The sequence below is a fragment of the Stenotrophomonas sp. TWI1151 genome, from assembly GCF_039673135.1.
Taxonomy (GTDB): Bacteria; Pseudomonadota; Gammaproteobacteria; order Xanthomonadales; family Xanthomonadaceae; genus Stenotrophomonas.
Genome location: NZ_JBDJLA010000002.1, coordinates 115344 through 230686 on the forward strand (window position 1 = coordinate 115344; position 115343 = coordinate 230686).

Below are 115343 nucleotides of genomic sequence, written 5' to 3' on the forward strand. Positions count from 1 at the left end.
CGGCCTGCACCCCCAGCACAAAGACGAGATCTACTACATCGTCAGCGGGCAGGGCAGCTACGTGCTGGATGGGAAGCAGTACGACGTGGCGGCGGGGGATGCGCTGCTGACGCGAACGGGCAGTTCGCATGCGCTGCAGCAGGTGGGGGAGATGGATCTGGTGGTGCTGCTGGCGTATCCCCGGTAGAGCCGACCGTTGGTCGGCTGCTCCAGCTCCACGGCATCCGCCGCATCGTGGCTCGAACGGCAGCCGACCAACGGTCGGCTCTACCGATCGCACAACGGTCGGCTCTACCGATCACACAACGGTCGGCTCTACCGATCACACAACGGTCGGCTCTACCGATCACACGTCGCCGCCGTCTTCCCAGCCTTCGCCGGTGCCCTTCTGGAACACCGTGTCGCCGGCCTGCACCTCACCGGCGGGCAGATGGTCCTTGGCTTCCAGCGCGGCATAGATCGGGGTGAAGTCCGGCGCGGTCGCGGCCATCAACTGCTCGAAGCTGTCGATGACGAAGTAGGTTTTCTGGAAGGTGTCGATGCGGTAGCGGGTGCGCATGATCCGCTCCAGATCGAAGCCGATCCGGTTCGGCGCCGCCGACTCCAGCGAGTACAGCGATTCGCCCTTGGACGACACGATGCCGGCGCCGTAGATGCGCAGGCCCTCATCGGTGTTGATCAGCCCGAATTCCACCGTGTACCAGTACAGGCGGGTGAGGTGCTGCAGCGCCTCCGGGCCGATGGCATGCGCCTTGACGCCGCCGCGGCCGTAAGCGGCCATGTAATCGGCGAACACCGGATTCATCAGCAGCGGCACGTGCCCGAACAGGTCATGGAACATGTCCGGCTCGGCGATGTAGTCGATCTGGTCCGGGCGGCGGATCCACCAGGTGACCGGGAAACGGCGGTTGGCCAGGTGGTCGAAGAAATCCAGTTCCGGCAGCAGCCCCTCCACACCCACCAGGGTCCAGCCGGTGGCGGCGCCGAGCACCTCATTGAGCTGGTCGAAGCGCGGGATCATGTGCGCGCTCATGCCCATCTCGTCCTGCGCATGCAGGAACTCCTTGCTGGCGCGGCCTTCCAGCAGCGCACGCTGGCGCTGGTACAGCGTGCTCCAGGTGGCGTGGTCGTCGGCGGTGTAGCTGTCCCAGGGCTGTTCCACGATGGCGGTGGTATAGACCGGCACGTATCCCTTGTCGGTCTGCTGGTGTTCGACGCGGCGGGGGGCGGTGGCGGTTTCCATCGTGGTGGTCTCCTGGGAAGTCATCTGTCGATGCTAGGGCAGGGCACGCGCAAGAGGTTTGCAAAGTTGCGCGGATATGGGCTTCTGGCGCAAGATCATTGCGTCCACCTCATGTTGCGGGGCAGCAATGGCCGGAGATACCCAGTTCGACCGCACGGATCTGCGCTTGCTGGCCGAAATCCAGCAACACGGCCGCGCGACCAACGCCGAGTTGGCCGCACGGGTAAATCTGTCTCCGTCGGCCTGCCTGCGGCGCGTCCAGCGGCTGGAAAGCGAGGGCGTGATCGCCGGCTATGGCGCCCGCCTGGAGCCGCGCCAGATTGGCCTGGGCCTGCAGGCCTTCGTCCGGGTGCAGCTGGAGAAGCACGACCAGCACGCCATCGGCGTGTTCGCCGACAGCGTGCTGAACTGGGATGAGGTGGTGGCCTGCCATGCGCTCACCGGCGACATGGATTACCTGCTGCACATCTACGTGCGCGACCTGGAGCACTTTTCCAGCTTCCTGCTCGACAAGCTGCTCAATGCCGCCGGCGTGGCCGACGTCAATTCCAGCTTCGTGCTGCGCACGGTGAAGGATTTCCGCGCGCTGCCGTTGTCGCAGTTGGAATGACGCGGATCGCCCTCGCGACCGCACGGTAGAGCCGACCGTTGGTCGGCTTCGTGGAGACCAGAGCCAGGAGCAGCCGACCAACGGTCGGCTCTACCGGTGGCGGGGCTTCAGCCCTCGCACTTTTCCTTGCGCCCCATCAGCTTGCCCACGCGCGAGGGCTCATCGCACTTGGGCGGCGGGGGCGGGGCCAGCGCGGCCGCACGCGCCTTCTGCAGTTGCTGGACCTTGGCGCGGATCTGCGGCATCGCCGCCATCGCGGCCTTCTCGCCTTCCAGGATCGCGTTGTTGCGCTGGCCGAAATCGGCGGCGCCGATGTCCAGCACCTTCGGCCGGATGATCACGTCCGCGCGCGCCAGTTCCTGCTCGCCCAGACGCTGGCCCATGATCGAGATCGATTGGTTGACGATGCCGAGCATGCCGGTCGGCGCCTTGCCGCTGGCCTTGCTGGAGATGTCCACGGCGATCACGATGTCCGCGCCGAGCTGGCGCGCCGCATCCACCGGCACCGGGCTGACCACGCCGCCGTCGATGTAGTTGTACTTGCCGATCTTCACCGGCTCGAACACACCGGGGATGCTGCTGGAGGCGCGCACGGCCTGGCCGACGTTGCCACGCACGAACACGGTGCGCTCGCCGGTTTCCAACTGGGTGGCGACCGCGGCGAAGGGCTTGCTCAGCTTTTCGGCGGGACGGTTGTCGACCTGTGCGTTGACGTAGTCCTGCAGCTTCTGGCCTTGGACCAGGCCGCCGGAGAACAGGCGCACGTCGCGGATGCTGGCTTCATCCAGGGCCACCGCCTTGGACTGCATCTGGAACGCGTCCATGCCGCTGGCATACAGCGCGCCGACCACGCTGCCGGCGCTGGTGCCGGACACCACCACCGGTTCGAAGCCGTTGGCCTCCAGCATCTTGATTACGCCGATATGCGCAAAGCCCTTGGCCGCGCCGCCGCCCAGCGCGATGCCGATCTTGACCGGCTTGGCCGGGGTCACCGGCACAGCCGCCGGCGGCGGGGTCGGGCGCACGGGGTCACCGCCGCAACCGGCCAGCAGGCCGAGCAGGGCAACGGACAGCGTCAGGCGGGTACGGCGCAGTGAAGTCATCGGCGTGGCAACTGAATGGGCATCAAGGGGCGCCAGCATACCGAAGCGATGGCGCGCCCGGCAGAACAGTCGGGCAGGGCATTCAGGCCATGACCGGGGAGGTCAGGCCGCGACGGCCGTCACAACGCGCGTGCCCGGCAGGGCGTAATGAATAGCGGTTGTTTGCGGCTCTGTTGCTGTACTGCAACAATTGTCTGGTAGCGCCGGTCCACCACCCCTCCCAACACAGCCTAAACGCCATGTTCCCGAACCGCACTGCCCACGGCCGTTTCCCGTCCGTGCACCCGCTCGTTGTCGCCCTTGCCGCCCTGCTGCCATTGACGGCCGCAGCCCAGGACGCCCCCGCCGCCAAGGATCCGGTCGCCCTCGATACGCTGCAGGTCACGGCGCAACGCCGCGTCGAAAACGCCAAGGACGTGCCGGTCTCGATCTCGGCCATCCAGGGTGAAAAGCTCGACGTGCTCGGTTCGGCCGGCGATGACATCCGCTTCCTGTCGGCGCGTGTGCCCAGCCTGAACATTGAATCGTCCTACGGTCGTGCCTTCCCGCGGTTCTACATCCGCGGCCTGGGCAACACCGATTTCGACCTCAATGCCTCGCAGCCGGTCTCGCTGGTGTATGACGATGTGGTGCAGGAAAGCCCGCTGCTGAAGGGCTTCCCGCTGTTCGACCTGGCCGGTGTGGAAGTGCTGCGCGGCCCGCAGGGCACGCTGTTCGGCCGCAACACCCCGGCCGGCGTGGTGAAATTCGATTCGGCGCGTCCCTCGCAGGATGCCGACGGCTACATCAAGGTCGCCTACGGCAGCTACAACACCTGGAACACGCAGGGCGCCTACGGCGGCCCGTTGACCGACCGCTGGTCGGCGCGCGTGTCCGCGCTGTACCAGCGCCGCGACGACTGGGTCACCAACACCCGCCAGGGCGCCCCGGCGCAGGGCTTCGAGGGCTATGACGAAGCCGCCGCCCGCGTGCAGTTCCTGTACGAAGGCGACGATGTCGAAGCACTGTTCAACCTGCACAAGCGCAAGCTCAACGGCACCGCGCGCCTGTTCCGCGCCAACATCCTCAAGCCGGGCACCAACCAGCTGGTCGAGAACTTCGACCGCGATGAAGTCTCCACCGATGGCCAGAACTTCTCCGACCTGGAAACCTGGGGCGGCAGCGCGCGCCTGAAGTGGGATCTGGGCCGCGTGACGCTGCACTCGATCACCGGTTACGAGACCGCCGAATCGCTGAACCACGGCGACATCGACGGCGGCTACGGTGCCAGCTTCCTGGGCGCCGGCAACTACGGCCCGGGCAACATCCCGTTCGCCTCCGAATCGGCCGATGGCCTGCCGCACCACCGCCAGTGGACCCAGGAATTCCGCGTGGAATCCAATGAGTGGGGCCGCTTCGACTGGCAGGCCGGCGTGTTCTACTTCGATGAAGATGTCACCATCGACAGCTTCAACTACGACTCGCTGACCCCGGGCAATCCGCAGACTGGTCACGCCGTGCAGCAGCAGCGCAACAAGGCGTGGGCCGCGTTCGCCTCCGGCGATTTTGACGTGACCGAGCGCTTCAAGCTGCGCGGTGGCGTGCGCTACACGCAGGACAAGAAGGACTTCAGCGCCAGCGTGCTGCAGGCCGTGCCGTTCGGCACCCCGGTCAGCGGCCCGTACATCGCCAGGACCGACGTCAACGACGTCAGCTGGGACCTGAGCGGCGTCTACCAGATCACCGACAACCTCAACGCGTATGCCCGCGTGGCCAAGGGCTTCCGCGCGCCGTCGATCCAGGGCCGCCTGGCCTTTGGTGGCGTCTCGCAGGCGGATTCGGAGAAGGTGATCTCGTACGAGGCCGGCATCAAGGCCGACCTGTTCGATCGTCGCGCGCGCCTGGGCTTCAACGTGTTCCGCTACAACGTTGATGGCCAGCAGCTGATCGCCGTGGGTGGCACCAACAACACCGCGACCCTGCTCAATGCCGACAAGACCCTCGGCCAGGGCGCCGAGCTCGACTTCGAAGCCTACCTGACCGACCACGTGCTGCTGACCCTGGGCAGCAGCTACAACGACACCGAGATCAAGGACAAGGATCTGGCGGTGGCGATCTGTGGCGGCGGCTGCACCATCACCGACCCGACCACGGTCATCGATGGCGGCACTTACGCACTGGTCAACGGCAACCCGCTGCCGCAGGCGCCGAAGTGGATCCACAACCTGACGTTGCGCGCCGGCTTCCCGGTCAACGATGCCAGCGAGTTCTACGTCTACACCGACTGGGCCTACCGCAGCGAAGTGAACTTCTTCCTGTACGAGTCGCCGGAGTTCCGCAGCCGCTCCTCGCTGGAAGGTGGCCTGCGCCTGGGCTACAACTGGGATTACGGCCAGTACGACGTGGCCGTGTACGGCCGCAACCTGACCGACCAGGTCCGCGTGGTGGGCGCAATCGACTTCAACAACCTGACCGGCTTCCTCAACGAGCCGCGTACGTTCGGTCTGGAGTTCACCGCGAAGTTCTGATCCACGACATGCGGTAGGTGCCCACCGTTGGTGGGCACGCCCCTGAAACGAAAACGGCGCGGAGAAATCCGCGCCGTTTTTCGTCCTGCGAGGTAGAGCCGACCGTTGGTCGGCTGCCCCAATCGCGTTACAGCTCTGCTGCCTGTCGATCGGCGTCGTGAGGAGCCGGCCAGCGGCCGGCACTACCAGCAACGCAACTCCACCGACACGCGGTGTCTTACAGCGCGCTGGCCGGCCGCACCTTCAACACCGCTTCTTCAGTCGCGCAATCCCGTGCCGAATGCAGCCCCGCCTTGCGTGCCGCCACGATTTCCTTGCGTGCAGCCAGCAGGTCGCTGTTGAAGGCGGCATTGTCATGCAGGCGTGCCACAGCAGCAGCGCCCATGAAACGGCCTTCCAGAATGTCGCTCTGCCAATGCACGTTGCAGACCAGGCGGCTCTCGCCGTAGTTGCGGCCGCGTGCCTGGATCGCATCGGCGCGGTCCGGGGCGATCTCCGAGAGGATCAGGGCCCAGGCCCAGCCGATCGAGGTGTGGCCGGACGGATAGGAGCCGTTGCCGCGCAGGTCCTGCTCGTCTTCCGGCGAACAGGTCGGTTCGTTGTTGACCATGAACGGCCGCGCGCGCTGGTAGTGCTTCTTCGCCGTGCGGGTGGCCGCGCTGGCATCGATCCGGCTGCGTTCGAGCAGGCGGTACAGGGCCGGCGTCTTCACCGCATCCACGTCGACATCGATCGCGCACGAGAACTGGTTGGCACCGGCCGGGAAGGCGAGTTCGGCGTCGCGGTGGGCCTGTTCGAAGCGCGGGCTGCCGCGCAGGGCACGGGCTTCACGGCTGACCTGTTCGTCCAGTGCGAAGCTGGCCGAACCGGCGGCCGGCGGTGCCGGTACCAGTGCCAGGCTGTCCGGCACGGCCGTGCTCTGCAGGTAGCCGACCGCCTTGGTGGTGACCGAGGCTTCCACCGCCGTGGTGCGCGGCGCGGCCGTTGACGAACAGCCGGCGAGGGCGGCGAGCAGGGCGGTCACCAGCAGCGGGCGAACGGCAGCAGAGCGCAGGGACGACGACATCGGCAGGTCTCGGAGAGGGGGAGCCGCATGATCGCAGCTTCCTCTGGCAACGACAGCGGCCGTTCGTCATCCGGCCAGATCCGGCATGGCCGTGCCCCGGATGACGGAAACCCGCGACTGGTTCACGGATTTCATGGGTCGCACGACATAGCGTCATCGCAGGCGCCATCGATCGTCATATCTCCATGGATATATGCACCCCATGGCAACGCGGCAGCGCCGTCATCAGGGGGATCACCTGCAAGGAGACAGCGGATGCGAAGCAACGCGGGAAGGTGGGGTGGCGGTCTCGCCCTTGGGTCTGATGCTGGCGTGCGGCACCACGCACGCGGCCGATGTGGTGGGCGTGGCGTTCGTGCACGGCACCGGCAAGCAGACCGACGCACGTACGGACTACTGGCAGCCGGGCATCATCGACACCGTGCGCCAGGGGCTGCCCAACAGCAGCAACTACACGGTCATCAACTGTGATTTCGAACAGTACATGTGGACGCCCGAGGCGGCGGGTTGCCTGGCCGGGCAGCTGACCACCTTCATCAACAGCAAGGGCATCACCAAACTGGTGGTGATCACCCATTCCAACGGCGGCAACGTGGTGCGCTGGATCCTCTCCAACCCCACGTATGACAGCCGCTATCCGAAGATCATCCAGACGGTCAGCAAGGTCACTGCGCTGGCGCCGTCCTCGGCCGGCACGCCACTCGCCGACGCGGTGCTCAACGGCAACGTGTTCGAAACTTCGGTGGGCTGGCTGCTGGGCTACAAGAGCGATGCCGTGCGGCAGCAGCAGGTGGGCCACATGGCCACCTACAACGCGCAGAACCTGTACGGCACCGCCGGCCGCCCTGCGTTGCCCAAGCCGTTCCGCGCGGTGGTCGGCTCGGATGTGGAATCGGCGGTGTGGGACAGCAACAGCTACTGCGGTGGCTATGCGCAGAACGTGGGCCTGGAGTTCACCCAGAACTGGTTGAACAGCTGCTCGGATGGCTTCCTGGAGTGCAGCAGCCAGAAGGCGGCCGGTACGACCTGGTTCACCGACACGCAGCGCACCCGGGGCGCCGAGCCGCTCAGCCACAACCAGAGCCGGCGCGAGTGCTTCGGCCTGGGCACGATCCTGCGCAACGACCTGACCCTGTGAGGAGCCTCCCGATGATGCGACAGACGACGATCGCGGTGGCCCTGCTCGCCGCCCTGGCAGCCTTGCCATTGCAGGCGGCACAACCGTTGCTGGCCGCCCGCGCCAGCGACCAGGTCCCGCGTGCGGTGGAGCGTGCGCCCCTGCCGGCCGGACCGGTGGAGCGGGCACCGCTGAGCTTTGCGTGGGCGCTGGATCCCGCCCAGGCACTGGCCGCTGCGCCGGCCTTCATGGCCAGCAGCCGCAGCTACTGGGAGATGGTGGACGCGCCGGCGCTGCAGCAGGGCCTGGCCTTGCCGCTGACCGCGCCCGACGCGGTGATCCAGCTCAGTCCGGTGCAGGGCGCGCGTGCGCTGGATACCACCCAATGGCAGGTGCGTGACCCGGCCGGTGCGCTGGCGGTGGCCCAGGTGGTCGATGAGCAGCAACTGCGCGCGGCCGGGATGTCGGTCGGCACGGGCACGGCCATGGTCCGCACGGGCACCACATCGGCGGTCGGCAGCTACCGGCTGCAGAGCACACAGGCCCAGGGCCGCTACGTGGTGCAGGTGCTGGAACCCAACAGCCCGATCGCCCTGCAGCTGCAGGCGAGCAGCGAACGGGTGCTCGCCGGGGGCACGCTGGCGCTGAGCGCGCGTCTGGTCAACGACGGTGGCGCGGCTGCGGCACGGCCCGCCCGTGCCAGTACGCGGCCGCTGCCGGCCGTGGGCGAGGCCCTGCTGGTGGCGCCGGATGGCCGCAGCTGGCCGGTGCCGCTGGTCGCCGCCAAAGACGGTCTACGTGCCCAGGTGACGGTGCCGCAGGACATCGGCACGGCGCAGGGGCTGTGGGAGCTGCAGGCGTTCGTCAGTGCCGACGGCGTGCAGCGCGATGCCAAGGTGGCGTTTGCGGTGGCGCAGCCGACGGCGCGCTTCCAGGGCCAGGTCGAGGCGGATGCCAGCCGCCGCGAGGTGCGCCTGCCGTTGCAGATCGGTGCGCCCGGCCGCTACGAGGCGCGCGGTACGCTGTATGCCACCGGCCCGGACGGGACGCTGCGGCCCGTCGCGCAGGCACACAGTGCGGCGTGGTTCGCGACGGCAGGGGCGGGTGAGCTGCGCCTGCCGTTCGCCAGCGTGGCGTTGCCGAGTGGCTATGCCGCCCCGTTCGAAGTGCGCGACCTGCAGTTGCAGGACCAGAGCCGGATGGCACCGATCGAATCGCGTGCGGTGGCGGTGAGGTTCTAGGCTGCGTGACCTAACCCGCGAACGCACTCAATCGGCCGGCCTGATCCACCACCCGGATCGGGCCGCCGAACAGCTCGGACAACGGTGCATCGCGCAGCAGCTCCGCGCGCGGGCCGTCAGCGAGAATCTTGCCGCCGCGCAGCATCACCACCCGCTCGATCTCAGGGATGATCTCCTCGATGTGATGAGTGACCAGCACCAGGGTGATGCCCTGGCGGGCGAGCTCGCGCATGGTGGCGATCAGCTGCTCGCGCGCGATCAGGTCCAGCCCGGTGGAGGGTTCATCCAGCAGCAGGGCCTGCGGGCGGTTCACCAGCGCCCGGGCGATCAGCACGCGCCGGGTTTCCCCGGCCGAGAGTTCGGCATAGCCGCGCTGCAGCAGCGGCAGGGCACCGGTCATGGCCAGGGTTTCACGGGCGCGCTCGCGCATCTCCGGGCTCACCTCGCGGAAGGCCGGCACCACGAAGCTGGCGAAGAAGCCGGTCAGCACCGCCTCTTCCACGGTCAGCCCGGGCATGTCGGAAAGGTTGCTGCTCAGGTCGCCGGTGACGATGCCCAGCTGCGAGCGCAGCCGGTCCACCTGCCAGCGGTTCTGGCCGAGCACGCGCACCGCCACCGTGCCATCACCGTGCGCCAGCGGGTACAGCTCGCGGGTGATCAGTTTGATGAAGGACGACTTGCCGCAGCCATTGGGGCCGAGCAACGCGGTGTGCTGGCCCTGTTCGATGCGCAGGCTGAGATCGTGCAGGACCCGGACCTGGCCGCGGATGACACAGGCGCGGTCGAGCTCGATCAGGGGGACGGGGGAGGCCGGCACCGCCGGTGAGGCTGCGACTGTCATGAATGCGGGGGCATGCTCACGAAGGTAAGGGGAGAACTGAATGACTGCGCAAAAATGGCATCGAAGGGATGAAGTTTGCAACGTCTGGCCCCATCATGTCCGAAGGTATCCCTGTTTCCTTGACGGCCGACTGCGGCCCGGAGTCCTGCGATGTTCGATACGCTCCTCAACTTCCTGACCGGCGGTGTCGTCGGCCTCGGCTGGTGGGGCATGGGTCTGGTGCTGCTGGTGTTCACCCAGCTGACCATCTTTGCCGTGACGCTGTATCTGCACCGCAGCCAGGCGCACCGGGGGGTGGATTTCCACCCGGTGATCGCGCACTTCTTCCGCTTCTGGACCTGGCTCACCACCTCCATGATCACCAAGGAGTGGGTGGCGATCCATCGCAAGCACCACGCCAAGGTGGAAACCGATGAAGACCCGCACAGCCCGGTGACCAAGGGCATCGGCATGGTGTTCTGGCGGGGCGTGGAGTTGTACCGCGAGGCCCGCGCGATGCGCGCGGACATCGAGCAGTACGGCCGCGGTGCTCCGGATGACTGGATCGAGCGTCACCTGTACACCCCGCACGCCAATCTCGGCCCGGTCGCGCTGCTGGTGATCAACAGCGTGCTGTTCGGCCTGCCCGGCGTGGCCCTGTGGGCGATCCAGATGGCCTGGATCCCGTTCTGGGCCGCCGGCGTCATCAATGGCCTGGGCCACTGGTGGGGCTACCGCAACTTCGAATCGGCCGACACCTCCACCAATCTGACGCCGTGGGCGTTCTGGGTGGGCGGCGAAGAGCTGCACAACAACCACCATGCCTTCCCGAGCTCGGCGCGCTTCTCGATGCGCCGCTGGGAGTTCGACATCGGCTGGGCGGTGATCCGCGGCCTGCAGGCGGTGCGTCTGGCCAAGGTGCTGCGCGTGGCGCCGAGCATGGACGTGCGCCCGAACATCGCCGTGCCGGATGCGGAAACCCTCAAGGCCCTGCTGTCGCATCGCTTCCAGGCGATGACCGATTACCAGCGCAACGTATTCGTGCCGGCCCTGCGCGAAGAGGCCGCGATGGCCGGCGCCAAGCTGCGCAAGCTGCTGCCGCGCCGCATGCGCCGCGGGCTGGTCAACGACGGCCGCTGGCTCAAGCCGGATTGCCGCGCCCAGCTCAGCACGTGGGTCGAGCAGCGCCCGCGGATCCGCGTGCTGGTCGAACACCGCGCGCGTCTGGCGGCCCTGCTGGAAGCGCGCGGTAATGACGCCGCCGAGCGCTTGAAGCTGCTGCAGGCCTGGTGCCATGAAGCCGAAGCCAGTGGCATCGCCGCGCTGCAGAACTACGCCGCGCGCCTGAAAGGCTACGCACTGACGGCGCACTGATCGATGCGCTTCCCAATCGGGAACGTCTCCGCGAAACGCCGCCTTGTGCGGCGTTTCGCGTGTCTGGGCCTGGCCGTGGGCCTGCTCGGCGCGACGGCACAGGCGCAGGTCACGGATACCGGCAGCTACCTGCAGCGCATGGACACCGACGGCGACGGCCGGGTCAGCGAGGAGGAATACGTGCAGTGGCTGCTGTACGCCTTTGACCGCATGGACCGCAACGGCGATGGCGTGCTCAGCGCCGATGAGCTGCCCGGTGGCAAAGGCCCGTCGATCACGCGGGAGCAGCAGCGGCAGACGCTGATCCAGCGGTTCCACAAACAGGATGCGAATGGCGACGGGTATCTGAGTGCGCGCGAGTTGGCTGCGCCGCCGCGCTGAACGTCGCGCCCGGACCGCCGCGAGGCAGCGCCCGCTCTACCGCGGTTCATCGGGGGACGCCTTAGAATCCCCCCATGCCCGAGCTTCCCGAAGTAGAAACCACCCGTCGCGGCCTGGCCCCGCACCTGGAAGGCCGCAACGTCCACGGCGTGATCCTGCGCCGGCCCGACCTGCGCTGGCCAATCCCGCCGGAGATCAGTACGCTGCTCCCCGGGCAGGCCATCCAGGGCGTGCGCCGCCGCGCCAAGTACCTGCTGCTCGACACCGCCATTGGCAGCGCACTGCTGCACCTGGGCATGTCCGGCAGCCTGCGCGTACTGCCCGGCGACACCCCGGTGCGCGCACACGACCACGTCGACATCAGCCTGGACAACGGCCGCCTGCTGCGCTTCAACGACCCGCGCCGGTTCGGCAGCCTGCTCTGGCAGCCGGCCGGGGAGACCCATGAGCTGCTGGCAGCGCTGGGGCCCGAGCCGCTGGATGACGCGTTCGATGGCGACTACCTGTTCGCCCGCAGCCGTGGCCGCAGCGCCTCGGTGAAGACCTTCCTGATGGACCAGGGCATCGTGGTCGGGGTGGGCAACATCTATGCCGCCGAAAGCCTGTTCATGGCCGGGATCAACCCGCTGCGCGAGGCCGGCAAGATCTCCCGCGCGCGCTATCAGCGCCTGGCCGATGCGGTGAAACAGATCCTGGCCTACGCCATCACCCGCGGCGGCACCACCCTGCGCGATTTCATCAATCCGGACGGGGCGCCGGGGTACTTCGAGCAGGAGCTGCTGGTGTACGGGCGTGAAGGCGAGCCCTGCCGCCAGTGCGGCCGGCTGCTCCGCCACGCCACCATCGGCCAGCGCGCCAGCGTCTGGTGCGGGCACTGCCAGCGCTGAATCGTCGCGCGGCTGTCGCCCACCGGGCGGTATAGTCCGCCCAACGTCACCGGCGGGGGTGTGCGATGGACGAAGCACCGGATATCACCGTATGGCTGGATTCGGCCCGGGCGGGCGACCGCGCCGCGCTCGACCGGGTCCTGACCCTGCTCTATCACGAGCTGCACAGCATGGCCCGCCGGCAGCTGGCCGGGCAGCAGGGACGCACCCTGGATGCCACCTCGCTGGTGCACGAGTCCTACCTGAAGCTGCTCGGCTCCCGCGGCGCGGCCCGCTTCGAGGATCGCGCGCATTTCTTCGCCTACGCCGCCTCGGCGATGCGCAGCGTGGTGGTGGATTACGCACGCAACCGGCTCGCGCGCAAGCGCGGCGGTGATCTCAAGCGGGTGGAGCTGCCGGAGAACAGCAGCAGCGGCGTGCGTCTGGATGAAGATCTGCTGGCGCTGGATGTGGCGCTGGCCCAGCTGCATGCGGTGGATGCACACCTGGCCAAGGTGGTGGAACTGCGTTACTTCGCCGGCCTGTCCGAGCAGGAGATTGCGGATCTGTGCCAACGCTCGGAGCGCAGCATCCGCCGCGACTGGCAGAAGGCGCGCATGTTCCTGCTGGCTTCGGTCGGGGAGCCCTGAAAGGCCACGCATCGTCCGGGGAGAGGACCGATGGAGGCGTCACGCTGGCGGCAGTTGTCCTGCCTGCTGGATCAATTGCTGGAACTGCCCGAACCGGCGCGTGAGCAGCGGCTCGCGCGCCTGCGTGTGGAGGATCCGGGCCTGGCCGATGATGTGGAGCGCCTGCTCGCGCATGAGCGCGACAGCCACGAGTTCCTGGCCCAGCCGCTGTGGACCGCCGCGCCGGAGGACAGCCGGGTGGGCACGCGCGTCGGCCCCTACCGCTTGCTCCGGCCCCTCGGCGAGGGCGGGATGGGCGAGGTCTGGCTGGCCGAGCGCGCCGATGGCCTTTATGAGCGCCAGGTCGCGCTGAAGCTGCTGCGCAGCGGCTACGCCGATCCCGGCCTGCGTCAGCGCTTCAGCCGCGAACGCGAGATTCTGGCGCGGCTGCAGCACCCGAACCTGGCCCATCTGCTGGATGCCGGCGTGGATCTGCAGGGGCAGCCTTACCTTGCGCTGGCCTACGTGGAAGGCGAGCCGATCACCGAGCACTGCCAGCGCCTGGCGCTCCCGCTGGAGCGGCGGCTGCAGCTGATGTTGCAGGTCTGCGCGGTGGTCAGCCATGCGCATGCCAACCTGATCGTGCACCGCGACCTCAAGCCCTCCAACATCCTGGTCACGGCCGAGGGCGACGTGAAGCTGCTGGATTTCGGCATCGCCAAGCTGCTCGACGATGACGAGGGCAAACCGCCCGTGCATCCTCCCACCGAAGCGCGGGCGTTCACCCTGCACTACGCCGCGCCGGAACAGGTCCGCGGCGAGCCGGTGTCCACGCTGACCGATGTGTACTCGCTGGGCGTGGTGCTGTTCGAGGTGATCACCGGGCAGAAGCCCTATCGCCTGCGCCGGCACAGCGATGCCGAGTGGGAGCGCTCGATCCTGGAGGTGCAGGCACCGCGCGCCTCGGCCGTCATGGCGCGCGTGGCCGCCGCCGGTGGCGAACAGGCCGGGGCAGCCCGGCGACTGTCGCGGCGCCTGCGCGGCGATCTGGACACCATCCTGCTCAAGGCCCTGCAGAAGGAACCTGCGCAGCGCTACGCCTCGGTGGAAGCCCTGGCCCAGGACCTGCGCCGCTTCCTCGAAGGCCGTCCGATCCACGCGCGCCCGCAGCATGTGGGCTACCGGCTGCGCAAATATCTGGGGCGGCATCGCTGGGGCGTAGCGTTGGGCAGCATGGCCGTGCTGGCGCTGCTCGCATTGGCATTGACTGCGTTGTGGCAGATGCAGCAGGCGCGGCGGGAGATCGCGCGTGCCCAGGCCATGCAGGATTTCACGGTCGGCCTGTTCGATCGCGCCGCCGGCGTGCGCCATGGCAGCTTCGATCTGCGCCAGCTGCTGGCCACCGGTCAGCAACGCGGTGAGGCGGAACTGCGCGATCAACCGCTGTCGCTGGCCGAGCTGGAGGGCGTGATCGGCCGGCTGCGGATCGGCATGGGCGACTACCAGCTGGCGCTGCAGACGCTGGACCGACAACGCGCGCTGCTGGAGGAGGCCGGCGAGGTGCCGCCCACCCTGCAGCTGGAAGCGGTGACCCAGCGCGGCCGTGCGCTGCGCATGCTGGGCCGCTCGCGCGAGTGCGTGACCCACCTCACTCCGATGCAGGCGCTGGCCGCCGAGTACCGCCTGCGGCTGCCGGCGGCCGTGGCCGAGTACCACACCCAACTCGGGCGCTGCCAACAACTTCTGGGGTACCGCGACAACGCCCGCGCTGCCTTCGAACAGGCACAGGTGCTGCGGCGCGATGTACTGCGCGATACCCCCGGCACCTCCGAGAGCCTGGCCGACCTGGCCGCACTGGACAGCGACGATGGCCGCGCCCCGGCGGCACTGGCCGGCTACCGGCAAGCGCTGCAGCTGCTGCAGGCCGGTGACACCGTGCGGTATCCCCAGTTGATCGCGCTGCGCCGGCACATGGGCGAGACGCTGGCTGCGCAGGGCGATCTGGACGCGGCCGAGCGGGCCCTGAAGATCGCCAGTGCCGATGCGGTGGGCATGTATGGGCCGGATCACCCGGAAACCCTGTCGATCCGTCGCTTGCGTGCCCTGCTGGCGATGCAGCGCGGTGATCTTGAGCAGGCCCAGACCCAGCTGCAGCAGGTCCATCACCTGACCCGGCAGGCCCTGGGCGAGCAACACCGCGACACCGGGCTGACCTGGCACGCGCTGGGCCGGTTGGCACTGGAGCGCGGTGACAGCACCGTGGCGATCGATGACTTCGCCCGGGCGGTGGCGATCTGGCGGCAACCCGACTGCGTGGGGCTGCTGCCGCAGGGCCTGTATGACTTGGGCGAAGCCTTGGCCCAGGCGGGGCGCTGGCAGGCGGCGCTGGCTGCCCTGCATGAGGGCCGGCAGTGGCAGGCGGCGCAACGGGGCGACGACGATGCGTCCGTGCAGCAGGCGGATCGGCGCATGGCCGAACTGGTCAGCGCCTACGGCGACCCGCATCAGGCCGGCGAGCAACTGGCGGCGCTGATGCGCCGGGTGGACCGGGCGGGTCCGTCCAGCCCGGCGCTGCAGCGCGCGCTGCAACTGGCCTGGGGCCGCAATCTGGGCCGCATGGGCCAGGCCGTGGAAGCACGCCGCGCGCTGGCCCCGTTGCTGGTGGGCGACGCCGCCGATCAGGGCAGCCGCGTCCTGCGCTGGCGCGCCCGCGCCGCGATGGCGGAGCTGGACTGCACGAGCGCACCGGCGCGTGCGCGTGAGGCGCTGGGGCAGCTGCAGCAGGAGCTGCAGGCACAGTGGCCGCAGGGCGGGCAGCTGCTGCAGGAGGTGAACCAGATGCGGCAGGCATGCGCACCGGCGCAGGTCGCGGCCGCCCCTGAGCACGCTGGCTGAACGCCGCCGCGCATTCACCTCGGCGAATTAACGTCTGCGTGCCTATGATGGCCGGCCCTCCCTTGCCATCGCTGCCTGCATGCAACGACGCGACTTCCTCCGCAATGCCTCCGTGGCCCTGGCCGCCTTCGGCCTGCCTGCACTGCCGGCGTGTGCCGCGCAGGGCAACCAGGTCGGCCTGCGCCGGCTGGGCGAGCCGCAGCCGTTCGATTTCGCCTCGCTGAAGGGGCAGGCCCGCGCGCTGTCCCAGGCTGCCTACCAGAGCCATAAGCGCACCCTGCCGGGTCCGGTCGAAGCGCTGGACTGGGATCAGTACCAGTCGATCCAGTACCGCCAGGATCACGCGCTGTGGGCCGACCAGCCCGGTCGCTACCAGGCCAAGTTCTTCCACCTCGGCCTGTACTTCCACTCGCCGGTGCGGATGTTCGACGTGACCGACGGCAAGGCGCAGGAGCTGGCCTACGACGGCGCCGCGTTCGACTACGGCAAGAGTGGCCTGAAGGGCAGCCATCTGCCGGCCGACCTGGGCTTTGCCGGTTTCCGTCTCAACACCCGCAAGGACACCGACCGCGACTTCGCCGCATTCCTGGGGGCCAGCTATTTCCGCGCAGTCGGCAAAGAGGGCCAGTACGGCCAGTCCGCGCGCGGTCTGGCGATCGATACCGGCACGGGCAAGCCCGAGGAGTTCCCGGATTTCATCGCCTATTACCTCGAGCAGCCGGCGGCCGACTCCAACACGCTGGTGGTGTACGCCCTGCTGGATTCGCCGAGCACCACCGGCGCCTACCGCTTTGCGATCACCAACGGCGATGTGCTGCTGATGGACATCGACTGCGCGCTGTACCCGCGCAAGGCGATCGAGCGGCTCGGCATCGCCCCGTGCACCAGCATGTACCAGGTGGGCGAGAACGACCGCCGCATGGCCTGGGACTGGCGCCCGGAGATCCACGATACCGACGGCCTGTCGATGTGGACCGGGGCCGGTGAATGGATCTGGCGGCCGCTGTGCAACCCGTACCACCTGCGCTTCAACATGTTCGTGGACAACAACCCGCGCGGCTTCGGCCTGCTCCAGCGCGACCGCAATTTCGATCACTACCAGGACGACGGCGTCTTCTACGAGAAGCGCCCGTGCCTGTGGGTGGAACCGAAGGGGCAGTGGGGCAAGGGCTCGGTGCAGCTGGTCGAAATCCCGACCGTGGATGAAACCTTCGACAACATCGTGGCGTTCTGGAATCCCGAGGCCAAGCCGCAGCCGGGCCAGGAGCTGCTGCTCGGCTACCGCCTGTACTGGGGCGCCGAGCCGCCGGCGCGTACGCCGCTGGCACACTGCGTGGCCAGCCGCACCGGCCTGGGCGGGGTGATCGGCAAGCGGCGCGAGTACTTCTCCTGGCGCTTCGCGGTCGATTTCGAAGGCGGCGAACTGGCCGCGTTGATCGACAAGGGTGAGGTGGAAGCCGTGGTCCAGGTCAGCCGTGGCCGCACCGAGATCGTTTCGGCCCGCCCGCTGCGCGAGATCAAGGGCTACCGCGCCATGTTCGATCTGGTGCCGCCAGACGATTCCACCGAGCAGATCGACATCCGCCTGTACCTGCGCAGTGGCGGCAAGACGCTGACCGAAACCTGGCTGTACCAGTACAGCCCGCCGCCGAAGGGTGCGCCGGAGCGCACGTTGTACTGATCAAAGCGGCAGTGGGGCCTGTGCCGGGTCGATTCTTCCCTCGCCGCGCGTGATCTTCTTGAACTCCGCGCGGCTCACCGACACATAGCGCTCGTTGCCGCCGATCTCCACCTGCGGCCCGTCCTGCACCGCGTGGCCGTGCTCGTCCACGCGCACGGTCATCGTGGCCTTCTTGCCGCTGTGGCAGATCGTCTTGATCTCCTGCATCTCGTCGGCCCAGGCCAGCAGGTACTGGCTGCCTTCGAACAGCTCGCCGCGGAAATCGGTGCGCAGGCCGTAGCACAGCACCGGGATGCGCATCTGGTCGACCACCTCGCTGAGCTGCCAGACCTGGCTGCGGGTCAGGAACTGCGCCTCATCGACGAGGACGCAGCCCAGCAGGCCGTGCGTGGCGATGTCCTCGGCGATCAGCTGCTGCAGGTCGGTGTCCTGCTGGAACGCGATCCCGTCGGCCTTCAGGCCGATCCGCGAGGCCACCACGCCGCGCCCGGCGCGATCATCCAGCCGTGGGGTCAGGATGGCCACGCGCATGCCCCGCTCGCGGTAGTTGTGCGCCGACTGCAGCAGGGTGGTGGTCTTGCCGGCGTTCATCGCCGAATAATAGAAATAGAGCTTGGCCATGCCGGGATTTTATCCGCTCGGGCGCCCGGGCATGGTGCCGTGTTCATTCAGTCCTGGGAACCGGGTACGGCGGTGGGGATGCCGACCTCGACGCTGCCGGTGCCGATGGTACGCCCGGCGGCCTCCAGTTGCTGTGCCTGCCAGTGCCAGTACTGGTCAGGCTGCCAGTATTCGTCCCGATAGAACACGTCCGGTTCCACGTAACGCTTGCCACGATCATCGCGGACCAGCATGCGCATGCCTCCGACCCAGCCGGTGCGGCTGCCAGTGACCTCAAGCAGGCCACGACGCAGCTCACGCTCCTGTCGGGGCTGGGCGACCGTGTCTCCGAACTCCGCGTACAGGGCTTGGCCTTGCTGCACTGCGCGGGTCTGTTCGTCCGGGGTCAGCGCGGCCCAGTACCGCTCACGCAGCACCAGGAGGAATTCGGTCCCGCGCTCGGCCGCCAGGTCCATCCAGGCATAGGCCAGGGCCCGATCCTGATCGCCGCCCTGGCCGTTCCACCACATCTCGGCAAGCGCGGCCTGGGACAACTTGTCGGCATGGCGCGCGCCGAGCCGGTAAAAGCGCCGCGCCTCTTCGAGGCGGCCACGCGCCTGCGCCTCCTTGCCGAGTTTGCGGTAGCGCAGGTCAGGATGGCTGGCCAGAAAGGTGTGGGTGTCCTGCGCATCCTGCGCGCGCAGGTCCGGCTGACTCGACTGCCCCCACGCTGGCAGCGCGGCCAGGGCGGCGATCATGGTGCATACCCGGCTTGCCTTCCTGACGATTGCCATGCGTCGCGTCCTCTGCGTTGATCGGGACAATGGATACCCCAGCCCCGTGAAGGCGTCAATCCGGCTGGTGGCACGTCGATGCGGGCTGACCAAGGCCCGGTACAATGCCCCTCCCCTGGAGATGGCATGCACGGTCTCAATCCTCCCCAACACGCGGCAGTGATGCACTGCGAAGGTCCTCTGCTGGTGCTTGCGGGCGCGGGCAGCGGCAAGACGCGCGTGATCGTGGAGAAGATCGGCCAGCTGATCGCCAGCAAGCGCTACCCGGCGCGGCGGATCGCGGCGATCACCTTCACCAACAAATCGGCCAAGGAAATGCGCGAGCGCGTGGCCAAGCGCCTGCGCGGTGACGACGCCGATGAAGTGACGATCTGTACGTTCCACGCGCTGGGGCTGAAGTTCCTGCAGATTGAACATGCGGCCGTCGGGCTCAAGCGCGGCTTTTCGATCTTCGATGCCGACGATTCGACCGCGCAGGTCAAGGACCTGATGTACGGGGCCAAGCCGGACGACATCGAGGACGTGAAGAACCTGATCTCGCGCGCCAAGAACGCCGGCCTCTCACCCGAGCAGGCGATGGCCGCGGCGCGCAGCACGCGCGAGAAGGAAGCGGCCAGCGTCTACGAGCGCTACCAGCTGCGCCTGACTGCGTTCAACGCGGTCGATTTCGATGATCTGATCCGCCTGCCGGTGCAGGTGCTGGAAGAGAATCCGGAGATCGCCATCGCCTGGCGCGAACGCATCGGCTACCTGCTGGTCGACGAATGCCAGGACACCAACGATGCGCAGTACCGGCTGCTCAAGCAGCTGGCCGGCAGCAAGGGCAACTTCACCTGCGTGGGCGATGACGATCAGTCGATCTACGCCTGGCGCGGTGCGAACCCGGAAAACCTGCAGCAGATGGCGCGCGATTATCCTGCGCTGGAAATCATCAAGCTGGAGCAGAACTACCGCTGCTCCAACCGCGTGCTGCGCGCGGCCAACGCGCTGATCGCCAACAACCCGCACGAACACCTCAAGAAGCTGTGGAGCGACCAGGCCGACGGCGAGCGCATCCGTGTGTGGGAGTGCCGCAACAGCGAGCACGAAGCGGAAAAGGTCGCGGCGGAAATCTCCTTCCTGGCCACCTCCAAGAAGATTCCGTGGAGCGATTTCTGCATCCTGTTCCGCGGCAATTTCCAGTCGCGGCCGCTGGAAAAAGCGCTGCAGCTGGTGCGTGCGCCGTACCACATCACCGGCGGCACCGCGTTCCTGGAACGGCAGGAGGTCAAGGACACGCTGTCCTGGCTGCGTCTGCTGGTGAACCCGGATGACGATACGGCGTTCATGCGTGCGGTGCAGTCACCCAAGCGCGAAGTGGGCGCCGGCACGCTGGCCAAGCTGGCCGAGCTGGCCTCGGAAAAAGACCTGCCGATGGCGCATGCCGCCGAAGCGATCGGGGCGCTCTCGCAGCTGCCACCGCGCGCGGCCAACGGGCTGAGCCGCTTCACCGATATCCTGCGCGATCTGCGCGCGGAAATGCCCAAGCTCAGCTCCGGCGATCTGGTGCGCAAGCTGGTGAAGGATTCCGGGCTGGTCTCGGACCTGCGCAGTGCGTGCAAGGAAGAGTCGGTCTACCAGCGCCGCCTCGGCAACCTGGAAGAACTGGCGCAGTGGTTCGAAGGCGGCCCGCGGGGTGCCTCCACGGCGGATCTGGCCGCGCAGCTGGCCTTGCTCTCGCGCAACGACAAGGACGACGGCGGCAACCAGGTGCGGATGATGACCATGCACGCCTCCAAGGGCCTGGAATTCCCGTACGTGTTCATCATCGGCTGCGAGGACGGCGTACTGCCACACCAGGTCAGCCTGGACGAAGGCAACCTGCAGGAAGAGCGGCGTCTGTTGTACGTGGGTATCACCCGCGCCAAGGTGCAGCTGTGGATGAGTTACAGCAAGCTCACCCGCAAGTTCGGCGAGCACGTGCGGCTCAAGCCGAGTCGGTTCTTCGACGAGATACCCGCCGAGGAAATGCAGCGCGACGGTGCCGACCCCGTCGCCGATGCCGCGCGCAAGAAAGAGCGCGCCAGCGCGGGCCTGGCCGCGATCCAGGCCCTGTTCGACTGACCCACCGCACGGGTAGAGCCGACCGTTGGTCGGCTGCCCAAAGCGCGTCGGCTGCCGTATCCCCGGCTCGAAGAGCAGCCGACCAACGGTCGGCTCTACCATGTTCCCGCAGCCGACCAACGGTCGGCTCTACCGTGTTCCCGCAGCCGACCAACGGTCGGCTCTACCGTGTTCCCGCAGCCGACCAACGGTCGGCTCTACCGTGTTCGGGGCACGCATTGCACAATCGGTGTATCGCCTTCCACCGGTACCCGCATGTCCGCCGTGATCCAGACCGACCGCCTGCACCTGCGCCTGATCGATCCCGATCATGACGCGGCCGACATGCTGGCCCTGCTCAACGAGCCGGGCTTCATCCGCAACATCGCCGACCGCGGCGTACGCACCTTGGCGCAGGCGCGCGACTACACCGCCGAGCGCGTGCTCGGCAGCTACACCCTCAATGGCTTTGGCATGTACGCCGTGATCCGCCGCGAGGACGGCGCATGGCTGGGCAACGCCGGTCTGGTCCGCCGCGCCGGGCTGCCGGCACCGGATATCGGTTATGCACTGCTGTCGCAGTACGAAGGCCACGGCTACGCATTCGAAGCCGCGCGCGGGGTGATGCACTACGCACGCGATGTGCTCGGTCATGCCGATCTGTACGGCATCGTCTCGCCGGACAACGTGCGCTCCGCCGCGCTGCTGCGCAAGCTGGGCATGGAGGACCGGGGGGACCTGCTGCTGCCGCCGCCAAACGAAGACGTGGTGCTGCTGTTCGCCACCCCGGGCGCGCCGGCCCCCTGACACCGTCGACGGGCACGGCGCGGCGCTCGATCCTCGGCCGGTAGAGCCGACCGTTGGTCGGCTGCTCTCAGCCCCCCAACTGTGCGCGCAGCTCCGCCAGCTGTTCCTGCAGCTCGGCCACGGTGGCTTCCAACTGCTGCACGCGGGACTCCAGCGCCGGATTGGCACCGCTGCCGCCGCCGCCGGACGGCGCCGACCGGTACTGCTCGGCCAAGGCCTGCACGTCCACCGGGCCGGCCATCAGGTGCATGTAGCGGTCTTCGCGCTGGCCGCTGGCGCGCGGCAGCTGGATCGCCATGCCGCGCTGGATCATGCGCTCCAGGTGGTGGCGCAGTTCGTCCACGTCCTGGAAGCGGACCAGCCGCTCGCTGCGGGTCAGCAGTTCATTGAGGGTCTGCGGGCCGCGCAGCAGCAACAGGCCCAGGATGGCCAGTTGCTGGCGGGTCAGGTCCAGCGCGGCACCGGCGCGGTGCTCGTAGCGCTCGGCGCGCGAGGAGTACTGCTGGCGCGCCAGGCCCAGGGTCTCCAGCTGGCGCAGCGCGTGGTGCACATCGCCGGCCGACAGGGCCATGACCGGCTCGCGGGCGGTCTTCTGGTTGGCCGCCACCTGGGCGGCGTTGACCGTCAGCGGGTAGGCGTCCGGGGTGGTCGCCTCCTTCTCGATCAGGCAGCCCAACGCGCGGGCCTGGGCCGCGCTGAGCACGGGCAGGGCAGGGGTCTGGGTGTCGTCGGTCATGGGGCGCTCCGGGGTGTTTCAGGGGCGTGCAGCATAGCCGAGCCCCGCCTGTGGCATGAATGCCGCGGGACAAGCCGGTAAACTGGCGCGAATCTGTTGCCGGTGAATGCCATGCGTCGTAGTGCTGTTTCCCTGTCCGTGCTTGCCTGTGCCGTGCTGGCACTGAGTGCCTGCAAGCGCACTGAAACCCCGGCCGATGCCGCCCCGCCGGCGGCCGCTGCCGCGGCGAGCGCGCCGGTCGCCACCGGCGATGCCGCCGTGGCTGCCAATGACAACCTCAACGCGGTGCTGTGGATGCAGCGTTCGCAGGAGTACCGGGCAATCACCGAGCAGACCTACCGTTCGGCGGCCGATCACCTGGACAAGGCACTCAAGGAGCCCAACTGGGACGCGCTGGTGCCTGAAGAACGCGGCAATGCCGCCAAGGGCCTGAAGCCTGCCGTGGTGCTGGATGTGGATGAAACCGTGCTGGACAACTCGCCCTACCAGGCGCGCCTGGTGCGCGATGGCAAGGAATACGACGAGCTGAGCTGGGACCAGTGGGTGGCTGAAAAGAAGGCCAAGGCGATTCCGGGCGTGGTCGATTTCGCCAAGGCCGCCAATGCCAAGGGCGTGACCCTGCTGTACATCTCCAACCGCGCCGTCCACCTCAAGGAGGCCACCCTGGCCAACCTGCGCGAGCAGGGCCTGCCGGTGGCCGATGACAGCGTGTTCCTCGGCCTGGGCACCGTGGTGGACGGCTGCGAGCAGGCCGGCAGCGAAAAGAACTGCCGCCGCCGCCTGGCCGGCCAGAAATACCGCGTGCTGATGCAGTTCGGTGACCAGCTGGGCGACTTCGTGGAAGTCACCGCCAACACCAACGATGGCCGTGACGCGCTGCTGCAGCAGTACCACGACTGGTTCGGCGAGCGCTGGTGGATGCTGCCCAACCCGACCTACGGCGGCTTCGAGCCGGCCCAGTTCAACAACGATTACAGCCAGTCGCGCCAGGCCCGCCACGACGCCAAGCGCGCCGCGCTGGATTACGCACCGTGAGCCGCGCGCCGCTGCCGCTGCGGGACGAGGAGCGCCTGATCTTCGCGCTCGACGTGCCCGGCCGCGACGATGCACTGGCCTGGGTCGATCGTCTCGGCGATGCCGTGTCGTTCTACAAGATCGGCATGGAACTGCTGGCCTCCGGCGAGTACTTCGAGGTGCTCGATGCACTGGCCGCACGCGACAAGCGGGTGTTCGTCGATCTCAAGTTCTTCGACATCCCGGCCACCGCCGCGGCGGTGATCAAGCGCCTGTCGCAGTGGCCGGTGAGCTACGCCACCATCCATGGCTGGCACCCGGCGATGATGGAGGCCTGCGCGGCCGCCAACGGCAGCGACATGCGCCTGCTGGCGGTGACCGTGCTGACCTCGATGGGCCGCAGCGACCTGGCCCAGATGGGCATCGACCGCGAGCCGGTCGAGGTGGTGGTGGAACGCGCGCTCGCCGCCCAGGCCGCCGGCATCGACGGGGTGATCGCCTCCGGCCAGGAGGCCGGGCCGATCCGCGCCGCCACCGGCGCCGGGTTCTCGATCGTCTGCCCGGGCATCCGCCCGGGGGGTCCGGTCGGCGATGACCAGAAGCGCACCGTCGGCGTGGCCCAGGCCTTTGCCGACGGCGCCGATGCGATCGTGGTCGGCCGCCCGATCCGGCTCGCCAGCGACCCGCAGGCCGCCGCGCGCGCCCTCCAGGCCGAGATCGCCCAGGCGCTCGCCGCGCGCTGAGGCGGTGACGGGGCCGGACGCTCCGTCACACGCGGTTTTTCTGTACATTCAAGGGCTTGCGCACCGAGCGCAGGGTCGGCAGGTCTGCCGGCTTGCCGCTGTCACCGAACAGGCCGCAAGATGCGGACCGGTCCGGGGAGTCCGAATTCATGTCCATGTCGTTGAAGCCGTGGCAGTACCGAGGGCAGGCGTTGGCGCTGGCCCTGTGCGGGTTGGTGCTGCTCAGTGCCTGCAGGGACAAGCAGATCGATCCGGATGCACCGGCGTCCGAGCCGGTCGCGGCCCTGCAGCAACTGGCGCAGCGGGTCGCCGACAACGATCTGGTCGGCTACGCGAAGGCAGCGGTGCCGCCCACCCAGTACGCCCGCCTGCAGGGCGCCTGGCGCCAGGGGCACAGCCGTTGGCCGCTGACCGAGCTGCCACTGGATGGGCAGTTGTTGCCGATGCTGGCCGCGCTGTCGCGGCCGGATGCGCCGCAGCGGCTGCAACGCTCGTTCGATACCCAGATCGCCGGTCAGGCCACGCAGGTCCGCCAGGCGGCCCATTCGATGGGATTGTTCGGCGAGCAGTACCTGAGCAACCAGAGCGAGTACAGCGACAGCGAGCGCGCCCATTACACCCAGGTGGTGAAGGCGCTCAGCCGCTGGGCCGCCGCGGCGCCACTGACCGACAAGCAGCGGGCAAAGACGACCATCACCCTGCTCACCGCTACCGCGCGCACTGCGGGGCTGTCCACGGATGCCGAACTGCAGGCCGCGGGCATGGAAGAGAGCCTGCGTCGCCTCGGCCCCTTCATCAAGGCCTTCAAGACCGCGCTGGCCAGTTACGGGCTGTCGCTGGACGCGGCGTTGACCGAGCTGCGTGGCGAGCTGACGTCCGAGCTGGGCGACGATGCCGTGGTGCGCATCCAGTACACGTTGGCCGGCGAGCAGATCGACGCCCAGGTGCGGATGACACGGCGCGACGGGCACTGGTATGTGACCCGCACGCTGGAAGACACCGATGCGCTGCTGCAGGCCGCCGACGCCGCGCAAGCTGAACATGATGCCCGCCAGGCCGCTGAAGCAGAGGCGGCTGCGACGGTCAAGGACGGTGCTTCTGCACCGGCTAAGCCATAATGAAGCCGATGCCGAACCAGAATCCCCTGCCTTTCCCCGGCGAAGAGCCGCCCAAGACGCCGGACGCTACGTCCTCGTCGCCCGATACCGTGCCGTCCGACGGTGCTGCCGCCCCGGTTCCACCGGCCGCTGGCGCGCCCGTGGAGGCCGTTGCCGTCGAGGCGGAGCCGTCCACTGTTGCGCCGTCCGCGATCGTGCCCGGCACCCGCCCCCCCAGCGGTCGCCCGCCGTGGTGGGCGCGCCTGCTCGGCCGTCTGGTCGAGCCGTGGCTGTCGCTGAAGATCGAACCGGAGCACCCCGGCCAGTACAACGACGGCCGCCCGGTGGTCTACGTGCTGGAGGACTACGGTCTGTCCAACGCGCTGATCCTGGACAAGGCCTGCCGTGAAGCCGGCCTGCCCTCGCCGCTGGTGCCGATCGCCGGTGACCCGACCGGGCGCAAGCGCGCCTACCTGGCCCTGTCGCGCCGGAGCAGCAGCAACTCGCTGATCCCCGAGCAGCGTGGCGCCAAGACCCACTCGGACTCGTTGGCCAAGGTCCTGCAGGCGCACCGCGCCCGCGGCGAGCTGGACGTGCACCTGGTGCCGGTGTCGATCTTCGTCGGCCGCGCGCCGGACAAGCAAAGCGGCTGGTTCGCGGTGCTGTTCTCGGAAAACTGGGCCCTGGTGGGTCGTTTCCGTCGCCTGCTGGCGGTGCTGCTCAACGGCCGCAGCACGATCGTGCGCTTTGCCCCGCCGATCTCGCTGCGCACCACGGTCGATGAGGGGCTGGACCCCGAGCGCACCGTGCGCAAGCTGCAGCGCGTGCTGCGCACCCATTTCCGCCGCATCCGCGAATCGGTGATCGGGCCGGATCTGTCGACCCGCCGCCTGCTGGTGGACAAGGTGCTCGACGCGGACACCGTGCGCGAAGCGATCGCCTCACAGGCCAAGCGCGACAACTCCAAGCCGGCCGATGCCTGGAAAAAAGCCCACGCCTACGCGTGGGAAATTGCCGCGGACTACTCCAGTCCCGTGGTGCGCTCGGCCAGCTTCATGCTCAGCCATGTCTGGAACCGCATCTATGCCGGCGTGCTGGTCCACCACCTGGACAAGTTCAAGGCGGCCGCGCCCGGGCACGAAGTGGTGTATGTGCCCAGCCACCGCAGCCACATGGATTACCTGCTGCTGTCCTACCTGCTGTACGACCGCGGCATCGTGCCGCCGCACATCGTGGCCGGCATCAATCTCAACCTGCCGGTGGTCGGCACGCTGCTGCGCAAGGGCGGTGCGTTCTTCATCCGCCGCTCGATCCGTGGCAACGCGCTGTACTCGGCGGTGCTCAGCGAATACGTGGCGCAGCTGGTCGCCGGCGGCTACTCGATCGAGTACTTCGTCGAAGGCGGCCGCTCGCGCACCGGGCGCCTGCTGCAGCCCAAGGGCGGCATGATCTCGATGACGCTGCGCGCCTTCCTGCGCCAGCCGCGCAAGCCGGTGCTGTTCCAGCCGGTCTACATCGGCTATGAAAAGCTGATGGAAGGCGGCAGCTACCTGGACGAACTGTCCGGGCGGCCGAAGGAAAAGGAATCGATCTGGTCGCTGCTGTGGTCGATCCCGAAGGTGCTCAAGCAGAACTACGGCCAGGTCGTGGTGAACTTCGGTGAGCCGATCGCGCTCAACGACGTGCTCGCCCAGCGTGCGCCGGACTGGAACGGCCAACCGGTCGGCGAGGACGAGAAGCCCTCGTGGTTGTCCGGCACGGTGGATCACCTGGCCGAACGTATCCAGGTGCATATCAACGGCGCGGCCGACGTCAATCCGATCAACCTGCTCGCGCTGGCGCTGCTGTCCACGCCCAAGCATGCGATGGGCGAGGCGGACCTGATCGCGCAGATCGAACTGTGCAAGACCCTGCTGGTCGAGATGCCGTACTCGGACCGGGTCACGGTGACCCCGCACTCGCCGGAGCGGATCATCGCCCACGCCGAGGAGATCAACGTCCTCACCCGCATCAAGCACCCGCTGGGCGACGTGCTCAGCGTGAGCGGCGACACCGCGGTGCTGCTGAGCTACTTCCGCAACAACGTCATCCACCTGTTCACGGCCTCGTCGTGGGTGGCCTGCTGCTTCCAGAACAACCGCCGCATGAGCCGTACCGGGCTGGTCCAGCTGGGCCGCACGGTGTATCCGTTCCTGCAGGCCGAGCTGTTCCTGCCGTGGACCGAAGACGAGTTCGCCCAGCGCATCGAGCAGACCATCAACGTGTTCGTGCGCGAAGGGCTGCTGCAGAACATCAACGATGACGACGGCGGCATCCTGGCGCGCAACACCGGGCAGACCGACGAAGTCTTCCGCCTGCGCGCGATCGGCCATTCGCTGCAGCAGGCGTTCGAGCGCTATTACATCGCGATCTCGGTGCTGGTGAAGAATGGCCCCGGCACGTTGGGCGCGGCCGAGCTGGAAAGCCTGTGCCAGCAGGCTGCACAGCGTCTGAGCCTGCTCTATGCGCCGGCCGCGCCGGAGTTCTTCGACCGCACCCTGTTCCGCGGTTTCATCCAGAAGCTGCGCGAACTACGCCTGGTGTGGCCCGATGAAAACAGCAAACTGCTGTTCGATGCGCGCCTGGACGCGTGGGCAAAGGATGCGAAATTCATCCTCGGCCGCGAACTGCGCCATACCATCGAGCGTGTCAGCCCGGAAGCGGCCAAGCCGGAAGAGCCGGTCAGCACGGATTGACGGAAGCGGATGCGCCGAGGCGCATCCGGACGCATCCGGACGCATCCGGACGTATCCGAATCTAATTGCGTTCGCCAGCAATTCGTAGGTACCGACCGTTGGTCGGTACCCGCGCGCAAGCGCGGCACAAGCGTCCGCAGACCAGGCAACACGGCGTGCACCGATTGACCGACGTTGACCACCGTCCGAAGCCACATGACAGGGGTTCATGTCGCCGGGACGAACGGCAGCCGACCAACGGTCGGCTCTACCCCCCGGAACATGGGCGGTGATCGGGACGAACGGCAGCCGACCAACGGTCGGCTCTACGCGGGTTCGTCCGGAATCAGCATGTCTTCCAGCTTGGCGATGCAGTCCTTCAACTGCAGCTTGCGCCGCTTCAGGCGCTTGGCGTCCAGCTCATCGTCGCCGTTGGCGGCCATGCGCAGGATCTGATCATCCAGCGCACGATGCTCCTGCCGAAGGACGGCAAGGCGGGCAGTGATATCGGCGGGTGTCATGGTGTCCACAAGCTCCGAGCATACACATCCCGGATGACCGCCGGGAGTGAACGCAGTCACTTCCTGGCCCCTGTGAGGGCGCGTTGCAGCCGGTAGAATGCGTGCATGAGCGCTGCTGTCATCCGCCTGCCCGATCCCGTCCCGCGCGCCCGCGATCCGCGTGCGCCCGGCGGTGTGCAGGACCGGCTGGCGCGGCAGCTGCGGCGCCAGGTCGGCCAGGCCATCGCCGACTTCGGCATGATCGAGGCGGGCGACAAAGTGATGGTGTGCCTGTCCGGTGGCAAGGACAGCTACACCCTGCTCGACATCCTGTTGCAGCTGCAGAAGAAAGCGCCCGTACCGTTCGAGCTGGTCGCGGTGAACCTGGACCAGAAGCAGCCGGGCTTTCCCGAGCAGGTGCTGCCGACGTACCTGGCCTCGATCGGTGTGCCGTTCCAGATCATCGAGCAGGACACCTATTCGGTGGTCAGCCGGGTGATCCCGGAAGGCCGCACGATGTGTTCGCTGTGCTCGCGTCTGCGCCGTGGCGCACTGTACCGGCATGCGGCCGAACACGGCTACACCAAGATCGCGCTGGGCCACCACCGCGATGACAGCGTGGCCACGTTCTTCCTCAATCTGTTCCACCACGCCAAGCTCTCGGCGATGCCGCCCAAGCTGCGCAGCGACGACGGCCAGCACATCGTGATCCGCCCGCTGGCCTACGTGGGCGAGGCAGACATCAGCGCCTACGCGCAGGCGCGTGCGTTCCCGATCATTCCCTGCACGCTGTGTGGCAGCCAGGACACCCTGCAGCGCCGCCAGGTGGAACAGATGCTGCAGCAGTGGGAGCGCGAGCAGCCCGGGCGCATCGACCAGATCGCACGCGCGCTGGGTAACATCCATCCCTCGCAGCTGGCCGATCCGGCCCTGTTTGATTTCATGGCACTGGGGCGCGCCGCGGCGGCCCCGCTGCCCGATCCGCCGGCCTGGGCCGGCACTGCCCACGACCTCGGCGACGCCTCCGGCCCGGCCTGAGCCACGCCGGTGCGCCCGCCCTCCCTTTCACGCTCTTACTCTGGACGTCCATGTTCTTTCGCAACCTGACGCTGTTCCGCTTCCCGACCGCCACCGATTTCTCCGAGGTAGACACCCTGCTGCCGCAGGTGCTGCTCAAGCCGGTCGGTCCGCTTGAAATGAATTCGCGCGGCTTCATCTCGCCGTTCGGCCGTGAAGAAAAGGCCGTGTTCTCGCACCGCGTCGGCGATGCGCTGTGGCTGACCGTCGGCGGTGAGGACAAGATCCTGCCGGGCGCGGTGGTCAACGACCTGCTCGCGCGCAAGCTCGAGGAAATCGAAGAGAAGGAAGGCCGCAAGCCCGGCGGCCGCGAGCGCAAGCGCATGAAGGACGATCTGCTGCACGAGCTGATGCCGCGTGCCTTCGTGAAGAGCTCGCGTACCGACGCGCTGATCGACCTGACCCACGGGTACGTCGCCGTGGACTGCTCGAGCAGCAAGAAGGGCGAGAACATGATGTCCGACATCCGCGGCCTGCTCGGCAGCTTCCCGGCGATGCCGCTGAACGCCGAAGTGGCGCCGCGCTCGATCCTCACCGGCTGGATCGCCGGCGAAACCCTGCCGACCGGGCTGAGCCTGGGCGAAGAGTGCGAGATGAAGGACCCGGCCGAGGGCGGTGCGGTGGTCAAGTGCCAGCACCAGGAACTGCGCTGCGACGAGATCGACAAGCACCTGGACGCCGGCAAGCAGGTGACCAAGCTGGCCCTGGTCTTCGAGGACAACCTGTCCTTCGTGCTGGGCGACGACCTGATCGTGCGCAAGCTGAAGTTCCTGGATGGCGCGCTGGACCAGCTCGAGCACGCCGACGATGACGGCCGCCGCGCCGAACTGGATGCCCGTTTCGCCCTGCAGAGCGGCGAAGTGCGCCGCCTGTTCCTGCTGCTGGAAGAGGCGTTCAAGCTGAGCAAGGCGGACTGATCGGTTCCGATCAGTCCCCAGTCATGCGCCGGTCACGGCCGGCGCTATGCTGTACCCATGTCCGGATTCCTCCGCCGCCTGATTTCGCCGGCTGTCAGCACGCTGCAGCGCGATACGGTACGGCTGCGCCTGGAGGATGCCGAGATCGATGTCCTGCGTGTGCGCGATCCGCGTGCGCGCCGGATCAAGCTCAGCGTCGATGAGCGCGGCGTACGCCTGACCCTGCCACCGCGCGCCAGCCTGGTGATGGGCGAGCGTTTTCTCGACCAGCATCGCGGCTGGTTGTCCGAACAACTGCGCAGCTACCAGGCCACCAACCTGCCGCCACCGCTGGTGATCGGCGAGGCGGGGGTGCTGCCGCTGCGCGGTGAGCTGCTGCCGCTGCGCTGGGAAACCGGCCGCTACGCGCACATGCGCGTGGACGAACAGGGCGCCTGCCTGCACTGGCCCACGCGCGGGACCGATGCCACGCTGCGCCGCACCCTGCGCGAGTTCTACGAAGCACAGACCCGTGCCGATGTCGGCCAGTGGCTGCCGCGTTACCTGCCCGGCCTGCCGCGTGCACCGGCGCGGCTGCGGCTGAAGGTGATGTCCTCGCAATGGGGCTCGCTGGCCCCGGACGGCAGCATGGCGCTGGATCTGGCCCTGGTGTTGGGGCGGCCTTCGGCGTTCGAGTACGTGCTGGTGCACGAGCTCTGCCACCTGATCCAGGCCAATCACTCGCCGGCGTTCTGGGCGGAGGTGGAGAAGCGCTTCCCGGCGTGGCGGCAGGAGCGCGATTATTTTCAGGCCGAAGGACGGCGGTTGAAGGCCATGCTGCGGCAGCTGCTGACCCCCACCCCGTAGAGCCGACCGTTGGTCGGCTGCGCATGACATCCAACCCCGCGATCCTGGCGTACCGACCAACGGTCGGTACCTACCGGTGTGTGGCGCATCGGCCGACCATCGGTTCGTCGGGGTCTGGCGTACCGACCAACGGTCGGTACTACCGGGTGGCGCGGGCGGTGGCGGCCTGCGCCCAGCGCGCCGCCACGCGCGGCGCGGTGATGCACACGGCCTGGTCGGTCACGGTGGTGACCGCACGCTCCAGCAGCTGGATGTCGGCTTCGTGCTGGCGGGCCACGTGCGGGTCTTCGAAGAAGATCGCGCGCTGGCAGTGGCCTTCCAGCACGCGGTCGGCAATCTGCGCATCGCCGCCCATCGGGCCGCTCTGGTAGCGCGTCACCCATTCCTCGCCCTGCGGCCAGCCGCGGCTCCAGGCCAGTTCGTTGAGGCGCTGGCCGGTGGTGCCGGTGCCGACCCGGCGGCGGAAGCGCGACAGCACCGCGAAGTGCTCATCGGCGAAGGCCAGCATCGCCGGCTTCATCGCGTCATGCGCGATCAGGGCCAGCGTGTGCTGTTCGAAGGCGTGCAGGTCATCGGCGCCCGGGTCCGGCGCCAGGCCAGCATGCAGGCGCTCCACCTCGACCCAGTCGCGCGCGGTGGCGACGGTGGAGATGAAGGGTTTACCGTGGATCACGCACTGACGCTTGAGCGCGGTCGCTTCGGGAAAGACCGAGGACGGATCGACCGGGTCCATCAGGTAGATCGCGCCGTCCAGCGTGCGCTCCGGCGTGCCCATCCCGACCACCTCGGCGACCAGCTTCATCAGGCCGCCCTCGCGGCCGTTGGGGTAGCGGCGCAGCGGGGCGAAGTCCTGCAGGAAGCCCAGCCGCTGGATCGCATCGAAGGTGCGCCCGACCGCATGCAGCTCGACGCCCAGTTCGCGCAGGCCGGTATCGCTGGCACGCAGCCAGCGGAACAGCGCGGCGTGCTTGTCGTGGTGATGCAGGCGGTTCGCGGCCAAGCCGATGCGCATGAGGGCAGTCCAGAGGAAGACCGCGCCAGTGTAATCCGCTCAGGTTGCGGGGAAGCAAGCATCGAACAGTGATGGAGATCACGCGTCTTCACGCACTTTCGTAGTTGTTGCATGGTCTCGGGAGGGGCCGTATCCGACAGTGGTGGTCGTCCGTCAATCAGGAAACCCCTGCCATGACCCTCCCCCGTTCCCCCATCGTCTCCTCATCATCGCCCGCCTTGGAGACGGGCCGCCGCATCCGTGCGCTGGCCACGGTGCTGCGCGAGGCGCCCCGGGCCGATGCCGAGGTGCTGCTGGCCGGACTGGCGCGCATGCTCGATGCGCACATGGGCCGCGGCCACGATGATGTGGTCAGCAACCGCCGCATCCGCGACCAGCTGGACAACATCGAGCTGCTGATGGCACTGGAGATCGAGCGCGCCGGCGTGCGTCACACGCCGGTACCTGCGGTCCCGCGCGCCGCTTGAGAGGCGCGCTTCGGTAGGGCGCCGTTACGCCGAAAGCAGCTGCACGATGCTGCCGGCCGCATCGCGGCCCTCGGCCACGGCCGTCACCACCAGATCCGCACCGCGCACCGCATCGCCACCGGCGAACAGGCGCGGGTGCGCGGTCTGGAACGGCAGGCGGCCGCTGCCACCGGCCACGATGCGGCCGTTGTGGCCGGCTTCCACACCCTGTTCGGTCAGCCAGGCCGGCGCAGTCGGCGAGAAGCCGAAGGCGATGATCACCACGTCCGCTTCCAGCAGCGATTCACTGCCTTCGATCGGTACTGCGTTGCGGCGGCCCTGGGCATCCGGTTCGTCCAGATGCGTTTCCACCACCATCACCCCGATCACTTCATCGTCCGCACCGGCTTCGATCGAGAGCGGCTGGCGGTTGAACAGGAAGCGCACGCCTTCCTCGCGGGCGTTGGCCACTTCGCGCGCCGAGCCGGGCATGTTGGCCTCGTCGCGGCGGTAGGCACAGGTCACCTTGGCCGCACCCAGGCGGATCGCGCTGCGCACGCAGTCCATGCCGGTATCGCCACCGCCCAGCACCACCACGCGCTTGCCCTCCAGGTCGGGCAGGGCGATCTGGTCTTCCCAGCCGGCAATCGGCCGGCCGTGGGCATCGCTGCCACTGACGATGCGGCTGTTCTGCACCAGGAACGGCAGCGCCGGCAGCACGCCCTTGAGGTCCTGGCCGAGCAGGCCACCATCGGTATAGCGGTACGCGCCGGTGCCGACGAACACCGCGTCGTACTCGGCCAGCAGCGCATCGATGCTCACATCGCGGCCAATCTCCACGCCGAGGCGGAACTGCACGCCCATGCCCTCCAGCACGTTGCGGCGGCGGCTGATCACCGATTTGTCGAGCTTGAAACTGGGGATGCCGAACTGCAGCAGCCCGCCGATCTGTTCGTAGCGGTCATACACCACGGCCTGGATGCCGGCATGCGCCAGCTTGTCGGCGCACGCCAGCCCGGCCGGGCCGGCGCCGATCACCGCCACGCGCTTGCCGGTGGCTTCCACCGCGCTCATGTCCGGGCGCCAGCCGGTGGCCAGCGCCGTATCGACGATGTACTTCTCCACGGCGCCGATGGTGACCGCGCCGAATTCCTCCAGCGTGCAGCTGCCTTCGCACAGGCGGTCCTGTGGGCACACCCGGCCGCACACTTCCGGCAGCGGGTTGGTGGAATGGCAGAGCGTGGCCGCTTCGTGGATGCGGTTTTCCTGTACCAGCTGCAGCCACTGCGGGATGGCGTTGTGCACCGGGCACTTCCAGCTGCAGTACGGGTTGCCGCAGTCCAGGCAGCGGCCGGCCTGGAACTGCGCGTCTTCCTTGCCGAACTTGCCGTACAGCTCGCCCCAGTCGCCGGAGGTGCGCAGTTCGACCGGGATGCGCTGCGGCATCGTCCGGGGCAGATCGAGGAACTGGAAAGCTTGCTTGCGGCTCATCGGTGGGCCCTGCGGTGGTGAGTTGCCGGCCAACGGCCGGCACTACGATTTGAGGTTGCCGGCCAGCGGCCGGCACTACAGCGGTGGGATGTACAGCGCCGGCGTGGGGCTGGCGCCGTGACCCCGGTCAGGCAGCGCGGCGCAGGGATTCGGTCAGCGATTCGATGCTGGCCGCCTTGGGTTTGACCAGCCAGAACTTGCCGACGTAATCGCGGAATTCATCGAGGATCTGCTGCGCCCAGATGCTGCCGGTCAGCTCGCGGTGGCGGCTGATCAGCGTATGCAGGTGCTGGCGGTGGTTCTCGAAGCCTTCGGCGGAGATGCGGTGGATGTCGATCAGCTCGTGGTTGTAGCGGTCCACGAAATCGCGGTCGATATCCAGCACGTAGGCCAGGCCGCCGGTGAAGCCGGCGCCGAAGTTCAGGCCCACCTTGCCCAGCACCAGCACGATGCCGTCGGTCATGTATTCGCAGCAGTGGTCACCGGCGCCTTCGATCACCGCCAGCGCGCCGGAGTTGCGCACGCCGAAGCGCTCGCCGGCACGCCCGGCCGCGAACAGCTCGCCGCCAGTGGCGCCATACAGGCAGGTGTTGCCGATGATCGCGGTGTTGCGTGCTTCGAAGCGCGCGCCACGCGGCGGGCGCACGACCAGTCGGCCGCCGGCCATGCCCTTGCCAACGTAATCGTTGGCTTCGCCTTCCACTTCCAGCTGCAGGCCGCCCACGTTGAACGCACCGAAACTCTGCCCGGCGGTACCGCGGAAACGCAGCGTCAGCGGCGCATCACTCATGCCCTGGTTGCCGTGCGTGCGCGCGATCTCACCGGACAGGCGGGTGCCGATCGAGCGGTCGGTGTTGTGGATCAGGAAGCGGTGTTCACCGCCGAGCTTGCCGGCAATGGCCGGGGCCAGCAGGCCGTCCATCTGCGTGGCCAGGCTGTCCGGCGATTCGTACAGGCGCTGCGCGGCGCAGTGGCTGCCGGCGTACTCGGCCGGGTTGAGCAGGCGCGACAGATCCACCTTGACGCCCGGGCGCGGCGAGACCTCCAGCTGCAGCAGCAGGTCGGTGCGGCCGACGATCTCGTCCAGCGAGCGCACGCCCAGGTAGGACAGCCAGCCCCGCACTTCCTCGGCCAGCAGGCGGAAGAAGTTCTCCACGCGCTCGGGCAGGCCGGTGAAGTACTGCGCGCGCAGGCGCTCGTCCTGGGTGGCCACGCCGGTGGCGCAGTTGTTGAGGTGGCAGATGCGCAGGTACTTGCAGCCCAGCACGATCATCGGCGCGGTGCCGAAGCCGAAGCTGTCCGCGCCCAGCAGCGCGGCCTTGATCACGTCCAGGCCGGTCTTCAGGCCACCGTCGGTCTGCAGCAGGGTGCGCCCACGCAGGTCGTTGGCCACCAGCGCCTGGTGCGACTCGGCCACGCCCAGTTCCCACGGCACGCCGGCATAGCGGATCGAGCTGACCGGGCTGGCACCGGTACCGCCGTCATGGCCGGACACGGTGATCAGGTCGGCGCCGGCCTTCACCACGCCGGCGGCAATGGTACCGACGCCGGCATGGCTGACCAGCTTCACCGACACCAGCGCGGTCGGATTGACCTGCTTGAGGTCGTAGATCAGCTGGGCCAGGTCTTCGATGGAGTAGATGTCGTGGTGCGGCGGCGGCGAGATCAGGCCGATGCCCGGCTTGGCATAGCGCAGCCGCGCGATCAGTTCATTGACCTTGTGGCCGGGCAGCTGGCCGCCTTCGCCGGGCTTGGCGCCCTGGGCGACCTTGATCTGCAGCACCTCGGCGTTGACCAGGTACTCGGCGGTGACGCCGAAGCGGCCCGAGGCCACCTGCTTGATCTTGCTGCGCTTCTCGGTGCCGTAGCGCACCGGGTCTTCGCCGCCTTCGCCGGAGTTGCTGCGGCCGCCGAGCCGGTTCATGGCAATGGCCAGCGCTTCGTGCGCCTCGGGTGACAACGCGCCCAGGCTGATGGCGGCGGTGTCGAAGCGGCGGAACAGGTCTTCGGCCGGGGCTACTTCGTCCAGCGGCGTGGGCGTGGGCGCGGCCTTGAGCTGCAGCAGGTCGCGCAGCGCCGACACCGGGCGGCCGTGCACGGCCTCGCAGTAGCGCTGCCAGTCCGCGGCATCACCACTGCGCGCGGCACGCTGCAGGGTCATGACCACGTCCGGGTTGTACATGTGGTATTCGCCGCCGTGCACGTACTTCAGCACGCCGCCCACGTCCGGGCGCAGCAGGTCGTTCCAGGCACGCACGGTGAGTTCGCGGGCTTCGTCGTCCAGGCGCGCAAAGCCCACGCCGGCCACGCGCGAGGCGGTGTCCGGGAAGCACAGGTCGACCACCTCGTCATCGAGGCCGACGATCTCGAACAGCTGCGCGCCGCGGTAACTGGCCACGGTGCAGATGCCCATCTTGGAGATGATCTTGGACAGGCCCTTGTAGATGCCCTTGCGGTAGCGGCGGCCGATCTGCGACTGCTCGCCGCCCTTGCTCAGCTGCAGGATGCCGCGCCGGCCGAGGTCGAACAGGGTCTGGTAGGCCAGGTACGGGTACACCGCGGTGGCACCGAAGCCGAGCAGACAGGCCATGTGGTGCGCGTCGCGCGCGGTGCCGGTTTCCAGGATCAGGTTGACGTCGCAGCGCAGCCCGGCGTTGGACAGGTGATGGTGCACCGCGCTGGTGGCCAGCAACGCATGCACCATCGGCCGGTCGGCGACCGGGTAGCGGTCGCTCAGCAGCAGCATCACGATGCCCTCGCGGGCGGCCGCCTCGGCCTCGGCGCAGATGCGCTCGATGCCCGCCTTCAGGCCTTCGTCCAGGCTGTAGGACAGATCGATCAGCCGGTTCTTGTCGGCGTACTGCTCCATCTTGATCAGCTGGCGCAGCTTGCGCTGGCTGAGCACCGGCGAATTGAGGATGACGTGGTTCACCGTCTCCGCACCGGCATGGAAGATGTTGGTCTCCTTGCCGAGCTGGGTGGACAGCGACATGACGCAGTCTTCGCGCAGCGGATCGATCGGCGGGTTGGTGACCTGCGCGAACGCCTGGCGGAAGTAGTCGTAGAGCGGGCGACTGTGCTGGCTGAGCACGGCCATGGGCGTGTCATCGCCCATCGAGCCGGTGGCTTCCTGCTCGGTTTCGGCCAGCGGGCGCAGGATCTGCTCGACCTCTTCGGTGCTCAGCTGGAACAGCTTGTGATAGCTGCGCAGGGTGCGCTCGTCGAACGGCTCTTCCACCAGTGACGGATCGATCAGCTCGGTCTGCAGGTAGGTCACGCCCTGCTGCAGCCACTGCTTGTACGGTGCGCGGCCGCGGTTGATGCGGTCGATGGCGTCCGAGTCGAGCAGGTCACCGCGCTTGAGGTCGATGGCCATCATCTCGCCCGGCCCCAGCTTGCCCTTGCGCACCACGCGCTCGGCCGGCACTTCCCACACACCGGCTTCGGAGGCGACCAGGAAGTGGCGGTCGGAGGTGAGCATCCAGCGCGCCGGGCGCAGGCCGTTGCGGTCCAGCGTGCAGGCGGCATAGCGCCCATCGCAGGCCACGATGCCGGCCGGGCCGTCCCACGGTTCGCTGTTGAGGCCGTAGAACTCGTAGAACGCGGCCAGGTCGGGGTCCTTGAACTCCAGCGACTGGGTCGCCGGCGGCACCAGGATGCGCAGCGCCTGGATCAGGTCCATGCCGGCGCTGACCATCAGCTCCAGCATGTTGTCCAGGCTCTGCGAGTCCGAGCCATGCATGGAGATCACCGGGTCGAACTCGCCGATGTCGAAGCGCGGGGTCTTCCACACCTTGCTGCGCGCCTGCGCCCAGCGGCGGTTGCCCTCGATGGTGTTGATCTCGCCGTTGTGGGCGAGCATCCGGAACGGATGCGCCAGCGGCCAGCGCGGCAGCGTGTTGGTGGAGAAGCGCTGATGGAACACGATGGCGCTGGAGGCCAGATCGTTGCGCTGCAGATCCACGTAGAAGCGGCTCAGCTTGTCCGGCAGCACCATGCCCTTGTAGCTGATCGCATTCGGGCTGAGCGTGGTGACGTAGTAATCGGCGTGCTCGCGCAGCTGCTGCTCGCTGCGGCGGCGGGCCAGGAACAGGGCCAGGGTGAAGGCGGCCTCGTCCTGCGTGGCACCGGCATCGACGAACACCTGCTCGATATGCGGCAGCGTGTCACGGGCGAGCTGGCCACAGACGCTGGGGTCGGTCGGCACCACGCGCCAGCCGACCGGCTGGCAGCCGGCGTCGCGCAGCTGCTGTTCCAGCGTGTCGCGGCAGGCCTGTGCGTCGGTGGGGTCGTGCGGCAGGAACACCACGCCGGCGGCGAACCGCGCGCCAAGGGTGAGGCCGGCCTCGGCGGCGAGCGCCTTGAGGAACACGTCGGGACGGCGCAGCAACAGGCCGCAGCCGTCACCGGTGACACCGTCGGCGGCGACGCCGCCGCGGTGGGTCATGCGCGAGAGTGCGGCGATAGCCGTGTCGACCAGCAGTCGGGACGGCTGGTCGTCGAGTTGGGCGACCATGCCGAAACCACAGGCATCTCGCTCATCTTGCGGGTCGTAAAGCCCTTGGCGGTTGCGGGGGGCCATCTCTGCCTCAATGTCGGGTGAGCGGCGACACTCGTCCCCGCTCAATCCGTTGAGCGCATCTGGAGGCACCGGATGACTCGACTAGAGCATAGTTGCTGCAACGCCGCAATACACGGTTGCAGGCGCAACCAAACCCCTGTGTTTCAGGGGTTTTCTCCGTCGCCTGTTCAGCCGCAGCGGACGCCAGCCACCACGTTCTTGGCATCCACTTCCACGTTCAGACGCTCGCCGATGAACTCCATCGTGGTCATGTCGTTCGGCTTGAGCACGCGCACGCTGGTGGCGCCGGCATCCTGCTGGGCCTGGCTGCCGAGCTCGGCGGTATAGGGCTGGCCGACCAGGCTCTGCACCTGGGTGGCATCGCAGCTGCCGACCGGCGGCGCTTCGGTCGCCTTGCCGGCTTCGTCGGTCGGCGCGGCGGCGGCTTCGGCCGCCTTCTGCGCATGGGTGGCGACGGCCTCCTGCTCGTCCATCGGCGGGGCGCTGCACGCACCGAGGACCAGCAGGGCGGGGAACAGGGCAATCAGCCCGAAAGAACGCCGCACGCGGCGGAACGACAGGGACGACATCGGTACTCCAGAAAGCGAGCCAGTAAACACTGGAGGATATCGCCAAGCGCGGCGTGAGGTGTTTGTGTTGCGTTATTGACGCGGCGCCGCACCGGCAGCGGTAACACTGCGTTTCCCTGATCCGCGCCGCGTCCATGAGCCCGAGCCGCACCACTACCCCCGAAGCCGCCGCCGCCCGCCAGGCCGGCCTGCGCTATGTCAGCGATGAACTGCCGGGCATTGCCCGCCGCAAGGCCGGCAAGGGCTTTGCCTACCGCGATGCCGATGGCGCGGCGATCCGCGATGCCGCCACCCTGGCCCGGATCCGCGCGCTGGCGATCCCGCCGGCGTACACCGATGTCTGGATCTGCGCACTGCCCAACGGCCATCTGCAGGCCACTGGGCGGGACGCGCGCGGACGCAAGCAGTACCGCTACCACGCCGATTGGGCGCGGGTGAGGGGCGATGGCAAGTTCGATCGCATCATTGCCTTTGGTACCGCCCTGCCCACGCTGCGCCGGCGCCTGCGCCGCGATCTGAAGCTGCCCGGCTTCCCACGCGACAAGGTGCTGGCGATCGTGGTGGCGCTGCTGGCACAGACGCTGGTGCGCGTTGGCAATGAAGTCTATGCACGTGACAACCGCTCTTACGGGCTGACCACGCTACGCAACCGCCACCTCGCGCTGGTCAAGGGCGGCCGGGCGCAGATGCGCTTCCGGGGCAAGTCCGGGCAGGCGCATGAGGTGGATGTGGATGACCGCGAACTGGTCAAGCTGATCCGTGGCTGCCAGCAGCTGCCCGGGCAGGCGCTGTTCCAGTATCGCGATGACGATGGCGCGGTCCAACCGGTGGACTCGGGCATGGTCAACGACTATCTGCACGATGCGATGGGCGAGGATTTCAGCGCCAAGGACTTCCGCACCTGGGGCGGCACGCTGGAGGCGATCCGTCAGCTTGCCGTGACCGAGCTGCCCGAACCCTCCAGTGAGCGCGCGCTGGCAGCATTGCAGAAACAGGTGGTATGCGAGGTCGCCAACCTGCTGGGCAACACACCGTCGGTGTGCCGCAAGGCCTATATCGATCCTTGCGTATTCGATGGCTGGCGGGCCGGCTCATTGAAGGCCCTTGCCGGCCTGCGTGGCGAGCGCCAGTGGGAACTGGCCACGCTGAAAGTGCTCAAGGCCGCGCGGCGCACCGTCCGGCGTGCCCGCGCGGGATGAGCGTAGCGGTCAGCCGCAGTAGAGTGCGGTGATGTTGTTGGTACGACCGGTTTCAATGGTCAGCCGTTCGCCGCCCTGTTCTGCACCCGGTGTGGGATTGGCCGCGCCACTGGCAGTGGCGCCACTTGCGGCACGCTCGCTGCGCACGACGATGACCTGCAAGCTGTCGCTGTCCACGCGGGCACGCTCGACCGTGGCTTGCGATGCCGCCAGGCCCACGGCGCCGCGGACCTTGTCCACGTGGCACTGGCCGGAAATGACGCCGTCGATCGGCTGGACCTGCGCGACAGGGGTGCTGCTGCAGGCGGACAAAGCAAGGACGGCCACAGCCGCGGACAGGTGACGAAGCATGCGACGCACTCCATGGGAATTGCGCTCAGGGTGCATCGGTGCCCGTATGCGGCGCATGAATCTCTACACGGTGTGAGCACGCTCCATTCACCGTCCCTGGCCGCCGGGTTGACCATAGTGGGGCTGCGCATTCCACGGCGGCCATCGCCGCGACGAACATGCGCCCGCGTGAGACCCACGCATCTGATCCGGCAACAGGAGTCGAACATGGCCACGGCCAAAACCCGTAAGACCACCAAGACCCCCACTTCCCGCAAGCGTCCGCGTCCGGCGGAGGCGGCTGCCGCGGCGGCCGAACCACGCGCCCGTATCCCGGTCGTCAAAACCGCGACCCGCAAGGCCGCCGCCACCGATCCGCGCGCTGCGCGCGTGGCGGCCCGCCAGCGCCGTCTGCAGGACCAGGAAAAGGCCAAGGACGCGCGTGCGGCGAAGAAGGCCGCGAAGGCGCCCACCACGAAGGCCGCCAAAAAGGCCACCCAAGCGGGCACGCGCCGCCAGCCGGAAAAAATGCCGGCCGAGCAGCTGGCCAAACCGGGCAACGAACACGAGATGCAGCTGGCCCCGCGTTTCCTCGCGCCGGACTACCAGGGCAGCGGCAAGCTCAAGGGCAAGCGCGCGATCATCACCGGCGCCGACTCCGGCATCGGCCGCGCGGTGGCGGTGCTGTTCGCCCGCGAAGGGGCGGATGTGGCGGTACTGCACCTGGATGAAAAGAAGGACGCGAAGATCACCCGCGAGCACGTCGAGAAAGAAGGCGGCCGCTGCGTGGTGATCGCGGGCGACGTGCGCGATCCGGCGTTCTGCAACAAGGCCGTCAAGCAGGTCGTCAAGGCCTTCGGCGGTGTCGACATCCTGGTCAACAACGCGGCCTTCCAGCTGCATTGCGATCGTCTGGAAGACCTCGAGGACGAGCACCTGCAGGAAACCCTGCAGACCAACATCGGCGGCTACATCCAGATGGCGCGCGCGGTGCTGCCACACCTGGGCGAAGGCGCGAGCATCATCAACACCGGCTCGGAGACCGGCCTGTTCGGCAGCAAATCGCTGGTGGACTACTCGGCCACCAAGGGCGCCATCCATGCCTTCACCAAGGCGCTGGCCAGCCAGCTGCTGCCACGCGGCATCCGGGTCAACGCGGTCGCCCCGGGCCCGGTCTGGACCCCGCTCAATCCGGCCGACAAGAAGGCGCCGGATGTAGCCGAGTTCGGCCAGGACAGCGACATGGGCCGTCCGGCGCAGCCGGAAGAGCTGTCGCCGGCCTACGTCTTCCTCGCCTCGCCGATCACCGCCAGCTACATCAGCGGCGTGATCCTGCCGATGATGGGCGGGCCGCGCGGCTGATCGCCGGCGCGGGCGCGTCCACGCCGTAGAACGCGGCGATCCGTGGAATGAAGGTCTGCGGGTTGGCCCCGACCAGGTTGGTCAGCACCACGATGGCCAGCCCCTGGTCGGGGTAGACGATGAAGGCCGAGCGTGCACCGCCCATGCCGGCCACCTGGCGCTGCGGTGCACGTTGCAGCACCGCCCAGCCGGCCCCCCATGCGCCGTCGCTGCCGTCATTGAGCCGTTCCGGGGTCCACATCCGGCGGGTGCTGGCGGCGTTGACCAAGCGGTTGCCGGTCAACGCGACCAGCCACTGCGCGACGTCGTCGCCAGTGGTCAGCATGCCGCCGCCAGCCCACACCCCGGGGGGCATGTCGTAGAACCAGTGCGAGAGCCGTGGCGCGGCGTCCGGCGCATCGGTGCGGCGCGGGAACCAGCTGTAGATCGTGGCGCTGTTGGCGATCAGGTCGTAGCTGTCGCCGAACGTGGATGACGGCATCCCGGCCAGATCGAACTGGCGCGTGGCTACGTAGCGGTCGTACGGCATCGCGGACTGTGCGGCGATGATTCGTGCCAGCAGCACGTAGTTGGTCTGGTTGTACGTGAAGCGGGTGCCGGGCGCAGCGTCTACCGGGCGTTGCGTCACGGCGGTCCAGGCGGCCGCCTCGGTCCCGCCGCCGAGCAGGCCCTGTGCATCCAGAATGTCCGGCAGTCCTGAGGTATGTGCCAGCAACTGGCGCACCCGCACCCCGCGCCACGCGTCGGGCAGGTCGGCGAGATAGGCCGAGATCGGCGCATCCAGGTTCACCTTGCCTGCTTCGGCCAGCTGCATCATCGCCACCGCGGTGAATGACTTCGTCGCCGAGTTGAGCGGAAAACGCGTGGCGCGCGTGGTCGGCAGCTTGTTCTCGACATTGGCCAGCCCGTGGCTTTCGGACAGCACCACTTTCCCGTCCTGGACCACGGCGATCTGCAGCCCGGGAATACGCAGCGCATCCATGGTCTGGCCGATGAACTGCCGGGTCTGCTGGTTGGCGGTGTCCACGTTGCCGGCTTGGGCGTGCACGGCCAGCGGGAACAACAGGGCGACGATCATGATCACGCGACGGGTGGAACGCATGCGGTGGGTCCTTGGCGAGGCGGGCGCGATGCCACGGCGGACTGCGGCAGCTCGAAGGCTTGGATGCGGGCCGGGGCGAAAAGGTTTAAGGCCCACGGGCTGTCCCCTGCGCCGCCTACCGTTCGTCGGCACCCTCCATCCGGCACTTGACGACACCTGTAGTCACTGGCACGGTAGCGACACGTGTAGTCATAGGGAGAGCGTCATGCGCGGCAAGACGATCGGGGACCAGGAACTGGCCCTGCTGCAGTACATCGCGGAACAGGACCGCCCCAGTGTCGGGGAGGTCGCCACCGGCTTCGGGGAGCCGCGCGGGCTGGCACGCTCGACCGTGCTGACCATGATGGAGCGCCTGCGCGCCAAGTCGTACCTGAGCCGCAAGCAGGTGGACGGTGTCTACCGCTATGCCACCACAAGCGGCCAGGACAGCGTGGTGCAGGGCGCCGTGGCCAGCTTCGTGGAGAAGACGCTGCAGGGCTCGGTCTCGCCGTTCGTGGCGTTCATGTCGCACAAGGTGGATGTCAGCGATCAGGAACTGGCCGAGCTGGAAGCGCTGGTCGCACAGTTGCAGTCACGCAAGCGGGAGGGCTGAGTCATGGACATGATGATGAGTGAAGTGCTGATGCGCCTGGGCTGGACCAGCCTACAGAGTGCGGTGCTGGTGGCGCTGGTGTGGGGCGTGTGCCGGCTGCTGCCGCAGCTGCCGTCCGCCACCCGTTGCCGGCTGTGGTGGCTGGTGGCCGCGCAGGCCGTGCTCGGCCTGCTCTGGAGCAGCCCGCTGGAACTGGCGGTGTTGCCGGCCCCGGCGGCGGTGACGGCACCGGCGATGGCGCTGCCCGCGTTCGACGCCGCCGTGCAGGCCGCGCCGGTCACGTACGCCGCCACGGCGCTCGAGTCGGCGACGATGACAGCCTCCTGGCCCTTGCTGCTGCTGGCCGCGTGGGCTGCCGGTGTGCTGCTGATGCTGATGCACAGCCTGCGCGGCTACCGCGCCAGCCGCGCGCTGGTGCGCAGCGCCACCGAGTGCACCGACGCCGGCCTGCAGCAGGCGCTGCAACTGGCCGCCGAAGCGCATGGCCTGCGGCGCTCACCTCAGCTGAAGCTTTCCGCGCAGATCCGGTCGCCGCAGTTGATCGGCCCGTGGCGGCCGGTGCTGCTGCTGCCGGCCCGCGAGCTGCCGACGATGTCGGCGGACGATCTGGACATGGCGCTGACCCACGAACTGATCCATCTGCAGCGCCGTGACCTGTGGTGGGGGTTGCTGCCAGCGCTGTCGCAGCATCTGTTCTTCTTCCATCCGCTGGTCCACGTGGCGGCCCGCGAATATGCGCTGGCTCGCGAAGAAGCCTGCGATGGGGCGGTGGTGGCCGGGCATGATCACTGCCGCCATGACTACGGTCGCCTGCTGGTGCAGCTGGGTGTGGCGCCCCGTCCCGCCGTCGGCGTGGCCAGCGCCTCGCCGAACCTGCGCAGTCTCAAGCGCCGGCTGCGAACGCTGCAGCAGACCCGCAGCGTCCCGCGCGTGGCCTCGCTGGCAATCACCGCGCTGTTCGTGGTGATCGGTATTGCACCGTTGCGTCTGGTGGCTGCACCGCCGCCGCCGGCCGCACCCCAGGCACCGGTCGCGCCGACCGCGCCCGCCCCGCCCGCGCCACCGGCCCCGGCACCCGAACCGCCGCCGGCGCCACCGCCGGTATCCGCCCCGCAGCCCCCGCAGGCCCCTGCTGCACCGCGCGCACCGGCGCCGCCCGAGGCCCTGGCTGACGACGTGAGCTTCGTGACCCACGGTAAACTCAACATCACGCGTCAACCCGCGCAGGCCTTCGTGTTGATTGGCGGCGAGAGCAATTTCGTCGATGCCTCCGTCGCTGATCTCAAGCAGGCACGACGCGATGCCGGCAACGATCAACCGGCGCTGTGGGTGCGCCGCGGCCAGGACCGCTATCTGATCCGCGATCCGGCGGTGCTCAAAGCGCTGGGACACACCCAGACGGAAGTGGCCGCGCTGGGAACGGCGCAGGCCGAGCTGGGCAACCGCCAAGCGGCGATTGGTCAACAGATCGCGGCGGCATCGTTGCAGATCACGGCCGATGCAATGGCCTCGGTGGATGTCAGCGCGGTGGTCAACAGCGCGATCCGCGATGCCGGTCTGGATGCCGCTGTCGAAGCTGACCGGGCGGCCCGCCAAGGGGCTCGCCAGTCACGTGCAGCGGCGTCGGCTGCCAGCCAGGCCGCACGCGAAGCACGTACCGCCTCAGCCAGGGCGGTGGACGCCCGCCAGATCGCGCTGGTGGCGCGTGAGCAGGCCGAACTGGGCAAGGAACAGGCGCGCCTGGCACAGCAGCAGAGTGTGGCCTCGGCGCGTGCGGTGCGCGACGTGCGCACCGCGATCGATCAGGCACTGGCCAGCGGCAAAGCGGAGCGCGTGCGCAACTGATCGCCACGTTCGCCACGGCGGCCTGCGTGCCAGGCCGCCGGCTTCAACCGATTAGCCGCAGTTGGCCCGCACGATCCTGTTCTGTTCGTCCACTTCGATGCTGAGCCGGTCTTCGCGGAAATCCATGGTCATCGCCATGCCCGGCTTGAGCACGCGGGCATTGCGGGCACCGCTGTCCTTCACCGCCTTCTGGATCACCGCCTCGGTGGCAGTCTGCCCGGTCAGGCCGGTGAGCTTTTCCGGGTCGCATTGGGAGGCGCTGCCGGCTACCGCAGGCGGGGCGGTCGAGGTCGGGCTGTCCGGCGGCGTCGCGGCGGTCTTGGCCGGAGGGCTGCAGGCGGCCAGTGGCAGGGCACAGCCCAGGGCGAACAGAAGGTTCAGACGCATGTGGTGGTCCTCCCACGGTAAGTACCTGCAGTGTCCGTGGGTCGGCCTTTACACCGCGTCAATGGCCTGCAGCGCCAGGGTTTCCCGATCGCGCTGTTCCTCGGCCACCAGTCGCCGCATCAGCAGCGCCAGGGTCACCACGTCCTGGTGGTTGTGCTCGGCCACCCGGCGCAGGTTCACCGCACTGCCGCCACGCAGATAGTTCAACCACGCGGCCGGCGCTTCCGAGCCGGGCAGGTCATCCTCGCGCACGATCTGCAGCAGCTGCCGCTCGATCGTGGCCAGCCGGCAATTCTCCCAGGTACCGCGATAGCGGCGGCGGGTCGGGAACAGCAGGTCGACATGATCCAACGGCGTGATCGGGCAGCGTTGCCGGGCCAGCCGATAGCGCGTCTTGAGCAGCGGGGCGTCGTAGCAGCGCCCGTTGTAGCTGGAAAACACCGTGCTCGGCTGCAGCCACCCGGCGAACTCGCGCAGCATCGCGGTTTCCGCGGCCATCGTGGTCATCAGCAGCTGACGGATACGCAGGCCATCGCCGTGCTCGGGATGGGTGTGCCAATCCGCGGCACCGATCATGAAGGCCCGGGTGCCGGTGCCGCCGGCCAGGCCGGTGGTCTCGGTATCGAAGAACAGCAGGTCCTGCGGCCGCACCTGCTCGCCCTCGCGCTTGGCAAACGCCAGCGACAAAGGTTCGGTCGGAATGGCCTGGGTAACAAACGACTCGATCAGGAACAGGCCCGGCGCGATTTCCTCGCCGGGCACATGGCGGTCCTTGGCGTTCTCGCGCGGGGTGGCCGTGCCGAGGCTGCGATCGCGCAGCCCGAGCAGACGGCGCAGGCCACCTATCTCGGGTTTGCGCAGCGTGGGCGCGGGGACGGCCGGAACGACCGGTGCGGTGTCGCGCGCGGCGGCACCGGTTGGTTTGTGGCGGATCTCCTGCTCGACCCAGCCGAAGACGGAGGTGGGTGCGGGTTTGCGCGCCCGCGCATCGTTGGCTGCAGCCGGGAGTGGGGCCGAGACCGCGTCGCCGGGAGCATCCGTGACTACGGCACCGGATCCGCCACCGGTGGCGACGGCCGGACCAGAGGCAGGCGCCGCCGTCGCATCACCGGCCTGCCTGCGCAGCAGGCGCAGCTTGTCCAGGCTCAGGCTCACGGGGCGACCATCTCGGCGCTCTGGCGCTCACGCTCGGCGGCAGACGGCAACGCCGCGCTGTCGAACAGCTCCAGCACCTTCAACGCCAGCGCCTTGGGCGTGGTGGCATCGTCTTCCTGGCCGGCCAGTACCGGGCCCACGCAGGCCGGGCAGCCGGCCTTGCAGTCACAGCCCTGCACCAGCTCGCGCGCGCGCAGCAGCAGCTCGGCCTGGCGCAGCCACAGCGGTTCGCTCAGGCCCACACCGCCGGGGAAGTTGTCGTACAGATACACCGTCGGCACGAACTGCTGCTGCAGCTCGATCGCGCTGGCGTCGAACTCGGCACCCCGCAGCTGACCGCGGCCGCTCTGGTCGGCCACCGCGAACCACGCGCCGTCACCATTGCCAACCGCCTTCTGCAGGTCGCGCGCATCGGCCATCACCGCCACCGTGGCGACGATGTGCAGCGCGTAGGCCGCGCCGAGGAAGCCATCCAGCGCTTCCTGCTTGCTGTCGAACGCGGTCAGCAGCAGCGCCTGCGGCAACTGCCACCACACCGCGGTGGTGTGCAGCTCCTGGTCGGGCAGGTTGACCGGGCCGTAGCCGATGTTCTCGTGCGTGTAATAGCGGATCTTCTTGTAGCCGGCCACGCGCCGCACCACGTGCACCTCGCCATGGTGCGAATCGCCACGCCCGGCGATGCAGCCGTCGAAGCGGTCCAGCACCTTGAGCTTGGTGAAGTCGATGCTGTCGGTGTAGTAGTCCACGTGGGTGCGGGTGACGTAGGCCTTGCGGCCTTCCCAGTCCAGCCGTTCCACCTGGTAGGGGGTGGACTGCACCATGTGGATGGCGCCCTCATACAGCGTCAGCGCAGCGGCGGAGTAATCCACCTCCGCGATGATCTGCTGCTTGCCGTCACTGCGGTCCACCACCACGAAGTTGCCATCGGCCACCGAGCGCAGGCTGACCGCATTGGCCGGATAACTGTCGGCGATCCACTCCCAGCGGTCACCTTCGCGATGCACCACCTCGGTCTCGGCCAGGGCTTCCAGGAACACCAGCGGGTCGATCGGGCCGAACGGATCGCCGGCCAGGAACGGCAGCTCGAAGGCGGCGCAGCGGATGTGGTCGAACAGGATCAGCGGTTGGTCCGGTGCGGTACGCGCATGCTCGGGCGAGGCCTCGGCGAAGAAATCCGGATGCCGCACCACGTACTGATCCAACGGTTGCGAGCTGGCCACCATCACGCCCAGCGCGGGCTGTTGGCGGCGGCCGGCGCGGCCGAAACGCTGCCACGTCGCGGCGACGCTGCCCGGATAGCCGTTGAGGATCACCACGTCCAGGCTGCCGATATCCACACCCAGCTCCAGCGCCGAGGTGCTGACGATGCCGTCGATCTGCCCCGCGCGCATCGCCCGTTCGGTCTCGCGCCGCTCGGTGGGCAGGTAGCCGCCGCGGTAGGCACGAATGCGCGCCGGCTTGCGCGGGTCGTGATCGAAGATGTCCTTGAGGTACTTGGTGAGCACTTCGACCATCAGCCGGCTCTGCGCGAAGATCAGCGTCTTCAGCCCGGATTTGATCGCGATGCGGGCGATGCGGTTGCTCTGCGAGCGCGCCGAGGCGCGCAGGCCGAGATCGGCATTGACCACGGGCGGGTTCCACAGCAGCACGTGCTTGGGCCCACTGGGCGCGCCGGATTCGGTGATGGCCGTTACCGGCGCCTCGATCAACGCCTCGGCATGCGCCTGCGGGTTGCCGATGGTGGCCGAGCACAGGATGAACTGCGGCTCCACGCCATAGAACGCGCAGATCCGCTTGAGCCGGCGCAGCACGTTGGTGACGTGGCTGCCGAACACGCCGCGGTAGGTGTGCACCTCATCGATCACCACGTAGCGCAGGTTTTCGAAGAACTGCGCCCACTTGGTGTGATGCGGCAGGATCGCCTGGTGCAGCATGTCCGGGTTGGAGACCACGATGTCGCCGTGCAGGCGGATCGCTTGGCGCGCATCGCCCGGCGTGTCCCCATCGAAGGTGAAGGCCTTGACCCCCAGATCGCCGGCACGGTTGAGTTCCAGCAGCTCGGCCACCTGGTCCTGGGCCAGCGCCTTGGTCGGGAACAGGTACAGCGCCTTGGCCTTGCCCTGCATCGCGGCGCTGACCACCGGCAGGGTGTAGCACAGCGATTTGCCGCTGGCGGTCGGGGTCACGATGGCCACGTGCTCGCCGCGCTGGCTGGCCTCCCAGGCCTGGGCCTGGTGGCTGTACAGCTGCTCGATGCCGCGCGCTTTCAGCGCGTTGACCAGGGCATCGGGGACATCGGCCGGGATCGGCGCGTACTGGCCCTCGCGGGCGGGAATCGTGAAGCTGCCGGTGATGCGGTCGTTGTAGCGGCGCTGCAGGCGCGCAGTCAGCAGCGCGCCATCGCGCGAGGGCAGCCCATCGGTGGTGGCGAGGTTGCGCTCGGCGTCCTCGGTGCGCTTGGCGAGTTCGTAAGCCATGGTCACAACGGTCTGCAAAGGACGCTATGGAAACATGACCGCGTCTCAATGTCTGAGACATCGCGATGCAGGCCGGTGAATGGTTCAGTGCCCGCCCGCGCTATCTGGACAGCTGCCAGCAACGAAATTTGAAGGCGGCGTCCGTATGCTTGAGGGAGCCCGCACACACAAGGATGGCGCCGCAGTGGCATTACGTGGACACCAAGGTGCAGTTCTGCTGGCCAGCCTGCTGCTGGCCGCCGCCGCGCAGGCACAGCAGGTGGCGCCACCCGAACCCGTGGAGCCGCCGCCCCCGACAACGCAGGGGGATGTCACCACGCTGGGCGAGGTGCGCGCCCTCAAGCCCGACGACGAACCGCTGGACCTGTACCGCTTCAAGAATCCGGTACAGGTGCAGCCCAACCGCTTCAGCCGCACCTGGAGCGAACCACCCTCGCCGGAGCAGGTCAGCATGAGCGGTGGCTATCTGATGATGGGCATCAACAAGGGGCTGGCCGCCGCTGCGCAGGGCGTGAACAAACTTACCGGCGGACCCGACCAGATCCAGTCCGCGAGCGCCCGCCCACCGCCGGAGCTGACCGACGAAGAGCAGCGTCGCGCGCAGGAGGTGTGTGCGCAGCAGGGTGGGTGCCCGGTGCTGCCGGAGCCCTGATCGGTCAGGGCGACCAGCGGTGCATCGGCGCTGGCCGCTGGAGGATGTCCGCGTCCAGCGCGCTGCGGCGTGCGATGGCCCGTGGCACGTAGCGCACGCACTGTACCGCGTGGAACAGCATCAGCAGCAGCGCTGCCAGCAGCCATGCGCAACGGCCCAGCCCGGCGATGGCTGCATCGGAGGGCTCGGTCGGATCAATCTCCAGCCACTGCGTGCGCCCATCGTGGATACGCGCAGTGACCGTGCCAGAGACGGTGACCGGTCGAGCGATGGTCGCGGTGGCGCGCATGCGCTTCCACTGGTCATGCGCCGTGCCGAGCCAAGCGTCGCCGACAGAGTGGAACTCACCCGGCGAAGCCGTCACCAGGACCACGCCGTCCTGCTGCTGTGCGAGCAGCGCAGGCGTCTGCGCCGCCCACCGCGACAGCACATGCGCATCGGCCGCCTGCTCGACCGCAGTGTTGATCTTTCTGATCACGTGGCTGGGAAACGTCAGGCCCTCCTGACCCGCCTGATCGCTGGCGAGACGGGCGGCGCGCATGAGCGAGGCCCAGTCATGATCGCCATGCGCGGTGTGATCGCTCTGCCAGGACAGCAGACGCAGCAACGTTGACTGAAGGTCGCCGCAGGCATCCAGGCCCTGCACGCACGCGGCATCGACGCGCTCCAGCAGGTCGCCGAGTCCGGTTACCTGGCGAAAGGGTGCCAACAGATCGGTGGTCCCGGCGTACTGCGTACGCAGCTGCGTATCGTAGGACCCCAATCTCAGGATCGGTTCTGCGATCTCCAGTTCAGCCATCGGCACCTGGGGCACTCCCCAGCGGACCCGGTCGCAGTCGGCGGTGGCCACGGTATGGCCGTGCCGTTGCTGAGGCACCAACTCGCACGTTGCGCGCACGCGCAGGTGCACACCATCGCCGATGGCGGGAGGGCGTTGCAGCAGGCTGCCGGGGTCAGCATCGGTACGGAGCTGGTGCGCCGAGAACAATCGCATCGCGCGCTGCACTTCGTAGGTGGGGCCATCGCTGGCACTCAGCGCAAGGCACAGCGACACCAGCGCTACCGCGAGCATCAGGGCATGCCGCGCCAGCGGCACTGGTGGATATCGACGATGCTCATCCAGCATCGACCAGCCCGGACCCAGGGACAGTACGCGCCGGCTGTGCCGGTATATCTCGGCTTCGATTGGGTGACCCGCCTGCAGTCCCTTCGATTCGTTCCAGTCGTGGCAGGGGCGAATCCGCTGGTCGTTGCCGATCAACACGTGACATCCGGTGCCCGCAGGATCGCCGGGGCGCAGAAGCTGCAAGCGGTTCAGGCGACCATGCACCCGGTCGATTGGCTGAAGGGCAGCCGGACCAACCTGCCGACGCAGATAGAAGCCGGCCGACAACAGCATCAAGGCCAGTCCTGCACCCAGCACGCCCCAGGCCCACGGGCCGTTGTCCCAGAGCAGGGCCACGCCGCAGGCATTGGCCAGCAGGGCCAACCCGGCAGCCGCCCACGGCGTACCGGGGCGGCGACGGAGCCGGCGTTCCTCCGGATGCTCCATGCGCTCGCCCACGTGTCGTGCGGGCGTCCGTAGCGCGCGTGACCCTGCTGTGGTGATATCGAATGCATTGAGCCGCACCACGATCGCATAGCCCGGCCCCAGAACGACCTCTGCGGTGTTCTGCTCGGCCAGGTGGTCCGCCGCATCAAAGGGCAGCAGTACGTCCACGCCGCCCACGCTCTCCCGCACGAATGAGATACCCCGGTTGCGCAACACTTCGCGGATATGGGGGCCGCTCAGTGCGCGCACCTCGGCATCCACGGTGAGGTCAAGGCAGGCATGGAGCGGCGCCAGGGCGGCGCGCTCTTTGACCGACAGCACACGCAGGGGTGCCTGCTCGCATAACCGTTCGAAGAAATGACGGGCGTCACGCCGTCGTTGCCACTGTATGACCGGCGCCAGAAACAAGAGGACGAGCACGCCGAATGCCATGATCTTCATCGCAAGCGGGCTGCCTCAAGGGGGACGGTGTACCAGGCCGATGTCCCCATCGAGTCGATCTTCACCATGGCAGGTGCATTCGTCATGCTCATGTCAGCGTGTGGAAAACCAGGCAGGTTGGCAGTTTGCCGGCGCGCTCACCATGCAAGAAGTTGTAGTTCATGGCACCACGGGAACGCGCTTCTGCCGAGCATCACCTCCGCGCGGTTGCAGTCGCTGAAATGCTCCATGACGTCGTACGGGAGAATGACGTGGGTGCCGCCAGCAGAGTGCGGCGCATGCCAGCCGGAAGCATCACGACTGACCTCTGGGCCTAGTGATCCAGACCATCTGTCAGGTTTTCCACGCATTGACGGTCTTCTAAAGGACGCACGCCCACATGGAGAGCCGCATGCTTACCCCTGACACCGTTCTGCCGTCACCTCACGCAAGCGCCTGGTCCGCCCGTCGCATGTGGCACTGGTGGGCCGCAGCCTGGCGCATGTACCGGCAGGCGCCGATACGCTGGTTCGGGCTGTCCCTGGTGCCGATGGCGCTCGAACTCGTCCTGCAGGTGTCCATTCCGGTGGCCGGCGTGGTGCTGTCCAAGTTCGTGGTGCCGGTCGCATCGGTGTGGTGCCTGATCGTCCTGGACCAGCGTGTGCGCAATGGCCGCTTCGCCATAAGGCAAGGCATGGCCCGGACGTTCCGGCTGCGCGGCCGTCTGCTGCAGTTGGCTGTGTTGTCAGCGAGTGTGTTCGCCTTCCAGATCGCGCTGCTGTGGATGTGGGTCGGGCCGTCGGTGGCGCTCGGCGTGGCGACGGGGGATCCGGCGGTGGTCACCCAGCTGACCCGCCTGCAGCTGGCCACCGTCTTCGCGGCGGGGACGCTGCCGGGCATGCTGCTGTTCTTCACCGCGCCGCGGGTGGTGCTGGAGCATGCAGGAGTGGTGGAGGCATTGCACGAGAACCTCCGGCTGCTTAACGTGGGCTGGCGGCCGCTTGCGGTGTACCTTGCGCTATCGATCCTGCTGGTTGGCAGCGTGGTGTTCCAGCCGTGGTTGCTGTTGCCGTTGCTGCAGCTGGGGTATGTGGGCTACTGGGCCTACCGCGATGCATTTGATTCCGTTGCCGCTGACTGAGCCGCCGCCTTGCCGCTGCCGACCGCCGCTGACCTGCAGTCCATCCTTCGTGAGCACTGGCCGATGCTGAGCCGACTGGCCCACAGCTACACGCGCGATATCGCCCGCCGCGATGATCTCCTCCAGGAAGTCAGCATCGCGGTATGGCAGGCGCTCCCGCGCTGGCGTGGCGACGGCTCGTTGCGTGCCTTCGTCGCACGTGTTGCCCACAACCGCTGCGTCGATGTATTCGCCAAGGAGCAGCGCCTGTCTGCCAGTGATCTGGATGAGACCTGGCCCGATCCGCATGCCGATCCGCTGCGCCATGCCGAAGCACAACAGCAGCGCGATGGCCTGCTGACTGCCGTTCTCAGTCTGCCACTCGGCTACCGGCAGGTCGTGTCCCTCGCGTTGGAGGGATTCGCCCACCGCGAGATTTCCGAAGCGCTGGGGCTGGAAGAGAATGCGGTCGCGCAGCGGTTGAGCCGCGCCAGGCGAATGCTGCGAGATCTGATGGGAGCTTCGCGATGACCGCGATCGACGACGAGAACACGGGGTGGGATGCACTTGCGATGCGCTGGCAGGCCCAGCCCAGCGGAGTGCCCGATGTGCAGGTACTTCAGCGCGAGGTGCATCGCCGGAGCCGCCGCCTGCGCATGGTCTGGAGTGTTGAGGTGGTCCTGGCAGTACTGTCGCTTGCCAACTGCGTCCGGGCATTGTCACTGGGTGAGCGACTGCCTGTGCCCGCCGGACTGGTGTGGTTCCTGATCGGGCTGATCATCGCCATGACGGGCTGGACGCTGTGGCAACGCCGACGCCAGTGGTACGCGAAGGCACTCGATGCACGCGCGCTGATGGCGTTCGAAGCTGAGCGCTCACGCACGGCGCTCCGTATCTGGCGCGTGTCGACATGGGTGAGTGTGGCGCTGTGGACGGCGATGACGCTCTGGGCATTGTTCACGGCGCAGGGGCGGATGCCGATGGTGCAGGTTGCACCCCCTGCGGCATGGGCCTTGAACATCGTGGTCAATGCCGTCGTCGTAGGGGTGTTTGCGGGCGCAGCCTGGGTGGTATGCCGCCGGCACCGGCAGCGACTGCAGCGGTTGCATTCACTGGAGAGGATGATGGACGTTGACTGAGCTCAGCAGGCATTACTGACACCCTTGGCGTATCACCGTGCAGGGGCTGCCACCCGCCGCCGCTCCAGCCACCACAGCAGCCCGGCCGCCAGCACGAAGGCGAGCAGCCACGGCCACCGTGCGCCCGGCGTCTCGACCACGCCAGCCGATGCTGCGGCGGCGCCGGTGGCCAGGCGCTGGGCCGTCGCGTCGCGCAGCTGCTGCCGATACAGCGGTCGCGCGCTGGCCGGATCGAAAACGTAGAACGCGTGGCGGTCTTCGCCCTGCTGCAGCTGATGCCAGCCCGGCTGGTTCGGCCAGTAGCCGGCGCAGTGTTCGGCACCGCTGGCCGGGTCAACCCGAAGCGGGATCAGTGTGCCATCCGGCGCGCGCACCTGTGCCGACTCCCGAAGCTGGCACAGTGCCACGCGCTCGCCGGACCAAGGGGTGGTGGTCTCTACGCGTGGCGCATCCGCGGCGGGAAGCGGGCGTGCCACGCTGGCCAGCACGCCGCTCCACAGCTCGGCGTGGCGATCGCCGCGGCCGGCCAGCACAAGCCGATAGGTGTCGGTGATGGGCAGCAGTGCAATGCGGCCACGTCCGAGGGCGCGATGGCCACCGACTGCCATGCCCTTGTCATCGTGCAGCAGGGGTGTCACATCGCTGATCTTCAGGCCCAGCTGCTCCAACACCGGTAGCGCGGCCTGGTGCGAGGCGGTGTCGGCCTCATCGATGTAGGCGGTGGTGTCCGATGCGGGCCGCTGTGGGCCGCGGCGTGCCTGCAGCAACGCGGCGTCGACATCGGTCGGCAGTGACAGGGGCACCGCTTGGTTTCCGCCGGTGACGGCCAGTCCCCAACTACGCAGCGTCTGGCGGGCGCCGTCGCCGAGCGGGCCGCCGGTGCGGACGAGAACGCCCAACCCGTTGCGGATCGCCTGTTGCAGCGTACTGCGTTGGGTGGCCGACAGCGCGGCCAGACTGCGCTCATCCAGCAGCACCACATCGGCCTGCGCCACCGTGGCTGCCGTGAGCGAGATCGGTGCATCGCCGAGCGACAGGCCGCCGCCGGCGTTGGCCTGGCTCTGCACCTGCAGCCCGGCATCGGTGGCCCAGCGGCGCAGGTATTTGAGCTCCGGGCCGGGCGCACCGGCCAGCAGCAACAGGCGGGGCGTCGCCGCGGCAGCGGTGTCCACAGGAACGGCAAGCGTATCGACCACATGCTGTTCGGCGTCGATCAGACGCAGGCCGAACACGCTCTGTCCGGCGACGCGAGCCACACCGCTGAGCTGCATCTTCCCTTCGGCATCTGGCGTAGACCTGTCGATGACCACACCGGCAGGATCCACCAGCTCGGCGCGTGGGTTCGACACGCCCTGCGCGCGCGCGCTGACGGTGAACACCGCACCGGGCGCAGTGACCGGCGGCGGCTGCAGTGCGATCCAGCCCTGTGGTGCGCTGGGCAATTCGATACGTACGCCACGGGGCAGCGCGGCATCGCGATCGCGGGCCGACAGGCCATCGCCGATCAGCCGAAGGGAGGTGGGACCCGGATGTTGGCGCAACACGGTGGCCAGGTCGGGTGCTGCGAGGGCGTCTGCCACCTTCGTCGCTTCCGGCAGCGCGACCACGGTCTCGCCCGGCGCCGCCGCCCAGCGCACCTGATCGGCCGCGCCCGTCAGCACGGTCAGCTGGCCACCGGCCACGCGCTGCATCGGTGGCACCAGGGTCAGGTAGAGCAGCACGGTCACCACGGCCTGCAACACCAGCAGGGTGGCGAACACGCCGCTTGCCCGCGCCGGTCCACGCCACTGCTGCCAGCACAGACGCGCGCTGCTCAGCAGCAGCACGGCGAGCAGCGCGAACAGGATCCAGCGCGGGTCGCTCACGGTGTCGCCTCCAGTGCATCCAGGTAGCGCTGACCCATGGCATCGGGTGCGCTGCGCCGGGCTACCTGCGGCAGCGGGCGCAGCAGGGCACGCCACAGCTGCGCGCGCAGGGCCTGATGGCAGTCGGCGCAGCCGGGGGTGATGCGCAGTGTTTCGATGGCGGCGGCCAGGCTCAGCGGGTCCGGCAGGCGTGTTTCATTGCGTCGGAGCCACTGGGTCAGCGCGTCCAGATCGGGGGCGCTGGCCGGATCGGCCAGCTGCTGCCAGACCTGCACGATGGCCTGGTCGGGTGCCTCCAGCGCACGCAGTGGCAAGGTGCGGCTGGCCAGGTCGGCGCGATCGCCGCTCATGCGTCGGCTCTCGTCGATCGGCGGCAGTTCCGGGCCGACCCGCGCCAGGTAGATGCGCTCGGCCTGCTGCACTTCCTTGATGAAGCCCAGCGCCTTGTAAGCGTAGGGCAGGGCACGCTCGGGCTGGCCCTGGCGCAGTTCGCCTTCCGAGGACCACATCTGGTCCAGTGCTGCCTTCAGCGTGGCGCGCGTCTTGGGATCGAGCAGGGTCGCGGCCTCGGCGTGATCGTGGGTATGACCGTACTCGGAGAGCACATCGGTGGCGCTGCCGAACACCGGGGCGCTGCCGTCGGTCGGCGCGCCGTGGTCGTGATCATCATGGCCGGCCTGCGCCTGGGCATGCTCACCATCGTGATCATGATCGTCATCGTGCGCGGCCGCTGGTGTGTCACTGGTCGGCAGGGCATCGCTGGTCGGCGGCGGCTTGGCCCCGCCTTCGCTTTCCTCGCCGAGGAACTGGCCATAGCGCAGGCGCAGGATGCGCTGGTCCACGCCGATCGCATCGGAACGCTTCACGAATTCCTCTGCCGGCAGCTGGCGGCGCTGTTTGATCAGGGCTTCGGCGTCGATGATGATCTGGCGCTGGCTGCGGAAATACGCTGGCAGGGTCTTCTTGACCATGCCCTCCATGTCGGTGCCCTGGATCTCCGCGGCGCTGGGCAGGCGCAGGATCACGCTGCTGCTCTGGGCGCTCTGCGCAGTGGGTGTGTGGGTATCACGTACGGTCAGCTGCGCGATCACGTCGTTGCCTTCGGTGGCGCCCAGCGCGGCCAGGTCCAGCGTGCGCGCGAAACGCCGCTGCGTCGCCGGCCCGGTGCCGGTCAGGCTGAACGTCTGCTCGCGGAAGGTGATGTTCTCGCCGCTGCCCTGGGCCAACGTGACCTTCAACTGCGCGGTGGCGACCACACCATAGTCGTCGGTAGCCTCGAACTGCAGCGGCCACTGACGTTGGCCGGGCGTACCCAGCACGAGACTGCGGTCGGGCGCGATCACGCGCACCACGGGCGGGCGATCGGGCACCACATCGAGCCGGTACAGGCGGGTGTCGCGCAGGGCAGGCTCGGTGACCACGCGATACAGCGCCGGACGCGTGGCGGTCCACTGCGCGGTCCATTGTTCGCCGTCACGCGCCAGCGCGATGCGCTGGCCATCGTGGAACTGCAGGGTCGCGGTCTGCGGCTGCGCGGAGAAACGCAGTGACCAGTGCAGGCGACTGTCCTGCGGGACCTTGCCGTCCAGCGCGCTCTGCACACGCGCGGCCTGCCCGGTGTAGGCCGGGGCGGTGATCTCCAGCCGGGCGGAACGCAGCTGTGGTGGTTGCGCAGGTGTGGCCGGCGGTGCCGCCGTGCCCGGGAACAGGGGCGCCGCGTTCTGGCCGCGTGGCCAGCCCAGCGCAAGCGCGATCATCACCACCGACGTGATCACCGAGGCCAGCACCCACCGGCCCGGCCAGCGCGGCCGCAGTTCGGGCATGCGCGACTGCAGGGCGGCGGCGACATGTGCGCGCTGCCGCTGCTGCAACGGGTTCAATGCCGCCGGTATGGCAAACAGCAGGTCGGCACTGTCCTGCACGAGCGGGTGGTCGTCCAACCGGCGGACCAGCCATTGGCGATCCAGACGACGTGCGCGCCAGGTTGCCACGCCGACGCTGATCAGCAACGTCAACAGCAGGACCACCGTCGCCGCGTTGAAGCCTGCCAGCCGCCACGCCACCGCGCTGATCGCCACCGCGACCGGCACCGCGAGCAGGGTGGTGATCCACCATTGGCGCCGACGCGCGCGCTGCCAGGCGTGCTGGATGGCAGCGTTCATGCGCCTGCTCCGCGGCGCGGCGAGGTCGCCATCGCCCGTTCCAGCGCGAACAGCAGCACGATCAGCGCCAGCAGCCATGGGGTCAGCTCACGCGGTGCGGGAAGGGGTGCGGCAGCGCCACGCAACGGTGCCTGTGTGGCCGCAGGTGCGAGGGTGGGTGCGGCCGGTGCCGCGATGACCGCCAGCAATTGGCGGGGGAAGCCGGGATCGCGCAACGCCGGCAGCGCCGTCGGTGACAGCGCTGCGCTGAAGCGCAGCAGACGACCGCTGCCTTCCTGCCGTTGTTCCAGCACCACTGCACCCTCTGCATCGCGCAGGACGGGCATCCAGCCGGCCCCCGCAGCACCGGGCGCGACCAGCACACTGCCGCCCTGTTGCACCCACGTCTGCCAGGCGGCAGGCAGCGGCGTAGCAGCGAGCCACACGCCGGTCTGCCCGGCATCGGGGGCGGTATCAGCACCGCGGGCAGGCGACAGCGCCTGGTTGGACCAGGCGCGCTGCAGCGCGGCCAGCACGCGCTGCTCGCCTTCTGCGATATCGCCACCGACCTGCAGCACAGGCAGTGTCGCCGTACGCGCGCTGGCCGGCGCCATGAGGATCGGCCGCCAGTTCACGGCACGCGACAGGCGTGGACGCTCGCCATCCAGTCCGGGCATCGGGTCGGGCACGTACACCGTCAGCGGTGCGCCGGCAGGCAGTGTCTGGTCCAGCTCGCGCAGCAGGCTGGCCAGTGGTTGATGGGACGCCGGGGCGCCGTCGGCCAGCGCAGGGAAGCCAGGCGCCAGCCATCGCCAGTCGCCTTTGGCGTCCTGGCCACGCAGCGCCGCGCCGTCGAGACCAGGGGCGACGACCGTGACCGCGTGGGTATCGGCGCCGCCACCGTGCAGCACCGGCCGCGCCAGCAGCAAGGCCAGCGCGGCAAGCAACAGCAGCCGCACCAGCAGCAGCGGCCACGCATCGAAGCGGATTTTCTGACGCGGCCGGATCCGGGCCTGCAGCCAGCGCAGCGCGGCGAAGTCGAGTGGCGCGTACTGGTGGCGACGTGCCAGGTGGATCAGCAGCGGCACCAGCCAGGCCGCCAGTGCCAGCAGCCCGAGGGGAAACAGCAGGCTCACGCGCCGCCTCCGGCACCCAGCAGCGCACGCAGCGGCTGGTCCAGCGGCTGGTCGAGATAGCCGGTCGCATGCACGATTCCGCTGCTCTGCAGTCGCGCCTGCAACGCGCGCTGGGCGGCATCGAAACGGGCCAGGTATTCGGCACGGATCGCACGGCCGTCGCCCAGCAGCTCGTCGCCGGTTTCCGGATCGCGGAAACGGTGGCCGTCGGTGAACGGGAAATCGCGCTCTTCGGCCGTCAATAGCTGCAGGTGCAGCACCTCGCGGCGGGCGGCGGCCAGCCGTTCCAGCAGCACGATGCCGCCCTCGTCAAAACCGTCGCCCAGTGCGACCAGCAGGTCGCCGGCCTGCACCCGCTCCCAGACCGGGGCCAGCGAAGTGGCCGGCGGCCACGTGCCACTGGCCTGCAGCTGGCGCAGCAGCAGGTGCACGCGGTCGCGCTGGCGCGGGCCGTGCCCGGCGGGAACCAGTTGCACGCCCTCGCCGCTGATGGCGATCACCCCGAAGCGGTCGGCCTGCTGCAGGGCCAGTTCCACCAGGCAGGCGGCGGTCGCGCAGGCATGGTCCAGCCGCGACCAGTCCGGTCGCGCGCGATCACGCTGGCCCGCCGAGGCGGTCGCATCGATCAGCACCCAGGCCGTGATCGGACTTTCGCGTTCGGATTCGCGCACGAAGAACCGGTCCGAGCGCGCGTAGAGCTTCCAGTCGATCTGGCGCAGCTCATCACCGGGTTCGTAGGCACGGTACTGCGCGAACTCCAGCCCGGCGCCGCGGCTGCGGCTGGCGTGCTGGCCGATCCCGTGCGCGCCGCGCGCACGGCGTGGCAGCAGCCGCAGCGCCTTGAGGCGGCTGCGGACATCGGCGGGGATCGCGATCGGCGCGTTGCGGCTCACGGCGTGTGGATCAACCCGGGAACGGCACGGCCTGCAGCAGCGCGGCGACCACGTCGTCGGCGCTCTTCTGCTCGGCTTCGGCGGCAAACGACAGCAGCAGCCGGTGACGCATCACCGGCGCGGCCAGCGCCTGCACGTCCTCGCGGGTTGCGGCGAAACGGCCCTGCAGCAGCGCGCGCGCCTTGGCCGCCAACACCAGCGACTGCCCGGCGCGCGGGCCGGCGCCCCACTTGATCCACTGGTTCACCGCCGCCGGTGCGTCGCTGCCCGGGCGGCTGGCACGCACCAGGCGGGTGATCCAGGTGAGTACGTCTTCGCTGATGTGGACCTCGCGCACGGCAGCCTGCAGCGCCAGGACCTCGTCAGCCTCCATCACCTTGGGGACGCTGCCACTGGCGCTGCCGGTGGTCTGCAGCAGGATGTCGCGCTCTTCCTGTTCGGTGGGGTAATCCACCCGCACGTGCAGCAGGAAGCGGTCCAGCTGGGCTTCCGGCAGCGGGTAGGTGCCGGCCTGTTCGATCGGGTTCTGCGTGGCCAGCACGAAGAACGGCGCCGGTAGCGCATAGGTGGTGCCGGCGTAGCTGACGGTGCGCTCCTGCATCGCCTCCAGCAGGGCGGCCTGGGTCTTGGGCGGGGTGCGGTTGAGCTCGTCGGCCAGCAGCAGGTTCGTGAAGATCGGGCCCTTCTGGAACCGGAAGTGGCGGTGCCCGGTGCCGTGATCTTCTTCCAGCAGCTCGGTGCCGAGGATGTCGCTGGGCATCAGATCGGGCGTGAACTGCACGCGCCGGAACTGCAGCTCCAGCGCCTGCCCGAGCGAGCGCACCAGCAGGGTCTTGCCCAGCCCGGGCGCGCCTTCGAGCAGGCAGTGGCCGCCGGCCAGCAGGCCGATCAGCAGCTGCTCGACCACCGCGTGCTGGCCGACCACGGCCTGGGCCAGCGCGCCGCGCAGCTGCTGCAGTTTGGGAAGAAGGGCATCAAGGCGGTCGGTCGTCATAAGGCACTCGCATCAATCGATGTAGAGCCACGCCATGCGTGGCTGAAGAATCAGGAAGAAACTAGTTGTTCAACGCGTACATCACGATGTTCACCGCGAAACGAGTGTTGTCTTCGGCGAGGAAACGCTTGTTGCGCCAGTCGTAGTCCCACTCGCAGCCGTAGTCCTTGTTGCTGTAGAGCACGCCGAGCCGGCCATCGATCTCGATGCCCTTGAGGTAATCGTGGACCAGGTCGTCGCCCCAGCCATTGAGCTCGAACCCCGTGGCGGGCGGGCCCTCGGGGAAGCGGAAGAAGCTGCGGTACAGCGCGTGGTTGTTGGGCAGCTTGTTCAGCGCCTTCGGCCCGAACAGCTTGGCCATCTGTGCTTCGAAGGACTTCGCGAACAGACCATCGATATCGTGGTTGCAGTCATCCACGAACACGAAGCCGCCGTTGCGCACGTAACGCACGAAGTTCTGCCGCTCGGCGGCATTGAACTCGACCAGCTTGTGCCCGGCCAGGTAGCAGAACGGTGCCTCCAGCATGCGCGGATCGGACAGCGCGATCACGTGCTCGGTCGGGTCCACGCGCAGGGAGGTGTAATCGATCAGCGAGGTGATCACGTTGGATGGCATGCGCGCATCCACGTCCCAGTCGCCGGAGTCGTACTTGAGGCGGGTGAACCAGAAGTCATAACGCCCGGCCTGGGCGCGTGCCGGCGCGGGCAATGCCGCGAAGGCGGCACTGCCCAGCATCAGGCGCAGGAACTGTGCGCGGTTCATCGCCACGCACGTTCCCGGGTGTCACCGGCCAGACGAAGAGACGGCCGGTGGCCGTCACGACCGTTCATCAGACCGCGTCGGACAACGAGGTGAAGGTGAAATCACGCAGCTTCATCGGCGGAATCATCATCACCAGGCTGGACTCGTCACCGGCCACACGCACCGGCTTGCCCAGTTCTTCGATGTTGTTGAGCATGATCACCGGCGACTCGTTGAAGCGGAAGTTCTTCACCGGGTGCTTGATCTGGCCGTTCTCGATGTAGAAGGTGCCATCGCGGGTCAGGCCGGTCAGCAGCACGGTCTGCGGATCGACCATGCGGATGTACCAGGTGCGGGTGACCAGGATGCCCTTCTGGGTGCCACGCACCAGTTCGGCGGTGCTCTTGTCGCCACCGGCCATCAGCAGGTTGCCCGGCCGCGCGTTGGCGGTCTTGCCCTGCTTCTGCGCCCAGAAACGCGAGTAGTTGAGGTTGGCGATCTTGCCGTCCTTGATGATGTCCAGCTTCTCGCGCGGCTGGCCTTCGTTGTCCCACGGCAGCACGGCCGCCTCCGGGTGCCACGGGTCGGCCACCATGGTCACGCGCGGGTCGTAGACCTGTTCGCCGAGCTTGTTGCCGCCGCCCTTCCTGGAGAGGAAGCTGCGGCCTTCATCGGCCGAGCGCGCGTCGAAGAAGTTCATCATGAAGCTGATCAGGCCGGCCGCGGCCGCCGGCTCCAGGATCACCGTGTACTTGCCCGGCTCCAACGCCTTGGCTTCGGCCGATTCGGTGGCCTTGCGCATGGCGATGCGGATGTCCTGGTCGGCCTTGAAATCGGCGGCATCCTTGAGGTTGCGGCCGACCCAGCCCGAACCGCGGCCGTCTTCGGTACGCACGGTGCAGGTGTAATCGAAGTTGGTGCCGCGCTGGTAACCGAAGTTGCCGTTGCTGTTGGCGGTGGCGTAGAAGCTCTGGCCATCTTCCAGGAAGCCGGCGGCGATCAGGCCGTTGCCACGGCACGGCGCGATCGAGTCGGCGGCGACCTTGGCACGGAAGGCCGGGTCGATGGCCGCGGTGGATTCGCTGAAGGTTGGGCTGGACCGGTAGGTCTGCTTGCCGATCGCCGGCAGGAACTCCGGGTTCTCCGGGGCCAGGCGGGCCAGATCTTCGGCACGACGCACCACACGTTCCAGTGCGGCGTCGTCGAACTCGTTGATCGAGGCGGTGCCGACGCGCTTGCCGAAGGCGACCGTGACGGCCAGTTCGGTGTTGTCGACGATACCGCTGGTGGAGACGTTGTTGAGCGCGAAACGGATGTTGCCGTCGATCGAGCCGGCCAGCACGGCGGTGCACTCATCGGCCTTGGAGAGCGCGATGACCTTGTCGAGGATGGCCTTGGCCTGGGCTTCGGTGAAGATACTCATGGATTGGGGCTCCTGACCGGTCAGCCGAGGCTGCGCGCGGTGTTGATGACGTTGATGCCGTTGAAGCGCGCGGTGGACGAACCGTGCGAGACCGCCGAGACCTGGCCGGGCTGGCCCTTGCCGTCGAAGAACGAACCGCCCAGGCGGTAGTCGCTTTCATCGGCCACCGCGGTGCAGGCGTTCCAGAACTCCGGCGTGCGGATCTGGTAGGCCACGTCCTCGAGCATGCGGGTGATCTGCCCGTTCTTGATTTCATAGAACAGCTGGCCACCGAACTGCGCGTTGTAGCGCTGTTGATCGATGGAGAACGAGCCGTCGCCGATGATGTAGATGCCGTTCTCGACGTCCTTGACCATGTCGGCCACGCTCAGCTTGGACTTGCCCGGCGCCATCGAGACATTGGCCATGCGCTGGAACTGCACGCTGGACCAGGAATCGGCATAGCAGCAGCCGTCGGACTCGGTCTTGCCCAGGATATGGGCCTGGTCGCGGATGGTCTGGTAATCCACCAGCTTGCCTTCGCTGATCAGGTCCCAGCGCTTGGTCTTGACGCCCTCATCGTCGTAGCCGACCGCACCGAGACTGCCCGGCTGGGTCTTGTCGGCAAAGATGTTGACCTTGTCGCTGCCGTACTGGAAATGCTGCTCGCGCTTGTCCAGCGTGGCGAAGCTGGTGCCGGCGTAGTTGGCTTCGTAGCCGAGCACGCGGTCCAGTTCCAGCGGGTGGCCGACCGACTCGTGGATGGTGAGCCAGGTGTGCGACGGATCCAGGATCAGGTCGTACTTGCCTGGCTTCACCGACGGTGCCTTGAGCTTTTCCTGCGCCTGCTTGGCCGCGGCGATCGCATCGGCCTTCATGTCATAGGAGTTGCGGTAGTTGACCACGCCGTTGGGCGAGACCGCCTTGCCGGTGCCGACGCCATCGAGGTACTCGTAGCCCAGGCCCATCGGCGAGGACAGCCCGGAGCGGGTGCGGAACTTGCCGGTGCTCTTGTCGATGGCGGTGACCGTCATCGGTGCCCAGATGCGGTGCACATCCTGGTCGATGTAGGAGCCATCGGTGGAGGCGAAGTACTTCTGCTCGTTGACCAGGAACAGCATCGAGTTGACGAAGCTGGCGCCGGCGCCCATCGCGCCTGCATTGACGTCCAGCAGCAGCTCGACCTTCTCCTTGATCGGCACGTCCATCGCGTTCTTGCGGATCGGGGTGCGCCAGGACACTTCGCCCACGCCGGGCGCGGCGGCCAGCTGCACCGGGGCGGTCTGCACGCCGGCGTTGGCCTTGGCGATCGCGGCGGCCTGCTGCGCGGCACGCGCCACATCGGTGGTGCCGAGCTGGTTGGTGGCGGCAAAGCCCCAGGCGCCGTTGACGATCACGCGGATGCCCACGCCGGTCGATTCGGTGTTCACCACGTTCTGGACCTTGTCCTCGCGGGTGATCACGTACTGGCGCAGGTAGCGGCCGATACGCACGTCGCAGTAGGTCGCACCGGCCTGGCGCGCGACGGCCAGGGCGGCATCGGCCAGGCGCTTTTTCAGCGCCGGATCGAGTGCGCTCTGCAGTTGTTCGGCGGCAATGACCTTGCCGAAGAACGACGGCACGATCAGTCCGCCAGCGGTAAGCCCGGTCAGGGCGAGAAAGTCACGTCTTTGCAAGGCAGCTCTCCACGTCGGTGTGGGGGTGGCAGGGAAACAGCGACATCAGGGCGACCGCCGCGGCGGCACAGCCGATTCTTGCGGCCATGCGGGCGCCGCGGTAGTGACATTCGGCACGGAGCGGGGACAGGCTCATCCCAGGCTGCGCGCGGTGTTGATGATGTTGATGCCATCGAAGCGCGTGGTCGATGAGCCATGCGAGACCGCCGAGACCTGGCCCGGCTGGCCCTTGCCATCGAAGAACGAACCGCCGAAGCGGAAATCGCGCTCGTCGCAGATCGCGCTGCAGGCATTCCAGAACTCCGGCGTGCGGATCTGGTAGGCGGCGTCCTCGACCATGCCGGTGATCTCACCGTTCTTGATCTGGTAGTACAGCTGGCCGCCGAACTGCGCGTTGAAGCGCTGCTGGTCGATCGAGTAGGAGCCACGGCCGTGGATGTAGATGCCGTTCTCCACGTTCTTGATCATGTCGGTCACGCTCAGCGGGGTGCTGCCCGGCGCCAGCGACACGTTGGCCATGCGCTGGAACTGCACGCTGGACCACGAATCGGCATAGCTGCAGCCGTGGCTCTCCTTCTCTCCAAGGATATGCACCTCGTCGCGGGTGGCCTGGTAGTTGACCAGGATGCCGTCCTTGACCAGGTCCCAGCGCTTGGTTTTCACGCCCTCATCGTCGTAGCCCACCGCGCCCAGGCTGCCCGGGGCGGTCTTGTCGGCGAAGAAGTTGACGATGTCGCTGCCCCAGCGGAAGCCCGCATCGCGCTTGTCCAGCGTGGCGAAGCTGGTGCCGGCGTAGTTGGCCTCGTAGCCGAGCACGCGGTCCAGCTCCAGCGGGTGGCCGACGTTCTCGTGGATGGTGAGGAACAGGTTGGACGGGTCCAGTACCAGGTCGTACTTGCCCGGCTTGACCGACGGCGCCTTGAGCTTTTCCCGCGCCTGGCGGGCCGCGGCGATCGCGTCCTCCACCGGATCGTAGGAATCGCGGTAGGCGACCACGCCGCCCGGCAGCGCGATCTTGCCACGCGCGTCGCCATCCAGGAATTCGTAGCCCATGCCCATCGGCGAGGACAGCCCGGCGCGGGTGCGGAACTTGCCGCTGGCCTTGTCGATCGCGGTGGCGGTGAAGGGCAGCCAGATCCGGTGCACGTCCTGGTCGATGAAGGAGCCATCGCTGGAGGCGAAGAACTTCTGCTCGTTGACCAGGAACAGCGTGGAGTTGATGAAGTCGGCCCCGGCATTGAGCGCAGCCGCGTTCAGCGACAGCAGCATCTCGACCTTGTCCTTGATCGGCACCGCCATCGCGTTCTTGCGGATCGGGGTCTTCCAGCTCACGTCACCCACGCCGGTGACCGGCGCCAGCTGCACCGGACGGGTCTGGATGCCGGCGTTGGCGCGGGCGATCGCCGCGGCCTGCTCGACCGTGGCCAGCACCGCGGCCGGGGTCTGCTGGTGGGTGGCGGCAAAGCCCCATGCGCCGTTGACGATCACCCGGATGCCGATGCCCGAGGACTCGCTGTTGGTGACGTTCTGGACGTTGGCCTCGCGGGTGATGACCGCCTGGTTGAGGTAGCGGCCGATGCGCACGTCGCAGTAGCTGGCACCGGCGCGCTTGGCGGCGGCGAGCGCGGCCTCGGCCAGCGCCTTGCGGCGGCCCACATCTCCCGGCTCGAGCAGCTGCTCGGCGGCGATCAGCCGGCCATGCGGCAGTACCAGGCCCGCCAGGCCCATTCCAGACAGCGCTAGAAACTCACGACGTTGCACAGCTCACATCCCCCAAGGACGGCCGACGGCACGCAGGCCCCCGACATTGGACAAGTCTTCGACTTTCGGTGGCATCGCGGAGTGGCACAAGTGACTGCGGTCATGGTTGGATGGACATCGATTCCCTGCCGATGTGACATTCCGATGAGCCAGATACGCTGGTCCGAGGCCTGCGACCGCAACCGCGCACCGATCCTGGCGGTGCTGCAGCGCCACCTCGCCGCCCGCCATCGGGTGCTGGAGATCGGCAGCGGCACCGGCCAGCATGCCGAACACTTCGCTGCGGCATTGCCCCACCTGCAATGGCAGGCCAGCGATCATCCCGATCACCTGCCCGGCATCGGCGCCCGGCTCCAGGCCGCCGGCCTGCCCAATACGCCGGCGCCGTGGTCGCTGCAGGCGGAGCTGTCGCCCGCGGCCGGGCTGGGGCCGCTGCCGGACGCACCGCTGGCGTTCGATGCGGTGTTCACTGCCAATACCCTGCACATCATGAGCTGGGCGCACGTGCAGGCGTTGTTCGCCGGGTTGCCTGCCGTGATGGCCGAGGACGCCGTGCTGTGCGTCTACGGTCCGTTCAACGCCCACGGTGCCTACAGCAGCGAGAGCAATCGCCAGTTCGATGCGTGGCTGAAGGCGCGGGACCCGGCCTCGGGCATCCGCGATGCCGAAGCGGTGGATGCCCTGGCGGCCGGGGTGGGCCTGCAGCTGGCCGAGGACGTGGCGATGCCGGCCAACAACCGCCTGCGGGTGTGGCGGCGCGCCGGGTAGATCCGACCGTTGGTCGGCCGCGCTTGGTGCCGGGCCTGCGCTGCGGTTAGGATCAGGAGGGGAGGTTGTTGTGACAACCTGGGGGAGTTTGCATGGCAGTTGCAAGACAGAGGCTGGCCGGCGTGATGCTGGCCATGGGGGCTGGTGTGTTCAATGTGTCGGCGCAATCGCTGCCGGCGGTGCAGGAGTTCTACTTCGACAATGACGTGGCCGCCGCCCCGATGGTGGTGGTGCAGGGCGAGGGCGGGGATCTCGTCGACCAATTGATGAAACACCGCGAGCGCGGCCGCAAGACGCTGGAGGCCACCGTGCAGCTGGCGGGCGTAGCCATCGCGCAGGGCCGCCCTGAGCTGGGACGCAGTCTTTACGAACAGGCCGCCACGACCGCGTCGGCCAGTTCGGTGTTGGGCCGTTCCGTGCGGTGGAACTATGGCTGGGATCTGTTCCGCCTCGGGGAGACCGACGCTGCAATGGCCCAGTGGACAGCGGCCCAGAACACGCTGCGCGGGAACCCCGGGTGGGTGCCGCCCACCTTCGCGCTGGCCCTGTGGACGCTGGGCCGCAAGGCCGAAGCCGTGCAGTGGTATGCCGCGGCCGTGCGCACCGAGCCACAGCAGTGGAACGGAACGGACCGCTATGCCGAACTGTTGCCGGGTTGGCGCGACAGCGAACGCAGCACGCTGGCCGAGGTACAGCGGGCGTGGGCAGAGAAGCCGCCCGCCTGGCCGTGATCGGGGCGGGTGAGGCCGCCGTACCCTTCCGTTTCGACCATGGTCGGGGCGGCGGCCACTGCCGGATCGGCTAGGCTGTCGCGATGGCGTTCGATGCATTCGCTCTCATCCTGACCATGCTCGGCCTGGGCATGGCGTTCTCGCGTCTGCGCGCGTTGCCCGACAACACGGCCGATGTGCTCAACCGCATCGTGCTGTATGTCTGCCTGCCGGCGGCGGTGCTGATCTACGTCCCGCGGCTGCATCTGGATATCAGCCTGATCGGGCTGGTCGCCACGCCGTGGTTGTTGATGCTGTGCACGCTGGCCGGGGTCAGCCTGGCCACGCGCGTCTTCGGCTTCGCCCGCGACGTGCATGCGGTGCTGCTGATCTGCGTGGCGCTGTCCAACTCCAGTTTCATCGGCTACCCGATGGTGCGTGCGCTGCTCGGTGATCACGCACTCCCGTATGCGGTGGTCTACGACCAGTTCGGCACCTTCGTGCTGCTGTCCACGTTCGGCCTGTATGTGATCGCGCGCTACAGCGGCGACACCCCGCCTACCGCCGCGCAGATCCTGTTGCGGATCGCGAAGTTCCCGCCGCTGTGGGCGTTGCTGTTCGCGTTGACCCTGATGCCTGAACAGCCGCCGGGCTGGATCGGCACCGGACTGAAGCAGCTGGCCGATGCGATGCTGCCGCTGGTGATGCTGGCGGTCGGCTTCTCCATCCAGCTGCGCCTGCCACTGGATGAGCTCAAGCCCCTGGGCATCGGGTTGCTGCTCAAGCTGCTGGTGATGCCGGCACTGGCGCTGCCGATCTCCTGGGCGTTCGGCCTGCACGGCACGATGCTGCAGGCCAATGTGCTGGAGTCGGCGATGCCGACCATGATCACCGCCGCCGCGCTGGCAATGTCCCATCGCCTGGCCCCGCGCCTGGCCGCTGCACTGGTCGGCTACGGGATCCTGCTGTCGCTGGTGACGCTGCCGGCGTGGGTGTGGGTGTTGCAACGCGGGGCCGGTGTTCAGGGGCCGTCGTGATGCGGCAGCCGACCAACGGTCGGCGCTACGCGTCCGCGCTGACGGTGCGCCCGCGTGCCCACTCGCGCAGCGCGGTGACCTGTTCGGCCATCAGCACCGACAACGGCCGGCTGCCGCGGATCTCCTGCATCAACAGTTCGGTATCCAGCACGCGTGATTCGGCATGCGCGGCGTACAGCCCCGAGACCACCGCCTGTTCGATCTCCGCACCGGAGAAGCCATCCGCCGCGGCCGCCAGCGCGGGCAGCGCGAAGTCGTCGGCATTGAGCTGGCGCTTGCCCAGGTGCAGGCGCAGCAGCTCGACCCGGGTGTTGGCATCGGGCAGATCGACGAAGAAGATTTCGTCGAAACGGCCCTTGCGCAGCAGCTCGGCCGGCAGTTCATGCACCTGGTTGGCGGTGGCGACGATGAACACCGTGCTCTTGAGCTCGGCCAGCCAGGTCAGCAGGTGGCCGAGCACGCGGCGCGACACGCCGCCGTCTTCGCCGCCACTGGCCAGGCCTTTCTCGATCTCATCGATCCACAGCACGCACGGGGCCAGCTGCTCGGCCGAGGCGAGTGCGTCGCGCAGGTTCTTCTCGGTCTCGCCGTGGTACTTGTCGTACAGGCTGCCGAAGTCCAACCGCAGCAGTGGCACGCCGAAACCGGCCGCGGTTGCCTTGGCCAGCATCGATTTGCCGCAGCCCTGCACACCGAGCAGCAGCATGCCCTTGGGCGGGTCCAGGCCGGCCGGGCCCGCGCCGCCGAGGAACACCGGCCGACGCTGGTTGACCCAGCGCTTGAGCCGGTTGGCGCCGGCCACGTCGGCAAAGCGGGTGGTGTCGTATTCGAAGTGCAGGTGGCCGGCCCGGTTGAGCAGCTCGAACTTGAGCCGGGCCAGCTGTGGCAGGTCGTCCTGGCTGAGTGCGCCGTCGGCGAAGATCAGCTGCCGGGCGATCCGCCGCGCGTCGACCAGGCTCAGTCCGCGCAGGTTGTGCAGGATCTTCTGGACCGCCTCGTTGTCCACCTCCACGCGCCGCCCGCCGTTCTCGCGCGCATAGGTTTCAGCTTCCTCGCGCAGCATCTTCAGCAGCGCGTTGAGGTCGGGCAGGCGCGGATTGAAGCGGGTGGCCAGCGCTTCCAGCTCGGCCGGCAGCTCGACCTTGGCCCCGATCAGCACCAGCACATGGGCCTCGCAGTGCCGCCGCTGGATCAGGTCGCGCAGGGCGCGCTGGTGGCTGGCATAGCCCAGGTAGGGATGGAAATCGAGCAGCAGATAGATGCCGCGCTGCTCGGCCTGGCGGATCATCTGCAGGGCCGAACTGGCATCGGGCGGGCCGACCGGGTCGTCCTCGCGGTCCATGTCGATCCGGCGCAGGCCCTCGGTGATCGACCAGCGGTGCAGGGCACGCCAGACATGCATCAGGGTCTGGCGGAACAGCTCCACCACCCGGCCCTCATCCTGGGTCTCGATGATGATCAGCGGGGTGTTGGCGCGGATCAGCGCGCTCAGGTCCTGTAGTTCGCTCATGCTGGCGGTCAGTCCATTGGAACCACCCACGATAGCAAAGCCGTGGCCGTCGGTTCTGGTTCAGCGCTGCGACTATCTCCGTCACAGGCGCCGGTGTAGGCTGCGGGAACGTTCCCCGGAAGCGAGGCTTGCATGAAGACGATCCTGGTGGCCGGTTCCAAGGGCGGGGTGGGCAAGACCACCGTCGCCACCCACCTGGCGGCGCATTCGGCATTGGAAGGCAAACGGACCGTCCTGGCCGATGCCGATCCACAGGGCTCCAGCACCCGCTGGGCGCAACGCCGCTCGGTCCTGGAAAGCGCCGTGCTGCCGATCGACGTGTACCGCAAAAAGAGCTGGGAACGACTGGTTCCCGAGGGCACCGACGAGGTCATCATCGATGCCCCGGCCGGTGCGATGGCCGACGATATTCCGCATTTCCTTGACGTTGCCGATGCGGTGGTGGTCCCCGTGCTGCCCTCCGCGCTGGACATCGAAGCCATCGTCGGCTTCCTCAACAGCCTGTCCAAGGTTCCCCGCGTACATAACCGCCGGTTGCCGGTCGGGCTGGTGCTCAACCGCACCAAACCCTGGACGCAGACCTCGCAACAGGCGATACAGATGTTGGCCGATTGGCCGTATGAGGTCGTCGCGCAGTTGCGCGACAGCCAAAGCTATGTGGTGATGGTCGGGCTCGGACGGAGTCTGTTCGACTACCGCTCGGCCCAGGTGCGCGAGCACCAGAATGACTGGGAGCCGCTGTTGAAGTGGCTGAAGAAAGCCTGACACGAGAGATCCCATGCGAGAACTGATACTGCTGCGTCACGCCCATGCTGAAACCGCCAGCACCGGCCAGGCCGATCTGGACCGCCCGCTGTCGCCGGTCGGTCTGGCCGAAGCCGAGGCCGCCGGCCGCTGGCTCAAGGAAAACAATCTGCTGCCGGACTGCGTGCTCTGCTCGCCGTCGCGGCGGACCCGCGAAACCCTGGAAGCCGTCCTGGGCATCACCGGCTTCGTCGAGAAGCGGCTGGAGGATGCTGTCTACGAGGCCACCCCCGGCACCCTGATGGGGTTGATCGATGCACGCCGCGATGTGGACCGCCTGCTGGTGGTGGGCCATAACCCCGGCCTGGAACAACTGGTGGCCCTGATGAGCGAGGGCACCAGCAGCGACTACCGGGGCATGCCGCCGGGTGGGATCGCGGTACTGGCCTTCGACCGTGAGGCCGCCATCGAGCCTGGCGTGGCCAGCCTGACCGCCTTCTGGTGGCCGTAAGCAGTGTGGGCAGTCCGCGCGGCGTGGTCCGGGCTGCTGTTGATGGCAGGGGCGGTGCATGCCGCCCCGCCGTCGTCGGTACCGGCTCCGACCAGCCATGCCCTGGCCTTCGATACGGCCAGTTCGCGCTTCGGGTTTGAGATCCGGACGCGGCTGGGACAGCGCATCGAGGGCGTGTTCCCGCGCTTTGAAGGCAACATCGAGGTGCTCTCCGACGGTCGCCACCAGGTGCACCTGCGGATGTTCACCCGTTATGTGGAAATCCCCGGCAAGCCCCGGTACACCGGCTGGATGCGCGGCGAGGAGTTCTTCGACTCGGCCCGCTACCCGGTGGTCGAGTTCGACTCGCTGCCCTACTGGCCCGAGGTGGTGGACAAGGGCGGCAGCATCCAGGGGCGGCTGATCCTGCGCGGGGTCAGCCACCCGGAGACCCTGCGGGTCGAGCCGCCGGCCTGTGCCCGGGCCGGGTATGATTGCGATGTGGTCAGCCGCGGTACCGTCCAACGTGGCCGGTATGGAATGGACAGCTGGCAGCTTGCCCTGAGTGATCGAGTGACCTTTGTATTGCGTGCGCGTCTGAGCGAGGCGCCGAAACCGTGAATCCATTGCTGCGTCTGTTGGTGCTGGCAACGCTGTTGCTGGGCAGCGGCTGTGCCTCGCTGTCCAACGCCGAACGCGAGCGCGCGGCCGGCATCGCCGTGCAGGCGCGCTCGACCGTGGTCGACTGCGACCAGCCGGACCGCTGCGCGCTGGATTCACCGCTGCGCGCGCTCGGTGGCCGCGCCTTTGCCGAATCCCACCCGGGGCAGCCGCGGCATTACGCCACCATCCTGGACGAAGGCGAGATCTCGCTGGTCGCACGGTTGAACCTGATCCGCAGCGCCACCCGCAGCATCGACCTGCAGACCTACATCTTCGACAAGGACGACAGCGCCCGGCTGGTGCTGGACGAACTGCAGGCGGCCGCCCGCCGCGGGGTCAAGGTGCGCGTGCTGATCGACCAGCTCTCGGCGATCTCCGATCTGGAGATTCTCGGCGCCCTGTCCGGTAGCCATGCCAATTTTTCGCTGCGGGTCTACAACCCGACCTTCGGCAAGGCACGCCTGAACTACTTCGACTACGCCGCCAGCGTGGTCTGCTGCTTCCGCCGCTTCAACCAGCGCATGCACAACAAGCTGCTGGTGGTCGACGATGCGTTGGGCGTGGTCGGTGGGCGCAATTACCAGGACGACTATTACGACTGGGACAGTGAATACAATTTCCGCGACCGCGACGTGATCGTGGCCGGCCCGGAAGTGCGCGAGATGGCCGCCAACTTCGATGCCTTCTGGCGCGCGCCGCGCAGCGTGCCGGCCGAGCGCCTCAACGATGTGGGGCGAACCCTGCTCCGCCAGGGCGTACCGGCCATGCCGCCGGCCGACTTCCGGCGCCCGGAGCGGGTCGAGCGGGTCAGCGAAGAAGCCAACGATCCGGACTTCGTGCGGCGTACCTTCGTCGACACCGCTCTGCCGGTAGCCTCGGTGCAGTACGTCGCGGACCTGCCACGCAAACATCGCCGCGAACGCGCCAGCCAGCCGGCCAACGGCCAGCACGTGACCGAACCGCAGCTGGATGCGCTGATTGCCAGCGCGCAGTCCGAGGTGTTGCTGCAGACGCCGTATCTGGTCCTGTCCAAGCCGGCGCAGCAGCTGTTCCGCACCCTGCGCAAGCGCGAGCAGGCGCCGCGCGTGGTGGTCTCGACCAACAGCCTGGCCGCCACCGACAACCCGATCGTCTACGCGCTGTCCTACAAGTACAAACGCCGCAACCTGCGTGAGCTTGGCTTCAACATCTACGAGTTCAAGCCGTTCCCGCTGGATGCGCCGGTGGATTACCGCAATCTGCTGCCCGCACCGCTGGGAACCGAGGAGCCGCCGTCGCAGGGCAAGCGCAGCAGCCTGCTCGGCGGCAGCGCGGCCGGCAGCAATGCGCGCGGCAGCGCCGACAACCGTGCCAGCAGCGGCCCCCGCCGAGGGAGCGCCGATCGAAACAGCGCCAGCGGTCGCCGCCGCAGTACCGATGGCAGCGAAGTCGAGCGCCGCGTGCTGCGTGCCGAAACCCGGCCCTCGTTCCTGGGCACCAAGGCGGTCAACAAGCCGCTGCCGGTCACCCGCAAGGGCGCGCGCATGGGCCTGCATGCCAAGTCGATGGTGGTTGACCGCCGCATCGGCGTGATCGGCACGCACAACTTCGATCCGCGCAGCGAGAACTACAACACCGAAGGCGCGGTGATCATCGATGACCCGGTGTTCGCCGAGGCGCTGGCGCAGAGCATCCTGCGCGACATCCACCCGCAGAACTCCTGGGTGGTCGCGCCGCGTGCCAAGCCGCCGGTGCTGTCCGGCCTGAACTACAGCGTCGGCAAGGCCTCCGAGGCGCTGCCGGTGCTCGATTTCTGGCCGTGGCGCTACGCCACCGATTACGAATTCCAGCCCGGGCCCGCGTGCCCGGATCCGCTCAAGCGGCAGGACCCGGCCTTCCACACGTGCTATGTCGCCGTCGGTGACTTTCCCGAAGTGAATGTCGGGCCGAAGTGGCTGCTGGTGCGCATGCTCACCGCCTTCGGCGCCGGGCTGGTCCCGATCCTGTAAGTCTGCAACCCCACGGAGAAGCTGCATGTCCCAGGTATTCCGCGACGCGGTGTCCATCGAAGCGCTCAACGCGCTCAGCCGCAACACGCTCATCGAGCACCTGGGCATCGCGTTCACCGCCGCCGGCGAGGACTGGATCAGCGCGACCATGCCGGTCGACGAACGCACCCGCCAGCCGTACGGCATCCTCCACGGCGGGGCGTCGGTCGTGCTGGCCGAAACCCTCGGCAGCAGCGCCGGCAACCTGTGCGTGGATACCACCGCGCAGGTCTGCGTCGGGCTGGAGATCAATGCCAACCACATCCGCGCCGTGCGCGCCGGCACGGTGACCGGCACCGCGCGTGCGGTGCATGTCGGGCGCAGCACCCAGGTGTGGGACATCCGCATCGAGGACGAGGCCGGCAAGCTGGTCTGTACCTCGCGGTTGACCCTGGCGGTGGTGCCCGCCGTGCGCCCGGGCTGATCGCGCGCATGGCACGGATGCTGTGTTGCGTGGCCCGCGACAGTGCGCCGGCGCATGTGGGCACGGCCGTTGTGCCGCCGGTGGCCGTTGGCTTGACGGCTTGCGGCGGCTGGCTTGCGCACGCCATCGATTTGTCCGGATTCCGCTGGCAGAGCCTGCGGCGCTCGGGTATCGTTCGCGGATGAATTCCCCCACTCCGGCCTCACGTGGCGGCGTGGCGCGTGTGTGCCGTTACCTGTACCGCGTACCGCTGCTGCTGGTCCACCTGTTGCTGTTCCTGCCGATGCTGCTGATCGCCATGCTGCCGCCGTGGGGGCGTATGCGTGTGGGCGAGCGCACGTTCGAACATGCGGCGGTGAACGCCTGGTCGGCCGGCCTGATGTGGATCTTCGGCTTCCGCCTGCACCGGATCGGCACGCCGCTGCCGGGCGCGGTGCTGTTCGTGGCCAACCATGTCAGCTGGGTCGATATCTCGATGCTGCACAGCCAGCGGATGATGGGCTTCGTGGCCAAGCAGGAGATCGCCGGCTGGCCGGTGGTCGGTTGGCTGGCCGCGCGCGGGCAGACCATTTTCCACCAGCGTGGCAGCACCGAATCGTTGGGCGGCGTGATGCAGGAAATGGTCGTGCGCCTGCGCGAAGGCAAGGCGGTCGGCGTGTTCCCGGAAGGGCGCACCCGCGGTGGCCATGAAGTCGGCCCGTTCCATGCGCGCATCTTCCAGGCCGCCGTCGAGACCCAGGTCCCGATCCAGCCGGTCGCGTTGCGGTATGGCTGGCGCGGTGATGCGCAGACAATTGTCGCGTTCGGCCCGAAAGAGAGCTTCTTCGCCAACTTCCTGCGTGTGCTGGGAGAGCCGGCACGGCGGGCCGAGGTGCACTTCCTCGCGCCCATTGATACCCACGATCTGGAAGGCCGTCGCCGCATCGCAGAAACCTCGCGTGCGCGCATCCTGGCGGCCATGTCCGCCGAGTAGGCGGTGGTGATCCTTCACACGCCAGCGTCGCGGCCGGGAGCAGGCTCGCGCCCATGTTGACCGCTGCCGACTATCACCCCCCGCGTTGGCTGCGCAATCCGCACCTGCAGTCGATGCTCAGTTCCAGCCGGATGCGCATGCAGCGCGGCCTGGTGCTGCTGGCGGCCACCGGCGCACATACCGACGAACTCATTCTCGATGGCGGCGAAGGCGTCCGCCTGCAGGGGTGGCACAGCTATATCCAGGGACGCCAGCCGATCGGCATGGCGTTGCTGCTGCATGGCTGGGAAGGCAGTGCCGAATCCAGCTACATGCGCATGACTGCCGCGCGGCTGCTGGAGGAGGGCTACGACGTGGTGCGGCTGAACTTCCGCGACCACGGCAACACCCACCACCTCAACCCCGGCATCTTCCACTCCAACCGCATCGATGAAGTGGTGCAGGCCGCCGGCGACATCGCCCGACGCTGGCCCGAGCTGCCCCTGGTCGCGGCCGGTTATTCGCTGGGTGGCAACTTCGTGCTCCGCCTGGCCCTGCGTGCGCCCTCGGCCGGCGTGCCGCTGCGCCGCGTGGCCTCGGTCTGCCCGGTGCTGGACCCGGCGATCACGATGGAGAGCATCGAGAACGGCCCGGCAATGTATGACTGGTACTTCCGGCGTAAATGGGCTGGCTCGCTGCGCCGCAAGCGCGATCTGTTTCCCGAGCTGAGCGACTGGGACGACCGCGTGCTCAAGCTGGACATCCGCGCGCTGACCGCCTGGCTGGTCGAGCACCACACCGAGTTCGGTTCGCTGCAGGCCTACTTCGATGGCTACTCCATCGCGGGTGATCGCCTGGCCGGGCTGCAGGTGCCGGCCGACATCCTGATGGCCCAGGACGATCCGGTGATCCCGTTCGCCACCTTCAACGGCTGGCGTCTGCCCGCCCATGCCCACCTGGAGATTGCCCCGTGGGGCGGCCATTGCGGCTTCCTGGAAAACTGGCGCGGCGATGGCTTCTCCGAGCGCTGGGTAGCCCAGCGGCTGCGGATCGAGGCCAATACCCCCGCCTGATCGGGCGTTCTGGCCGGCCGGCCCCGCTACAATCGGGGTTTGCCCTCGAGTTCGGACCGTCATGCAAGACCAGATTCTCCAAGCCCTGCGCCGCAATGCGGCCGACGACGCGGTACAGCTGGCGCGCGAATGGACCACGGCCGAGCCGGAGCAGCCGCAGGCGCACCGCTGGCTGTCGCTGTCGCTGCAGCAGCAGGGCCAGTTCGATGACGCACTGGCCAGCCTGCAGCAGGCGCTGACGCTGGCGCCGGACAACGCCGACCTGCATCTGCAGCAGGCGGGCCTGCTGCTGGCCCTGCGCCAGTTCGATGCGGCCGGCTCGGCGCTGGACCGCACGGCCGAACTCAATCCCAACGAACTGTCCGCGTACGTGATGCAGGCGCATCTGGCGCTGGCCCGCAACGACGTGGATGAAGCCGATCGACTGACCCGCCTGGCGCTGCGCGTGGACGCCGAGCATCCGGAACTGGCCGCGCTGTCGGGCATGGTCGCGCTGCGCCGTGGCGAAGTGGATCGCGCGCTGGCCCAGCTCTCGGCAGCCAGCCAGGCGCTGCCCGATGACGCCCGTGTGTTGTATGCGCTCGGCTTCGCCTACCTCGGCAAAGACATGTTGGCCTTCGCCGAACAGGCCTTCCGCCGTGTGCTTGCCCTGAATCCGGCGACCACCGCCCTGCAGGGGCTGGTGGTCCAGCTTGCGCTGCGCCAAGGCAACCTGGAAAGCGCGTCGGACATGATGCGCCAGGTGCTGGCGGCGCCCGGTGGCGACACCCCGGCCATGCGCCGTCTGGCCGGGGAGCTCGAACTGCAGGCCGGTCAGCCGTTGCTGGCGCTTGAGCACCTGTTGCCGGTGCTGGCGCAGTGGCCGTCCGATCGCCACACGCTGCAGATGCTGCTGATGGCCTGGCAGCGCCTGGGGCGTGAACAGCAGGCCCGGGAAACGCTGGATGCGACCCTGGCCGATCATCCCGGGGTGCATGACCTGTGGATGGCGCGCCTTACCGTGGAACCCGTGGGTGGCCCGGAAGCGGTGGCCGTGGGCGAACGCTGGCTGCAGGCCATGCCTGAGCACCTGCCGGCACTGGAAACGCGTCTGCGCCTGCACGACATGAACAACGAAGCCGACCAGGCCGAGGCCGTGGCCGAGCGCATCGTCGCGCTGGAGCCGGGCCGGGTGTCTGCTGAAGTGCGCCTGGTCGACGGCCTGCTCACGCGCGAGCCGGCCGCCGCCATTGCGCGCGTGCAGGCGCTGCATGACAACGCACCTGAAGAAGCGAAGGCCGGACTGCGCGCGTGGCTGGGGTCCGTCCAGGACCGTGCCGGCCAGTACCACGATGCGCTGCGGACGTGGGTGGACCTGCATGCGGCCGAGGCACCCCAGCGCCTGCCGTTGCCGCCGCAGGCCAAAGCCCCGCTGAGCTGGCCGGAGCTGGCGCCGGTGGCTGAGGACAATGCCATCGCCCCGCTGTTCATCTGGGGTGCGCCGGGCTCCGGGGTGGAGCGGGTGGTCGCCGCGATGGCGGCCGCCAGCCCGGTGATGCGCGGTGACCGCTTCGGGCCGACGCCGCCCAACGATCCCTTCCAGCGCTATCACACGCTGCAGGAGCTCTCGACCGGCAAGCTCACGCCCGAGGCGCTGGTGGAGCAGTGGCGCAGCCAGTTGCCGGCCCGGGGCATCGCCGAAGGCGCGGTGATCGACTGGCTGCTGTGGTGGGACAACGCACTGCTGTGGGCGCTGCGCCCGCAGCTGCCGGAAGCACGCCTGGTGATCGTGCTGCGCGATCCGCGCGACATGCTGCTGGAGTGGATCGCCTTCAGCGCCCCGGCGCCGCTCGCGGTGACCTCGGTGCACGAAGCGGCCGAATGGCTGGCGCGTTCGCTGGCCCAGGTCGCCACCCTGCACGAACAGAGCCTGTACCCGCACGCGCTGTTGAAGATCGACGACATCGGCAACGATCCGCAGGCGATGGCCGAGTACCTCGGCGCCCAGTTCGGCATGCGTTTCCCGCCGGCACCCACGCTTGGCCCGGCCCGCATGGCACCAGGCCACTGGCGTGATTACCGCGATGAAATGGGCCCGGCCTTCGCGCTGCTGACCTCGGTCGCCGTGCGCCTGGGTTACCCGGAAGAATGAGGAGACCGGTATGCATCTGAGCAGTGACAGCATCACCAACGGCCAACCGATCGCCGCCACCTTCGCGGCCGGCGATGCCGAGGGCTTCGCGCCCAACCGCAACCCGCAGCTGGCCTGGCACGATGTGCCGGCCGGCACCCGGTCGTTCGCGCTGCTGTGCATCGACCCGGATGTGCCGACCGTGCCGGACACGGTCGGCCGCCAGGATTGCACGGTGCCGCGCGATCAGCCGCGTGCGCACTTCGCGCACTGGGCGATGGCCGATATCCCGGCCGACGTGCGCGCGCTGGCCGCGGGCAGCTGCAGCGATGGCTTCACCGTGGGCGGCAAGACGCAGCCGGCGGGCCCGGCAGGCTGCCGCCAGGGCCTGAACGATTTCACCGGCTGGTTCGCCGGCAATCCGGACATGGCCGGCCAGTACCTGGGCTACGACGGCCCGTACCCGCCGTTCAACGATGAGCGCGTGCACCGCTATTTCTTCCGTGTGTTCGCGCTGGACGTGGCCCAGCTGGTGCTGCCCACGCCGTTCACCGCCGCGGATGTGCTGCATGCGATGCACGGGCACGTGCTGGCCGAAGCCTCGTTGCATGGCACCTACACGTTGAATCCGGCGCTGGCGTGAGGTGATACGTGCCGACCGCAGGTCGGCGCGCCCCGGTAGGTGCCGACCGTTGGTCGGCGCCACATCCGGTAGGTACCGACCGTTGGTCGTCACCACATCCGGTAGGTACCGACCGTTGGTCGGTACTGCGCTGTCGGGAGCCGGCCAGCGGCCGGCACTACAGTCGGGAGCCGGCCAGCGGCCGGCACTACGGGATGAAGAAGGGCGGCCGGTGGCCGCCCTTCTGCGTCTTACTTTGTCTCGTTCGCGGACTCGACCACCATGTCCAGCACATAGGCGTTGGACGAGGCATCGGCCGGCGGGTTGGCGATCGTGTAGCGCTTCACGCGCACCACGTTGCGCACGCCGTCTTCGTGGGTGTAGCCCTCGATGACGTCGTAGAAGTTCTGCCACTCGCCCGGCTCGCCCTGCTTGATGCCGTTGGCGTCATAGCGGATCTCGCGGGTCTGCAGGCACTGCTTGTCGCGGATCATCGGGTGTGGGCACGGCTTGGTCTGCGCGGCCACTTCCAGGAACACCGTTTCGCCTTCGCCGCCGTAGCGGGTTTCAGCGGTCGGTTCCGGGGTGAACACCAGCACATCCCCGTTGGCGGTACGCAGGGTCAGCTGGCCGGCATCGCCCAGTTCGGTCTTGAGCGCGCCTTCCAGGCGGCTGCCGACGGCCTGGTCCAGCGCCATCAGGTTCTTGTCCGTGCAGGCCATCATGGTCGAGGCCATCGGCGAGATGGTCAGCGAACCATCGGCCAGCGTGTAGCCGCCGCCCATGCGGTTGCAGGTGTTGCTGATCGCGATGCGGTCATCCTTGAAGTCCAGCGTGACCGGCTTGTCGGCGCGGGCGAACAGCGCATCGATGCGCTTGCCGCCGGCGTCGGTGGCCGAATCCAGGCGCCAATGGCTGCCCTGCAGGCGCTGCACGTCCAGACGGGCCACGGCGGCCTGGTCGGCGGCGGCGGTCGGTGCCGGGGCGAGGTCATCGCGGCCGGCCGGGGCGGTGGAGGGGTTGCTGCAGGCGGCCATGAGGGCCAGCGGCAGGATCAGCATCAGGGTGCGTTTCATGTACATCTCCTTGGGAACCTGGGGAAAAACGCCGGCGCAGCCACAACGGGGTGACGTCGGCGCCGGGCCGTTCAGTTGCCAGCCGGCAACCAGAGCAGCAATGCCGCGCCCAGTGCGATGCGGTAAACCGCGAACGCCGTGAACTTGTGCGACTTGATGTAGCCCAGCAACCACTTCACTACGATGAAGCCGGTGACGACCGCGGCAAGGAAGGCCACGCCCACATCGGTCCAGTTCTCGCTGGCAAGCTTGCCGTCCTTGGCCAGTTCCAGGAAGGCATAGCCGCTGGCGGCGAACATGGTCGGGATGCCGACCAGGAACACGAACTCGGTGGCTTTCGCGCGGCGACTCAGGCCGAACAGCATCGCGATGAAGATCGCCGCCGCCGAACGCGAGGTGCCCGGGAACACACCCGCCACCACCTGCGCCACACCGACCAGGATGGCGACCTTCCAGGTCACCTCATCGCGCTCGGGCAGGCGCGCGGTGTAGGCCTCCACCAGGATCATCCACAGGCCACCGATGATCAGCGCCCAGGCCACCGGCGTGACCGTCTCCGGCAGCTCCCAGCCGGCCAGGCGGACCGGCAGGCCAACCACGGCGGTGACCAGGAAGGCGGTCCCGAGCTTGAGCACGTAATCCCGGTTGGCGCGCTCATGCAGGCCGGTCGCCAGGGACCACAGCCGCTGCCGGAACACCAGCGTGATCGCCAGGATCGCGCCGGCCTGGATGATGATGTTGAAGAAATCCGAGCGTGCCCCCAGCCAGTGCTGGGCGATCAGCAGGTGGCCGGTGCTGGAGATCGGCAGGAATTCAGTGAGGCCTTCAAGAATGCCCAGAAGGAGGGCGGAGAACAGGTCGGACATCGGCGGTACTGGAGCTCGCGGAAGGGAGGAATCGGGCAGCGGCGACAGCGGGACGCTGTGGCCAACGTCGCCTGTCGACGGCCCGTGGGCGTAAAGCATAGAGCATCGCGCATCGCACCAAAGGTGTGCGTGGTGCAGCGTTTGCACTGCTTTGGTGCGTCCGCCCACGCGACGCGCGGCGCGCCAGGCCAGTGAAATCAAGGATTTGTGAACGCTGAAAAGTTGGCACGGGGTTTGCTGTATCTACCTACGCAATCACCCATCTGAGGTTTCACCGATGTCCGTGGAAAATGTTGAGAAGCTGATCAAGGACAACCAGATCGAGTTCATCGACCTGCGTTTCGTCGATATGCGTGGTATCGAGCAGCACGTCACCTTCCCGGTCAGCATCGTGGAGCCGTCGCTGTTTGAAGAAGGCAAGATGTTCGATGGCAGCTCCATCGCCGGCTGGAAGGGCATCAACGAATCGGACATGGTCCTGCTGCCGGATCCGTCCAGTGCCTACATCGACCCGTTCTACGCCGACCCGACCCTGGTCATCAGCTGCGACATCCTCGATCCGGCCACCATGCAGCCGTACGGCCGCTGCCCGCGCGGCATCGCCAAGCGCGCCGAGGCCTACCTGAAGTCCTCCGGCATCGCCGAGCAGGCCTTCTTCGGTCCGGAGCCGGAGTTCTTCATCTTCGACTCGGTCCGCTTCGCCAACGACATGGGCCACACCTTCTTCAAGATCGATTCCGAAGAAGCGGCCTGGAGCACCGGTGACAAGTACGACGGCGCCAACAGCGGCTACCGTCCCGCCGTGAAGGGCGGCTACTTCCCGGTCCCGCCGACCGATTCGCTGCACGACCTGCGTGCGGAAATGTGCAAGACGCTGGAACAGGTCGGCATCGAAGTGGAAGTGCAGCATCACGAAGTGGCCACCGCCGGCCAGTGCGAAATCGGCACCAAGTTCAGCACCCTGGTGCAGAAGGCCGACGAACTGCTGCGCATGAAGCACGTCATCAAGAACGTCGCCCACCGCAACGGCAAGACCGCCACCTTCATGCCCAAGCCGCTGGTCGGCGACAACGGCAGCGGCATGCACGTGCACCAGTCGCTCTCCAAGGGCGGCACCAACCTGTTCTCCGGTGACGGCTACGGCGGCCTGAGCCAGCTGGCGCTGTGGTACATCGGCGGCATCTTCAAGCACGCCAAGGCGATCAACGCCTTCGCCAACTCCGGCACCAACAGCTACAAGCGCCTGGTGCCCGGCTTCGAAGCCCCGGTGATGCTGGCCTATTCGGCCCGCAACCGCTCCGCCTCGTGCCGCATTCCGTGGGTGTCCAACCCGAAGGCGCGCCGCATCGAAATGCGCTTCCCCGATCCGATCCAGTCCGGCTACCTGACCTTCACCGTGCTGATGATGGCCGGCCTGGACGGCATCAAGAACCAGATCGACCCGGGCGCACCGAGCGACAAGGATCTGTACGACCTGCCGCCGGAAGAGGAGAAGCTGATCCCGCAGGTCTGCTCCTCGCTGGACCAGGCCCTGGAAGCGCTGGACAAGGACCGCGAGTTCCTCAAGGCCGGTGGCGTGATGAGCGACGACTTCATCGACGGCTACATCGCACTGAAGATGCAGGAAGTCACCAAGTTCCGCGCGGCGACCCACCCGCTCGAGTACCAGATGTACTACGCGAACTGAGCAACAGGTGACGATGACGAAGGATTTCCCTCCCACCCTTCGTCATCGTCGCCGCCTTTCCGGCTGGGGAGCCGGCAAGGTACGTCGTACAGCGGACCGTTGGTCCGCTACGAAAGGGTAGAGCGGACCGTTGGTCCGCTATGAAAGGGTAGAGCGGACCGTTGGTCCGCTTCACCACCAGGGGCAAGAGAGACCGGACGCGTGTCATGGGCCCTTCCTCCCTCCCGCGTCACCGCTGGCGTCGCCCTTCGGGCGTCGGCAACGGCGTGGCCCATGCAACGTTCGGCGCAACGACCGGCGGCCATGTGCAAGTGGCCGCCGGTTGACCTGACATCGGTCCCACGTGGGCCGGTTCCATCCACCATCGGGATATGCGCATGAAACTGATCTCCGCCATCATCCGGCCGTTCAAGCTCGACGAGGTCCGCGAGGCCCTCTCCGACGCTGGCGTGTCGGGCATCACCGTGACCGAAGTCAAAGGCTTCGGGCGCCAGAAGGGCCACACCGAGTTGTATCGCGGCGCGGAGTACGTCGTGGATTTCCTGCCGAAGATCAAGATCGAGACCGTCGTGACCGACGATCGCCTGGAGGCCGTCGTCGAGGCCATCCAGACCGCGGCCGGCACCGGCAAGATCGGCGACGGCAAGATCTTTGTCACCGCGGTCGAACAGGTCGTCCGCATCCGCACCGGCGAAATCGGCGCTGACGCGCTCTAACCCCACTCGGAGCCCACAATGAAGACCTCTTTGTTCACCGGGTGGCAAGCCCGGTTCCATGCCGTGTGCCTGATGATGCTGCTCAGCGCGCTGGCCGTCGGTGCCTTCTCCAGCAGTGCGCACGCCCAAGCCCAGGTCACCCCGGCACCGTCGGAGACGGTCGCGGTCGAGCCGCTGCCGGCCACGCCGGAAGCCACGGCCGCCCCGGTCGCCGAAGCCGCCGCGGCGGCCACGTTCGATCACGGCGATGTCGCCTGGATGCTCACCTCCACCCTGCTGGTGCTGCTGATGGTGGTGCCGGGCCTGGCCCTGTTCTACGGCGGCCTGGTGCGCTCCAAGAACGTGCTGTCCATCCTCAGCCAGATCCTGGTGGTGTTCTCGCTGGTGCTGATGCTGTGGGTGGCCTACGGCTACAGCGCGGTGTTCAGCCAAGGCAACGCCTTCTTCGGCTCGTTCACGCAGTTCGCCTTCCTCAAGGGCTTCGGCCCGGATACCGTGGGCAACACGCCGATCGCCGGCCTGCCGGACTACCTGTTCGTCGCCTTCCAGTCGACCTTCGCCGGCATCACCACCGCGCTGATCGTGGGTGCCTTCGCCGAGCGCATCAAGTTCAAGGCCGTGCTGCTGTTCTCTGCCCTGTGGTTCACCCTGAGCTACATCCCGATGGCGCACATCGTGTGGGGCGGCGGCTATCTGGGTGAGATGGGCGCGATCGACTTCGCCGGTGGCACCGTGGTCCACATCAATGCCGGCGTGGCGGGCCTGGTGGGCGCGTACTTCGTCGGCAAGCGCATCGGCTACGGCCAGACGGCACTGAAGCCGCACAACGTGCCGTTCACCTACATCGGGGCGATGCTGCTGTGGGTGGGCTGGTTCGGCTTCAACGCCGGCTCGGCCGCCGCGGCCGATACCGTCGCCTCGCTGGCCTTCATCAACACCATCCTCGCCACGGCTGCTGCCGTGCTGGGCTGGACCCTGGTCGAAGCGGTCAGCAAGGGCAAGCCGTCCGCGCTGGGCGCCGCCTCCGGCGCCGTGGCCGGCCTGGTCGGCATCACCCCGGCCTGCGGCACCGTGGGTCCGCTGGGCGCGATCGTGATCGGCCTGGTCGCCGGCGTGGTCTGCGTCTGGGGCGTCACCGGTCTCAAGCGCCTGCTCAAGGTCGATGACACCGCCGACGTGTTCGGCGTGCACGGCATCGGCGGCATCGTCGGTGCACTGCTCACCGGTGTGTTCAGCGCGCAATCGCTGGGCGGCACCAAGGCCGATCTGGACATCGGCCACCAGGTCTGGGTGCAGCTGGTCAGCGTCGGCTTCACCATCGTCTGGTGTGCCGTGGCCACCGTGCTGATCCTGCTGGTGGTACGCATGGTGTTCGGCCTGCGCGTCACCGAAGAAGCAGAGCGCACCGGCCTGGACGTCACCTCGCACGGCGAGTCGGCCTACGAGGCCTGAGCTGCGCGATACCGCATTAGAAACGAGAGAGAGATGCTTTACCTTCGCCGGCGGCCTTCGGGTCGCCGGCTTTTTTGTGGGCGCCTGCCGGGCACTACCGCGCTTTGGCAGCTGATCGTGCAATCACGCACAATGCAGGCATGCACGTGACCCGTACTTCCCTCGCACTGCTCGCCCTTCTGCTGCTCGCCGCCTGCGCCAGTACCACCGTCCGCAGCCCGCTCGCCACCTGGGTGCCGTCGCCGAACCACAACGCGCGCGCGCCGGTGGTGATCGTGCTGCACCACACCGATCAGCATTCCGTGCAGGAGAGCCTGGATACGCTGCGTAGTGCCAACAGCGGCGGCAAGGTCAGCTCGCACTACCTGGTCGGCGCCGATGGCCACATCTACCAGCTGGTGGGCGATGACCGTCGCGCCTGGCATGCCGGTCCCGGGCGCTGGGGCACCATCACCGATCTCAACTCGGCCTCGATCGGCATCGAGATCGACAACGACGGCGACACACCGTTCGCACCGGCACAGATCGCGGCCTTGATCCGCTTGCTGGATGACCTGTGCACGCGCCTGCGCATCCCGCGCAGCCAGATCATCGCGCATGCCGATCTGGCCCCGTCGCGCAAGCAGGATCCCAGCCGCTTCTTCCCGTGGCAGCAACTGGCCGAAGCCGGTTTCGGCGTGTGGCCGCGCGCAGCCGATGGCCCGGCACCGGTCGGCTTCGATCCCTGGATGGCCCTGCAGACGTTCGGTTACCCGATGGACGACCGCGCTGCTGCCGTCGGCGCCTTCCATCGCCGCTTCCGCGGCCGCGATGATCTCCCCGCGGATCTCGATGTCGAAGACGCCCGCATCCTGCACTCGCTGCTGCTGCAACAGGAACGCCGCCCATGAAGTTCACGCCCGTCCTGTCCACACTCAAGCACGCCGCGCTGATGGGCGTCGGGTTGGCGCTGTTGAGCGCGTGCGCGGTCGCGCCGCAGCGCCCGGCATCACCAGCGCCAGCGCCAAACAGCACCTATGCGAAGGCAAACTGGAGCGCATTGCCCGCCGTCGCGGACGCCGATCTGCAAGCCGGCTTCGCGGCCTGGCGCAGTGCCTGCCCGCGCCTGAAGACGGAGGCCAACTGGGCACCCACCTGCGCAGCGGCGGCCAAGGTTGCCACCACGCCGGCCGCCATCCGCCAGTTCCTGCAGGCGAATCTCGACGTCTATGCGCTGCGCGCCGCCAACAACCGGGCTGACGGCCTGATCACCGGCTACTACGAGCCCATCTACGCCGGCAGCCTCACGCGTACCGCCAAGGCATCGGTGCCGGTGTACGGCGTGCCGGGCGACATGGTCAGCGTCCAGCTCGACAGCCTCTACCCCGAACTCAAGGGCAAGCGCCTGCGCGGCCGCGTGGAAGGGCGCGTGCTCAAACCGTATGACGATGCCGCGCGGATCGCCGCGAACGGCGTCAAAGCACCGGTGCTGGCTTGGCTGACCCACCCGATGGACCTGCAGTTCCTGCAGATCCAGGGATCGGGCCGCGTCCAGCTGGCCGATGGTCGTCAGCTGCGGATTGCCTACGCCGACCAGAACGGCCATCCCTATCGCCCGATCGGCCGCTGGCTGGTGGAGCAGGGCGAGCTGAAACAGGCCGACGTGAGCATGGCCGCCATCCGCGCCTGGGCCGATGCCCATCCCACGCGCGTGCCCGAGCTGCTGGCCAGCAACCCCAGCTATGTATTCTTCACCCGCGGCCCGGACAGCGATGAAGGGCCGCGCGGCTCGTTGAACGTGCCGCTCACCGCCGGCTACAGCGTCGCGGTGGATCGCAACGTCGTGCCGCTGGGCAGCCTGCTGTGGCTGTCCACCACGCGCCCGGACGGCACCGCCCTGGTGCGCCCGGTCGCCGCGCAGGATACCGGTGGTGCCATCACCGGCGAAGTGCGCGCGGACCTGTTCTGGGGCACCGGCGATGCGGCGGGTGAGCTGGCCGGGCACATGAAGCAGAAGGGCACGATCTGGATGTTGTGGCCGAAGGGTGTGGCGTTGCCGAAGGTGCCTGACAAGAGCGAGTGACACCGATGGATGAACTGCAGCGACTCCAGCACTGGTATCGAATGCAGTGCAATGAGGACTGGGAGCATACGTTCGGGGTCACTATCGAGACCCTTGATAACCCCGGCTGGCACGTCAGCATTGATCTCATCGAGACGGAGCTTGAGCAAAAGCCCTTTGCATCAATCAGCCGCGGGGATTCGGAAGATGATGCCGACTGGATTATCTGCACGGTTGAGAAGTCGCAGTTTGTAGCGAGCGGTGGTGCCGGGAACCTGACTGAGTTGCTTGGTGTATTTCTCAGTTGGGCTGAGGCTTAGCACTAGCGATCAATTGCCGGGAGGACTCATGAAAGTCAAACGCATCATCGCCAACATCGCCGCGTCCGATCCGGCCGCCGCGGACAGTTTCTATCGGGACATCCTCGGCCTGGAACTGGTCATGGATCACGGCTGGATCCGCACGTACGCCGGGTCAGCCGACATGAACGTCCAGGTGAGTGTCGCGGCCGAGGGCGGATCCGGTACCGAGGTTCCCGATCTTTCCATCGAGGTGGACGACGTGGACGAAGCGCTCCGACGGGTCCAGGCGGCGAACTTGCCCATCGCGTATGGCCCAGCCAACGAACCATGGGGCGTCCGCAGATTCCATGTCCGGGATCCGTTGGGCCAGCTGGTAAATATCCTGGAGCATGTCTAGGTACAGACTGACCATGCACACAACTTCTCTAGATGTCGCAGACGACGCAACGGCCTGCGCTTTCTTCCGGATTGGACTGGTCTTGGGCGTGCTGGATGAGGAGGCCAGCCGGGAATGGGCGTACGCCCGGATCGAAGCACGCGATACGCCGGCCATCGAGATCATCGAAATCGCCACCGCGTATGACCGCAATGCAGCTCTGGATGCGCTGCAAGCCGTTACGGCCCATGCCGATTGGCCAGCCGCCGGCCGCTGGCTGCTGGAGGACTTGCTGGCGCAGTTCCAGTCCGGTCAGCGCTCGGCGTTGGACACGTGCCGGACCGCCATGCAGGTGGCGCGTGCGACGCAGCTTCCGGAGGATGTCTACTATGCGTTCGATGGTCTCGAAGACGAGTTGGTGCTTTTGGCCAATGGGATCTACGGAACAGTTGCCGGGCTCGAGGCGGACTTGGTAGACGCACTGAAGCAGCACTCCGGCACCGTTTGATTTGACCTGAATCTCTCGGCGATCTACTCCGTCCACAGTCCTCCTACGCTCAACCCACCTTCGTTTTGCACTACATTGGTGCAATGACCACCACGCTCCCGCCTCCCGCCCTCGACGCCCTCGGCACTCCGGTCGCCTGGGCCGACGCCAGCGGCCGTGTGGTGGGCTGCAATCCGGCCTTCGCCCGCTGGCTGGGCGTGAGCGTGCGCCGCCTGCTGGGCCAGCCGCTGGCTTCGCTGGAGGCCCAGGGCGACGCCTTGGCCCACTTCCTGGCCCGCGATGAGCGCGACACCCTGCGCCTGCACCGGCTGGCCCTGGCGCTGCCGGGCGATGCGCCGCGCTTTGCCGAGGGGTGGCTCAGCCGCTGGGACGAGGGCGGCTGGCTGCTGGAGGCGCATCCGGTCGATGAATTCCCGGGGTTGGACCCCACCCAGGCGCTGCCCAGCGCGCTCAGTGCCGCGCTCAAGGGCCTGGCGCATGAGCTGCGCAACCCGCTGGCGGGATTGAAGGGCGCGGCCCAGCTGCTGGCACGCCGCAACGCGCAACGCGATCCGGACGAGCGTGAACTGATCGAGCTGATCGGCTCGGAGATCGAACGCCTGAACGGCCTGCTCGAGCAACTGCTGTCACCCGCACCGGCCGCGCCGCATGCACCGCTCAACATTCATGCCTCGCTGGAACGCGTCCTGCGCCTGGCCGAGAGCGAGGGTGGCTGGGCGGTCCGGATCCAGCGCGATTACGACCCCAGCATTCCCGAATTCGATGGCGATGCGGACCGCCTCACCCAGGCCGTGTGGAACCTGGTCCGCAATGCGATCCAGGCCGGTGCGGGCACCGTGACGCTGCGCACGCGCGTGGAGCACGGCGTGCGCATCACCGATCAACTGCATCCGCTGGCGCTGCGGCTGGAAATCGCCGATGACGGCCGTGGCGTGCCCGAAGACCTGGCCGAGCATCTGTTCCTGCCGCTGGTCAGCGGCCGCGCCGAAGGCACCGGGCTGGGCCTGGCGTTGGCGCAGCAGGTCGCGCGCGAGCATCGCGGCACCCTGACCTACCGCTCGCGCCCGGGCCATACCGTTTTCACCGTGCTGCTGCCGATCGGGCAGGGCACCCCCGCCGAGGACACTGCCGCCCATGGCTGACCAGGTCGACACCACCGCCCAGCGCGTCTGGGTGGTCGACGATGACCGCGCGGTGCGCTTCGTGCTGTGCACCGCGCTGCGCGAGGCTGGCTACCGTGTCGAAGGGTTCGACGGTGCGGCTGCCGCGCTGGCGATGCTCGCCGAGCAGGCGCCGCCGGATCTGCTGTTCACCGATGTCCGCATGCCCGGCGATGATGGGCTGGTGTTGCTCGACAAGCTCAAGGCAGCGCATCCGCAGCTGCCGGTGATCGTGATGTCGGCCTATACCGATGTGGCGAGCACCGCAGGTGCCTTCCGCGGCGGTGCACAGGAGTTCCTGTCCAAGCCATTCGATCTGGACGATGCGGTCGCCCTGGCGCAGCGCGTCCTGCCGGCCCCGGATGTCACCTTGGCCGAGCCGAGCGAGACCGCCAGCACGATACCGCCCGATCAGCGTCCGCAGCTGGTCGGCGATACGCCGGCGATGCGCGCGCTGTTCCGCGCGATCGGGCGCCTCGCGCAGGCGCCGTTGTCGGTCTTGATCAACGGCGAAACCGGCACCGGCAAGGAGCTGGTCGCGCATGCGCTGCACCACGAGTCGCCGCGCGTGCAGGGGCCGTTCGTCGCCCTCAATACCGCGGCCATTCCGTCCGAACTACTGGAGAGCGAGCTGTTCGGCCACGAGGCGGGTGCGTTCACCGGTGCACAGCGTCGCCATATCGGCCGCTTCGAGCAGGCCAATGGCGGCACCTTGTTCCTGGATGAAATCGGCGACATGCCGTTGCCGCTGCAGACGCGCCTGCTGCGCGTGCTGGCCGAGGGCGAGTTCTTCCGCGTCGGCGGGCGCGAGTTGATCCGGGTCGATGTGCGTGTGATCGCCGCGACCCATCAGGATCTGGAAACGCTGGTCGCGCAGGGGCGCTTCCGCGCCGATCTGCTGCACCGGCTGGATGTGGTGCGGTTGCGATTGCCACCGCTGCGTGAGCGTCGCGACGATGTCGCGCAACTGGCCGAGACCTTCCTGGCCGCGGCCGCGCGCAAACTGGATACGCCACCCAAGCGGCTGACCGCGGCGGCGCTGCAGGCGCTGCGCGAACACGATTGGCCCGGCAACGTGCGTGAGCTGGAGAACGTGTGCTGGCGCATGGCGGCGCTTGCCGCGGCCGACAGCATCGGCGTGGCCGATGTGGACAGCGCACTGCACCGCGGTGCCGGCGCACCGCGCTCGCGCAGTGCCGGCGATCCGGGGCAGTGGGAAACGTTGCTCTCGGCATGGGCGCGCCAGCGTCTGGCCGAAGGTGCCGAAGGCCTGCACGCGCAGGTGCGCGATCGGGTCGACCAGGCCCTGCTCGAAGCGGCGCTGCAGATCACCCACGGCCGCCGTGCCGAGGCCGCCGCGCGGCTGGGCATGGGCCGCAACACCCTGACCCGCAAGCTCGGCGCCGGCCGCCGTCGCGGCGGATGAACCGCATGTCCACACCGCGTGTGCGCCATGTCCGGGCCGCTTTCATGGCCTGTGGACGAGCACACGGTTAGTTTGCAACCAAGGAGTCTTCCCATGCGCAGTTCCCATGTCGTCCTCGCTGCGGCGATCACGGTCGGTCTGGCCGCCTGCGGCAGCACACCGCCGCCGCGCCCCGTCGCCCCCGTCGTACCGGTGGTCAGCACCGCGCAGATGGCCGAGGCCAACCTGTCGCCGGCCTCGGCCAGTCTGGTCAGTGGTCGCCTGGCGCTGGTGCCGGATGCCCGTGGCGTGCACATCACCGGGGTCATCGGTGGCCTGCAGCCGCTGCAGGTGGCCGGGTTCCACGTGCATGAGCGCGGCGACTGCAGTGCGGTCGACGCGAGCAGCGCTGGCGCGCATTTCAATCCCGCCGGTCAGCCGCACGGCCGCAACAGTGCCGGTGCGCATCACGCCGGTGACATGGACAACCTGCGCGCCGATGCGCAGGGTCGCGTCAATGTCGACATCCGCCTGCCAGCGGTTACGCTTGGCGGCGGCGCAGCCACCGATATCGCCGGGCGTGCACTGATCGTGCACGCCAACGCCGACGATTACCGCAGCCAGCCGGCCGGCAACGCCGGCGCCCGCATTGCCTGCGGCGTCATCCGGGTCGTGCGCTGATCGCGCCCTCCCACGACGTCGTTTCTACCAACGCTACCCGCAAGGAGATCCACATGCGCCTGATCCACACCACGCTGTTCGCTGCCATCGCCGCGCTCGGCCTGACCGCCTGCAACAAGCCGGCCGACACCACCCCTGAAGCCACCCCGGCCGCCGAAGCCACTGCCGCCCAGCCGACCGCTGAAGCGACCCCCGAGGCACCGCCGGCGATGACCAGCGAAGCCCATGCCAACCACACCGCCAGTGCCGATCTCGCGGCCACCCAGGGCAATGACGTCAAAGGCACCGTGACCTTCAGCGTCGTTGACGGCAAGGTGCACGTGAAAGGCCAGGTCAGCGGCCTGAAGCCGAACAGCGAGCACGGCTTCCACATCCATGAGAAGGGCGACTGCAGCGCGCCGGACGGCGCCAGCGCCGGCGGCCACTTCAACCCGGGCCAGGAAGACCATGGCAGCGTGGCCAGCGAACCGCATCACGGCGGCGACATGCCCAACATCAAGGCCGACGCCCAGGGCAACGCCGTGGTCGACGCCCCGGTGTCGACCAACGTAAACATCGGCAAGGGGGATGGCTTTGACATCATCGGCCGCGGCCTGATCGTCCATGCCGACGCGGATGACTACAAGACCCAGCCGACCGGCAATGCCGGTGCGCGCCTGGCCTGTGCGGTGATCAAAGCGGCCCCGTAATCCGGGCCGTGTTTGACGAAAAACGCCGGCGAAAGCCGGCGTTTTTTTGAACGTTGGTAGAGCCACGCCATGCGTGGCTGCAATGAGCGATATCGATTTTCCCGAGGGAGCCGGCCAGCGGCCGGCACTACCGTCAACGCGCCAGCAGCTCGCGCGCGTCCTGTCCGGCCTCGCAATGCACGAACAGCACCGGCAGGCCATGCGCTTCGAGCACGGCGGCCATCTGCCGCTGGCGGATCAGGTACTGGTCGTAGATGCCCTGCAGGCGATCGCAGTCGCCGGTGCCGTGGTTGTAGTACGCACACCAGCCGGCGGGATCGAACAGCGCCATACGCACTTCGCCATCAGCGTATCGAAGCAGCGGCTCCGGCGCGGCATCCAGCCACTCTTCCACGTGCGGTGCCATCAGCGCGGTTTCGATCAGCGGCCAAAGAATCGCCAGGCCCTGGTTGTCGTACTGCATCGACATCATCGCGGCGAGATCATTCACCGTGAAATAGCGGGCGTGCTCGATCTGCGCGCCGAAGGCGTTCTGCGCCTGCAGCGCGGTATCGGCCTGCGCCATGCCCTGGGCCAGCAGCACCTCTTCCAGTGCTTCGGCCACGGCCTGGGTCTGGACGACTTCGGTGCCGGTCAGCAGGAACGGGACGACCCGCAGGCCGCCACCGGTCAGGCTGGCATCGGCCTGGAACGGCAACGGCACATCGCCGTCGGCGCCGGCACCAAAGGCCAGCACGCGCGGGCCCTGGTTGCGGCCCGGGGCGCGCATCTGCAGTTCTTCCAGGCGCCGGTGCACCGGCCAGCCCGGGCGCAGGATTTCCGCCGGATCGAAATGGGCGCCGGCGAACACGAAGTCCAGCCCGCTGACGCCGGGCACCAGCTTGGCCAGATCGCGGCCGACGCGCTCGGCCAGTTCACCAGCCTGTTCGGAGGACAGCGCGGCATGGCGCGGGGCGTCGCCGCCGGCCAGTTCCAATGCCAGTACGCCAATGGCATTCATGCCGTGGTCGGGTTTGCTCATGGTTTCACGGTTGGCCCATCACAGGGCGGCAGCTACACTTGGCCCCATTATGCCTGCTCCTTCGTGCAGGCCATGTTGCAGACACCCCTCCCATGCCAGGTATCTCCATGCCCAACGCCCGTCCCGTCGCCATCCTCGGCGGCGTCCGCATTCCGTTCTGTCGCCAGAACACGGCTTATTCGGACGTCGGCAACCTCGGTATGTCGGTGCGCACCCTCGGTGCGCTGGTCGAACGCTTCGGCCTGCACGGCCAGCAGTTGGGCGAAGTGGCGATGGGCGCGGTGATCAAGCACTCCAGCGACTGGAACCTCGGCCGCGAAGCCACGCTGTCCTCGGGCCTGTCTCCGCTGACCCCCGGTATCACCATGCAGCGCGCCTGCGGCACCTCGCTGGATACGATCATCGCGGTGGCCAACAAGATCGCGCTGGGCCAGATCGATTCGGGCATCGGCGGCGGTTCGGACACCACCTCCGATGTGCCGATCGTCTATGGCAAGAAGCTGCGCGCGCGCCTGCTGGCGGCCAACCGCGCCAAGAGCACCGGCGACAAGCTCAAGGCACTGACCCGCGGCTTCAAGCTGAGCGAGCTCAAGCCGGAGTTCCCGGGCGTGGCCGAGCCGCGTACCGGCAAGAGCATGGGCGACCACTGCGAAGACATGGCCAAGGAGTGGAACATCTCCCGCGACTCGCAGGACGAGTGGGCAGTGTCCTCGCACAAGAAGCTGGCCGCCGCCTATGAGCGCGGGTTCTTCACCGATCTGATCGCGCCGTTCCGCGGCGTGGAGCGCGACAACATCCTGCGCGCCGATACCTCGCTGGAAAAGCTGGCCACGCTGAAGCCGGCGTTCGACAAGGTCTCCGGCCGCGGCACGCTGACCGCCGCCAACTCCACCCCGCTCACCGACGGCGCCTCGGCGGTGCTGCTGGCCAGCGAGGAATGGGCGCGCGCGCACGGCCACGAACCGCTGGCCTACCTGCGTGATTCGCAGGTGGCGGCCGTTGATTTCGTGCACGGCGAAGGCCTGTTGATGGCGCCGACCATCGCCGTGCCGGAGATGCTCAAGCGCAACGGCCTGACCCTGCAGGATTTCGACCTCTACGAAATCCACGAAGCGTTCGCCGCCCAGGTGCTGTGCACGCTGCGCGCGTGGGAAAGCGAAGACTACTGCCGCAACCGCCTCGGCCTGGATGCGCCGCTGGGCAAGATCGACCCGGCCAAGATCAATCCGCTGGGTTCCTCGCTGGCCACCGGCCACCCGTTCGCCGCCACCGGCGCCCGCGTGATCGCCACGGCGGCCAAGCAGCTGGCCGAACGCGGCGGTGGTCGCGCGCTGGTCTCGATCTGCACCGCCGGTGGCATGGGCGTGGTGGCGATCGTCGAGCGCTGATCGCCGGCTGCATTGAACGAAGAAGGCCGCCCCGGGGCGGCCTTCTTTTTTTGTATCTGGCGGAGATGTGCACCATTGGGCTCTGGTAGTGCCGGCCGCTGGCCGGCTCCTCCACACCGTCTCAGAGGCCCCGCATTGCCGGCCAGCGGCCGGCACTACCGGGTGCCGCGTCGCCCTTTACGGCAGGCGCGGATTGCCGAACTCGTCGCGTTCCACGTGCAGGCGATCTTCTTCGACGTGCACGCGCCCCTGTTCCACGTGCAGGCGATCCTGCACCGGGGCCGGTTCGCCCATCAGTGATTGCTCTTCGATGGTGGCGCGCTCGGGCACGATCGGATCCAGCGGAGGGGTGGCCGATGCACGGGCCAGCGCCACGCTGTCGTCGCCGCGCTGCTGGCGCAGGGCATTGGCGAAGCACTGCGAGGCCAGTGCGGTCTCGCCGCGATCCAGGAACACCTCGCCCAACGCTTCCCACGCGGCCGGGCCGGCGCCGGCGGCGATCGCGCGGTGCAGGTAATCCTCGGCCAGCGTGTGCTGGCGCTGACGGGCGGCAATGCGGCCCAGCGCCAGCAGCAGTGCGGGGCTGGAGGGCTGCGTGGTCAACCAGCGTTGCAGATTGGCTTGGCGCGTGGCCAGCTTTTCCACCGGCATCTGGCCGTAAAGCGTCACCACCGATTCGTCCCAGCGCGTGTCCAGTGCCTGTTCGAGGTTGAGCAGGGCCGGTTCGTCCCAGTCCAGTGCCACTGCGCGCAGCGCATAGGCGGAGACGACATCGGGATCGCTGCGCAGGGCCTTTGGCGTGGCTTCCCACTGTGCGGCCAGCGCGTTGACGTCACCGGCTTCCAGCAGCGACTGTGCGGCCAGGCGGACTTCCAGTTCGGCCACGGCTGCATCCGGCAGGACCTTCTGCTTGCGCAGTGCGCCCAGCTGGCCATAGGCCTCATGCGCGCGATCGGCACGTGCCAGCGCTTCGGTGCGCAGCCACAGGCCACGCGGCGGCAGCGGCTGGATCGCGGCAACGTCCAGCACGTTGATCGCATCGACCGGGCGTTCCTGCACCAGCAGGCGCTCGGCCAGCAGCAGGGCATGGCTGGTGGCATCTTCGGTGGCCAGGCGCTGCAGGTACTGATTGACCGCAGCGTCGTCATCGCGCGCCTGCGCACTGCGCACTGCGGTCACCATGGCGACAGCGCTCACTTCCTTGTCTTCAGCCGCACTGGTCAGCAGTTTTTCCGCACGCTGCCAGTGGCCGTGTTCATGCGCCTGCAGGCCTTCGGTCAGGCGCGCGCGGCCCTGCTTGCGGCGGTAGCGGCCCCAGGCGCGGAACGGCGAGGCCAGCAGACTCCACAGCAGCCACAGCACCAGCAGCCCGACCAGCACCATCAGGGCGACCTGGGGCACGGTGGAGCGGTAGTCGGTGCCGCCGTAGCGGTAGATCACTTCGCCGAACTGGCGCAGCTGTTCGGTGCCGAGCCACTGTGAGGCGATCACGCCCAAGGCCACGGCCAGGAGCAGGACCACCAGAGATTGAAAGGGCTTCATCGATTATCTCCCGTTACGCATCGAGCGCAGTTGCTGCAGGGTGCTGCCCAGTTCGGGCAGCGATGGACGCAGCTCGCAGGCGCGTAGTTGCTGCAGTTCAGCACGTTGCTCGCGCAGAGCAGGTGAATCCGGCCACAGCCGCGGCAGCCACAGGGCAACGCGGTCCAGCGCCTGGAGATAGCCCGGCTGATCGCCGCGCTCCACCGCTGCCCGCGCCAAGGTCAGTTCCAGCTGCAGCGAATCCCACGCGGCCACGCGGTCGGCTTCGGTCAGCGGGCCCTGCAGGCGGGTGGGGGTGATGGTCACGAACGGCGCCAGCACCTGGTGCCACCAGGGCGTGGCGCCAGCGGTATCGGCGGGGGCGTCGATCTGTTCGGGCAGGGTGGTCAGGGCCTGGGCGAACCGGGCCAACCGTGCCTGGGTCTGCGCGCGCACCCCGGGGCCGAGCGCGTCCACCGCATTGCGCTCCTGCATCAATGCCTGCCGCAGGTTCAGATACTCGTTCCCCTGCACATCGTCCAGCGAGGCGGCCGCCAACGCGTACAGGCGCTTGGCGCCTTCTGCGTCATCGGCATAGGCCAGCCGCTGGCCGGCCTGGCTCAACAACAGTTCGGCTTCTTCCAGCTGCAGTGCCTGCGCGCCGTGGCGGGTGCTGTCGGCCAGCTTGGCCAGGTTCTCTTCAAGCAGCGCATTGCGCTGGCTCAGGCCGAGCATTTCATCGCGCAGCACGCGGTTGGTGGCGGCGGCGTCCTGCACGCGCTGGGAGGTCGAACGCTGGTCGCGGCGCAGTGCTTCCACGCTGTCCAGCAGGCCCTGCACCTGCAGCTGGTCGTTCTCTTCCCGCAGTCGTTCCTGCGCCTGTCGCGATTGCCACTGCGTCCAGCCCCAGGCGCCGCCGCCGGCCAACACGACAAGCGCCGTGATCGGCACGATCCAGCGCAGGGGGCGGCTCGGAGAGGGGGGCGAAACAGGGTCATTCATACGGGCATCCTTGTCGCGCGCGCCGGGCAATCCGCTTGGCTGGCGAGCGACGTGGCGCACAGCATCGCCCGCCGCCCAAGGCCCCTGCAAGACCGCCCCGGTTCCCGGTTCAGGAAGATGCGGGCGGGATGAGCGCGGCGTGTGCAGCCGCAACCAACTGTGCCGGCATCGGCCCGGCGGCGACCCGCACCTGCCCGAAGCCTGCGGCGCGCGCCTGTGCGGCCAGCCGCTCGCTGGCGGCCACCACGGTGGCCGCGCGCAGCGGTGCCTGCAGATCGTCGGGCAACTGCGCCAGCAACAGCGCCAGGGCCTCGCCGCTGCTCAGCGCCAGCACCCAGGGCATGGCCGCACGGCGCAGGCGCTGCAGGGTGCGCGGGGCCAGCGGCAGCGGCTGGCGCGCATAGACGTTGGCGCGCAGCAGTTGGGCACCACGTTGCTCAAGGGTCTGCGCGATCACCCCGCGGCCGCCGGGGGCGGTGACCAGGCCCGCGCGCAGGCCGCGCAGGTCAGCCAATGCCGGCAACGCAAGCAGGCCCTCGCTGTCCATCCGTGCCGGTGCGGCGATGTCCTGCGCGCCCTGGCGGTGCAGCGCCGCCGCCGTGCCGGCGCCCAGGGCAAGCCACTGCCCCGGGTGGGGTGCGGCCAGATCCACCAGGCGCGCGGCGGCCTCCACCGCGGCGGGACTGCTGAAGACCACCCGCTCGGCCGCCAGCGCGGCGGTGAGGTCGGCGTGGGCGGCAGTATCGCGCTGGGCCTGCAGCGCCCACGGCGACAGCGCGATGAGGTGGGCACCCGCCGCCTTCGCCGCACGCCGCAGCGGCGCATGCTGGCCGCGCGGGCGCAGCGAGATCAGGGTCCAGGGCGCGACTTTCGTTTCGGTGTTCATTGCGGGCATTATGCGAGCCCTTTGATGTGACGTGATCAGCCAGATGTCCGCAACCGATTCCCTGCCGGCGCAGTTGTCCGCGCTGCAGCATGTCCTGGATGCCATGCCGCCGGTGGCGGCCATGCAGATCCGGGTCCACGACTACCGCGATGGCGTCCTGCACATCCACGCTCCGCTGGCGGCCAACGTCAACGACAAGGGCAATGCCTTCGGTGGCAGCCTGGCCTCGGCCCTGACCCTGTCCGGGTGGGCGCTGGTGACCCTGCGCCTGCGCCTGGCCGGGTTCGATGCGGATGTCTACGTCGCCGACAGCCATATCCGCTACCTCGCCCCGGTCTATGGCGATCTGCACGCACAGGCCCAGGCCGATGCGGAAACCGACTGGGACAGCTTCCTGGCCACCTTCGCCCAGCGCGGCAAGGCCCGCATCAGCCTTACCGCCCGCCAGCCGGGCGAGGGCGACAAGGCCGCGGCGGAACTGAGCGGCCGTTTCGTGGCCTTCGCCAGGCGGTAGGATGGGCGCCTTGCCTATTGGGGAATTCGCATGCGCCGTACGCTTCAGATCCTGCTGATCGCCTTGTTCGCGCTGACCAGCGTGAGCGCACTGGCTGCCGAGCAGAAGACCACCAGGAAGCAGCGCAAGGAACTGGAGGAGACCCAGGTCAAGTACGACGCCACGATGCGCTGGGGCACCGTGGAGGACGCGCTGCCGTACCTGGATCCCGACTATGCCCGTGCCCACCCGATGACCGACCTGGAACTGCGCCGCTTCGAGCAGGTGAAGATCTCCAGCTATCGCGCCGGCGACAACGTGCCGCTGCCCGATGGCCGGGTCGGGCGCAACGCCGAGGTGCGGGTGATCAACAACAACACCCAGTCCGAGCGGACGGTACGGGTCCGGGAGATCTGGCGCTGGGACGCCGAGGGCAAGCGCTGGCTCCAGGCCAACGGCCTGCCGGACCTCTGGCAGGAACGCTGACCCCCGCCCGCACGGGGCTGGACGCCGATTCGCCCGCATGTGCGACAATCGGCGCCCGCTTATCGACCCGTGATCTTAGTGAATTACGAAGAGTTGCTGGCCTTTGCCGGCCGAAACCCGATGTTGTCGATGGCCCTGGTCGGCCTGACCGTGGCCATCATCGTGACCGAAGTCCGCCGCCTGTTCCGCGGCTTCAAGTCGCTCAAGCCGGCCGAACTGACCCAGCTGATGAATGCCGGTGGCGCCATCGTGGTCGATCTGTCTTCGAGCAGCGATTTCGAGAAGGGCCATATCGCGGGCAGCCGCAACGTGCAGCCGGCGCAGTTCGGTCCGGAGCACAAGCTGGTCGCCAAGGCCCAGCAGAGCCCGGTGGTGCTGGTGTGCCGCAGTGGCAATGCCTCCGAGACGGCCGCCAAGGCGCTCAAGAAGGCCGGTTTCACCCAGGTCAACGTGCTCGACGGTGGCATCCCGGCGTGGCAGCAGGCCGAGTTGCCGCTGGTCAAGGGCCGCAACTGATCCCCATCGGATTGCAGCGCACGCCTTGTACGCGGCGCACAGCGCCCCCATCGCAGGGCATGTAACAATCCGTTTTTACAGCATTCATTTTTGGAGCAACAGGAAATGTCCGAAGAGAACACCAACGGCGCTGTCGCGCCGGTCGACGCCGCAACCGGTCCCTCGTTCACCGTCGAGAAGATCTACGTCAAGGACGTTTCGTTCGAATCGCCGAACGCTCCGGCCGTCTTCAATGACGCCGTGCAGCCGGAACTGCAGCTCAACCTGAACCAGCGCGTGCAGCGCCTGGGCGAGAGCGCCTTCGAAGTCGTGCTGGCCGTGACCCTGACCTGCAAGGCCGGCGAGAAGACCGCCTACGTGGCCGAAGTGCAGCAGGCCGGCGTGTTCGGCCTGGTCGGCCTGGACCCGCAGTCGATCGACGTGCTGCTCGGCACCCAGTGCCCGAACATCCTGTTCCCGTACGTGCGTTCGCTGGTGAGCGAGCTGATCCAGGCCGGCGGCTTCCCGCCGTTCTTCCTGCAGCCGATCAACTTCGAAGGCCTGTACGCCGAAACCCTGCGCCAGCGCCAGGAACAGGGCGAAACCTCGCTCGCCGATTCCGAGCCGGCCGGCAACGCCTGATCGGCGCTGCAGTACGGATGAGCAACCACGCAGACAAAATCGCGGTTCTCGGCGCCGGCTCCTGGGGCACCGCCCTGGCGAGCCTGCTCGCGCGGCACGGTCATCCGACCGTGCTGTGGGGGCGCGATGCGGCGATGGTCGAGGCCATCGACCAGCGCCACGAGAACACCCGTTATCTGCCGGGCATTCCGCTGCCCGAGTCGCTGCGCGCGACCACCGATCTGGCTGCTGCCGTCAAGGACGCTGCCTGGATCCTGGTGGTGGTGCCCTCGCACGCCTTCGGTGAAACCGTGCGTGCGCTGGCACCGTTGCGGCCGGCCGATGCCGGCGTGGCCTGGGCGACGAAGGGCTTCGAGCCCGGCTCCGGTCGGTTCCTGCACGAAGTGGCACGTGAGGTCCTCGGGCCGGACGTGCCGCTGGCGGTGGTGACCGGTCCGTCGTTCGCCAAGGAGGTCACCCAGGGCCTGCCGACCGCGATCACCGTGCACGGTGACGCGCCGGACTTCGCCCAGCAGGTGGCCGATGCCATGCACGGTCCGGCGTTCCGCGCCTACACCGGCGATGACATGGTCGGTGCCGAGCTCGGCGGTGCGATGAAGAACGTGCTGGCCGTGGCCACCGGCGTCGCCGATGGCATGCAGCTGGGCCTCAACGCCCGTGCCGGCCTGATCACCCGTGGCCTCAACGAAATGCTGCGGCTGGCCGCGGCGATCGGTGCCAAGCCGGAGACCCTGATGGGGTTGGCCGGGCTGGGCGATCTGGTGCTGACCTGCACCGGCGATCTGTCACGCAACCGTCGCCTGGGCCTGGCCTTGGGCCGTGGCCAGACGTTGACCGATGCGGTCCGTGAGATCGGCCAGGTGGTCGAGTCGGTGCAGACCGCTGATGAGGTGATGCGCCAGGCGCGCCGTCACGGCATCGACCTGCCCATCTCCGACCGCGTGCGCGCGGTGCTGCACGGTGAGCAGACGCCGGAAGAAGGATTGCGTGCGCTGTTGGCACGCGAGCAGAAGCCGGAGTATCCGGACACGCTGTTCAAGTGAGGCACGAAAAACCCCGGCAGACGCCGGGGTTTTTTTTGGGTTCTTCTTCCATCCGCGTTGCAGGCATGAAGCGCGCTCTGAGTCCCTTCAGGCGCGACGGCGGATGGGTCGGGCGCTGGGCCACGCCAGAACGAAACAACCCGGCACGTGGCCGGGTTGTTTCGTGGCGTACCGACGAGGGTGTCGCCATGCCAACCGCAAAAAAACCGCGACGGCCGTGCAGGTAGAGCCGACCGTTGGTCGGCTGCTGTAAAAGTGAAGCCCGGCGTGAGCCGGGCTTCATGGCGCAGGGGAGAGAGACCGCGCCATCCAACAACGTACCGCGGTGTTGCGTATCGCGTATTACCAGGTGAAGCGCGGACCGACGAACCATTCCTTGTCGCCGCCCTTGGCCAGCTTCACTTCGCCGGCCAGGCCCCAGTTCTGGTTGAGCTTGGCCTGGGCGCCGACGCGGCCGTAGAACTCGCCGTCCGGGTTGATGCCGTGCTTCTTGCTGTAATCCTCGTAACCGGCCATCACGTAGCCTTCGAAGTTCGGGGTGAACGCGCTGCGCACGCCGACTTCGGTCGAGTAGCCGTTGAAGTCCAGGCCGTGCTTCGGATCGAACTTCTGGTAGGCAACGCGGGCGACCAGATCGGTGGTCGGGGCGATGCCGTAGTTGTAGCCGACACCGACCTTCCACTGGTCCACATCGTTGCTGCCGCGCTTGGTTTCCTGCGCGTTGTAGTCACCGAAGATGTGGAAGTTCGGCGCCACGGCGACCGAGCCCTTCACCGCCCAACCATCAGCGTCGCCGCCCTTGGCATCGGTGTTCACGTAGCCGCCTTCAACATAGTTGTACGACAGACCGTCGGTTGCCGACGCAGCGAACGGCAGTGCAGCCAGCAGACCCAGAGCAAGCAGGGAAGTCTTCATTTTCGGGGACACCTTTGTATTTTTTGGTTTTGTCCGCCAGCAGAGGGGAGGGGAAATCGCTGCTGGCGACAGGTGTGAATTATCCGTTAGTCACCCCAATTAGCCCTGAATATCAAACTGAGCAGTACATAAATACAAGGGCATTCCAGGGAACTTTGCCGACGCGATCTTAGCCATGACCCCATAGTTCGTGCGGATTGGACAAACTATGGGGGAGCGAGCCTGCACAGACTATGGGGGAGCGAACCCTAGCCTGAACGCGGGCTTGCTACTGCCCTAGGTTTGAGCAAGCTCCACATGGCTGGTCTGGCCGCTGCAGTGGTTTGCTCCATCGAGGCTCCTGATGAGTGGACGCGGCAGCTTCAATCATCGTTAGCAGCTTTCGTAGGCCACTTTGTCGCATAACGCGCTTTAGCGCGTCGCCGCGGTCGTCTTCTGCGCTTGGGTGGGCGACTTGCTTCGGACCGGCTATATGAGCGAACGACCAGTAGGACCACGATCACTACAGAAACCGGAAACGACAAGACGATGCCAGCAACGATGCTCATCTGAGCAAAGGTGCTCAAGTTCTCCATTTGCCTCTGCCTCAATGAGAGTGGTGCAGCCCAAATCAACGAAGGACCATGTTCGGTAGGCTTGGCAGGTGCCGAATTCATTTCGAGCAACCGCTACGCTAAAAAGGCGAGAGCAGGTAGCCTGGTCATTGCAAGGTATTCATTGCGAGTGACTGGAGACCGGACAACAGCTCCAGCCTCATAGCTCAGCCACTGACAATGTTACCGAAGGCAAAGGCGCACAACTGCGGGCGTTATAGCTACATCGTGAAGAAATAGCACACTCAACAGGTCAAACGCGCCACTTTTGCGGGCAGGGTGGCTGCATCGTCACTGAGTTCGTGGCGAAAATCGAACCATTACCAGTGAGCCTGTCGCTCTGACCAGTGATCCTCCCCGGCGGGCGGCGGGCGGCGGGCGGCGGGCGGGGATCCGCGAACCAGCTCAACTTGCACTTGATCTACGTCACTGTTCCTACTGAGCCAAATCTTGTGCACGTCGTCTCTTGGCCGAAAGCGGATATGCGGTCGTCGTGGGTGATTAGGGATCGTTATCATGGCTAGGGTGCTCACGATTCGTCTCTGAGTGGCGTGTAGGAGCTGGTTGGCACACCGGAAATCAGTAAACATACTGGCGAATAACCGGCAGTTGTGCGGATGCGCGTGGCGGGAGGCAAAAATAGACTCGATGTTCCCAAGTGGAGCTCGACATGTCATCTAAGCCGATGGGTATGGCAATAGGGACGGGGGATGTCCGGGGGCGCTCTCGAGAGGCGTTGCGGCTGACCGCGTTGGCATCCGCGTGCTTCATGAGCTACGCAACATTCGCGGCCCCGCCCCCGGACGATGGTTTGGAGCCTTTGCCGACGCTGTCGGGAACGACGCTGCTGACCGCACCGTCAGAGGGGGTTGGCTGTCAAGGCATCCAGACCACCCCCCGCGTGGTATCGCTGTGCGATGGAGCCGCTCACGAGCTACCCGATGCAACAATCCCCGGGACGACCTGGGACGTGGTCCGGGTGGGGTATGGCACCACGGCCACATTCAACGGTTACAACATCGTGGCCGAGATACCGACCGGCGGCGCGGGCTTCTTCAGCCCAATCACCGTGTTCAGTGGGCCAGATGGCGCCTATGCGGTCGCAACCGGCACGTTCACCAACACCACGATCTACATGGCACCCCAATCCCTGGCCAACGCCATCGCGACCACGGGGGGCGTGCTCAACCTGGGGGCGGGGACGGTAGTGGGCCTCAATCCCGCCAACACCTACTCGCCGACCATGACCCTCGCAGCGCTGACGGCGTTCGGAGGCGGTGTGGTCAACGCCAACGGCACGGTGGTCAACCTGCCCACCACGTTGGCCACCGCGTTCCAGATCACCAACTCCGGACCTGGGGGCGGTCTGCCGGGTCAAAGTGCTCTGGGCCAGATCAATGCGTCGAACATGACCGTCACGTTGGGCGATGGAATCGCTGGCACCGGCCGGACCCGTGGAGCGTTGGTCGGGGGCGAGGCCGAGTTGAACCTGACCGACAGCACGATTACCGCAGGCAGCTACTCGCTCGGCATCTACAACTACTTCGCCGGGTCCTACACAGGCGCCATCGCAGGCTCCCGATCAAATGTCCTCCGCAGCTCGATCACGCTCGGCAATGACAGCGTGGGGTGGTGGGGCAATGGCGCACTCGCACCGGCCCGCCTCACCGCCACCGACAGCCAGTTCAAGGTCGGCACCGGAAGCTGGGGCCTGTTCATGGCCACGGGCGCTGTCGGGCGCCTTACGAACACGACGGTTTCAGCGGGCGCGAACAGCTTTGGTGCCCTGATGCATGACGGCACCAGCCTGACCATCGATGGAACCAGTGCTATCACTGCGACCGGAGCAGGGTCTGTCGGCATTCGGAACGACTCTGGAGACGTCGTGTTTGGCCCGGGCACTCCGGACATCACGGGCGGTGATCTCGGCTTGAACGGCATCGCCGCAAGCACCTTCGAACTTCAGTCCGGGAGCACGCTTCGGGTAGGCGTCGGACAAAACGCGGCGACGGCCATCCAGTTGGATGCAAGCACGTTTACTGGTGCCGGGGGTTCGTCATTGGCCGTCTCGGCAAGTGGCTCAACGGGCACCGGCATCTCCCTCACCAATGCTGCTGTCTTCAACCATGCGGGCAGCATCGCCGTCTCCGGTCCCGGCACCGCTCTCTCGGCGAACGGCAGCGGCACGAGCGCAGTGCTGTCGGGTGGAGGGACTGCCAGCGGTGGTGGGGCGGGCGCCCCGGTAATCCAGGTCAGCGATGCAGCAACCCTGGACGCGACCAACGTGGTGGTGAACTCTGCGGCTACTGGTGCTGCCGTGCCTGCGCTGTTGCTCACGGGAGCAGATGCCTCAGTCCGGTTCGCCCGCGGGAGCCTGGGCAATGCCCAAGGCGGCACGGTGACCATAGACGGGACTGGGGCGTTGGTTGATCTAAGCGATACCCAGGTAGGTGGCAGTGGGCAATGGCTGGACGTGGGCCCCGCTGCCGGCGGCTCCGCGGCGGCCGATGGCATCCTGACCATCGCCCGCTCCACGCTGACAGGCTCCGCTCAGACTGCCCTTGGCAGCACGTCCTCAGTCACGCTCATCGACAGCACGTGGTTCCTCACCGGCTCGTCGGTGCTGACCGACCTGGTCAACGACCCCAGCGTGATCGATTTCGCTCCCCCTGTCGGCTCACCCACATTGGCCAGCAGCTACAAGACGCTTACCGTGAACCGCTATGCCGGCGATGGGACGCTGGCGATGAACGCTTGGCTCGCTGCCGATGACTCGCCCTCTGATCGCCTGGTCATCCTCGATGGCACAGGGACGGGGCCGGGCACCATCCAGGTGCGAAACACCGGCGGGGTAGGCGCGCTTACCGCCGCTGACGGCATCTTGTTGGTCCAAGCGATCAACGCGACCACAGCCGCTGACACATTCGCACTTTCGGCCCCGGTCGTGGCCGGGCCGTATGAGTATTTCCTTTACCGCGGAGGTGCCAGTGGCGTCGGCTCGGCCGACAACCAGAACAGCTGGTTCCTGCGGTCGACAATCGACTGCGCCGCCCCCGGTGCTCCGGTCCCGCCGTGCCCGGCACCGCCAGACCCTCCGCCCGTTCCGCCGCCGACACCCCCTATGCCACCGGTGCCACCGACGCCTGCATATCGGCAAGAGGTGTCGCTTGCCGCCGCCTTGCCGGTCATGTCCGCGCTGTATGGCCGGGCGCTGGTGGACACCCTGCACGAGCGCGTCGGTGACCAACACCTGCTGAGGCAGCGCACCGATCTGGACGAAGACCGGACCGGCTTGAATGGCGCATGGGTGAGAGTGCTGGCCCACGACGGCGAGCGGGACGGCGGGAACCAGGGAATCTACGGAAACCGTGGCCCGGGCTTCGATTACCGATTCCAAGCGCTTCAAATCGGGCTGGACTTCTACCGCTCCATCGACTCGGAGGGCAACCGTCAGCACGCAGGTGGCTACCTGGCCTACGGCAAGGGCAAGGGAGACGTTCGCCACAACATCCTGGATCATGACTTCCACGCCGGCAGCGACGAGTTCGATGCCCGCACGATCGGCGCCTACTGGACCGGGTTCAACGCCCGCGGCGGCTACTTGGATGCCGTGGCCCAATACACGTCATATGACCTGCGCGCGCGATCGACACGGTTGCCCGACACCTTCACCAACGGCAATGGCACGGTTCTTTCGTTGGAGGGCGGGTGGCCCTTCGCCCTGGGTTCGGGTGACACCGCGGAAGATCTGACCGGTTGGAGAATCGGACCCCAGGCGCAGGTGATCTGGCAGCGCGTGGACGTCGACGACCTGGTCGATGACATCGCGCGCGTACGCTACAGTGACGGCGATTCCACGGTGGGCAGGTTGGGCATCCGGCTCAACCGCATCGGCAGTGGCCAGGGCCGCAACGGCGGCGCCCGGGCCAGCGATGCGTGGCTTCGCCTGAACGCCTGGCACGAGTTCAACGGATCGCCCAGGACAGAGTTCTCCAGCGCGACAGGGTATGTGCCTTTTACGGCTGATCTCGGCGACAGCTGGGGCGAGGTCGGCCTGGGGGGTACGTGGCAGGTAAGTGATACCGGCTACCTGTTCGCGGACGTGGATTACACGTGGAGCTTCAACGGCGCTGAGACATCTTGGAACAGCAAGGTGGGCATGCGTTGGAACTGGTGACGAAGACGGAGAGCGCATGTCGGGAGTTTGCAGCGCCGCTACCAAGCCCGCGTCGTGTTTGCCGTGGACATCAGGCGGCTCTGGACTTACAGCGATCGTCGCCTGAGGATGTCATACAAGAAGCAGTACCTCACCGCACTGCGCCTCGATGAAAACACCGGCTTTGATCGCACTTTTCTTCTCCATCTGCTTCAGCCTCGCCGGATCCATCGCCCCTTCGCATAAAAGCGCATGTTTATGTGATTGCCGAGATGACCCGCCGCACGTCCCGACTCTCACTCATCTGGCGGCTCCCCGCAGTGACGCAGGGATTAGCAATTGCCCCGCTGTGCAAAAGCGGGCGCTCTAGCTGCTACTTATGAGCGGCGGGGCCTGAGAGCCTGATCGACACGAAGGCCCCAACTTGGGGGCCTTCGTGTCTCAGCGGAAGCCTTCCACGCTTGGGTCGGCGGTGCGCCAAGTACCGACAAGGCTACGGGCAGTCTACTCAACAGCTAGGACACCCAGAGAGCCCCCAAGTCGCTGGGACGGTAGCAGAACACAACGGAGCGACGTCGGTTACTCGGGGAAAACAAGAGTGACCGAAAAGCGCCCTGTCCATCGACTGGCGTACTGCGGACGGTCCACGTTGTAGAACCCGCCTATGCCCAGGCTTACCGGGGTGTGCCCGAAGCGCAGAACCTTGGAAACGGTGGCGCCTAATGGAACGGTCCACGCATCGCCACTGGCGGCTTTCCAGTTGTAATTGGTCTCCGATGTGAAACTGAGCGACCAGCCATCGGGCAGGTTACGGGTAACGAAGGGCTGCACGCTGGTACTGCTGACATCGTCGCGGTCACTATCGCCACCAATCGACCAGATGTGGTTGGCCAGTGCGCCTACCGTCCACGATTTGGTCTTGTGGACGACGATAAACGCTGGTCCCAGTGAGTACTTTCCGGTGCCCAGACTGTTGTGTGAGGCAGTATCGAGCAACGCGGCGGCACCAAAACCGAACTCTGTGCCACCCGCCTCGGCGGCGGTCTTGGGGATGTAATATCCCTGCACGAACAAATCGCCGGTGCCGTGTTTGTCTTCGGGGAACTGGTTCCAGCTCAGCGGCAGTATAGGCCGTAGGATGAATTTGCCGTTCTCCCCAACGAAGGGTATCACTGGCTGGATCTTCAGCTGCTGGTTGTGAAAGTCCCCTCCCGGGCCCACCGAGCCCAGGTAGTTGTACTGGAAGGGTACGGAGATCAATGCCGCGCCGGGATCTGCTAGCTTGCGGGCGATGTCGTCGCTGGACGCTCCTACATCAGGAGCTGCACTCTGCGCGGCAGCTTCGGCGGCTAGGAGCACACAGCCGAGGACCATCAGCTTTGCTATGACGGTCATGAGAGGGTCTCCTGATTGGTGATGGCATAAGAAAGCTCGAGCGCCATAGAATCCGATCCTGGCAATGCTGGAGGGGTAGTTCTGCTATGCTCGCCTCGCTGCAGATGAGCGCAATTACTGCTTGGTGCCGTCCGGCGTCTTGATCACTTCGGGTGTGGTCCAGCGGCCGTCCAGCAACTCCGGCTTGGGACGGTAGTAGCGCATGAACATCACGAACGGTCCCTTGGGCGCGGGCAACCAATTGGCCTGCCTCTCCTTGCCGGGCGAATCCGCCTGGATGTAGATCGTCAGCCCACCGTCAGGATCCTTCTTCAATCCAGCCAGCATCGGCGAGTTGATCAGATAGCGGTTGATCGGATTCTTGACCAGCAGCTGCTGCGGCAGTCCGTACATGGTGACCGACCAGAAGGCATCCACGGGCGGCAGCTGGTCCTTGGCGAAGCGCAGGGTGTAGGCGCCTTTGCTGCCGTCCAGGGGCTGGCCTTCGGAATCCTTGTCCAGGATGGGGTACATCGCCTCTTCGCGGGAGTTCGCACCGATGCCCACCTGGGTCCCGGTCGCACGGGCGACGTAGTCATTTTTCAGGAAGTCCCGGCTACCGAACAGGGCATCGGTCCTGCCGCCCAGCGAGGCGCGCTTGTCATCGATCTGCTTCTGCCCTTCGGCCATGCCCTCCTTGAGCGCGGCCTGCATCGGCGGCGGCAGGCGGTTCGCATCAAAGGGCTTGCCCGGCTCGATACCCAGCGTGGCAAAGCGCTCGCGCAGGGCCGCCTCGCTTGGATGCGGCGGCTGCGCGAACTGCAGCAGGAACGCCAGCTGGTTGAAGAACTCCAGCGACGTCCGATCCTGCGCCGGCGGCGTGGGCGTGATCCATGCGATGGCGGGCGCCGGCGGCGGCGCTGGTGTCCCGGCGAAGGCTGACAACGGCTGCACCTTGTAGCCGGCCTGGATCTTCTTCACGTTCTCCAGGTCTGCTGCGTTGAAGAGCTGGGTGCGGCCAACCACGCTGACCAGGTCGGTCTCCGAGCGGATCACCTTGGTGATGCCCTTGGGCGCTTCCCCCTTCCAGCCCGGCCCGACGATCAGGAAGCTGCCGCCGTCATTGCCAGTCGTGCGGCTGCCGATGTAGTCGAAATTGAAGGTGTAAAGATCCATCAGCTGGAAGACGAAGTATCGATCCTTCGCCATCCTGGGCACGGTGATCACCACCGGCTCTGCCCGCAGATCCAGCATGGCAAAGGAGTAGGGGGTGTCCGAATTCGGCGTCACGAAGGCAGTGTCGTCCGGAGTGAACACGCGGGCGATGTTCAGGATGGCGTTGAACGGCCCCTTGTACTGCGGGTTGGAGGTGTTGACGTTGAACGCATAGACGGTCTTGTACGTGTCCACCATCGGGACACCGTAGACGTAGGCCTCGCGCGCGATGGTCCTGGCCTCTTCCAGCGCAGCAGTGTCTGCCGATGCAGCGGGAGCAGCAGGGGATGCGGCAGGGGCGTGACCTGCCGCGGCGTCGCGGTCCTTCTCATTGCCGGACGATCGCTCGCCGCAGGCGCTGAGCATCATGCCGCTGGCCAGGGCAAGCAGCATCCCGATTCCCGTAGCCGATCGAATTCGATGGTGGTACATGCATCTCTCCTTGAATCAGGGGGTCGGGGTCGGCACCGGCTGCAGGGGAGGCAGGTTCCACTTGCCTTCGATGGCGGCGCGGCTCGGGCCGTAAACACGCCCAACAGCACTGTAAGGACCGGCCGGCGCGGGAAGCCAGTTGCTCTCCTTTTCCTTCCCAGGCGAGACGTGGGCGACGTAGAGGGTCAGTCCGCCATCGGGGTCATATTTGAGCCCGGGGGTCCGGTCGCCGATGGAATACCGCTTCAGTTCATTGGCGTAGAGGAACCGGTCCGGCAAGGTATACAGCGTGACCGACCAGAAGAACTTCGCAGGCGGGATGGCATCCTTGCTGAAGTGGATCACCGAAGGAGTATTGCCGTCGCCTACATACCCGCCATACCACGCTTCCTCGATGGAGTTCCCATATAGTCCCTTCTCGGCGGCAATGGAACGGGTGAGGTAGTCGTCCTTCAGAACCGCGCGCGATCCAAACAGTCCGTTGGACGATAGCGTTGCCTTGGCCTTCTCGGCCATTGCGGCTTTCGCATCGGCTACGCCGGCATCGATCGCCGACAAGCGAGCCTGACTCAGGGACTTGGCGTCGAACGGTCGTCCTGGGCCGATCCCGATTTTCGCGAAACGCTCCATAAGGCCTGCTTCGCTCGGATTCGTCGGTTGTGTGAACTGCAGCAGGAAATTCAGATAGGCGATGAAATCGTGGGAATGGACCTTATCGGCGTCATAAGCGGGGAACTGAATCTCTGGCGGCGCCGAAGGGGCCTGCGTCTTCAGGTAGCTGCTCAAGGGCTGCAGCTTCATCCCTTCCTGGATCTTCTTGACGTTGCCGATGTCGTCGGGTCCGTTCAAGGCGGTGCGTGTGAGCGTCAATACTAGCGAGGTCTCCGAAGGAAAAACCTGCTTGATGCCAGCAGGCGTATCGCCCTGCCAGCCGGGCCCGGCGATCAGGTAGCTGGCGGCGCCGTTGCCGGTGGCGCGCGACCCGATGTAGGCAAAGTTGTAGGTGAACAGATCTACCCACTGCTGAACGTAGTAACGTCCTTCGGGCACCTTGGGCACCGTGACGACCCAAGGTTCAGCCCGCAAATCCAGCCAGGCCCAGGAATAGGGCGTGTCATTATTGGGCGTAACGACATCGTGGTTATCCGGCGTGTAGAGCTGCGAATAGTGCCTGAATTTGCCGAAGCCGCCGATGTATTCGGGCGCATCAGGCGAGGCCACTTGCTTGTAGAGCGTGTTGTAGTTCTCGAGCATCGCAAACGCATAGATGTAGGCATCTTTCGCGATCACGCGCGCCTCTGCCTCGTCCTGTTCGTCTGCCGCGGCCGATCGTGTATCTGGAGCCGTCGTCGGTTCCACTCGATTGGGCTGGCTCTCAGGCCGCTGGCATGCTGGAAGAAACAGGACTGACATCAGCAAGAGGGACGAACCACGAGGCATTGGGCGCATGGAAATGGGCTCGAGTAGGCGGGGTATGGTGATGAAAATTGTTGCTCGCAAGCGCAGCCGATGCTGGCGACACCAGTGCGGCTCTTTCCCGCGAGGCGCATGAGAGGGTGTATCTCCACTCTGTTCTCCCTGCCGCAGGGTTGGCAAGAGCGTATTCACTGTGTTCCGCTCAGTATTTTTACTGGTGCCAAGGGTTAAGCTCGGTGGCCTAGCTGGTCCGAGCTATTTTTCGTCGATCTGATCCACGACGTTCTACCCTTCGGTCCGAAGAAAAACTACCCCGAGAGCCTCGGCTTTACGCACGAGCTCAATAGTCCCGTGCACACCCAGCTCTTGCATCATCGCGTATTTGTGTGATTCGACCGTTCGGACCGAGAGTCCCAATTTATGCGCAATCTGCTTGGCACGAAGCCCGAGCGCTAGAAGCTCGAGCACACGCAGCTGCTTATCTGTCGGGATGTATTGCGTCGTGGATCCATGAATGATGGCCTGCGCGGCAACGCTTGCCGATACATATGTATTTCCGTTCAAGACCTCTTTAATGGCAAAGATCAGTTCCTCTCCGGCGGCGCTCTTGAGCACGAAGCCCCGTGCCCCCGCGCGGATGGCCCCGGCAGCCAGAGACGGCTCATCGTGCATGGTCAGGAACACGAAGGGAACTCTGCAGCCTCGCTCCAGAATCTCTTTCATTGCGTCGATTCCGCTAATGCCGGGCATGCTAATGTCTGCGACCACCACGTCTGGCGGGTCGCGCTCGACCGTCTCGATCAGCTTTTCCCCGTCGGATACCAACACAATTGATTCAAAGGAATTCATCAGCAGCCGCTCGATCCCCTGGGCCACCAAAGTGTGGTCATCTGCCAGCACCACACTTCTACCCCGACAGCGGGGTTTCTCAAGGAGAGCGAGATCCATGCATTTCACTCCTTCGACAATGGTGTTCGGGATTGCATGGATAAATGCCACTTCGAAGGCGCGGCTTATCCTTGCTCAGGAATCTGGATATTGGCTACGGAGCGGGTGAGGGCCTTGTGATTTAATCCATCGGGCGGCAACTTCCAGCCGTGCTCACGGAACAGATGTCTCGTTCTGTGATGCTTGCACGCTTCAGATGTGACAGGCGTGCGCGAATAAGGTGATGTGGCGATGTGGCGATGTGGCGATGTGGCGATGTGGCGCAGAGGTGGCCACTTCCAGCGCCTTCCCCATGGACAGATTGGCCCGCATGAAAGATCAAGGAGACGCCGTCAAGCAGTCCTCGCTGCATTTTGCTGTCCGGCTTCCTGCGGGACTTGCCCCGTCCAGAGCAGCGTTACTATTTCAATGGGGTGGCTTCCCAACAGAAGGCGGCTGGAAAAGTCCCTGACACATGCGAGCCGGTGAAGCGCTTCGCCCCGTCGCCAGCCCTTCCATGTCAGAGCCGTTCGGTCTTCGCTGGCGTAGACCTTGGCCTGCAACACTACTGTTGCTGGTAAACAGTCATACTGAGTTTGCGTCGCGCGACTGAATCCAGAGCCGGATACAGGCATGGGACGACATCTCACTCCCAGGAAATGCAGCTGCGCAATCACTTTAAGTCGACGATGACGACGGACGTCCTTCTATAAGCGGCTTCTGCTTCTGGCCGAAAGCGGACGCGAGGACGCAAGCCATATCTGAAAGTCACTTGGAGCGATAAGGACGCAGAACGCTCGATTCAAGTCGATGCCCCCACACTCGGGCTGAAAAGCGAAGTCACCCGCAATCTCCTTCACTACCTTCGCTCCTCATGGCGTACGTAGGAGAAACATGGACTGATACACGATAGATGCTGATCGAACAATCTGCCGGGTAGTCGCACTGTTCGCCGGCAACGATCGTTGAATCGCTCCATGCACCTGCTGCGGTGTGAGGCCCTCCTTAAGCTGTCGCACGGACTGATGAAAGGCAGCATTCACGCGATGGGGTGGAACGTCCCGATACAGCGTACGTTGCATGCGCAGCTGGGCGGAATAGCGGGCAACCTGACCGGGAAAACATTTGCTGTCGTAGCCACGAATCCCGCAAGTGCGAGCCAACTCCTGCATTGAGGGCAGGAGGCAAGCCGTGTCTGAAATCAACGCCTCGATTGTCTTGGAGAATGCTATCCACGCATCGGGAAGATTTGCGCGTCCAAGTGGGATGTCGACGGAATAGTGAACCCCTGGCAGCAGCGCAGATGCGCACTCTGCTGGTCTGAGCAACATGTCCAGCACAGAGACACACTGTCTCGCTGCCGCCCTGAGAAGGTCCCCCAAGTCTACTCGCCCAATGTTTGGTCGCAATCTCAATGTCGGAACATTGGCGTCGCGCCATACCATGTAGCGAACGAAATCCTCTCTATGCGTCTTGAGTGGCCGGTAACGTTGGTTCTTGGCCTCGCCAACATCGTCCACGGCTTGGACAAACGCTAACAGCCTGGATCTTTCCAGAACCCGAGCGGGGTCATCGGCGGTCCATTGGATTAGCTCTTCGACGCAGTGGTTTGTCCATTTCTCAGCACGGTTTGGAGGATCGAAGCGTGCGCCGACGGTGAGTGAGCCCTTGCATCCTGGACACACTAAGATGTTCACAGCTCTGAACCCAGAACTGCCGCAGTGTGGACAGGTGTTTTCAATTCTCG

Annotated in this window: 100 protein-coding genes (1 of these 100 only partly in view); 60 read left to right on the forward strand and 40 right to left on the reverse strand. The window is 67.3% G+C overall.

Features of this window, described 5'->3' with window-relative positions:
* Positions 1–187 carry the end of a GDSL-type esterase/lipase family protein gene (locus tag ABE422_RS04660; protein WP_346482572.1) on the forward strand. The gene continues 917 nt to the left of window position 1, outside the view, so only the last 187 of its 1104 coding nucleotides appear in the window; its start codon lies off the left edge, out of view; the stop codon is at positions 185–187.
* A gap of 159 nt (positions 188–346) precedes the next feature.
* Here ABE422_RS04660 and phhA read toward each other — a convergent pair whose 3' ends face one another.
* Complete coding sequence (phhA, locus tag ABE422_RS04665; RefSeq protein WP_346482642.1) at positions 347–1243, reverse strand: phenylalanine 4-monooxygenase; 897 nt, start codon at positions 1241–1243, stop codon at positions 347–349.
* 127 nt (positions 1244–1370) lie between these two features.
* Between phhA and ABE422_RS04670 the strand changes: the two genes are divergently transcribed.
* Entirely contained in the window at positions 1371–1853 is a 483-nt protein-coding gene (locus ABE422_RS04670; RefSeq protein ID WP_313210595.1) for an Lrp/AsnC family transcriptional regulator, read from the forward strand.
* A 107-nt stretch (positions 1854–1960) separates the two neighbouring features.
* On the opposite strand, the gene ABE422_RS04675 is transcribed toward ABE422_RS04670, so the two are convergent.
* A complete protein-coding gene (locus ABE422_RS04675) occupies positions 1961–2956 on the reverse strand; it encodes a patatin-like phospholipase family protein (protein ID WP_313219817.1) in 996 nt (331 codons plus the stop codon).
* Between the two features lie 239 nt (positions 2957–3195).
* On the opposite strand from ABE422_RS04675, the gene ABE422_RS04680 reads away from it, so the two are divergent.
* Positions 3196–5463: a TonB-dependent receptor gene (locus ABE422_RS04680; protein WP_313210599.1), complete on the forward strand. Its 2268-nt coding sequence runs from the start codon at positions 3196–3198 to the stop codon at positions 5461–5463.
* A gap of 217 nt (positions 5464–5680) precedes the next feature.
* Here ABE422_RS04680 and ABE422_RS04685 read toward each other — a convergent pair whose 3' ends face one another.
* Positions 5681–6529, reverse strand: coding sequence for a phosphatase PAP2 family protein (locus ABE422_RS04685; protein WP_313210601.1), 849 nt, complete (start codon positions 6527–6529; stop codon positions 5681–5683).
* A 304-nt stretch (positions 6530–6833) separates the two neighbouring features.
* Between ABE422_RS04685 and ABE422_RS04690 the strand changes: the two genes are divergently transcribed.
* Entirely contained in the window at positions 6834–7667 is an 834-nt protein-coding gene (locus ABE422_RS04690) for a hypothetical protein (RefSeq protein ID WP_313210650.1), read from the forward strand.
* Positions 7668–7681: 14 nt separating this feature from the next.
* Positions 7682–8887 (forward strand): DUF4785 domain-containing protein, encoded by a 1206-nt coding sequence (locus ABE422_RS04695; protein WP_346482573.1) that lies wholly within the window; start codon positions 7682–7684, stop codon positions 8885–8887.
* Between the two features lie 10 nt (positions 8888–8897).
* On the opposite strand, the gene ABE422_RS04700 is transcribed toward ABE422_RS04695, so the two are convergent.
* Positions 8898–9728 carry an ATP-binding cassette domain-containing protein gene (locus tag ABE422_RS04700; protein WP_313210605.1) on the reverse strand — a complete coding sequence of 277 codons (831 nt, stop codon included), beginning with the start codon at positions 9726–9728 and terminating at the stop codon, positions 8898–8900.
* A gap of 150 nt (positions 9729–9878) precedes the next feature.
* On the opposite strand from ABE422_RS04700, the gene ABE422_RS04705 reads away from it, so the two are divergent.
* From ABE422_RS04705 to ABE422_RS04730, 6 genes are all read left to right on the forward strand, one after another.
* On the forward strand, positions 9879–11081 hold the full coding sequence (locus ABE422_RS04705) for a fatty acid desaturase (protein WP_123730986.1): 1203 nt from the start codon (positions 9879–9881) through the stop codon (positions 11079–11081).
* A gap of 3 nt (positions 11082–11084) precedes the next feature.
* Positions 11085–11462, forward strand: a complete 378-nt coding sequence (locus ABE422_RS04710) for a hypothetical protein (protein ID WP_346482574.1) — start codon at positions 11085–11087, stop codon at positions 11460–11462.
* A 74-nt stretch (positions 11463–11536) separates the two neighbouring features.
* A complete protein-coding gene (gene mutM, locus ABE422_RS04715; RefSeq protein ID WP_313210611.1) occupies positions 11537–12349 on the forward strand; it encodes a bifunctional DNA-formamidopyrimidine glycosylase/DNA-(apurinic or apyrimidinic site) lyase in 813 nt (270 codons plus the stop codon).
* A 65-nt stretch (positions 12350–12414) separates the two neighbouring features.
* Positions 12415–12978 carry an ECF-type sigma factor gene (locus ABE422_RS04720; RefSeq protein ID WP_313210613.1) on the forward strand — a complete coding sequence of 188 codons (564 nt, stop codon included), beginning with the start codon at positions 12415–12417 and terminating at the stop codon, positions 12976–12978.
* A gap of 30 nt (positions 12979–13008) precedes the next feature.
* On the forward strand, positions 13009–15852 hold the full coding sequence (locus ABE422_RS04725) for a protein kinase (RefSeq protein WP_346482575.1): 2844 nt from the start codon (positions 13009–13011) through the stop codon (positions 15850–15852).
* 79 nt (positions 15853–15931) lie between these two features.
* Positions 15932–17533, forward strand: a complete 1602-nt coding sequence (locus ABE422_RS04730) for a glucan biosynthesis protein D (RefSeq protein ID WP_313210617.1) — start codon at positions 15932–15934, stop codon at positions 17531–17533.
* Here ABE422_RS04730 and ABE422_RS04735 read toward each other — a convergent pair whose 3' ends face one another.
* Positions 17534–18154: a thymidine kinase gene (locus tag ABE422_RS04735; RefSeq protein WP_313210619.1), complete on the reverse strand. Its 621-nt coding sequence runs from the start codon at positions 18152–18154 to the stop codon at positions 17534–17536.
* Positions 18155–18201: 47 nt separating this feature from the next.
* Entirely contained in the window at positions 18202–18891 is a 690-nt protein-coding gene (locus ABE422_RS04740) for a hypothetical protein (RefSeq protein WP_313219821.1), read from the reverse strand.
* A 162-nt stretch (positions 18892–19053) separates the two neighbouring features.
* Here ABE422_RS04740 and ABE422_RS04745 point away from each other — a divergent pair, with 162 nt between their 5' ends.
* Together ABE422_RS04745 and ABE422_RS04750 are read left to right on the forward strand one after the other, a co-directional pair.
* A complete protein-coding gene (locus tag ABE422_RS04745; protein WP_176990295.1) occupies positions 19054–21030 on the forward strand; it encodes a UvrD-helicase domain-containing protein in 1977 nt (658 codons plus the stop codon).
* A gap of 255 nt (positions 21031–21285) precedes the next feature.
* Entirely contained in the window at positions 21286–21816 is a 531-nt protein-coding gene (locus tag ABE422_RS04750) for a GNAT family N-acetyltransferase (RefSeq protein ID WP_313210627.1), read from the forward strand.
* 67 nt (positions 21817–21883) lie between these two features.
* Here the strand turns inward: ABE422_RS04750 and ABE422_RS04755 are convergent, their stop codons facing one another.
* Complete coding sequence (locus ABE422_RS04755) at positions 21884–22552, reverse strand: DUF480 domain-containing protein (RefSeq protein WP_346462761.1); 669 nt, start codon at positions 22550–22552, stop codon at positions 21884–21886.
* A 111-nt stretch (positions 22553–22663) separates the two neighbouring features.
* Here ABE422_RS04755 and ABE422_RS04760 point away from each other — a divergent pair, with 111 nt between their 5' ends.
* Together ABE422_RS04760 and pyrF are read left to right on the forward strand one after the other, a co-directional pair.
* A complete protein-coding gene (locus tag ABE422_RS04760) occupies positions 22664–23587 on the forward strand; it encodes a 5'-nucleotidase, lipoprotein e(P4) family (RefSeq protein ID WP_313210631.1) in 924 nt (307 codons plus the stop codon).
* Positions 23584–24309: an orotidine-5'-phosphate decarboxylase gene (pyrF, locus tag ABE422_RS04765; RefSeq protein WP_313210633.1), complete on the forward strand. Its 726-nt coding sequence runs from the start codon at positions 23584–23586 to the stop codon at positions 24307–24309. The genes ABE422_RS04760 and pyrF overlap by 4 nt, the downstream gene beginning before the upstream one ends.
* Before the next feature lie 25 nt (positions 24310–24334).
* On the opposite strand, the gene ABE422_RS04770 is transcribed toward pyrF, so the two are convergent.
* Positions 24335–24460 (reverse strand): hypothetical protein, encoded by a 126-nt coding sequence (locus tag ABE422_RS04770; protein ID WP_313210635.1) that lies wholly within the window; start codon positions 24458–24460, stop codon positions 24335–24337.
* Here ABE422_RS04770 and ABE422_RS04775 point away from each other — a divergent pair.
* Together ABE422_RS04775 and plsB are read left to right on the forward strand one after the other, a co-directional pair.
* The gene (locus ABE422_RS04775) at positions 24459–25427 is read left to right on the forward strand and encodes a hypothetical protein (RefSeq protein ID WP_313210637.1); all 969 of its coding nucleotides are present in this window, start codon (positions 24459–24461) and stop codon (positions 25425–25427) included. The two genes, ABE422_RS04770 and ABE422_RS04775, sit on opposite strands and share 2 nt — an antisense overlap.
* A complete protein-coding gene (gene plsB, locus ABE422_RS04780; RefSeq protein ID WP_313210639.1) occupies positions 25427–28141 on the forward strand; it encodes a glycerol-3-phosphate 1-O-acyltransferase PlsB in 2715 nt (904 codons plus the stop codon). Before ABE422_RS04775 ends, plsB begins: the two co-directional genes overlap by 1 nt.
* 305 nt (positions 28142–28446) lie before the next feature.
* Here the strand turns inward: plsB and ABE422_RS04785 are convergent, their stop codons facing one another.
* Positions 28447–28650, reverse strand: coding sequence for a DUF465 domain-containing protein (locus ABE422_RS04785; protein WP_313211176.1), 204 nt, complete (start codon positions 28648–28650; stop codon positions 28447–28449).
* A gap of 96 nt (positions 28651–28746) precedes the next feature.
* Here ABE422_RS04785 and ttcA point away from each other — a divergent pair, with 96 nt between their 5' ends.
* From ttcA to ABE422_RS04800, 3 genes are read left to right on the forward strand one after another with little or no spacing between them, the layout of a single operon-like run.
* Positions 28747–29658: a tRNA 2-thiocytidine(32) synthetase TtcA gene (gene ttcA / locus ABE422_RS04790; protein WP_313211177.1), complete on the forward strand. Its 912-nt coding sequence runs from the start codon at positions 28747–28749 to the stop codon at positions 29656–29658.
* A gap of 50 nt (positions 29659–29708) precedes the next feature.
* A complete protein-coding gene (locus ABE422_RS04795) occupies positions 29709–30614 on the forward strand; it encodes a recombination-associated protein RdgC (RefSeq protein WP_313211178.1) in 906 nt (301 codons plus the stop codon).
* A gap of 57 nt (positions 30615–30671) precedes the next feature.
* Positions 30672–31460 (forward strand): SprT family zinc-dependent metalloprotease, encoded by a 789-nt coding sequence (locus tag ABE422_RS04800; RefSeq protein WP_313211179.1) that lies wholly within the window; start codon positions 30672–30674, stop codon positions 31458–31460.
* 139 nt (positions 31461–31599) lie between these two features.
* On the opposite strand, the gene ABE422_RS04805 is transcribed toward ABE422_RS04800, so the two are convergent.
* A complete protein-coding gene (locus ABE422_RS04805) occupies positions 31600–32472 on the reverse strand; it encodes a methylglyoxal synthase (RefSeq protein ID WP_313211180.1) in 873 nt (290 codons plus the stop codon).
* 173 nt (positions 32473–32645) lie between these two features.
* Between ABE422_RS04805 and ABE422_RS04810 the strand changes: the two genes are divergently transcribed.
* Entirely contained in the window at positions 32646–32939 is a 294-nt protein-coding gene (locus tag ABE422_RS04810; protein WP_313211181.1) for a hypothetical protein, read from the forward strand.
* A 24-nt stretch (positions 32940–32963) separates the two neighbouring features.
* Here ABE422_RS04810 and ABE422_RS04815 read toward each other — a convergent pair whose 3' ends face one another.
* The 3 genes from ABE422_RS04815 to ABE422_RS04825 form a co-directional block, all read right to left on the reverse strand.
* Entirely contained in the window at positions 32964–34409 is a 1446-nt protein-coding gene (locus ABE422_RS04815) for an FAD-dependent oxidoreductase (protein WP_313211182.1), read from the reverse strand.
* A 127-nt stretch (positions 34410–34536) separates the two neighbouring features.
* Entirely contained in the window at positions 34537–38991 is a 4455-nt protein-coding gene (gltB, locus tag ABE422_RS04820) for a glutamate synthase large subunit (RefSeq protein ID WP_346482576.1), read from the reverse strand.
* A gap of 167 nt (positions 38992–39158) precedes the next feature.
* The gene (locus ABE422_RS04825) at positions 39159–39560 is read right to left on the reverse strand and encodes an I78 family peptidase inhibitor (protein WP_313211184.1); all 402 of its coding nucleotides are present in this window, start codon (positions 39558–39560) and stop codon (positions 39159–39161) included.
* 134 nt (positions 39561–39694) lie between these two features.
* On the opposite strand from ABE422_RS04825, the gene ABE422_RS04830 reads away from it, so the two are divergent.
* Entirely contained in the window at positions 39695–40759 is a 1065-nt protein-coding gene (locus tag ABE422_RS04830) for a DNA topoisomerase IB (RefSeq protein WP_346481142.1), read from the forward strand.
* A gap of 9 nt (positions 40760–40768) precedes the next feature.
* Here ABE422_RS04830 and ABE422_RS04835 read toward each other — a convergent pair whose 3' ends face one another.
* The gene (locus ABE422_RS04835; protein ID WP_346482577.1) at positions 40769–41110 is read right to left on the reverse strand and encodes a hypothetical protein; all 342 of its coding nucleotides are present in this window, start codon (positions 41108–41110) and stop codon (positions 40769–40771) included.
* Between the two features lie 207 nt (positions 41111–41317).
* Between ABE422_RS04835 and ABE422_RS04840 the strand changes: the two genes are divergently transcribed.
* Positions 41318–42451 (forward strand): SDR family oxidoreductase, encoded by a 1134-nt coding sequence (locus ABE422_RS04840; protein ID WP_346482578.1) that lies wholly within the window; start codon positions 41318–41320, stop codon positions 42449–42451.
* Here ABE422_RS04840 and ABE422_RS04845 read toward each other — a convergent pair.
* Positions 42408–43553: a serine hydrolase domain-containing protein gene (locus tag ABE422_RS04845; protein WP_346482579.1), complete on the reverse strand. Its 1146-nt coding sequence runs from the start codon at positions 43551–43553 to the stop codon at positions 42408–42410. The genes ABE422_RS04840 and ABE422_RS04845 overlap by 44 nt on opposite strands.
* Positions 43554–43758: 205 nt before the next feature.
* On the opposite strand from ABE422_RS04845, the gene ABE422_RS04850 reads away from it, so the two are divergent.
* Entirely contained in the window at positions 43759–44145 is a 387-nt protein-coding gene (locus tag ABE422_RS04850; RefSeq protein ID WP_019184134.1) for a BlaI/MecI/CopY family transcriptional regulator, read from the forward strand.
* Between the two features lie 15 nt (positions 44146–44160).
* Entirely contained in the window at positions 44161–45990 is a 1830-nt protein-coding gene (locus tag ABE422_RS04855) for a M56 family metallopeptidase (RefSeq protein WP_346482580.1), read from the forward strand.
* Positions 45991–46041: 51 nt separating this feature from the next.
* On the opposite strand, the gene ABE422_RS04860 is transcribed toward ABE422_RS04855, so the two are convergent.
* The 3 genes from ABE422_RS04860 to ABE422_RS04870 are packed head-to-tail and all read right to left on the reverse strand — an operon-like array spanning position 46042 to position 50009.
* Positions 46042–46377, reverse strand: coding sequence for an I78 family peptidase inhibitor (locus ABE422_RS04860; protein WP_313211190.1), 336 nt, complete (start codon positions 46375–46377; stop codon positions 46042–46044).
* 48 nt (positions 46378–46425) lie between these two features.
* Positions 46426–47532: a ribonuclease H-like domain-containing protein gene (locus ABE422_RS04865; RefSeq protein ID WP_346482581.1), complete on the reverse strand. Its 1107-nt coding sequence runs from the start codon at positions 47530–47532 to the stop codon at positions 46426–46428.
* Positions 47529–50009, reverse strand: coding sequence for a DEAD/DEAH box helicase (locus ABE422_RS04870; RefSeq protein WP_346482582.1), 2481 nt, complete (start codon positions 50007–50009; stop codon positions 47529–47531). Before ABE422_RS04870 ends, ABE422_RS04865 begins: the two co-directional genes overlap by 4 nt.
* Before the next feature lie 145 nt (positions 50010–50154).
* Between ABE422_RS04870 and ABE422_RS04875 the strand changes: the two genes are divergently transcribed.
* Positions 50155–50661, forward strand: coding sequence for a hypothetical protein (locus ABE422_RS04875; protein ID WP_313219836.1), 507 nt, complete (start codon positions 50155–50157; stop codon positions 50659–50661).
* A 4-nt stretch (positions 50662–50665) separates the two neighbouring features.
* Here the strand turns inward: ABE422_RS04875 and ABE422_RS04880 are convergent, their stop codons facing one another.
* Positions 50666–52654 (reverse strand): hypothetical protein, encoded by a 1989-nt coding sequence (locus ABE422_RS04880; RefSeq protein WP_346482583.1) that lies wholly within the window; start codon positions 52652–52654, stop codon positions 50666–50668.
* Between the two features lie 391 nt (positions 52655–53045).
* Between ABE422_RS04880 and ABE422_RS04885 the strand changes: the two genes are divergently transcribed.
* Genes ABE422_RS04885 through ABE422_RS04895 form a run of 3 tightly spaced genes read left to right on the forward strand, consistent with a single transcriptional unit; the run spans position 53046 to position 54892 of the window.
* The gene (locus ABE422_RS04885) at positions 53046–53774 is read left to right on the forward strand and encodes a hypothetical protein (protein WP_313211195.1); all 729 of its coding nucleotides are present in this window, start codon (positions 53046–53048) and stop codon (positions 53772–53774) included.
* Between the two features lie 9 nt (positions 53775–53783).
* On the forward strand, positions 53784–54284 hold the full coding sequence (locus tag ABE422_RS04890; RefSeq protein ID WP_313211196.1) for a sigma-70 family RNA polymerase sigma factor: 501 nt from the start codon (positions 53784–53786) through the stop codon (positions 54282–54284).
* Positions 54281–54892: a hypothetical protein gene (locus tag ABE422_RS04895; protein WP_346482584.1), complete on the forward strand. Its 612-nt coding sequence runs from the start codon at positions 54281–54283 to the stop codon at positions 54890–54892. Before ABE422_RS04890 ends, ABE422_RS04895 begins: the two co-directional genes overlap by 4 nt.
* Positions 54893–54924: 32 nt before the next feature.
* Here the strand turns inward: ABE422_RS04895 and ABE422_RS04900 are convergent, their stop codons facing one another.
* From ABE422_RS04900 to ABE422_RS04940, 9 genes are all read right to left on the reverse strand, one after another.
* A complete protein-coding gene (locus tag ABE422_RS04900; protein WP_346482585.1) occupies positions 54925–56757 on the reverse strand; it encodes a hypothetical protein in 1833 nt (610 codons plus the stop codon).
* Positions 56754–58919, reverse strand: coding sequence for a hypothetical protein (locus ABE422_RS04905; protein WP_346482586.1), 2166 nt, complete (start codon positions 58917–58919; stop codon positions 56754–56756). Before ABE422_RS04905 ends, ABE422_RS04900 begins: the two co-directional genes overlap by 4 nt.
* Entirely contained in the window at positions 58916–60034 is a 1119-nt protein-coding gene (locus ABE422_RS04910; protein ID WP_346482587.1) for a BatA domain-containing protein, read from the reverse strand. Before ABE422_RS04910 ends, ABE422_RS04905 begins: the two co-directional genes overlap by 4 nt.
* On the reverse strand, positions 60031–60927 hold the full coding sequence (locus ABE422_RS04915; protein ID WP_346462748.1) for a DUF58 domain-containing protein: 897 nt from the start codon (positions 60925–60927) through the stop codon (positions 60031–60033). The genes ABE422_RS04910 and ABE422_RS04915 overlap by 4 nt, the downstream gene beginning before the upstream one ends.
* 10 nt (positions 60928–60937) lie before the next feature.
* The gene (locus ABE422_RS04920; protein WP_313211202.1) at positions 60938–61921 is read right to left on the reverse strand and encodes a MoxR family ATPase; all 984 of its coding nucleotides are present in this window, start codon (positions 61919–61921) and stop codon (positions 60938–60940) included.
* A 61-nt stretch (positions 61922–61982) separates the two neighbouring features.
* Entirely contained in the window at positions 61983–62684 is a 702-nt protein-coding gene (locus ABE422_RS04925) for a DUF4159 domain-containing protein (RefSeq protein WP_346462746.1), read from the reverse strand.
* 67 nt (positions 62685–62751) lie between these two features.
* A complete protein-coding gene (locus ABE422_RS04930) occupies positions 62752–64086 on the reverse strand; it encodes a TldD/PmbA family protein (protein WP_313211204.1) in 1335 nt (444 codons plus the stop codon).
* 20 nt (positions 64087–64106) lie between these two features.
* Positions 64107–65741, reverse strand: a complete 1635-nt coding sequence (locus tag ABE422_RS04935; protein ID WP_346482588.1) for a TldD/PmbA family protein — start codon at positions 65739–65741, stop codon at positions 64107–64109.
* Between the two features lie 132 nt (positions 65742–65873).
* A complete protein-coding gene (locus ABE422_RS04940; RefSeq protein ID WP_346482589.1) occupies positions 65874–67502 on the reverse strand; it encodes a TldD/PmbA family protein in 1629 nt (542 codons plus the stop codon).
* 144 nt (positions 67503–67646) lie between these two features.
* Between ABE422_RS04940 and ABE422_RS04945 the strand changes: the two genes are divergently transcribed.
* The 3 genes from ABE422_RS04945 (at position 67647) to ABE422_RS04955 (ending at position 70017) form a co-directional block, all read left to right on the forward strand.
* Positions 67647–68270 (forward strand): DUF938 domain-containing protein, encoded by a 624-nt coding sequence (locus ABE422_RS04945; RefSeq protein WP_313219845.1) that lies wholly within the window; start codon positions 67647–67649, stop codon positions 68268–68270.
* 92 nt (positions 68271–68362) lie between these two features.
* Positions 68363–69001, forward strand: coding sequence for a tetratricopeptide repeat protein (locus ABE422_RS04950; RefSeq protein WP_346482590.1), 639 nt, complete (start codon positions 68363–68365; stop codon positions 68999–69001).
* A gap of 83 nt (positions 69002–69084) precedes the next feature.
* The gene (locus ABE422_RS04955) at positions 69085–70017 is read left to right on the forward strand and encodes an AEC family transporter (RefSeq protein WP_346482591.1); all 933 of its coding nucleotides are present in this window, start codon (positions 69085–69087) and stop codon (positions 70015–70017) included.
* Between the two features lie 25 nt (positions 70018–70042).
* Here ABE422_RS04955 and ABE422_RS04960 read toward each other — a convergent pair whose 3' ends face one another.
* Entirely contained in the window at positions 70043–71527 is a 1485-nt protein-coding gene (locus ABE422_RS04960; RefSeq protein WP_346482592.1) for an AAA family ATPase, read from the reverse strand.
* 132 nt (positions 71528–71659) lie between these two features.
* On the opposite strand from ABE422_RS04960, the gene ABE422_RS04965 reads away from it, so the two are divergent.
* From ABE422_RS04965 to ABE422_RS05005, 9 genes are all read left to right on the forward strand, one after another.
* Positions 71660–72292: a ParA family protein gene (locus ABE422_RS04965; RefSeq protein ID WP_313211211.1), complete on the forward strand. Its 633-nt coding sequence runs from the start codon at positions 71660–71662 to the stop codon at positions 72290–72292.
* A gap of 13 nt (positions 72293–72305) precedes the next feature.
* A complete protein-coding gene (locus tag ABE422_RS04970; RefSeq protein WP_121043976.1) occupies positions 72306–72782 on the forward strand; it encodes a histidine phosphatase family protein in 477 nt (158 codons plus the stop codon).
* A 42-nt stretch (positions 72783–72824) separates the two neighbouring features.
* Positions 72825–73382, forward strand: coding sequence for a YceI family protein (locus tag ABE422_RS04975; RefSeq protein WP_259462215.1), 558 nt, complete (start codon positions 72825–72827; stop codon positions 73380–73382).
* The gene (locus ABE422_RS04980; protein WP_313211212.1) at positions 73379–75412 is read left to right on the forward strand and encodes a phospholipase D family protein; all 2034 of its coding nucleotides are present in this window, start codon (positions 73379–73381) and stop codon (positions 75410–75412) included. Before ABE422_RS04975 ends, ABE422_RS04980 begins: the two co-directional genes overlap by 4 nt.
* Positions 75413–75437: 25 nt before the next feature.
* A complete protein-coding gene (locus tag ABE422_RS04985; RefSeq protein ID WP_313211213.1) occupies positions 75438–75875 on the forward strand; it encodes a hotdog fold thioesterase in 438 nt (145 codons plus the stop codon).
* A 181-nt stretch (positions 75876–76056) separates the two neighbouring features.
* Complete coding sequence (locus tag ABE422_RS04990) at positions 76057–76848, forward strand: lysophospholipid acyltransferase family protein (protein WP_313211214.1); 792 nt, start codon at positions 76057–76059, stop codon at positions 76846–76848.
* A 56-nt stretch (positions 76849–76904) separates the two neighbouring features.
* Positions 76905–77900, forward strand: coding sequence for an alpha/beta fold hydrolase (locus ABE422_RS04995; RefSeq protein ID WP_313211229.1), 996 nt, complete (start codon positions 76905–76907; stop codon positions 77898–77900).
* A gap of 61 nt (positions 77901–77961) precedes the next feature.
* Entirely contained in the window at positions 77962–80031 is a 2070-nt protein-coding gene (locus ABE422_RS05000) for a tetratricopeptide repeat protein (RefSeq protein WP_346481130.1), read from the forward strand.
* 10 nt (positions 80032–80041) lie between these two features.
* Positions 80042–80653, forward strand: coding sequence for a YbhB/YbcL family Raf kinase inhibitor-like protein (locus tag ABE422_RS05005; RefSeq protein WP_313211216.1), 612 nt, complete (start codon positions 80042–80044; stop codon positions 80651–80653).
* Positions 80654–80883: 230 nt separating this feature from the next.
* Here the strand turns inward: ABE422_RS05005 and ABE422_RS05010 are convergent, their stop codons facing one another.
* Together ABE422_RS05010 and ABE422_RS05015 are read right to left on the reverse strand one after the other, a co-directional pair.
* Positions 80884–81708 (reverse strand): META and DUF4377 domain-containing protein, encoded by an 825-nt coding sequence (locus tag ABE422_RS05010; protein ID WP_346482593.1) that lies wholly within the window; start codon positions 81706–81708, stop codon positions 80884–80886.
* A gap of 71 nt (positions 81709–81779) precedes the next feature.
* Positions 81780–82574: an undecaprenyl-diphosphate phosphatase gene (locus tag ABE422_RS05015; RefSeq protein WP_313211218.1), complete on the reverse strand. Its 795-nt coding sequence runs from the start codon at positions 82572–82574 to the stop codon at positions 81780–81782.
* Between the two features lie 277 nt (positions 82575–82851).
* Here ABE422_RS05015 and glnA point away from each other — a divergent pair, with 277 nt between their 5' ends.
* The 12 genes from glnA to ABE422_RS05075 all read left to right on the forward strand — a co-directional run bounded on the left by glnA (position 82852) and on the right by ABE422_RS05075 (position 93591).
* Positions 82852–84261 carry a type I glutamate--ammonia ligase gene (glnA, locus tag ABE422_RS05020; protein ID WP_121044004.1) on the forward strand — a complete coding sequence of 470 codons (1410 nt, stop codon included), beginning with the start codon at positions 82852–82854 and terminating at the stop codon, positions 84259–84261.
* Positions 84262–84638: 377 nt separating this feature from the next.
* On the forward strand, positions 84639–84977 hold the full coding sequence (locus ABE422_RS05025) for a P-II family nitrogen regulator (protein WP_019184907.1): 339 nt from the start codon (positions 84639–84641) through the stop codon (positions 84975–84977).
* 18 nt (positions 84978–84995) lie between these two features.
* Positions 84996–86429 carry an ammonium transporter gene (gene amt / locus ABE422_RS05030; protein ID WP_346465356.1) on the forward strand — a complete coding sequence of 478 codons (1434 nt, stop codon included), beginning with the start codon at positions 84996–84998 and terminating at the stop codon, positions 86427–86429.
* 140 nt (positions 86430–86569) lie between these two features.
* Complete coding sequence (locus ABE422_RS05035; RefSeq protein WP_346482594.1) at positions 86570–87319, forward strand: N-acetylmuramoyl-L-alanine amidase; 750 nt, start codon at positions 86570–86572, stop codon at positions 87317–87319.
* Positions 87316–88491 (forward strand): MltA domain-containing protein, encoded by a 1176-nt coding sequence (locus tag ABE422_RS05040; protein WP_346482595.1) that lies wholly within the window; start codon positions 87316–87318, stop codon positions 88489–88491. Before ABE422_RS05035 ends, ABE422_RS05040 begins: the two co-directional genes overlap by 4 nt.
* A gap of 5 nt (positions 88492–88496) precedes the next feature.
* Complete coding sequence (locus ABE422_RS05045) at positions 88497–88790, forward strand: immunity 53 family protein (protein ID WP_313219851.1); 294 nt, start codon at positions 88497–88499, stop codon at positions 88788–88790.
* Between the two features lie 28 nt (positions 88791–88818).
* Positions 88819–89169 carry a VOC family protein gene (locus ABE422_RS05050; RefSeq protein ID WP_313211223.1) on the forward strand — a complete coding sequence of 117 codons (351 nt, stop codon included), beginning with the start codon at positions 88819–88821 and terminating at the stop codon, positions 89167–89169.
* 82 nt (positions 89170–89251) lie between these two features.
* The gene (locus tag ABE422_RS05055) at positions 89252–89656 is read left to right on the forward strand and encodes a hypothetical protein (protein ID WP_346482596.1); all 405 of its coding nucleotides are present in this window, start codon (positions 89252–89254) and stop codon (positions 89654–89656) included.
* An 83-nt stretch (positions 89657–89739) separates the two neighbouring features.
* Positions 89740–90798 carry an ATP-binding protein gene (locus ABE422_RS05060; RefSeq protein WP_313211225.1) on the forward strand — a complete coding sequence of 353 codons (1059 nt, stop codon included), beginning with the start codon at positions 89740–89742 and terminating at the stop codon, positions 90796–90798.
* Positions 90791–92242, forward strand: a complete 1452-nt coding sequence (gene ntrC, locus ABE422_RS05065; protein WP_319624542.1) for a nitrogen regulation protein NR(I) — start codon at positions 90791–90793, stop codon at positions 92240–92242. Before ABE422_RS05060 ends, ntrC begins: the two co-directional genes overlap by 8 nt.
* Before the next feature lie 93 nt (positions 92243–92335).
* The gene (locus ABE422_RS05070; RefSeq protein WP_070473801.1) at positions 92336–92902 is read left to right on the forward strand and encodes a superoxide dismutase family protein; all 567 of its coding nucleotides are present in this window, start codon (positions 92336–92338) and stop codon (positions 92900–92902) included.
* A gap of 53 nt (positions 92903–92955) precedes the next feature.
* The gene (locus ABE422_RS05075) at positions 92956–93591 is read left to right on the forward strand and encodes a superoxide dismutase family protein (RefSeq protein ID WP_102788809.1); all 636 of its coding nucleotides are present in this window, start codon (positions 92956–92958) and stop codon (positions 93589–93591) included.
* 133 nt (positions 93592–93724) lie between these two features.
* Here the strand turns inward: ABE422_RS05075 and ABE422_RS05080 are convergent, their stop codons facing one another.
* Positions 93725–94612 carry a hypothetical protein gene (locus ABE422_RS05080; protein ID WP_070472014.1) on the reverse strand — a complete coding sequence of 296 codons (888 nt, stop codon included), beginning with the start codon at positions 94610–94612 and terminating at the stop codon, positions 93725–93727.
* Between the two features lie 92 nt (positions 94613–94704).
* Between ABE422_RS05080 and ABE422_RS05085 the strand changes: the two genes are divergently transcribed.
* Positions 94705–96000 carry an acetyl-CoA C-acetyltransferase gene (locus tag ABE422_RS05085; RefSeq protein WP_313219853.1) on the forward strand — a complete coding sequence of 432 codons (1296 nt, stop codon included), beginning with the start codon at positions 94705–94707 and terminating at the stop codon, positions 95998–96000.
* Positions 96001–96177: 177 nt separating this feature from the next.
* On the opposite strand, the gene ABE422_RS05090 is transcribed toward ABE422_RS05085, so the two are convergent.
* The 3 genes from ABE422_RS05090 to ABE422_RS05100 all read right to left on the reverse strand — a co-directional run bounded on the left by ABE422_RS05090 (position 96178) and on the right by ABE422_RS05100 (position 99409).
* Positions 96178–97542, reverse strand: a complete 1365-nt coding sequence (locus ABE422_RS05090) for a heme biosynthesis HemY N-terminal domain-containing protein (protein WP_346482597.1) — start codon at positions 97540–97542, stop codon at positions 96178–96180.
* 3 nt (positions 97543–97545) lie between these two features.
* Positions 97546–98523 (reverse strand): hypothetical protein, encoded by a 978-nt coding sequence (locus ABE422_RS05095; protein WP_346482598.1) that lies wholly within the window; start codon positions 98521–98523, stop codon positions 97546–97548.
* A gap of 109 nt (positions 98524–98632) precedes the next feature.
* A complete protein-coding gene (locus tag ABE422_RS05100; RefSeq protein WP_346482599.1) occupies positions 98633–99409 on the reverse strand; it encodes a uroporphyrinogen-III synthase in 777 nt (258 codons plus the stop codon).
* A gap of 43 nt (positions 99410–99452) precedes the next feature.
* Between ABE422_RS05100 and ABE422_RS05105 the strand changes: the two genes are divergently transcribed.
* The 5 genes from ABE422_RS05105 to ABE422_RS05125 all read left to right on the forward strand — a co-directional run bounded on the left by ABE422_RS05105 (position 99453) and on the right by ABE422_RS05125 (position 102568).
* Entirely contained in the window at positions 99453–99923 is a 471-nt protein-coding gene (locus ABE422_RS05105; protein ID WP_026070058.1) for a YiiD C-terminal domain-containing protein, read from the forward strand.
* A 30-nt stretch (positions 99924–99953) separates the two neighbouring features.
* Positions 99954–100388 carry a hypothetical protein gene (locus ABE422_RS05110; RefSeq protein ID WP_121044462.1) on the forward strand — a complete coding sequence of 145 codons (435 nt, stop codon included), beginning with the start codon at positions 99954–99956 and terminating at the stop codon, positions 100386–100388.
* Positions 100389–100466: 78 nt separating this feature from the next.
* The gene (locus tag ABE422_RS05115) at positions 100467–100904 is read left to right on the forward strand and encodes a rhodanese-like domain-containing protein (protein WP_121044459.1); all 438 of its coding nucleotides are present in this window, start codon (positions 100467–100469) and stop codon (positions 100902–100904) included.
* A 105-nt stretch (positions 100905–101009) separates the two neighbouring features.
* Positions 101010–101525: a protein-export chaperone SecB gene (gene secB, locus ABE422_RS05120; protein WP_019184891.1), complete on the forward strand. Its 516-nt coding sequence runs from the start codon at positions 101010–101012 to the stop codon at positions 101523–101525.
* A 17-nt stretch (positions 101526–101542) separates the two neighbouring features.
* Positions 101543–102568 (forward strand): NAD(P)H-dependent glycerol-3-phosphate dehydrogenase, encoded by a 1026-nt coding sequence (locus ABE422_RS05125; protein ID WP_121044455.1) that lies wholly within the window; start codon positions 101543–101545, stop codon positions 102566–102568.
* Between the two features lie 342 nt (positions 102569–102910).
* Here ABE422_RS05125 and ABE422_RS05130 read toward each other — a convergent pair whose 3' ends face one another.
* The gene (locus ABE422_RS05130) at positions 102911–103483 is read right to left on the reverse strand and encodes an Ax21 family protein (RefSeq protein ID WP_313212642.1); all 573 of its coding nucleotides are present in this window, start codon (positions 103481–103483) and stop codon (positions 102911–102913) included.
* 1263 nt (positions 103484–104746) lie between these two features.
* On the opposite strand from ABE422_RS05130, the gene ABE422_RS05135 reads away from it, so the two are divergent.
* Complete coding sequence (locus ABE422_RS05135; protein WP_346465370.1) at positions 104747–108253, forward strand: autotransporter outer membrane beta-barrel domain-containing protein; 3507 nt, start codon at positions 104747–104749, stop codon at positions 108251–108253.
* A gap of 558 nt (positions 108254–108811) precedes the next feature.
* On the opposite strand, the gene ABE422_RS05140 is transcribed toward ABE422_RS05135, so the two are convergent.
* From ABE422_RS05140 to ABE422_RS05155, 4 genes are all read right to left on the reverse strand, one after another.
* Entirely contained in the window at positions 108812–109627 is an 816-nt protein-coding gene (locus ABE422_RS05140; protein WP_346465372.1) for a hypothetical protein, read from the reverse strand.
* A 114-nt stretch (positions 109628–109741) separates the two neighbouring features.
* The gene (locus ABE422_RS05145; protein ID WP_346465373.1) at positions 109742–111214 is read right to left on the reverse strand and encodes a DUF1254 domain-containing protein; all 1473 of its coding nucleotides are present in this window, start codon (positions 111212–111214) and stop codon (positions 109742–109744) included.
* 54 nt (positions 111215–111268) lie between these two features.
* Positions 111269–112543, reverse strand: a complete 1275-nt coding sequence (locus tag ABE422_RS05150; protein ID WP_346478513.1) for a DUF1254 domain-containing protein — start codon at positions 112541–112543, stop codon at positions 111269–111271.
* A gap of 411 nt (positions 112544–112954) precedes the next feature.
* Complete coding sequence (locus ABE422_RS05155; RefSeq protein ID WP_346465377.1) at positions 112955–113617, reverse strand: response regulator transcription factor; 663 nt, start codon at positions 113615–113617, stop codon at positions 112955–112957.
* Positions 113618–115343: the final 1726 nt, after the last annotated feature.

Excerpts from the sequence above, each read along its gene's own strand:
- phhA (WP_346482642.1), bottom strand. The coding sequence starts at position 1,243 with ATGGAAACCGCCACCGCCCCCCGCCGCGTCGAACACCAGCAGACCGAC.
- ABE422_RS04670 (WP_313210595.1), top strand. The coding sequence starts at position 1,371 with ATGGCCGGAGATACCCAGTTCGACCGCACGGATCTGCGCTTGCTGGCC.
- ABE422_RS04675 (WP_313219817.1), bottom strand. The coding sequence starts at position 2,956 with ATGACTTCACTGCGCCGTACCCGCCTGACGCTGTCCGTTGCCCTGCTC.
- ABE422_RS04680 (WP_313210599.1), top strand. The coding sequence starts at position 3,196 with ATGTTCCCGAACCGCACTGCCCACGGCCGTTTCCCGTCCGTGCACCCG.
- ABE422_RS04685 (WP_313210601.1), bottom strand. The coding sequence starts at position 6,529 with ATGTCGTCGTCCCTGCGCTCTGCTGCCGTTCGCCCGCTGCTGGTGACC.
- ABE422_RS04690 (WP_313210650.1), top strand. The coding sequence starts at position 6,834 with ATGCTGGCGTGCGGCACCACGCACGCGGCCGATGTGGTGGGCGTGGCG.
- ABE422_RS04695 (WP_346482573.1), top strand. The coding sequence starts at position 7,682 with ATGCGACAGACGACGATCGCGGTGGCCCTGCTCGCCGCCCTGGCAGCC.
- ABE422_RS04700 (WP_313210605.1), bottom strand. The coding sequence starts at position 9,728 with ATGACAGTCGCAGCCTCACCGGCGGTGCCGGCCTCCCCCGTCCCCCTG.
- ABE422_RS04705 (WP_123730986.1), top strand. The coding sequence starts at position 9,879 with ATGTTCGATACGCTCCTCAACTTCCTGACCGGCGGTGTCGTCGGCCTC.
- ABE422_RS04710 (WP_346482574.1), top strand. The coding sequence starts at position 11,085 with ATGCGCTTCCCAATCGGGAACGTCTCCGCGAAACGCCGCCTTGTGCGG.
- mutM (WP_313210611.1), top strand. The coding sequence starts at position 11,537 with ATGCCCGAGCTTCCCGAAGTAGAAACCACCCGTCGCGGCCTGGCCCCG.
- ABE422_RS04720 (WP_313210613.1), top strand. The coding sequence starts at position 12,415 with ATGGACGAAGCACCGGATATCACCGTATGGCTGGATTCGGCCCGGGCG.
- ABE422_RS04725 (WP_346482575.1), top strand. The coding sequence starts at position 13,009 with ATGGAGGCGTCACGCTGGCGGCAGTTGTCCTGCCTGCTGGATCAATTG.
- ABE422_RS04730 (WP_313210617.1), top strand. The coding sequence starts at position 15,932 with ATGCAACGACGCGACTTCCTCCGCAATGCCTCCGTGGCCCTGGCCGCC.
- ABE422_RS04735 (WP_313210619.1), bottom strand. The coding sequence starts at position 18,154 with ATGGCCAAGCTCTATTTCTATTATTCGGCGATGAACGCCGGCAAGACC.
- ABE422_RS04740 (WP_313219821.1), bottom strand. The coding sequence starts at position 18,891 with ATGATCGCCGCCCTGGCCGCGCTGCCAGCGTGGGGGCAGTCGAGTCAG.
- ABE422_RS04745 (WP_176990295.1), top strand. The coding sequence starts at position 19,054 with ATGCACGGTCTCAATCCTCCCCAACACGCGGCAGTGATGCACTGCGAA.
- ABE422_RS04750 (WP_313210627.1), top strand. The coding sequence starts at position 21,286 with ATGTCCGCCGTGATCCAGACCGACCGCCTGCACCTGCGCCTGATCGAT.
- ABE422_RS04755 (WP_346462761.1), bottom strand. The coding sequence starts at position 22,552 with ATGACCGACGACACCCAGACCCCTGCCCTGCCCGTGCTCAGCGCGGCC.
- ABE422_RS04760 (WP_313210631.1), top strand. The coding sequence starts at position 22,664 with ATGCGTCGTAGTGCTGTTTCCCTGTCCGTGCTTGCCTGTGCCGTGCTG.
- ABE422_RS04775 (WP_313210637.1), top strand. The coding sequence starts at position 24,459 with ATGTCCATGTCGTTGAAGCCGTGGCAGTACCGAGGGCAGGCGTTGGCG.
- ABE422_RS04770 (WP_313210635.1), bottom strand. The coding sequence starts at position 24,460 with ATGAATTCGGACTCCCCGGACCGGTCCGCATCTTGCGGCCTGTTCGGT.
- plsB (WP_313210639.1), top strand. The coding sequence starts at position 25,427 with ATGAAGCCGATGCCGAACCAGAATCCCCTGCCTTTCCCCGGCGAAGAG.
- ttcA (WP_313211177.1), top strand. The coding sequence starts at position 28,747 with ATGAGCGCTGCTGTCATCCGCCTGCCCGATCCCGTCCCGCGCGCCCGC.
- ABE422_RS04795 (WP_313211178.1), top strand. The coding sequence starts at position 29,709 with ATGTTCTTTCGCAACCTGACGCTGTTCCGCTTCCCGACCGCCACCGAT.
- ABE422_RS04800 (WP_313211179.1), top strand. The coding sequence starts at position 30,672 with ATGTCCGGATTCCTCCGCCGCCTGATTTCGCCGGCTGTCAGCACGCTG.
- ABE422_RS04805 (WP_313211180.1), bottom strand. The coding sequence starts at position 32,472 with ATGCGCATCGGCTTGGCCGCGAACCGCCTGCATCACCACGACAAGCAC.
- ABE422_RS04810 (WP_313211181.1), top strand. The coding sequence starts at position 32,646 with ATGACCCTCCCCCGTTCCCCCATCGTCTCCTCATCATCGCCCGCCTTG.
- ABE422_RS04815 (WP_313211182.1), bottom strand. The coding sequence starts at position 34,409 with ATGAGCCGCAAGCAAGCTTTCCAGTTCCTCGATCTGCCCCGGACGATG.
- gltB (WP_346482576.1), bottom strand. The coding sequence starts at position 38,991 with ATGGCCCCCCGCAACCGCCAAGGGCTTTACGACCCGCAAGATGAGCGA.
- ABE422_RS04825 (WP_313211184.1), bottom strand. The coding sequence starts at position 39,560 with ATGTCGTCCCTGTCGTTCCGCCGCGTGCGGCGTTCTTTCGGGCTGATT.
- ABE422_RS04830 (WP_346481142.1), top strand. The coding sequence starts at position 39,695 with ATGAGCCCGAGCCGCACCACTACCCCCGAAGCCGCCGCCGCCCGCCAG.
- ABE422_RS04835 (WP_346482577.1), bottom strand. The coding sequence starts at position 41,110 with ATGCTTCGTCACCTGTCCGCGGCTGTGGCCGTCCTTGCTTTGTCCGCC.
- ABE422_RS04840 (WP_346482578.1), top strand. The coding sequence starts at position 41,318 with ATGGCCACGGCCAAAACCCGTAAGACCACCAAGACCCCCACTTCCCGC.
- ABE422_RS04845 (WP_346482579.1), bottom strand. The coding sequence starts at position 43,553 with ATGCGTTCCACCCGTCGCGTGATCATGATCGTCGCCCTGTTGTTCCCG.
- ABE422_RS04850 (WP_019184134.1), top strand. The coding sequence starts at position 43,759 with ATGCGCGGCAAGACGATCGGGGACCAGGAACTGGCCCTGCTGCAGTAC.
- ABE422_RS04855 (WP_346482580.1), top strand. The coding sequence starts at position 44,161 with ATGAGTGAAGTGCTGATGCGCCTGGGCTGGACCAGCCTACAGAGTGCG.
- ABE422_RS04860 (WP_313211190.1), bottom strand. The coding sequence starts at position 46,377 with ATGCGTCTGAACCTTCTGTTCGCCCTGGGCTGTGCCCTGCCACTGGCC.
- ABE422_RS04870 (WP_346482582.1), bottom strand. The coding sequence starts at position 50,009 with ATGGCTTACGAACTCGCCAAGCGCACCGAGGACGCCGAGCGCAACCTC.
- ABE422_RS04875 (WP_313219836.1), top strand. The coding sequence starts at position 50,155 with ATGCTTGAGGGAGCCCGCACACACAAGGATGGCGCCGCAGTGGCATTA.
- ABE422_RS04880 (WP_346482583.1), bottom strand. The coding sequence starts at position 52,654 with ATGAAGATCATGGCATTCGGCGTGCTCGTCCTCTTGTTTCTGGCGCCG.
- ABE422_RS04885 (WP_313211195.1), top strand. The coding sequence starts at position 53,046 with ATGCTTACCCCTGACACCGTTCTGCCGTCACCTCACGCAAGCGCCTGG.
- ABE422_RS04895 (WP_346482584.1), top strand. The coding sequence starts at position 54,281 with ATGACCGCGATCGACGACGAGAACACGGGGTGGGATGCACTTGCGATG.
- ABE422_RS04905 (WP_346482586.1), bottom strand. The coding sequence starts at position 58,919 with ATGAACGCTGCCATCCAGCACGCCTGGCAGCGCGCGCGTCGGCGCCAA.
- ABE422_RS04920 (WP_313211202.1), bottom strand. The coding sequence starts at position 61,921 with ATGACGACCGACCGCCTTGATGCCCTTCTTCCCAAACTGCAGCAGCTG.
- ABE422_RS04925 (WP_346462746.1), bottom strand. The coding sequence starts at position 62,684 with ATGAACCGCGCACAGTTCCTGCGCCTGATGCTGGGCAGTGCCGCCTTC.
- ABE422_RS04930 (WP_313211204.1), bottom strand. The coding sequence starts at position 64,086 with ATGAGTATCTTCACCGAAGCCCAGGCCAAGGCCATCCTCGACAAGGTC.
- ABE422_RS04945 (WP_313219845.1), top strand. The coding sequence starts at position 67,647 with ATGAGCCAGATACGCTGGTCCGAGGCCTGCGACCGCAACCGCGCACCG.
- ABE422_RS04950 (WP_346482590.1), top strand. The coding sequence starts at position 68,363 with ATGGCAGTTGCAAGACAGAGGCTGGCCGGCGTGATGCTGGCCATGGGG.
- ABE422_RS04955 (WP_346482591.1), top strand. The coding sequence starts at position 69,085 with ATGGCGTTCGATGCATTCGCTCTCATCCTGACCATGCTCGGCCTGGGC.
- ABE422_RS04960 (WP_346482592.1), bottom strand. The coding sequence starts at position 71,527 with ATGAGCGAACTACAGGACCTGAGCGCGCTGATCCGCGCCAACACCCCG.
- ABE422_RS04965 (WP_313211211.1), top strand. The coding sequence starts at position 71,660 with ATGAAGACGATCCTGGTGGCCGGTTCCAAGGGCGGGGTGGGCAAGACC.
- ABE422_RS04970 (WP_121043976.1), top strand. The coding sequence starts at position 72,306 with ATGCGAGAACTGATACTGCTGCGTCACGCCCATGCTGAAACCGCCAGC.
- ABE422_RS04975 (WP_259462215.1), top strand. The coding sequence starts at position 72,825 with ATGGCAGGGGCGGTGCATGCCGCCCCGCCGTCGTCGGTACCGGCTCCG.
- ABE422_RS04985 (WP_313211213.1), top strand. The coding sequence starts at position 75,438 with ATGTCCCAGGTATTCCGCGACGCGGTGTCCATCGAAGCGCTCAACGCG.
- ABE422_RS04990 (WP_313211214.1), top strand. The coding sequence starts at position 76,057 with ATGAATTCCCCCACTCCGGCCTCACGTGGCGGCGTGGCGCGTGTGTGC.
- ABE422_RS05000 (WP_346481130.1), top strand. The coding sequence starts at position 77,962 with ATGCAAGACCAGATTCTCCAAGCCCTGCGCCGCAATGCGGCCGACGAC.
- ABE422_RS05005 (WP_313211216.1), top strand. The coding sequence starts at position 80,042 with ATGCATCTGAGCAGTGACAGCATCACCAACGGCCAACCGATCGCCGCC.
- ABE422_RS05010 (WP_346482593.1), bottom strand. The coding sequence starts at position 81,708 with ATGAAACGCACCCTGATGCTGATCCTGCCGCTGGCCCTCATGGCCGCC.
- ABE422_RS05015 (WP_313211218.1), bottom strand. The coding sequence starts at position 82,574 with ATGTCCGACCTGTTCTCCGCCCTCCTTCTGGGCATTCTTGAAGGCCTC.
- glnA (WP_121044004.1), top strand. The coding sequence starts at position 82,852 with ATGTCCGTGGAAAATGTTGAGAAGCTGATCAAGGACAACCAGATCGAG.
- ABE422_RS05025 (WP_019184907.1), top strand. The coding sequence starts at position 84,639 with ATGAAACTGATCTCCGCCATCATCCGGCCGTTCAAGCTCGACGAGGTC.
- amt (WP_346465356.1), top strand. The coding sequence starts at position 84,996 with ATGAAGACCTCTTTGTTCACCGGGTGGCAAGCCCGGTTCCATGCCGTG.
- ABE422_RS05035 (WP_346482594.1), top strand. The coding sequence starts at position 86,570 with ATGCACGTGACCCGTACTTCCCTCGCACTGCTCGCCCTTCTGCTGCTC.
- ABE422_RS05040 (WP_346482595.1), top strand. The coding sequence starts at position 87,316 with ATGAAGTTCACGCCCGTCCTGTCCACACTCAAGCACGCCGCGCTGATG.
- ABE422_RS05045 (WP_313219851.1), top strand. The coding sequence starts at position 88,497 with ATGGATGAACTGCAGCGACTCCAGCACTGGTATCGAATGCAGTGCAAT.
- ABE422_RS05050 (WP_313211223.1), top strand. The coding sequence starts at position 88,819 with ATGAAAGTCAAACGCATCATCGCCAACATCGCCGCGTCCGATCCGGCC.
- ABE422_RS05060 (WP_313211225.1), top strand. The coding sequence starts at position 89,740 with ATGACCACCACGCTCCCGCCTCCCGCCCTCGACGCCCTCGGCACTCCG.
- ntrC (WP_319624542.1), top strand. The coding sequence starts at position 90,791 with ATGGCTGACCAGGTCGACACCACCGCCCAGCGCGTCTGGGTGGTCGAC.
- ABE422_RS05070 (WP_070473801.1), top strand. The coding sequence starts at position 92,336 with ATGCGCAGTTCCCATGTCGTCCTCGCTGCGGCGATCACGGTCGGTCTG.
- ABE422_RS05075 (WP_102788809.1), top strand. The coding sequence starts at position 92,956 with ATGCGCCTGATCCACACCACGCTGTTCGCTGCCATCGCCGCGCTCGGC.
- ABE422_RS05080 (WP_070472014.1), bottom strand. The coding sequence starts at position 94,612 with ATGAGCAAACCCGACCACGGCATGAATGCCATTGGCGTACTGGCATTG.
- ABE422_RS05085 (WP_313219853.1), top strand. The coding sequence starts at position 94,705 with ATGCCAGGTATCTCCATGCCCAACGCCCGTCCCGTCGCCATCCTCGGC.
- ABE422_RS05090 (WP_346482597.1), bottom strand. The coding sequence starts at position 97,542 with ATGAAGCCCTTTCAATCTCTGGTGGTCCTGCTCCTGGCCGTGGCCTTG.
- ABE422_RS05095 (WP_346482598.1), bottom strand. The coding sequence starts at position 98,523 with ATGAATGACCCTGTTTCGCCCCCCTCTCCGAGCCGCCCCCTGCGCTGG.
- ABE422_RS05100 (WP_346482599.1), bottom strand. The coding sequence starts at position 99,409 with ATGAACACCGAAACGAAAGTCGCGCCCTGGACCCTGATCTCGCTGCGC.
- ABE422_RS05105 (WP_026070058.1), top strand. The coding sequence starts at position 99,453 with ATGTCCGCAACCGATTCCCTGCCGGCGCAGTTGTCCGCGCTGCAGCAT.
- ABE422_RS05110 (WP_121044462.1), top strand. The coding sequence starts at position 99,954 with ATGCGCCGTACGCTTCAGATCCTGCTGATCGCCTTGTTCGCGCTGACC.
- secB (WP_019184891.1), top strand. The coding sequence starts at position 101,010 with ATGTCCGAAGAGAACACCAACGGCGCTGTCGCGCCGGTCGACGCCGCA.
- ABE422_RS05125 (WP_121044455.1), top strand. The coding sequence starts at position 101,543 with ATGAGCAACCACGCAGACAAAATCGCGGTTCTCGGCGCCGGCTCCTGG.
- ABE422_RS05130 (WP_313212642.1), bottom strand. The coding sequence starts at position 103,483 with ATGAAGACTTCCCTGCTTGCTCTGGGTCTGCTGGCTGCACTGCCGTTC.
- ABE422_RS05135 (WP_346465370.1), top strand. The coding sequence starts at position 104,747 with ATGTCATCTAAGCCGATGGGTATGGCAATAGGGACGGGGGATGTCCGG.
- ABE422_RS05140 (WP_346465372.1), bottom strand. The coding sequence starts at position 109,627 with ATGACCGTCATAGCAAAGCTGATGGTCCTCGGCTGTGTGCTCCTAGCC.
- ABE422_RS05145 (WP_346465373.1), bottom strand. The coding sequence starts at position 111,214 with ATGCTGCTTGCCCTGGCCAGCGGCATGATGCTCAGCGCCTGCGGCGAG.
- ABE422_RS05155 (WP_346465377.1), bottom strand. The coding sequence starts at position 113,617 with ATGGATCTCGCTCTCCTTGAGAAACCCCGCTGTCGGGGTAGAAGTGTG.